Annotated in this window: 100 protein-coding genes and 1 CRISPR repeat array (2 of these 101 cut by a window edge); of the genes, 58 read left to right on the top strand and 42 right to left on the bottom strand. The window is 53.9% G+C overall.

Annotated features, from left to right (window positions below):
* The 6 genes from WG929_RS04780 to WG929_RS04755 form a co-directional block, all read left to right on the top strand.
* Positions 1–1,223: the end of a hypothetical protein gene (locus WG929_RS04780; RefSeq protein WP_416205106.1), read on the top strand. Its footprint begins 3,208 nt before the window's first position; the window shows 1,223 of its 4,431 coding nt (coding positions 3,209–4,431); its start codon lies beyond the left edge, outside the window; it ends in the stop codon at positions 1,221–1,223.
* A gap of 290 nt (positions 1,224–1,513) precedes the next feature.
* Entirely contained in the window at positions 1,514–2,494 is a 981-nt protein-coding gene (gene cas1, locus WG929_RS04775; protein WP_369856503.1) for a CRISPR-associated endonuclease Cas1, read from the top strand.
* 4 nt (positions 2,495–2,498) lie between these two features.
* A complete protein-coding gene (cas2, locus tag WG929_RS04770; RefSeq protein ID WP_369856504.1) occupies positions 2,499–2,792 on the top strand; it encodes a CRISPR-associated endonuclease Cas2 in 294 nt (97 codons plus the stop codon).
* Positions 2,773–3,363: a CRISPR-associated protein Cas4 gene (gene cas4 / locus WG929_RS04765; protein WP_416205105.1), complete on the top strand. Its 591-nt coding sequence runs from the start codon at positions 2,773–2,775 to the stop codon at positions 3,361–3,363. Before cas2 ends, cas4 begins: the two co-directional genes overlap by 20 nt.
* 100 nt (positions 3,364–3,463) lie before the next feature.
* Positions 3,464–5,665: a CRISPR direct-repeat array (repeat unit 37 nt; unit sequence CCTTCACAGACTGATGCAACAAACCAGCCTCTGAAAC).
* A 215-nt stretch (positions 5,666–5,880) separates the two neighbouring features.
* Entirely contained in the window at positions 5,881–6,288 is a 408-nt protein-coding gene (locus WG929_RS04760; protein WP_416205104.1) for a DUF2750 domain-containing protein, read from the top strand.
* Between the two features lie 65 nt (positions 6,289–6,353).
* Positions 6,354–6,551: an oxidoreductase-like domain-containing protein gene (locus tag WG929_RS04755; protein WP_369856506.1), complete on the top strand. Its 198-nt coding sequence runs from the start codon at positions 6,354–6,356 to the stop codon at positions 6,549–6,551.
* A 47-nt stretch (positions 6,552–6,598) separates the two neighbouring features.
* Here the strand turns inward: WG929_RS04755 and ggt are convergent, their stop codons facing one another.
* From ggt to WG929_RS04720, 7 genes are all read right to left on the bottom strand, one after another.
* Positions 6,599–8,416, bottom strand: coding sequence for a gamma-glutamyltransferase (gene ggt, locus WG929_RS04750; RefSeq protein ID WP_416205103.1), 1,818 nt, complete (start codon positions 8,414–8,416; stop codon positions 6,599–6,601).
* A gap of 164 nt (positions 8,417–8,580) precedes the next feature.
* Complete coding sequence (locus WG929_RS04745; protein WP_369856508.1) at positions 8,581–8,838, bottom strand: YfhL family 4Fe-4S dicluster ferredoxin; 258 nt, start codon at positions 8,836–8,838, stop codon at positions 8,581–8,583.
* 12 nt (positions 8,839–8,850) lie between these two features.
* A complete protein-coding gene (gene coaD / locus WG929_RS04740) occupies positions 8,851–9,345 on the bottom strand; it encodes a pantetheine-phosphate adenylyltransferase (protein ID WP_416205102.1) in 495 nt (164 codons plus the stop codon).
* Positions 9,346–9,554: 209 nt separating this feature from the next.
* Positions 9,555–11,558, bottom strand: coding sequence for a M48 family metallopeptidase (locus tag WG929_RS04735; RefSeq protein ID WP_416205101.1), 2,004 nt, complete (start codon positions 11,556–11,558; stop codon positions 9,555–9,557).
* A 113-nt stretch (positions 11,559–11,671) separates the two neighbouring features.
* A complete protein-coding gene (locus WG929_RS04730; RefSeq protein ID WP_369856511.1) occupies positions 11,672–12,268 on the bottom strand; it encodes a LemA family protein in 597 nt (198 codons plus the stop codon).
* A gap of 61 nt (positions 12,269–12,329) precedes the next feature.
* Positions 12,330–12,653, bottom strand: a complete 324-nt coding sequence (locus WG929_RS04725; RefSeq protein WP_416205100.1) for a YdbL family probable chaperone protein — start codon at positions 12,651–12,653, stop codon at positions 12,330–12,332.
* A 15-nt stretch (positions 12,654–12,668) separates the two neighbouring features.
* Positions 12,669–12,866 carry a YnbE family lipoprotein gene (locus WG929_RS04720; protein WP_416205099.1) on the bottom strand — a complete coding sequence of 66 codons (198 nt, stop codon included), beginning with the start codon at positions 12,864–12,866 and terminating at the stop codon, positions 12,669–12,671.
* Between the two features lie 192 nt (positions 12,867–13,058).
* Between WG929_RS04720 and WG929_RS04715 the strand changes: the two genes are divergently transcribed.
* Positions 13,059–13,781 carry a substrate-binding periplasmic protein gene (locus WG929_RS04715; RefSeq protein WP_416205098.1) on the top strand — a complete coding sequence of 241 codons (723 nt, stop codon included), beginning with the start codon at positions 13,059–13,061 and terminating at the stop codon, positions 13,779–13,781.
* 183 nt (positions 13,782–13,964) lie between these two features.
* The gene (locus tag WG929_RS04710) at positions 13,965–14,369 is read left to right on the top strand and encodes a c-type cytochrome (protein ID WP_416205097.1); all 405 of its coding nucleotides are present in this window, start codon (positions 13,965–13,967) and stop codon (positions 14,367–14,369) included.
* A gap of 132 nt (positions 14,370–14,501) precedes the next feature.
* On the opposite strand, the gene speE is transcribed toward WG929_RS04710, so the two are convergent.
* Positions 14,502–15,371 carry a polyamine aminopropyltransferase gene (gene speE / locus WG929_RS04705; protein WP_416205096.1) on the bottom strand — a complete coding sequence of 290 codons (870 nt, stop codon included), beginning with the start codon at positions 15,369–15,371 and terminating at the stop codon, positions 14,502–14,504.
* Between the two features lie 256 nt (positions 15,372–15,627).
* Between speE and speA the strand changes: the two genes are divergently transcribed.
* A complete protein-coding gene (gene speA / locus WG929_RS04700; protein WP_416205095.1) occupies positions 15,628–17,526 on the top strand; it encodes a biosynthetic arginine decarboxylase in 1,899 nt (632 codons plus the stop codon).
* A 119-nt stretch (positions 17,527–17,645) separates the two neighbouring features.
* On the opposite strand, the gene WG929_RS04695 is transcribed toward speA, so the two are convergent.
* Positions 17,646–19,445, bottom strand: a complete 1,800-nt coding sequence (locus WG929_RS04695) for an NAD(P)-binding domain-containing protein (RefSeq protein WP_416205152.1) — start codon at positions 19,443–19,445, stop codon at positions 17,646–17,648.
* Between the two features lie 421 nt (positions 19,446–19,866).
* Between WG929_RS04695 and WG929_RS04690 the strand changes: the two genes are divergently transcribed.
* Together WG929_RS04690 and WG929_RS04685 are read left to right on the top strand one after the other, a co-directional pair.
* Entirely contained in the window at positions 19,867–21,960 is a 2,094-nt protein-coding gene (locus tag WG929_RS04690; RefSeq protein ID WP_416205094.1) for a sigma-54-dependent Fis family transcriptional regulator, read from the top strand.
* 104 nt (positions 21,961–22,064) lie between these two features.
* Positions 22,065–22,343 (top strand): hypothetical protein, encoded by a 279-nt coding sequence (locus WG929_RS04685; protein WP_369856518.1) that lies wholly within the window; start codon positions 22,065–22,067, stop codon positions 22,341–22,343.
* Between the two features lie 31 nt (positions 22,344–22,374).
* Here the strand turns inward: WG929_RS04685 and WG929_RS04680 are convergent, their stop codons facing one another.
* The 13 genes from WG929_RS04680 to gshB all read right to left on the bottom strand — a co-directional run bounded on the left by WG929_RS04680 (position 22,375) and on the right by gshB (position 34,903).
* Positions 22,375–23,091 carry an HAD family hydrolase gene (locus tag WG929_RS04680; protein ID WP_416205093.1) on the bottom strand — a complete coding sequence of 239 codons (717 nt, stop codon included), beginning with the start codon at positions 23,089–23,091 and terminating at the stop codon, positions 22,375–22,377.
* 14 nt (positions 23,092–23,105) lie between these two features.
* Positions 23,106–23,780, bottom strand: coding sequence for a DUF484 family protein (locus tag WG929_RS04675; protein ID WP_416205092.1), 675 nt, complete (start codon positions 23,778–23,780; stop codon positions 23,106–23,108).
* Positions 23,781–23,830: 50 nt separating this feature from the next.
* Positions 23,831–24,661 carry a diaminopimelate epimerase gene (dapF, locus tag WG929_RS04670; protein WP_416205091.1) on the bottom strand — a complete coding sequence of 277 codons (831 nt, stop codon included), beginning with the start codon at positions 24,659–24,661 and terminating at the stop codon, positions 23,831–23,833.
* Positions 24,658–25,914: a diaminopimelate decarboxylase gene (lysA, locus tag WG929_RS04665; protein WP_416205090.1), complete on the bottom strand. Its 1,257-nt coding sequence runs from the start codon at positions 25,912–25,914 to the stop codon at positions 24,658–24,660. The genes dapF and lysA overlap by 4 nt, the downstream gene beginning before the upstream one ends.
* Positions 25,915–26,052: an LPS translocon maturation chaperone LptM gene (gene lptM / locus WG929_RS04660; RefSeq protein ID WP_416205089.1), complete on the bottom strand. Its 138-nt coding sequence runs from the start codon at positions 26,050–26,052 to the stop codon at positions 25,915–25,917.
* Between the two features lie 163 nt (positions 26,053–26,215).
* Positions 26,216–29,035, bottom strand: coding sequence for a class I adenylate cyclase domain-containing protein (locus WG929_RS04655; protein ID WP_416205088.1), 2,820 nt, complete (start codon positions 29,033–29,035; stop codon positions 26,216–26,218).
* Between the two features lie 100 nt (positions 29,036–29,135).
* Positions 29,136–30,362: a dihydroorotase gene (locus WG929_RS04650; protein ID WP_416205087.1), complete on the bottom strand. Its 1,227-nt coding sequence runs from the start codon at positions 30,360–30,362 to the stop codon at positions 29,136–29,138.
* Positions 30,359–31,366 carry an aspartate carbamoyltransferase catalytic subunit gene (locus WG929_RS04645; RefSeq protein ID WP_416205086.1) on the bottom strand — a complete coding sequence of 336 codons (1,008 nt, stop codon included), beginning with the start codon at positions 31,364–31,366 and terminating at the stop codon, positions 30,359–30,361. Before WG929_RS04645 ends, WG929_RS04650 begins: the two co-directional genes overlap by 4 nt.
* Before the next feature lie 62 nt (positions 31,367–31,428).
* On the bottom strand, positions 31,429–31,923 hold the full coding sequence (gene pyrR / locus WG929_RS04640) for a bifunctional pyr operon transcriptional regulator/uracil phosphoribosyltransferase PyrR (protein WP_416205085.1): 495 nt from the start codon (positions 31,921–31,923) through the stop codon (positions 31,429–31,431).
* Positions 31,924–31,937: 14 nt separating this feature from the next.
* Positions 31,938–32,390, bottom strand: a complete 453-nt coding sequence (gene ruvX / locus WG929_RS04635; protein ID WP_416205084.1) for a Holliday junction resolvase RuvX — start codon at positions 32,388–32,390, stop codon at positions 31,938–31,940.
* On the bottom strand, positions 32,390–32,947 hold the full coding sequence (locus tag WG929_RS04630; protein ID WP_369856529.1) for a YqgE/AlgH family protein: 558 nt from the start codon (positions 32,945–32,947) through the stop codon (positions 32,390–32,392). Before WG929_RS04630 ends, ruvX begins: the two co-directional genes overlap by 1 nt.
* Positions 32,947–33,825 carry an energy transducer TonB gene (locus WG929_RS04625; RefSeq protein ID WP_416205083.1) on the bottom strand — a complete coding sequence of 293 codons (879 nt, stop codon included), beginning with the start codon at positions 33,823–33,825 and terminating at the stop codon, positions 32,947–32,949. The genes WG929_RS04630 and WG929_RS04625 overlap by 1 nt, the downstream gene beginning before the upstream one ends.
* Before the next feature lie 130 nt (positions 33,826–33,955).
* Positions 33,956–34,903 (bottom strand): glutathione synthase, encoded by a 948-nt coding sequence (gene gshB / locus WG929_RS04620; RefSeq protein ID WP_416205082.1) that lies wholly within the window; start codon positions 34,901–34,903, stop codon positions 33,956–33,958.
* A gap of 191 nt (positions 34,904–35,094) precedes the next feature.
* Here gshB and pilG point away from each other — a divergent pair, with 191 nt between their 5' ends.
* The 10 genes from pilG to WG929_RS04570 all read left to right on the top strand — a co-directional run bounded on the left by pilG (position 35,095) and on the right by WG929_RS04570 (position 50,178).
* Positions 35,095–35,478 (top strand): twitching motility response regulator PilG, encoded by a 384-nt coding sequence (pilG, locus tag WG929_RS04615; protein ID WP_303432905.1) that lies wholly within the window; start codon positions 35,095–35,097, stop codon positions 35,476–35,478.
* Between the two features lie 33 nt (positions 35,479–35,511).
* Entirely contained in the window at positions 35,512–35,877 is a 366-nt protein-coding gene (gene pilH / locus WG929_RS04610) for a twitching motility response regulator PilH (protein ID WP_416205081.1), read from the top strand.
* A 2-nt stretch (positions 35,878–35,879) separates the two neighbouring features.
* On the top strand, positions 35,880–36,404 hold the full coding sequence (locus WG929_RS04605; protein ID WP_369856533.1) for a chemotaxis protein CheW: 525 nt from the start codon (positions 35,880–35,882) through the stop codon (positions 36,402–36,404).
* A 67-nt stretch (positions 36,405–36,471) separates the two neighbouring features.
* Positions 36,472–38,526, top strand: coding sequence for a methyl-accepting chemotaxis protein (locus tag WG929_RS04600; RefSeq protein WP_416205080.1), 2,055 nt, complete (start codon positions 36,472–36,474; stop codon positions 38,524–38,526).
* Between the two features lie 24 nt (positions 38,527–38,550).
* Positions 38,551–39,438, top strand: coding sequence for a CheR family methyltransferase (locus WG929_RS04595; protein WP_416205079.1), 888 nt, complete (start codon positions 38,551–38,553; stop codon positions 39,436–39,438).
* The gene (locus WG929_RS04590; protein ID WP_416205078.1) at positions 39,435–46,898 is read left to right on the top strand and encodes an Hpt domain-containing protein; all 7,464 of its coding nucleotides are present in this window, start codon (positions 39,435–39,437) and stop codon (positions 46,896–46,898) included. The genes WG929_RS04595 and WG929_RS04590 overlap by 4 nt, the downstream gene beginning before the upstream one ends.
* A complete protein-coding gene (locus tag WG929_RS04585) occupies positions 46,899–47,951 on the top strand; it encodes a chemotaxis protein CheB (protein ID WP_416205077.1) in 1,053 nt (350 codons plus the stop codon).
* Positions 47,926–48,402: a chemotaxis protein CheW gene (locus WG929_RS04580; RefSeq protein ID WP_416205076.1), complete on the top strand. Its 477-nt coding sequence runs from the start codon at positions 47,926–47,928 to the stop codon at positions 48,400–48,402. Before WG929_RS04585 ends, WG929_RS04580 begins: the two co-directional genes overlap by 26 nt.
* Positions 48,403–48,433: 31 nt before the next feature.
* Positions 48,434–49,456, top strand: a complete 1,023-nt coding sequence (waaC, locus tag WG929_RS04575; RefSeq protein WP_416205075.1) for a lipopolysaccharide heptosyltransferase I — start codon at positions 48,434–48,436, stop codon at positions 49,454–49,456.
* Entirely contained in the window at positions 49,453–50,178 is a 726-nt protein-coding gene (locus tag WG929_RS04570; protein ID WP_416205074.1) for a hypothetical protein, read from the top strand. The genes waaC and WG929_RS04570 overlap by 4 nt, the downstream gene beginning before the upstream one ends.
* 242 nt (positions 50,179–50,420) lie before the next feature.
* On the opposite strand, the gene WG929_RS04565 is transcribed toward WG929_RS04570, so the two are convergent.
* From WG929_RS04565 to WG929_RS04530, 8 genes are all read right to left on the bottom strand, one after another.
* Complete coding sequence (locus WG929_RS04565) at positions 50,421–51,485, bottom strand: polysialyltransferase family glycosyltransferase (RefSeq protein WP_416205073.1); 1,065 nt, start codon at positions 51,483–51,485, stop codon at positions 50,421–50,423.
* Between the two features lie 200 nt (positions 51,486–51,685).
* Positions 51,686–52,567 carry a putative nucleotide-diphospho-sugar transferase gene (locus WG929_RS04560; RefSeq protein ID WP_416205072.1) on the bottom strand — a complete coding sequence of 294 codons (882 nt, stop codon included), beginning with the start codon at positions 52,565–52,567 and terminating at the stop codon, positions 51,686–51,688.
* Between the two features lie 53 nt (positions 52,568–52,620).
* Entirely contained in the window at positions 52,621–53,445 is an 825-nt protein-coding gene (gene metF / locus WG929_RS04555) for a methylenetetrahydrofolate reductase [NAD(P)H] (protein WP_416205071.1), read from the bottom strand.
* Positions 53,446–53,587: 142 nt separating this feature from the next.
* Positions 53,588–54,970, bottom strand: coding sequence for an adenosylhomocysteinase (gene ahcY / locus WG929_RS04550; protein WP_416205070.1), 1,383 nt, complete (start codon positions 54,968–54,970; stop codon positions 53,588–53,590).
* Between the two features lie 127 nt (positions 54,971–55,097).
* A complete protein-coding gene (gene metK / locus WG929_RS04545) occupies positions 55,098–56,258 on the bottom strand; it encodes a methionine adenosyltransferase (protein ID WP_416205069.1) in 1,161 nt (386 codons plus the stop codon).
* A 72-nt stretch (positions 56,259–56,330) separates the two neighbouring features.
* A complete protein-coding gene (locus tag WG929_RS04540) occupies positions 56,331–57,338 on the bottom strand; it encodes an ArsR/SmtB family transcription factor (RefSeq protein WP_416205068.1) in 1,008 nt (335 codons plus the stop codon).
* A 68-nt stretch (positions 57,339–57,406) separates the two neighbouring features.
* Positions 57,407–59,677 (bottom strand): putative bifunctional diguanylate cyclase/phosphodiesterase, encoded by a 2,271-nt coding sequence (locus tag WG929_RS04535; RefSeq protein ID WP_416205067.1) that lies wholly within the window; start codon positions 59,675–59,677, stop codon positions 57,407–57,409.
* A complete protein-coding gene (locus WG929_RS04530) occupies positions 59,664–60,203 on the bottom strand; it encodes a heme NO-binding domain-containing protein (protein ID WP_416205066.1) in 540 nt (179 codons plus the stop codon). Before WG929_RS04530 ends, WG929_RS04535 begins: the two co-directional genes overlap by 14 nt.
* A gap of 418 nt (positions 60,204–60,621) precedes the next feature.
* On the opposite strand from WG929_RS04530, the gene edd reads away from it, so the two are divergent.
* The 4 genes from edd to WG929_RS04510 all read left to right on the top strand — a co-directional run bounded on the left by edd (position 60,622) and on the right by WG929_RS04510 (position 67,137).
* The gene (gene edd / locus WG929_RS04525) at positions 60,622–62,514 is read left to right on the top strand and encodes a phosphogluconate dehydratase (protein WP_416205065.1); all 1,893 of its coding nucleotides are present in this window, start codon (positions 60,622–60,624) and stop codon (positions 62,512–62,514) included.
* Complete coding sequence (gene glk / locus WG929_RS04520) at positions 62,511–63,527, top strand: glucokinase (protein WP_416205064.1); 1,017 nt, start codon at positions 62,511–62,513, stop codon at positions 63,525–63,527. Before edd ends, glk begins: the two co-directional genes overlap by 4 nt.
* Positions 63,528–63,973: 446 nt before the next feature.
* Positions 63,974–65,737, top strand: coding sequence for an RCC1 domain-containing protein (locus WG929_RS04515; protein ID WP_416205063.1), 1,764 nt, complete (start codon positions 63,974–63,976; stop codon positions 65,735–65,737).
* 74 nt (positions 65,738–65,811) lie between these two features.
* Entirely contained in the window at positions 65,812–67,137 is a 1,326-nt protein-coding gene (locus WG929_RS04510; protein WP_416205062.1) for a di-heme oxidoredictase family protein, read from the top strand.
* A gap of 111 nt (positions 67,138–67,248) precedes the next feature.
* Here the strand turns inward: WG929_RS04510 and WG929_RS04505 are convergent, their stop codons facing one another.
* On the bottom strand, positions 67,249–67,809 hold the full coding sequence (locus WG929_RS04505) for a flavodoxin (protein ID WP_369856558.1): 561 nt from the start codon (positions 67,807–67,809) through the stop codon (positions 67,249–67,251).
* Positions 67,810–68,031: 222 nt separating this feature from the next.
* Between WG929_RS04505 and WG929_RS04500 the strand changes: the two genes are divergently transcribed.
* The 3 genes from WG929_RS04500 to WG929_RS04490 are packed head-to-tail and all read left to right on the top strand — an operon-like array spanning position 68,032 to position 70,315.
* The gene (locus WG929_RS04500; protein WP_369856559.1) at positions 68,032–68,403 is read left to right on the top strand and encodes a hypothetical protein; all 372 of its coding nucleotides are present in this window, start codon (positions 68,032–68,034) and stop codon (positions 68,401–68,403) included.
* A gap of 60 nt (positions 68,404–68,463) precedes the next feature.
* Positions 68,464–69,840 carry a class II fumarate hydratase gene (locus tag WG929_RS04495; RefSeq protein ID WP_416205061.1) on the top strand — a complete coding sequence of 459 codons (1,377 nt, stop codon included), beginning with the start codon at positions 68,464–68,466 and terminating at the stop codon, positions 69,838–69,840.
* A gap of 25 nt (positions 69,841–69,865) precedes the next feature.
* Complete coding sequence (locus tag WG929_RS04490; RefSeq protein WP_416205060.1) at positions 69,866–70,315, top strand: hypothetical protein; 450 nt, start codon at positions 69,866–69,868, stop codon at positions 70,313–70,315.
* Between the two features lie 118 nt (positions 70,316–70,433).
* On the opposite strand, the gene pobA is transcribed toward WG929_RS04490, so the two are convergent.
* Positions 70,434–71,642 (bottom strand): 4-hydroxybenzoate 3-monooxygenase, encoded by a 1,209-nt coding sequence (pobA, locus tag WG929_RS04485; RefSeq protein ID WP_369858026.1) that lies wholly within the window; start codon positions 71,640–71,642, stop codon positions 70,434–70,436.
* Positions 71,643–72,103: 461 nt separating this feature from the next.
* Here pobA and WG929_RS04480 point away from each other — a divergent pair, with 461 nt between their 5' ends.
* The gene (locus WG929_RS04480; RefSeq protein ID WP_369856562.1) at positions 72,104–73,189 is read left to right on the top strand and encodes a hypothetical protein; all 1,086 of its coding nucleotides are present in this window, start codon (positions 72,104–72,106) and stop codon (positions 73,187–73,189) included.
* A gap of 202 nt (positions 73,190–73,391) precedes the next feature.
* Here the strand turns inward: WG929_RS04480 and WG929_RS04475 are convergent, their stop codons facing one another.
* The gene (locus WG929_RS04475) at positions 73,392–74,396 is read right to left on the bottom strand and encodes an AraC family transcriptional regulator (protein ID WP_416205059.1); all 1,005 of its coding nucleotides are present in this window, start codon (positions 74,394–74,396) and stop codon (positions 73,392–73,394) included.
* A gap of 229 nt (positions 74,397–74,625) precedes the next feature.
* On the opposite strand from WG929_RS04475, the gene WG929_RS04470 reads away from it, so the two are divergent.
* The 4 genes from WG929_RS04470 (at position 74,626) to WG929_RS04455 (ending at position 77,949) form a co-directional block, all read left to right on the top strand.
* A complete protein-coding gene (locus WG929_RS04470) occupies positions 74,626–74,922 on the top strand; it encodes a hypothetical protein (RefSeq protein ID WP_416205058.1) in 297 nt (98 codons plus the stop codon).
* Positions 74,923–75,065: 143 nt separating this feature from the next.
* On the top strand, positions 75,066–76,118 hold the full coding sequence (locus WG929_RS04465) for a TRAP transporter substrate-binding protein (protein WP_416205057.1): 1,053 nt from the start codon (positions 75,066–75,068) through the stop codon (positions 76,116–76,118).
* Positions 76,115–76,633, top strand: a complete 519-nt coding sequence (locus WG929_RS04460; RefSeq protein ID WP_416205056.1) for a TRAP transporter small permease — start codon at positions 76,115–76,117, stop codon at positions 76,631–76,633. Before WG929_RS04465 ends, WG929_RS04460 begins: the two co-directional genes overlap by 4 nt.
* Positions 76,630–77,949 (top strand): TRAP transporter large permease, encoded by a 1,320-nt coding sequence (locus tag WG929_RS04455; protein ID WP_369856566.1) that lies wholly within the window; start codon positions 76,630–76,632, stop codon positions 77,947–77,949. The genes WG929_RS04460 and WG929_RS04455 overlap by 4 nt, the downstream gene beginning before the upstream one ends.
* A 154-nt stretch (positions 77,950–78,103) precedes the next feature.
* On the opposite strand, the gene WG929_RS04450 is transcribed toward WG929_RS04455, so the two are convergent.
* Both WG929_RS04450 and WG929_RS04445 read right to left on the bottom strand, forming a co-directional pair.
* A complete protein-coding gene (locus WG929_RS04450) occupies positions 78,104–79,039 on the bottom strand; it encodes a DMT family transporter (RefSeq protein WP_416205055.1) in 936 nt (311 codons plus the stop codon).
* A gap of 417 nt (positions 79,040–79,456) precedes the next feature.
* Entirely contained in the window at positions 79,457–80,389 is a 933-nt protein-coding gene (locus WG929_RS04445) for a LysR substrate-binding domain-containing protein (RefSeq protein ID WP_416205054.1), read from the bottom strand.
* A gap of 167 nt (positions 80,390–80,556) precedes the next feature.
* On the opposite strand from WG929_RS04445, the gene maiA reads away from it, so the two are divergent.
* The 7 genes from maiA (at position 80,557) to WG929_RS04410 (ending at position 87,630) form a co-directional block, all read left to right on the top strand.
* Complete coding sequence (gene maiA, locus WG929_RS04440; protein WP_416205053.1) at positions 80,557–81,195, top strand: maleylacetoacetate isomerase; 639 nt, start codon at positions 80,557–80,559, stop codon at positions 81,193–81,195.
* A 103-nt stretch (positions 81,196–81,298) separates the two neighbouring features.
* Positions 81,299–82,345 carry a cupin domain-containing protein gene (locus tag WG929_RS04435; RefSeq protein WP_416205052.1) on the top strand — a complete coding sequence of 349 codons (1,047 nt, stop codon included), beginning with the start codon at positions 81,299–81,301 and terminating at the stop codon, positions 82,343–82,345.
* A 100-nt stretch (positions 82,346–82,445) separates the two neighbouring features.
* The gene (locus WG929_RS04430) at positions 82,446–83,144 is read left to right on the top strand and encodes a fumarylacetoacetate hydrolase family protein (RefSeq protein WP_416205051.1); all 699 of its coding nucleotides are present in this window, start codon (positions 82,446–82,448) and stop codon (positions 83,142–83,144) included.
* Between the two features lie 114 nt (positions 83,145–83,258).
* Complete coding sequence (locus WG929_RS04425) at positions 83,259–84,254, top strand: TRAP transporter substrate-binding protein (protein WP_416205050.1); 996 nt, start codon at positions 83,259–83,261, stop codon at positions 84,252–84,254.
* Between the two features lie 146 nt (positions 84,255–84,400).
* Entirely contained in the window at positions 84,401–84,940 is a 540-nt protein-coding gene (locus WG929_RS04420) for a TRAP transporter small permease (RefSeq protein ID WP_416205049.1), read from the top strand.
* Entirely contained in the window at positions 84,937–86,208 is a 1,272-nt protein-coding gene (locus tag WG929_RS04415) for a TRAP transporter large permease (RefSeq protein WP_416205048.1), read from the top strand. The genes WG929_RS04420 and WG929_RS04415 overlap by 4 nt, the downstream gene beginning before the upstream one ends.
* 411 nt (positions 86,209–86,619) lie before the next feature.
* Positions 86,620–87,630: a TRAP transporter substrate-binding protein gene (locus tag WG929_RS04410; RefSeq protein ID WP_416205047.1), complete on the top strand. Its 1,011-nt coding sequence runs from the start codon at positions 86,620–86,622 to the stop codon at positions 87,628–87,630.
* A gap of 145 nt (positions 87,631–87,775) precedes the next feature.
* On the opposite strand, the gene WG929_RS04405 is transcribed toward WG929_RS04410, so the two are convergent.
* Positions 87,776–88,498, bottom strand: a complete 723-nt coding sequence (locus tag WG929_RS04405) for a GntR family transcriptional regulator (RefSeq protein WP_416205046.1) — start codon at positions 88,496–88,498, stop codon at positions 87,776–87,778.
* 206 nt (positions 88,499–88,704) lie between these two features.
* On the opposite strand from WG929_RS04405, the gene WG929_RS04400 reads away from it, so the two are divergent.
* The 5 genes from WG929_RS04400 (at position 88,705) to WG929_RS04380 (ending at position 93,898) form a co-directional block, all read left to right on the top strand.
* A complete protein-coding gene (locus WG929_RS04400) occupies positions 88,705–89,736 on the top strand; it encodes an aromatic ring-hydroxylating dioxygenase subunit alpha (protein WP_369856577.1) in 1,032 nt (343 codons plus the stop codon).
* Position 89,737: 1 nt separating this feature from the next.
* Positions 89,738–90,706 (top strand): PDR/VanB family oxidoreductase, encoded by a 969-nt coding sequence (locus tag WG929_RS04395; protein WP_369856578.1) that lies wholly within the window; start codon positions 89,738–89,740, stop codon positions 90,704–90,706.
* A gap of 158 nt (positions 90,707–90,864) precedes the next feature.
* Positions 90,865–91,908: a TRAP transporter substrate-binding protein gene (locus WG929_RS04390; protein WP_369856579.1), complete on the top strand. Its 1,044-nt coding sequence runs from the start codon at positions 90,865–90,867 to the stop codon at positions 91,906–91,908.
* Between the two features lie 119 nt (positions 91,909–92,027).
* Entirely contained in the window at positions 92,028–93,254 is a 1,227-nt protein-coding gene (locus tag WG929_RS04385; RefSeq protein ID WP_369856580.1) for a nucleoside recognition domain-containing protein, read from the top strand.
* A gap of 92 nt (positions 93,255–93,346) precedes the next feature.
* The gene (locus tag WG929_RS04380; RefSeq protein ID WP_369856581.1) at positions 93,347–93,898 is read left to right on the top strand and encodes a DUF2889 domain-containing protein; all 552 of its coding nucleotides are present in this window, start codon (positions 93,347–93,349) and stop codon (positions 93,896–93,898) included.
* 179 nt (positions 93,899–94,077) lie between these two features.
* On the opposite strand, the gene WG929_RS04375 is transcribed toward WG929_RS04380, so the two are convergent.
* On the bottom strand, positions 94,078–96,006 hold the full coding sequence (locus WG929_RS04375) for an FAD-dependent monooxygenase (protein ID WP_369856582.1): 1,929 nt from the start codon (positions 96,004–96,006) through the stop codon (positions 94,078–94,080).
* Between the two features lie 113 nt (positions 96,007–96,119).
* Between WG929_RS04375 and WG929_RS04370 the strand changes: the two genes are divergently transcribed.
* The 3 genes from WG929_RS04370 (at position 96,120) to WG929_RS04360 (ending at position 98,034) form a co-directional block, all read left to right on the top strand.
* A complete protein-coding gene (locus WG929_RS04370) occupies positions 96,120–97,058 on the top strand; it encodes a LysR family transcriptional regulator (RefSeq protein WP_416205045.1) in 939 nt (312 codons plus the stop codon).
* 90 nt (positions 97,059–97,148) lie between these two features.
* Positions 97,149–97,712 carry a DUF2889 domain-containing protein gene (locus WG929_RS04365; protein WP_416205151.1) on the top strand — a complete coding sequence of 188 codons (564 nt, stop codon included), beginning with the start codon at positions 97,149–97,151 and terminating at the stop codon, positions 97,710–97,712.
* A gap of 175 nt (positions 97,713–97,887) precedes the next feature.
* Complete coding sequence (locus WG929_RS04360; protein WP_369856585.1) at positions 97,888–98,034, top strand: hypothetical protein; 147 nt, start codon at positions 97,888–97,890, stop codon at positions 98,032–98,034.
* A 134-nt stretch (positions 98,035–98,168) separates the two neighbouring features.
* Here the strand turns inward: WG929_RS04360 and WG929_RS04355 are convergent, their stop codons facing one another.
* The 5 genes from WG929_RS04355 to WG929_RS04335 form a co-directional block, all read right to left on the bottom strand.
* Positions 98,169–99,644 carry an aldehyde dehydrogenase family protein gene (locus WG929_RS04355; protein WP_416205044.1) on the bottom strand — a complete coding sequence of 492 codons (1,476 nt, stop codon included), beginning with the start codon at positions 99,642–99,644 and terminating at the stop codon, positions 98,169–98,171.
* A gap of 44 nt (positions 99,645–99,688) precedes the next feature.
* On the bottom strand, positions 99,689–101,236 hold the full coding sequence (locus WG929_RS04350; RefSeq protein ID WP_369856587.1) for a GMC family oxidoreductase: 1,548 nt from the start codon (positions 101,234–101,236) through the stop codon (positions 99,689–99,691).
* Between the two features lie 28 nt (positions 101,237–101,264).
* Positions 101,265–101,813: a gluconate 2-dehydrogenase subunit 3 family protein gene (locus WG929_RS04345; protein ID WP_369856588.1), complete on the bottom strand. Its 549-nt coding sequence runs from the start codon at positions 101,811–101,813 to the stop codon at positions 101,265–101,267.
* Positions 101,814–101,823: 10 nt separating this feature from the next.
* Positions 101,824–102,723 (bottom strand): transporter, encoded by a 900-nt coding sequence (locus WG929_RS04340; RefSeq protein ID WP_416205043.1) that lies wholly within the window; start codon positions 102,721–102,723, stop codon positions 101,824–101,826.
* A gap of 288 nt (positions 102,724–103,011) precedes the next feature.
* The gene (locus WG929_RS04335) at positions 103,012–104,979 is read right to left on the bottom strand and encodes a sigma-54-dependent Fis family transcriptional regulator (protein WP_416205042.1); all 1,968 of its coding nucleotides are present in this window, start codon (positions 104,977–104,979) and stop codon (positions 103,012–103,014) included.
* A 455-nt stretch (positions 104,980–105,434) separates the two neighbouring features.
* Here WG929_RS04335 and WG929_RS04330 point away from each other — a divergent pair, with 455 nt between their 5' ends.
* The 10 genes from WG929_RS04330 to WG929_RS04285 form a co-directional block, all read left to right on the top strand.
* Complete coding sequence (locus tag WG929_RS04330) at positions 105,435–105,827, top strand: RidA family protein (RefSeq protein ID WP_369856591.1); 393 nt, start codon at positions 105,435–105,437, stop codon at positions 105,825–105,827.
* A 22-nt stretch (positions 105,828–105,849) separates the two neighbouring features.
* The gene (locus WG929_RS04325) at positions 105,850–107,019 is read left to right on the top strand and encodes a benzoate/H(+) symporter BenE family transporter (protein ID WP_416205041.1); all 1,170 of its coding nucleotides are present in this window, start codon (positions 105,850–105,852) and stop codon (positions 107,017–107,019) included.
* A 162-nt stretch (positions 107,020–107,181) separates the two neighbouring features.
* Positions 107,182–108,426: an ABC transporter substrate-binding protein gene (locus WG929_RS04320; RefSeq protein ID WP_369856593.1), complete on the top strand. Its 1,245-nt coding sequence runs from the start codon at positions 107,182–107,184 to the stop codon at positions 108,424–108,426.
* Positions 108,427–108,694: 268 nt separating this feature from the next.
* Entirely contained in the window at positions 108,695–110,011 is a 1,317-nt protein-coding gene (locus tag WG929_RS04315; RefSeq protein ID WP_416205040.1) for an AAA family ATPase, read from the top strand.
* Positions 110,008–110,781 carry a retron system putative HNH endonuclease gene (locus tag WG929_RS04310; protein ID WP_416205039.1) on the top strand — a complete coding sequence of 258 codons (774 nt, stop codon included), beginning with the start codon at positions 110,008–110,010 and terminating at the stop codon, positions 110,779–110,781. Before WG929_RS04315 ends, WG929_RS04310 begins: the two co-directional genes overlap by 4 nt.
* A gap of 474 nt (positions 110,782–111,255) precedes the next feature.
* Positions 111,256–112,428, top strand: a complete 1,173-nt coding sequence (locus tag WG929_RS04305) for an ABC transporter substrate-binding protein (protein ID WP_369856596.1) — start codon at positions 111,256–111,258, stop codon at positions 112,426–112,428.
* Positions 112,429–112,520: 92 nt separating this feature from the next.
* The gene (locus WG929_RS04300; RefSeq protein ID WP_416205038.1) at positions 112,521–113,384 is read left to right on the top strand and encodes a branched-chain amino acid ABC transporter permease; all 864 of its coding nucleotides are present in this window, start codon (positions 112,521–112,523) and stop codon (positions 113,382–113,384) included.
* 15 nt (positions 113,385–113,399) lie between these two features.
* On the top strand, positions 113,400–114,362 hold the full coding sequence (locus WG929_RS04295) for a branched-chain amino acid ABC transporter permease (protein WP_416205037.1): 963 nt from the start codon (positions 113,400–113,402) through the stop codon (positions 114,360–114,362).
* Positions 114,359–115,120 carry an ABC transporter ATP-binding protein gene (locus WG929_RS04290; RefSeq protein ID WP_416205036.1) on the top strand — a complete coding sequence of 254 codons (762 nt, stop codon included), beginning with the start codon at positions 114,359–114,361 and terminating at the stop codon, positions 115,118–115,120. Before WG929_RS04295 ends, WG929_RS04290 begins: the two co-directional genes overlap by 4 nt.
* Positions 115,120–115,343, top strand: partial view of an ABC transporter ATP-binding protein gene (locus WG929_RS04285; RefSeq protein WP_369856600.1) — the start only. The gene runs 487 nt beyond the window's last position; the window shows 224 of its 711 coding nt (coding positions 1–224); the start codon lies at positions 115,120–115,122; the stop codon falls past the right edge of the window. The genes WG929_RS04290 and WG929_RS04285 overlap by 1 nt, the downstream gene beginning before the upstream one ends.

Genomic DNA, 115,343 nt, shown 5'->3' with positions numbered 1-115,343 from the left:
AACGAATGACAGAGGGTGAAGCACCGGGGCAGGTGTTGAGCCGGAATATTCATACTGAAAACGCTTACGGCCTGCGCTACTACGACCTGTCGTTAGTGAACGGAAAACTGCTTAAAGGCTGGTATGACGAAAGCGGGCAAGCCGGAGAATTTATAGCGTTCACCCGGACAGCCGTGTCGAAAGATACCTCGATACTTGAGGCACTGGTAGAGCAAGGCTATTACCGGCCAGTCCATCGCATGGGCGTGTCCTTCTGGCGGGCCAACAGCAGCCAGATAACGGCGACACTGTTCCAGATTCTGGGCGAGCGCAAGAAGGGCAGTATCAAGGATCATCCGGATCAGATGCTCGCGACGTTCATACTGTCCGGCCTGTTTTACTGCACCAGCCGCAAGAGCCTGACAACGGCACCTGTGGTGATCGAGAAAATGGCGGACTCTCCGCAAAAACGACAGTGGCAAGCCTTTCTCGACGGCTGGCTGGCGCTCGTGCCGGATTCTATCGAAAAGGGAGAATTGGTTATCACGCCATCGACCCAGCCAATCTGGCAAGACTGGTGCAATCGCTTTCTGAAACGCAGCACATTGAACAAGTCACATGCAAAAAACAAAAACATGCAGCTGGAAGTGCTCCAGACCCTGAATGGCTCCGTCACACTGGTGTCGCGTAAAGCCTCCAGCGGCCAAATGATTTATCAGCTCATGCCGATGAATAACAACAATGTGCCAAAACCGCACGTCCCGGCTCTGGCGATGAAATCACCCAACATGGTCTTGCTCGACAAGGATATTCTGAGCAAGGGCTACAACACGGATATTGAGGAGCTGGTGGATATCAGTGGCCAAAGGCTGGACATCGCCAAATTACTGAATGTAGGCATTGCAGAGGCAATGGGTCTGAATTGTCTGTCGTTGATCGCGATTGCACGTACGCCGGTAAAACTCACTTTACAGGGGCTTCCTGTGCAATGGTTCGAGAACCATATGCTGGAGCGGCGAGAGCATGAGGGGACGGACTGGAAAAAGCGTAAAAGCCTGGATTACAGCCACAAGGATCCGGAACGTGATGGCATCAATCAAAATGCCCTGAAGCGCTTGCTGGCCATGGCACCGCGATCAGACAAAACTATTGCGATCGGGCTTGAAGGCGAATATGTCAGCCTGACGCTGGAGTACAAAAACCGGCTCGACCGCTTTGTCCTGGACGACAGCAGCAGCGCCTGAATCGCAGACACAAAAAAAGCGCCCGTCGGCGCTTTTTTTGATTCCGGGGTGTGCAATACAGAGCCCGCTTCATAATTACCTTTCAAGTGATTTCAGCTTGAACAGGCTGGTTTGTTGCAAGGGCAAAACTAACCCAGTAATCCCGATTACACAAGCAAAATACAGAATAAAACCATTGCTGATCGGCCTGAAAAGGCAGCGCTGCCATCAGCAAGGGTCGCCAGTAAACCGGGTCGCCAGTAAACCGGGTCGCCAATCCACCTGGGCGGCCATCACAGAAAGGGACTTTTATGAAACACGTGATTATTCAGGACTACGGCCGCATGCTGGGTCTCACCTCCGAGCGGCTGGTCATTCGCGACAACGAGCAGGAAAAAGAAATTCCGCTACGGCGGATTTCGACCATCACCATCCAGAAACCCGGCATCAGCCTGTCCAGTAACCTGCTGACGGCCTGCGCACGTCACGGCATCAAGGTGTTTATCGGCCATCGAGCAGAAGAAATGTGCAGCCTGCATGGCGTAGCCCAACATGCCGTGGTTCAGAACCGTATTCATCAATTCACCTTTCTCGCTAATGACCAGCAAAAATATCGGATAGCGCGAGCCTTTGTGTACGGCAAGGTCCGTAACCAGCGCGCCACCCTGCTGTATTTCCAGAAACAGCGCTGCAGCGATGCAATCAAGCACATCAGCCAGCAAGCTGCAGAAGCGTTGGGACAGTTATCCGAGCAAATCCGCAACCTCGGTTATAACGAACGCTGGCACAGCACACTGCTGGGGCTGGAAGGACAGGCTGCCCATACCTATTGGCAGGCACTCGCCAAAGGACAATGGCTGGGTGATGCGTTTCACGGCCGGGTCGGTCGCGGGGCGACGGACGCCGCCAATCAGGCGCTCAACTACGGTTACGGCATTTTGACGAGTGTGGTCTGGAATGCGCTGATCAATGCTGGTCTCGAACCCTACCTCGGAGCCCTGCACACCCCCAGGCCCGGCAAACCCTCGCTGGTGCTCGACATGATGGAAGAATATCGGCCATGGGTGGTTGATCGTAACGTCATCAAACTGCGCGGAGAGCTGTCGGACGGTCTGCTGAAACCCAAAACCCGCCAGAAACTCAGCCAGTCGGTACTGGCGACATTCGAAAGCCCCATTCCTTACCACGGCAAGCGCCTGCGCCTTGAAAGCGCACTGCAACGCCAGTGCTACCGGCTGTGCGGTATGTTTGCCGACCAGTACAAATACCGCCCTCTACTGTTCAAGTGGTGATGCCATGAACCCGAATCGTTTACAGGAAGTACTGGTGGCCTATGACGTCGAAAATAACCGCGCACGCACACGGTTGCATAACCAGCTGCGGGATCTGGGTCTGATCTCTATCCAGAAATCCGTTATGTGGGGGCGTTTGCTGCCTGCCGAAATCAGCCTGGTCAAACGTCTGTTTGCAGAAGAACTCGACAGTGGCACCGACCGTGCCCTGATCACCAAAGGCCAGATCAAGGACAAGGCCAGCTTTTATGGTTATGTACCGGAAATGGAGGAATACGATGACGACAGTATTTTCTGAGCCGGAAGCTGTGCCGGTCAGTTATGTGCGGCAATACCTGTTTTGCCCGCGAGTACCCTGGTTCAAGATGGTCGAAGCGTTCGAGCCACCTATGCCCTCCTGGGTTGAACAGGGGAAACGCTGGCACCAGAAACAGCCCGAACTGCAGAAAAAACGCCAGATACAGGGTTTACAGACGCCATATCAGCATCAGCCCGATGCCTGGGTCGAAAGTCGCCAATATGGCCTCTATGGCTATGCCGATGAAGTGCTTCATAACAGCCGACAGGCGGTTGCTGTGGAATACAAGCACGACAAACGACCGCCATCAACGGCGCAAAAACTGCAGCTGATTGCGTATTTATTGTGCCTTCGAGAGCAATATCCGCAGCATGAGATCTGGGGCATTTTGTACAAGGGGGGCGGCAAAAAGCAGTACCGGGTGGAAATCCGGCCTGACGATATTGAGCGGATAAAACAGGTTGTACAGGCGATTCGCGCTAACAGCCAGAGTCATTTACTGCCGGAATCCAGTGCCCAGACGGCCCAGTGTGACCAATGTGAATACCTGAGGTACTGCAATGACCGCTAGTTCGCAAAATTGGCCGGATTTCTGACGGACAAGTCGTTTGCGAAAAAAGAAGCCTGTGAAGGCCAGGCAATTCCCTGATTTTACTCGGGAAATTGACAGGCCTTCACAGACTGATGCAACAAACCAGCCTCTGAAACATGAAAAGCTGTCGATATGCGAGGGAGAGGGGAAACCCTTCACAGACTGATGCAACAAACCAGCCTCTGAAACACGGCTGAGCGCAACCAGTCGAGTTAGCGCCCGCCTTCACAGACTGATGCAACAAACCAGCCTCTGAAACCAGCGCACTGGCTGCATTCCTCCGGTTACGCTCTGCCTTCACAGACTGATGCAACAAACCAGCCTCTGAAACAGGCTGCGTGTCGGATTCGGGAATCGGCAGCTCCCCTTCACAGACTGATGCAACAAACCAGCCTCTGAAACACGTTGTCAACCAACGCCAGCACCTCATCCAAAATCCCTTCACAGACTGATGCAACAAACCAGCCTCTGAAACAGTGCCTCGCTATACAGCGTGCATTGTGGCCCGCCCCTTCACAGACTGATGCAACAAACCAGCCTCTGAAACAGCTCGTTACGGACGGAATACAGTGTGGTGACAAACCTTCACAGACTGATGCAACAAACCAGCCTCTGAAACGCGTATCAAGTGAATCCATGGCACTCGTATGACGCCTTCACAGACTGATGCAACAAACCAGCCTCTGAAACAAAATTCAGTATAGGTAATCAACCCATGTTTCTTCCCTTCACAGACTGATGCAACAAACCAGCCTCTGAAACACAATCAACAACCGTCCTCCGTGAGAATTAATAGCCTTCACAGACTGATGCAACAAACCAGCCTCTGAAACACTGTATCGCCTCAATCTCTACTGGTTTATTTCTCCTTCACAGACTGATGCAACAAACCAGCCTCTGAAACTCTAGCCATCCGTTGATACCCGCCAGCACGTCATTACCTTCACAGACTGATGCAACAAACCAGCCTCTGAAACAGTTGAGACCACACGCGCGGATAAACTCTGACTCCCCTTCACAGACTGATGCAACAAACCAGCCTCTGAAACCACGCCAATCTCTGTCAGGCGCTACGAGATGCGCTCCTTCACAGACTGATGCAACAAACCAGCCTCTGAAACACACAGCCAGAGGCTTCAGATTTACAGTCTGATGGTCCTTCACAGACTGATGCAACAAACCAGCCTCTGAAACGAGTAGCAATACCCGGCACCTGATCAATGATGGCCACCTTCACAGACTGATGCAACAAACCAGCCTCTGAAACCTGCTGGATAACCTGCAGAAACTCGGCATAGAGTCCTTCACAGACTGATGCAACAAACCAGCCTCTGAAACAGAGCAAGCAGGGTATGACCACTCAGGCCGCTGCCCCTTCACAGACTGATGCAACAAACCAGCCTCTGAAACATTCGTCCGGTGATACTTTGTTTTTTTTCGGTTCCCTTCACAGACTGATGCAACAAACCAGCCTCTGAAACGCGCTCATAGGAATCGAGGTAGGCATTGATTGCCCCTTCACAGACTGATGCAACAAACCAGCCTCTGAAACTGGAAGACGTCGATGCCTGCCGCGCTATGTTACTACCTTCACAGACTGATGCAACAAACCAGCCTCTGAAACTCAACTGCTGCACCAACACCAATAGCCGGTAAACAGCCTTCACAGACTGATGCAACAAACCAGCCTCTGAAACGACATACAGAATTCGAGAAACTTTTGTTTTTCCGACCTTCACAGACTGATGCAACAAACCAGCCTCTGAAACTGGAACAACCACCAGTACCCCGAGCCGCCCAGGTGATCCTTCACAGACTGATGCAACAAACCAGCCTCTGAAACCGAAACCCTGGAGCGATTCCGCTACGAACAGCGTGCCCTTCACAGACTGATGCAACAAACCAGCCTCTGAAACAACAACCTCGTGGATGTGTGGATGTGTGGATGTGGTCGGATCCTTCACAGACTGATGCAACAAACCAGCCTCTGAAACGTGCCATTCGGTGGGGTGAAGTGTTCCGGTGTGGCCTTCACAGACTGATGCAACAAACCAGCCTCTGAAACCCAGTTGCTGCGGCGCAGTACGAGCAAACTCCTGACCTTCACAGACTGATGCAACAAACCAGCCTCTGAAACACAGCATTCGGCCCTCGTGCTTTTCCTTGTGCGCTCCTTCACAGACTGATGCAACAAACCAGCCTCTGAAACTGGTTGGGATTGTGATGGAGGAGGGTTATTCAGACCCTTCACAGACTGATGCAACAAACCAGCCTCTGAAACAAGGTTCTGGGATAGAATCCATGCTGTATTTGCCAGATTCAGATACCGATCAATTGTTATATTTCCGACAATGTCTTGCCCGCTGATCACCCGGTGTTTTTTACGCCGCCGAGTGTGTTTTTAACCTTTTGATTTTATTAAATAATCTTTTCTCGCCGACTGGCGGGTTGTTTGCAACACATCGGCTAACTCCGTGACTGTTGCAGGATTGCCTCATGCGCTACGAACCTTACGATACTGAATACGCTGCCGTTCCTACCCTGACTGATGGCGAGCGGCTGGATTATTATCTGCTGCGTGCGTTTGAAACAGAGGAGAGCTGGAGCCTGAGGGCAGGAAAAGCCTGGTTTGTGCATGAGCTGAATGGTCAGCGGGTACAGCCGTTGTGGCCTTATCGGCGCTATGCCAGGGAGTCTGCACTGGATGTCTGGGAGGATTGTCGTCCCGATTCAGTCGCACTGGAGTATTTGCTGGATACCATTTTGCCTGAGCTGGCTGCCAATGATGTGATGCTGGATATCATGCCACGCGGCGCGGAGGCTGGGTGCTTGATTACGCCTCATCGGTTGATGAGTATTTTTGAAGGCATGCTGGATGCCGGTGAGTATCGGCTGGAAGGTTGATTGGGCGGGTACTGCCGTCAAACATCCGGGCTGGTATACTGGCGTTATTTGTGCCGGAGGCCGTGATGGCAGAGCAGATTCCAGACGACAAGCCGTTACCACCGGGTGATTACGAATGCTGTGAAAGCGGTTGTGATCGTTGTGTGTGGGATATTTATCGTGAAGACGTGGCTGAATGGGAAGCAGCGCAGAAGGCCGACAAGGAAAAGGCAGCCGCTGCTGGAAGTGATCTCACCGCCGCCAGTCAGACGGGTCGTTCGTAGCGGCAGACCGCTTGCCGGTATGAACTGCCACGCCGTCAGCTTCGTTTTTAATCGCCGTCCGCAGTAACGGTCCCCGTGACCGTAACATGGGTTGTGCTGTTGACGGCCTGCACAACTGCCGACCCTTCTCCCCTCGGGTCGGTTGCGGCGGTGACTTCTCCAGATCGATGATCCCATCGGATTGCCTGCATATTGCCGTACTGGCGACCAGCGTCCTTGAGTTGATGTCCCATGGCCTGTAATTGCTGCCGCTGATCTGGTGTCAGGCTGCCGGGTTCATATTGGATCACATCGGGCAGGTATTGATGGTGTATTCGGGGTTGAGCGACCCAGTCTGTGACTGGTTTGTCCTGCATGGCTTGCAGCAGGCCGAGCAATACCATGGTGATGATCCGGCTGCCGCCGGGTGTGCCGATAATGGCGGTCTGATCGGCAGATACCAGCAGGCTTGGGCTCATGCTCGACAAGGGGCGCTTGCCGGGGGCTATGGCATTGGCTTCGGCACCGACCAGTCCGTAGGCGTTGGCAGCGCCGGGTTTGGCGGAGAAATCATCCATTTCGTCGTTCAGTACGACGCCGGTGCCGGGCACGGTAAAAGCAGAGCCAAAGGGTAAATTGATGCTGAGCGTGGCCGAGACCATATTGCCCCGGGCATCCAGCACCGACAGGTGGGTGGTGTGAAAACCTTCTTCGAGATTTTTTGGGCCATGCAGTGATATGGATGGGGTTGCCTGATCGAGGCGAATGCTGCTGGCCCATTGTTGATTATGGCTTGCCGATATCAGTTGTTGCGCCGGAACATCGACAAAGTCGGGGTCGCCCAGGTATTTGGCGCGGTCGTGATAGGCGCGCCGCATCACTTCCGCCAACAGGTGGGTTTGCTGCACCTGGTTCATGTCGCGCCAGGGAAATTGATCCAGCATGGTGAGCATCTGGGTCAGGGCGATACCACCAGAAGAGGGTGGTGGGGCGCTGATCAGGGTGTATTCCCCCAATGTTGAGATCACCGGTGGACGTTCAACCACCTGATAATTTTCCAGATCCTGCAAGGTCCAGTTTCCGCCCGCTGTCCGGACGCCGTTCACCAGCGCCTCGGCGGTTTTGCCTTGGTAAAAACCGTCTCTGCCTTGGGTCGCCAGTCGTTCCAGTGTGATGGCCAGCTCCGGCTGTTGAATGATATGGCCGAGGTCGGGCAGGGCGCCGTTGCTGAGAAACAGGCGGGCACTGTCGGGATAACGCTGGAGTGCCTTCAGGCGGTAATTCAGCAGCAGGCGGTATTGCTGGTATACCGGAAAGCCGTTGCGAGCCTGTTCTATGGCCGGTTGCAGGGTGATGGCAAGTGGCAATGTGCCATAGTGTTGCGCCAGCCAGTGAAAGGCAGCCGCTTGCCCTGGAATCGCGGCGGCGGTCGGGCCATTGATGGCCTTGTCGCGGATCACATCGCCCTGGTCATCAAGGTAATAATCGCGGTGGGCCGCCAGCGGGGCTTTTTCGCGGGCATCAATAAAGCGGTATTCATGGCGGTCGGCAAGATACAGCAGCCAAAAGCCACCACCACCGATCCCGGCGCTGTAGGGCTCGACCACGCCGAGACTGGCAGCGACGGCGACGGCGGCATCAAAGGCATTACCACCGGCATTCAGAATGTCCATACCGGCCTGGGTCGCCAATGGGTGTGCGCTGGCAATGGCGTTAAAACCGGGAGTCGCTGTGGGGGGGATTGTGGCGGTCTGGCTGCTATCGGTGTTGCTGGTGTTGTCGCTCAGGGCGCAGGCGCAAAGACTGGTCAGTGCGATCAGCACGGCACCAACAAGACGGGCCAGGTGGTGAAAACGTGAAAACAGCGTGCGGGGCGTAGCAATCATCGGTCATCCTGAATGGCGGTGGAGGGCCGTACATGAGCTGCCAGTGTGGGCAACGCGACAGCGTGCTGCAAGGCAAACACGCTATCGGCGGTGGAACAGGGTGTTTAACTCAGGCGTTCAAGCCTGCAAGTCCAACCCTGGAAGATCAACCCTGCCAGTCCAATTCAGGAGGCTTTTTTGCCGGTCAGGCGTTCGTACTTGGCTTCCAGCTCTTCCTGGGTTTCGGTACGGTTTTCATCCAGTGGAATACAATCGACCGGGCACACCAGCTGGCATTGTGGCTCATCGTAGTGACCAACGCATTCGGTGCACTTGCCAGGGTCGATTTCGTAGATTTCTTCACCGGCAGAAATGGCTTCGTTGGGGCACTCTGGCTCACATACGTCACAGTTGATGCATTCATCAGTAATAATTAACGACATTTCTTTCCTCCGTCAGGCATGTGGCCGTGACTCATTAACATGTTTGACCAGGGCGGCAGCGACTGCCGGGTGTACGAAGTTGCTGACGTTGCCCTGCAGTGATGCAATTTCGCGCACCAGGGTGGATGAAATAAACGAATATTTCTCCGCCGGTGTCAGGAACATGCTCTCGACGCGTGGTGCCAGCACGCGGTTCATATTGGCGAGCTGGAATTCGTATTCAAAATCCGATACGGCCCGCAAGCCTCGCAGAATGATATTGGCACTGCGTTCTTGTACAAAAGTGGCCAGCAAGTTGCTGAAGCCAACGACTTCAACATTCGGCAGATGTCCCAGCACTTCACGGGCCAGATCCACGCGTTCGTCCAGTTCCAGCATAGGCCGTTTTTTCTGATTGTCTGCAACCGCAACGATGATGTGATCAAACATCCGCGCTGCGCGCTCAACCAGATCCGTATGACCATTGGTAATGGGGTCGAACGTACCGGGGTAGACGACAGTATTCATGGCTGTAGCCTCTGAGGTTCAGGTCGGGCGCATAGTAAACAAAAGCCACCCAAGCCACAATAAAGGTAATTCAAAGGGAGTCCTGCTGAACGCTGAATATGACATCCATCAGACGCTGGAGATCCAGCGGTATTACGGGTGTTAATGCGCTCCTGACGGCCATTGTACGGATAATATGACCCGCGAGCGCCTGCTGGTCGGCTGCTGATTCAGCCTTGTGTCAGCACTCCGGCCGGGACAGGAGTTTCCAGGATCGCGGCGATGGTGTGGATCAGATCGCGCTCGGCAGGGCGTAGTACTCCGTCAGAGCGGCCACAAGCAACCATGGATTTGATCAGGCGGCCCTTGATATGAGGGTAGAGTTCGGTCAGCCGGGTGAGTGACTGATTCAGGGGTTTCAGGCTGTTGGTCGGCGGCTGGAATTGAATGCCGAGTGAGCCGAAGGCACCGTCAGCCAGACTCATCTGGAAGGCGTTGGCAGCTTCGTCCGGATGGTCGTGGCCCTTGTCGGCCAGGTAAGACAGCAGCACGGCAATGTCATCGGCGACCGGATCGGGCTTGCTGTAGCGCGCTTTGACCGGGGAGACCTTGTCGAATTGCCCGGACAGATACTGGCTCAGCAAGCGGAACAGGCACCATTCAAACAGATCGATTTGGCCGTCGGCTTTCATCAAGCCAACCAACAAGGCATGAAAGGCACGATACTGGTTTTCAGATAGTTGTTTGAGCGCCGGAATTGCCAGCTCGACCAAGGGTAAGCGTTGTTCGGGTGCCAGTGCCTTGATAGCGGGTATCAGGCGCAGGACGTGCTGGTATTGCTCGCTGCCTGCTTGTTGCAAAATCATATCCAGCTGCTGGTCGTGGACAAAGCGGCTGGGCGGAGCCAGTAACAGGGTGTAGATCAGTGAGCGGGCCTGATGCGGGTCACGGGCCTTGTCGTGCAAGGCGGCGTCTGTGGCGCTGGCGTTGCTACTGGCAGTGCTGCTGGTTGGCATACTGGTGGCTGGACGGGTTGTTGTTGCGGTAGCAGCTCCAGCCGCCGCTGCCGCTATTCCCAAAGCGACTGCCTTAGTGGATGTTCCGGTGTCGATATGGGCTGCGGCCGATCCTTGTTTAACCAACGTATCAACGAACTCGGGATTATCCCGTTCGGCCTCGGCTCGCGCTTGCGGTGCCAGATAACGACCATCCCAGGTCGGCTCGATACGCCGGATGCGTTGTTCCAGCGGTGGATGGGTTGCGAACATCGGCAGCCGGAAGTGCATGGCGCTGCCAAAAAACAGATGCGCGGTCTCTTCGCGTTCCGGGCTGCTGATGTCGCTGCCACTGCCGTGTCCGATGACCTTGAGTGCGCCACCGATACTGGCCGGATTGCGGGTGTATTGCACTGCGGAGGCGTCGGCGAGGAATTCGCGCTGCCGTGAGACCGCCGCCTTGATCAGGTTACCAAAAAACACTCCGACATAGCCCAGCACCAGTAAGGCCAGACCGATGGCCCAAAGCGGCAGACTGTTGCGCTTGTCGTTCGAGCGCATGGCATGACGGTGAACAGTGGCTTCGAGTACAAAGCGTCCAATCAGTGCAATAAACAGGATGCCGAACAGTAATGCCATCAGACGAATATTCAGCCGCATATCACCATTGGCGATGTGGCTGAATTCGTGGGCAATCACCCCTTGCAGCTGATCGCGACTGAGTTTGGTCATGCAGCCTCGGGTCACGCCCACCACGGCGTCAGAGGCTTGGTAACCGGCAGCAAAGGCATTGATGCTGTCATCGTTCAGGACGTACACCGGTGGAACGGGCATGCCAGCGGCAATGGCCATTTCTTCCACCACGTTGAGCAGGCGACGCTCGTAAAAATCGCTGCTGTTGGGGGGCAGACGGCGACCGCCGAGGGACTCTGCCACTACATGGCCACCACCACGCAGGTTGAGCCAACGGTACAGGCTGGCAAGGCTGATCACTAGCACCACTGCTGCCGATATGGTCAGGATGCGTTCGGTTGATAACGAATCGAGAAAGGACATGGCCGGTTGCCCGGCACGGGCAGCCAGTTCAACACTGTTGATGGCCTGGCCCTGGCCATACCAGACGATCAGGGCAACCAGCAGATTGATGGCGCAGACCAGCGCCACAACGGCCAGTACAAATAACATGATCAGGCGGCTGGTTTGCTTGCGCGCCCGATCCTGATGGTTAAAAAAATCCATATCGATTCATACTCTGCATCGTCTGTCCGGGTGATCTCACCGCGTTTGAATCAGAAAGTTGCCTTCTCCAAAAACACCTGCTCAGCAAGACATCTTCTTAGAAAAACGCCTTCTTAAAAAGACACCTTCGGAGCAGACTGGATCGCGGCGCTGTCGGCAAATTCGAGCAGACGGGCATCTTCGCTGTGGCCAAACAGGCTGGCAAACACCACGGGAGGAAATGACTGGCGATAGCTGTTATAGGTGGTGACGGCGTCATTAAAGGCCTGACGGGCGAAAGAGACGCGGTTCTCGGTGCTGGTCAACTCTTCTGATACCTGCATCATGTTCTGATTCGCCTTGAGGTCGGGGTAAGCTTCCATTACAACGTTTAATCGACCCAGGGCACCGGTCAGGGCACCTTCACCTGACATCAACTGTTGCATGGCGTCGGCCGCGCCAGGGTGGCTGGCGGCGGCTTTCAGTCCGGCAGCCGCCTGATTACGAGCGGCGATGACCGCTTCCAGAGTTTCACGTTCATGGCTCATATAAGCCTTGGCGGTTTCAACCAGGTTGGGAATCAGGTCGTAGCGTCGCTTCAGTTGAACTTCGATCTGGGCAAAGCTGTTTTCATAACGATTGCGATAGCTCACCAGGGTGTTGTAAATCGACACCAGATAAACCAGCAACAAGGCAATGACAACCAGTGTGATGATGGTGGACATATCCATAACGGTTCCTTTGTCGGGTCAGGTTTGCCCGAGGCTGCCGGGCAGTCGTTGTAAATGAGCGTTAGTTGCGTACCCAGTCGCCATTGGCTGACTGATAGTATTGTCCCTGTTTGTTCGCCTTGTCGGTGAGTTTTTCTCCGGCAATTTTTTCAATACTGGCCAGCGGCGCTTGCTGCTTGTTGGCAATTTCCTGATAGTGAATCTTGCGCTTGGTGTTGATTTCAACCACCAGTGCGGCAACATCGTGGCGGCTGGTATTGACCAATCCGACATAACCATCTCGTTGTTCACCCACCAGACCGGATTCGCGGGCGGTGTCGAGGTCGAGTGCCATGACAGAGAAAGACAGCACCAAGGTGACCAGTGTCAGCAGTAGGTGTTTCATGAATATCTCCATAACTCAGAACAGGGCGTCTTTTTCTTCAAACAGGTTTTCCAGATCTTTTTCTACCTTGACCCGGACTTCATGTTCGATTTTGACGTTGAGGTTGATCGTGATGGGTTTTTCCGGTGCCGCCAGCTTGACCGTGCAACCGGCCACTGCCGTGGCCAGGGCAATCGCAAACAGGCTAAAGGCAATGCGGGGGTGATATGGCATAACAAGCCTCCTGGGCAATTCGGCCTCTACTGTAACGCTGGATTGTGGCAATGCAACCGCTGTCTGATCAGGACAGGATTGGAAGAGTGCCAGGTTGCCAGCGCACACGGATGTATGTACATAGATGGGAGTTTTATCAATTATTTTAGTTACCTATACTGAACAACCGTACATTTTAGAATGGAGCTACTCATGCGATACCCCCTGGTGACAATGTTGTTACTGCTACTGCCGTTCACCTCGGCAGCTGAGAGCCTGCATGTGGCGGTTGGCTCATCATTGGCCCCGTACGTGATTGAGGAGAATAATACCGGTGCCGAGCTGGATATTGTCCGGGAAGCCCTGGCGCTGCAAGGGCATGACATTATGCCCGAGTATGTCCCCTATGGCCGAGTGAACGGCTTGTTGCTGCAAGCCCGTGTGGATGCTGCCCTGACGTTGCCGTCGGAAGGAGAAGAGGAAGGCATCTTTTTTTCAGATGAATACATTACCTACCACAATGTGGTGCTGGCGCTGGCATTTGAGGGGTTTGCGATTCATACACTGGATGACATGGTGAATTATCGGGTGTTGGCATTTCAGAACGCTGCTCGGTTATTGGGGCCAGAGTTTGGCCATATGGCCAGTAACAATATCCATTACAGCGAAACCACCCGTCAGCACAGTCAGGTCGATATGCTGTTTTCGGAGCGCATCGAGCTGGTGGTGATGGATCGGTATATTTTTAATTACTATCGGGCGCAAGCTGGTCGGGAAAGCACTGAGCGTCCGGTGAGCGTTTTTGAACTGTTCCCGCCGGTCAGCTACCGGATCGGATTCAGGAATCCGGCCTTGCGGGATGATTTTAATGCGGGCTTGCAACAGCTGCGCCAGAGTGGCCGTTATCAGGCGATTCTCGACCAGTATTTACAGTAAATCCGGGCTGTCGGAGCGGTATTCGGGGACGGTAAGCCCGGCTTCAGGCGATGGCTGCAGGGCCTAATACCATTGTCCCTTGCGTTCAGTCATGCTGTTTGATTCCAATGACCTTGTAAAACTCGCTATAATTCGTGCGATTCTAATTTTGATAAGCCGTATTAGCTTAAAAAGGGGCCCGTTGTGAAACATCTGAAAGCACTGATTCTGGTTGCTGCTACCTTGCTGGTTTCGCAAGCATTCGCTGCGACAGCTACCAATGAAGATAAAATTCGCGAACGTATCGCCCCTGTGGGTGACGTTTGTGTTGGCGCGGAGTGCGGTGGTGCGGTGGTGGTTGCAGCCGGTCCTCGCTCTGGAGGAGACGTCTACGGTGGTGCTTGTTTCGCCTGTCATGATGCCGGGATTCTGGGTGCACCAAAGAAGGGTGACACTGCGGCCTGGGATGCCCGTCTGGAAAAGGGGTTCGACGCAACGCTGCACAATGCGGTGCAGGGCTTGAACAGCATGCCGCCGAAAGGCAACTGTATGAACTGCTCGGATGACGAACTGCTGGCAGCGATCAAGTTTATGTCGGGTCGAGAATAAACCGGCATAACCGCAAGACAGACACAAAAAAGCCGCAATCCTTTGCGGCTTTTTTGTGTCTGGTGTCTGCCAACAAGCGTCAATAAATACAAGAGCTAATAAAAATAAGCGCGAATAAGAAGCACGTGTTGGTCAGTCAGCCATACCCAAGGCACGGCGCATGAACTCGGGTATCGCCAGACCGGCTGCATGCATCTCGGCGTTGTAGTACTCGGTGCGGAAGGATTTAGCGGCCGAGTCTTCAATGCGGAAGCTGGTGGTATCGCCCCCTTTGCTGGCGAGGGTACAACTCCACCAGCCAGACGGGTAGATCACTTGCGGGAACGGTACGGTATGGCTGCTGCTGGCTCCGGCTGCGGCCATATCAACATGGATTTTCTTGATGATGGAATTGCTGTGGTACAGCGGTGATTCTGATTGTTGTACCACAATGCCCAACGGAGCCAGCGCCTTGAAGCAGTCTTGGTAAAAATCGACAGCAAACAGCCCTTCTGCCGGGCCGACCGGGTCGGTGCTGTCGATAATAATCACGTCGAGGGATTCCGGTTCGCAGTCCTTGATCCACTGAATGCCGTCGGCAAACAGGATGTTGGCGCGGGGGTCGTCGTTGGATTCACACAACTCCGGGAAATGCTTCTCCGACATGCGGGTGACCAGCTCGTCGATATCAATCTGCCAGACCTGTTCAACACCGGTGTGTTTCAGTACTTCGCGCAGGGTGCCACAATCGCCGCCACCAATAATGGCGACTTTTTTAGGTGCCGGGTGGGCGAACAAGGCCACGTGCGACATCATTTCGTGATAAACAAAGTTCTCACGGGTGGAAACCATGGTGCAGCCATCAATCACCATCAGCTTGCCGAAGGTTTCCGTGTCGTAGATGTCAATGCTCTGGAATTCGCTTTGAGCGCTGTCGATCTTGCCTTTCACTTTCAGAGAGAAGGCAGAGCCTTGTTGATCAAATACTTCGGTAAACCAGCCGTCTGCCAGTGAGTGTGTCATATTGGATACTCAAATGAATCGATGTTCTTTAAAATCGGCGGCTTGCCGGTGTAGCGGATGCTCCGCCCACGGTAGCCCCGACAGGGATATGTGCGCCGGTCTGTGAGCAGAGGCGGGTGCCTCCCGAATGACTGAACGCCGGTCGTCCCGGATTTTCCGGTAGCGGACGTCGTTCCTTGTGCCGCTGCGACCATGTGCGCTGCAAGATACCTTAACCATGGATTCGCGCCAAGCGAATCAGTACCCAGGACCACCCATGACTACCGCCAAGCCTGCCCATGCAGAAGACGTCTATAACCTGCCTTACTGGAGTGAGGGGTACACCCGTATCAATGATCAGGGCAACCTGAGTGTCCACCCGGATGCCTCTCCAACGGCGGGGGTTGATCTCAAAGAATTGGCAGACCTGGTACGTCAGGAAGGACTGCGATTACCGGTATTGCTGCGTTTCCCGGGGATTCTGCATCACCGTGTTGGCAGTCTGGTCAGTGCTTTTGAGCAGGCACGGCAGGAGTTTGATTACCAGGGTGGATTTACACCGGTCTATCCGATCAAGGTGAATCAGCAGCAACCGGTGGTCGCCCAGATTGTCGCCGGGCAGCGGTTGGCGGGTATTGAGCGGATCGGACTGGAAGCGGGCAGCAAGCCGGAACTGATTGCGGTACTGGCCCAGACTCGGGACATCAAGGCCACCATTATCTGTAATGGCTACAAGGATGCCCACTTTGTGCGGCTGGCGCTGATGGCGGAGAAGATGGGCCATCATGTTTTTCTGGTGATTGAAAAACTGTCCGAGCTGCCGATGATTTTACGCGAGGCTGAGCGGGTTGGTGTCAAACCGCGTTTGGGGGTGCGAGCGCGATTGTCCACCATCGGCAAGGGCAACTGGCAGAATACCGGTGGCGAGAAGTCCAAGTTTGGCTTGTCAGCGCTGCAAATTCTGCAGGTGGTCGAGCTGTTGCGTCAGCAAGGTCAGCTGGACACCTTGCAGTTACTGCATTTTCATCTCGGTTCGCAGTTGGCCAATATTCACGATATACACACCGGCTTGCGGGAATGCAGTCGTATTTTCGCCGAGCTGGTGAAGTTGGAAGTGCCGGTTCAATGGCTGGACGTCGGCGGCGGTCTGGGGGTCGATTATGAAGGCACCCGCTCGCGCAGCTACTGTTCGATGAACTACAGCATGCAGGAATACGCCCGCAAGGTGGTGGAGGCGATGAAGGATATTTGCGCCGAAATCGGTGCCGAGGAACCGCATATCATCACCGAATCCGGGCGTGCCATGACCGCGCACCATGCCGTATTACTCACTGAAATCATTGATCACGAGCGACCGTTAGACGGTGAGCTGGAGCCGATGAAGGAAGACGATCCGGTTTGTCTCAAGGGCTTGTATCGGGCCTATGAGTTATTACTGGAGTCTCGCAGCAGCGGACTGGTGGAGCTGTATCATGATGTCCAGCACTGGGTCGCAGAGGCGCATGCCTCGTTCAGTCTTGGGTTGTTGTCCCTCGTGCAACGCGCCAGTGTCGAGATGCTGTATGCCCGTACTTGCCAGTTACTGGTAGAAAAACTCAATCCGGGGAATCGTGCCCATCGACCGTTACTGGACGAGTTGCAGGAGAAGCTGGCTGACAAGGTGTTTGTGAATTTTTCGTTATTCCAGTCGTTGCCGGATATCTGGGGTATTGAACAAATTTTTCCAATTCTGCCGGTGTGTGGCCTTGATCAACCGATGGCCTATCGTGGCGTATTGCAGGATATCACCTGCGACTCGGATGGCCGTATCGATAACTATGTTGAAAACGACGGCCTGGGCACCAGCCTGCCGCTGCCATCGGTCAATCGGGGTGATATGTTGGCGTTTTTTATGGTTGGTGCCTATCAGGAGATTCTTGGCGACTTGCATAATCTGTTTGGTGATACCGACTCGGTTGATGTGGTGCTGGACGAAGACGGCAAGCCAGCGTTGCACAATCCGGTATGGGGCGATCATATTGCCAAGGTGCTGGGTTATGTGAATTTTAACGCCGACGATATTCGTCATCGCTTGATCAGTCAGGTGGAACAGAGTTCTCTGGATGACAGCGACAAGGCCATGTTCCAGCGTGAACTGTCGGAATCGATGCAGGCCTATACCTACTTGCAGTTGTAAGCGTTGGCCTGAGTACTCCGCTTCGCAAGCCCCCGCCAATACGGGTTTCTGTGCGAAACGGAGCAGAACCGGTTAACCGTCTGGCGATGGCTGACTGGTTGTCAGGACAGAGGCGTCAGTCAAGACAAGTGATTGACGTCTTCCATGCCATAGACGGGCGTTGCAATACCTTCCATGCGGGCTTTGATCTGTAGCGCCAGATATTGGGAATAATGGCGCGACTGGTGCAAGTTGCCACCGTGGAACCACAGTGCCGGCTGGTGGGTGGGTTTCCACATATTGCGTAATTCCCCTTCCCACGGCCCCGGATCCTTGCTGGTCGCCGATCCCATGCCCCAACATTTGCCGACCTTGTCGGCCACTTCCTGGGAGATGATCCGGGCGGCCCAGCCATTCATCGAACCATAGCCGGTGGCGTAGACAATCAGGTCAGCGGGCAGCTCGGTACCATCGGTCAACACCACCGAGTGTGGCCGGATCTGTTCGATGGTGGTGTGGCTCTTTAACTTGATGTCGCCACTGGCAATCAGCTCTGAGGCACCGACATCAATGTAGTAGCCGGAAGCCCGGCGCAGGTACTTCATAAACAGGCCAGAGCCATCGTCGCCAAAATCGAGCATAAAGCCGGCTTTTTCCAGGCTTTGGTAAAAATCGGCATCCTGTTTCGCGACCTCTTTATAGATCGGAATATGAAACTCTGGCATTACCTTGAAGGGGATGGACGCAAAGGTCAGATCGGCCTTGTATGTGGTCATGCCGTTCTGCACGGCTGCTTCCGAATACAAGCCGCCCAACACCTTTTCCATTAACGTATCGGATTTGATGATATGGGTGGAGGAACGCTGGATCATGGTGACGTCGGCACCATGCTCCCACAAGGCGGCGCAGATATCATGGGCGGAATTGTTCGCTCCCAGTACCACTACGTGCTTGCCGCCGTAGGCTTCGCCGCCGGGATGCTGGCTGGAGTGGTGTTGTTCGCCGACGAAACTGTGCTGGCCCCGAATGTCAGGAATATTAGCAATCCCCGACATCCCGGTTGCCAGTACCAGCTGTTTGGGGCGCAAGGTCAGCGGTTCGTCAGCGCGGTTAACCTGCACGACCCATTCTGCTGCCTGTTCGTCGTAGTGGGCCGAGATACATTCGGTGGAACCCCAGTAATTTAACTCCATCACCTTGGTGTACATTTCCAGCCAGTCGCCCACCTTGTCTTTGGGGGCGAAGACTGGCCAGTGATCGGGGAAGGGCAAATACGGCATATGGTCGTACCAGACCGGATCATGCAAACACAGGGACTTATAGCGCCGTCGCCAGGCGTCACCGGGCTTTTCCAGCTTGTCGATGATCAGGGTTGGCACCTCCAGCTGCCGCAGCCGGGCACCAAGACCAATGCCGCCCTGGCCGCCACCAATAACCAGACAATAGGGCTGTTGCTCGTAACCCAGTTGCGCTTCTTCTTGCTGGCGTTTTTCTTGCCAGGTCTGGCGCTGCCGGTTAATGCCGTGCTCGGCCCCTCGGGGACGTTGAGCGTTGCGTTTTTCCGGGAAGTCTTTCAGCTCTACCATGGTGGTCAGCAAGGTCCAGGCTTGACCCTGGCGCAAGCGCAGATGCCCCCGGCCGTGGGCAACCGCAGTGTCGAAGCAAATCCAGGCTTCGATTACTCCATCGTTTTCAGTCGCCTCTTCCTCCAGCCTCCAATTGGATGGCTGCACCTGTGCCAGTGTTGCTGTCAGCATGGCCTGAATTGCTTCCCGTCCTTCAAGGGTTTTGATATTCCAGGTAAAGGTGACCAGATCGCGCCAGAACCCTTGTGGTTCAAACAAGGTCGCAGCCGCAGCAGGGTCACGGTGTTGTAATGCCTGATTGAGTTGGTCGAGCCAGTGTTGTGCCTGGGCCGAAGGTGGAGATGTTGGAGGCATTGTTGAGGGTGTTGTTGAGGGTGTTGTTGAGGGTGTTGTTGAGGGTGTTGTAGTGGTTTGGGTATTCCGGGTCATGGATGACTCCTGATCAATATCTTGTTGTTTTTATGTGGACGCTAACGTCTCTGGTTGGCTATTGCAGTGCTTGTGCCAGACCGGTTTCAGAGCCGTGGAATATTTTTAACCGATTGATATTTATACGTTTTCAGAATTATTTTGGATGGCAGAGGAATGCCTTGAAGATAAGGCTCCGCGACAGCTGTAAAGCCACTGGCGCTACAACTGAATCATCGCCGTTACAGCTGTAACGTTTGCCAAGGGTGGAACGAATGGGCCTGTGACAGCAGCGGCCTGGTCTCTTTAGACTGGTCACATCCAATAGCAAGATAGGCTGCCCAGCAGGCAGCAAGGATGGAGATAGGTGCCGGAATATTTGACTCACTCAACGGCGGCAGCCAGCGCTCGTGCTCACACCCGAGTGATCACTGAATTTGCCCGTCGGCCACCACTGCCTGCCGCTGCCGATCTGATCGGCCGTTCCTGGTGGCGCTGTTTGCAGCAGTATGGCTTGCAGCCGGGGCGCAAACAGCCAGCGCGTATCGTTACCCGTTCAACCCTGAAAGAGCATCAGGATGCTGCCGATGAATTACTGGCTGTCGCCCGTGCCGGTGTGAACCAGCTCTACGCCAGTATTAATGGACTTGGCTATGTTTTGCTGCTGACGGATCACGCGGGTGTGACGGTGCAGTTTCATGGTGAGCGGGATCTGGACGACAAGTTAAGGCAGGCGGGGCTATATCTTGGCGCTGACTGGGACGAAAGTTATGCCGGAACCTGTGCAGTGGGAACCTGCATTCAGGAGCAGACTGCGTTGACCTGTCACCGGGGTGACCACTTCGATGGTGCCCACATCAGCTTGACCTGCACCGCCGCTCCGATCTTTGGCCCCTCTGGTGAGTTGATTGCGGTTCTGGATATTTCGGCGCTGAATTCACCTGCTGCGCGGGATAGCCAGATGTTTGCTTTGCATCTGACCCAGCTTTACGCCCGCATGATTGAAGACGCCTATTTTCTCCGGCGCTATCGTCGCCATCTGGTGTTCCGTTGCGACGACTCGCGTGAGTTTGTCGCCCTTAATGGCCGAGTGCTGTTGGCGCTGGATGACACCGGTACGATTGTCGCTGCCAATACTGCTGGTCGTTTGCTCTTGGCGGACAATCCGGTGTGGGTGCCCACTGCTCGCGATGAAACGGCTGCGGTTCAGGCCGCGCCATCCTTGCCAGAATTACTGGACAGCCGCTGGGACGATATTCTGGCCATCAACCAGATCAGTGCTGATGGCGTGCAGGCGTTCCGGTTGTCCCTGAATGATCAGACGGTGTTTGGCACGCTGATTGAACCAAAGCGCCAGCATGACCCATCGACTCACGGTCGGCTTGGCAAAGAGTCTGCCCGCCCGCTTGAGCGTGTGCCGCCGCTGGATCGACTGGCCGGTGATGATGCCGCCATGCGCAAGACAATCGAACAGGCCAAACGCTTTCGCCAGCGTGATGTTAACTTGCTGATACTGGGCGAGACCGGGACGGGCAAAGACATGCTCGCCACTGCCATTCACGCCAGCGGTCATCGCCGCCAAAAGCCCTTTGTCGCGCTTAACTGCGCCGCCATACCGGAATCCCTGATTGAGAGCGAATTGTTTGGGTATAGCGCCGGTGCGTTTACCGGTGGGCGTAGCAGAGGGGCGAAAGGGCTGGTTCAGCAAGCCGATGGTGGCACCTTGTTTCTGGACGAGATTGGTGACATGCCGTTGCCGCTGCAAACCCGTTTGCTAAGAGTGTTGGCGGAAGGTGAGGTGACGCCTCTGGGAGCTGATAAACCGGTATTTGTCGATTGTCGGGTCATTGCAGCGACCCATCACAATATCCAGGCGATGATTGAGCGCAACGAATTCCGGGCTGATTTGTATTACCGGCTTAACGGTGCCACCCTGACCTTGCCGCCATTGAGACAACGGGCGGATCGGGAATTTTTGATTCGCTCCTTGCTGGCCGAGCTGAAACAAAAACTGAAACGACCGGAGCTACGCCTGCGCGCCGATGTCATCAGTGCTTTATTGGCCCACTCCTGGCCCGGCAATGTGCGTGAGCTGGTTAATGTACTGGCCTATGCAGAAGCCAACAGCAGCGGCGACGTTATTACTCTGGCAGATTTGCCGGAACTTCGTGGCACTGGCCAGGGTGACAAGCTGCCAGGTAGCGAGGTCGGTGGTAGTGAGACTGGTGGTAGTGAGACTGGTGTCGTGGCTGCGGGTGAGACCGCTGCCAATCTTCCCCAACCTGAATTGACTCATACTGCTGTGCTGACCGAAGAAGGGCAGGCACTCGTTATGTTATTGGATCAACACGCTTGGAACCTCAGTGAAGTCGCCCGTGTGATGCGGGTTTCCAGGCCCACGTTGTACCGCCGTATTCGCAAATTCAGAATCCGCCGACAGACCTGTGTATCCCCTGGCTAACCCGGTCGGGAATCGTACTTTTTGTAAACAATTGTATCGAGACGCACCGGGTTTGCCATGCTGGTCTATATGTAATGGGCTTGTATCAAGAATAGGACCATGACATGTCTGATGACGACTTCGAAATACACGATGATGAGACCGACCAGGACGCCGACGGTGATGCCCGGCCGCAAGTAAAAAAACGTGGCGCTACCAAAGCGAGCGATCAGGATGACAGCCTGCAGGTGTCGTCAACGGCGCACAACGAGCTGCGTGATTCGCTTGAAGGTGATGTTGAAGCCTTTCTGTCTCGCGGTGGCCGGATTCAGCAAGTAGACGACAACGTGATGGCCGATCCACCACGTAAGCCACAATCCAATTATGGCAGCCGACCTATCTGATCCATTGCTGCTCACGGTGCTGCACGGCGCTTCAGTGAGACAGCTGTCGCTGCCATTGAGTAACCTGTTCGACCACGTCGGACAAGGCGCTGACCTGTAATGTCGGGCTGGCAAAGGCATCAGGCCAGGGGCTTTCGTTCAGATTGACCCACAGGGTATGCAGGCCAGCGGCATGGGCGGCGTCGATATCGTGGTGCGGATGGTCGCCGATATGCAGGCACTCATGCGGTTCGACAACGGCATGGGCCAGTGCGGCATGAAAGAGATCGGGGGCTGGTTTGGCGGCACCGATGGTTTCAGCATTCAGGTGAGCACTAAAATAATGCCGGATGCCAACTTTTTCCAGATCGGCATTGCCATTGGTCACGGCGATCAATGGCCAGTGTGTCGCCAGTTGTTGCAGCATCACTTCAGCCCCGGCAAATAATTCCAGTGTGCTGCGCTCATGGGCAAAGACAGCAAAGGCGCTGTCAGCAAGAGCACGGGCGCTATTGCGGTCGCAGCCGGTCTGCATGGCGGCGCGGCGTAAGGTTTCGAACCGGAGTTGCGACATCTGGTGTTGCAGCGACGGGTAGCATTCCGCCAGTTCAGACTTGTATTGGCGTAACCCTTCCAGGCTGTAAAGATCGGCGAAACCGGCACAGTGAGCGCAGATCCAGTCATAGCAGGCCTGTTCGGCGCGGCGCATCACCGGTGCGGTGTGCCAGAGGGTGTCGTCGAGATCGAGGGTGATCAGTTTCAGAGCCAAAAAAGTTGCCTTATCTAACGGTTGACCGGGGTCTGTTGTAAGCGTAATGCCAGTACGTCACAGAGGTAATCCAGAAACAGGGTATCCATGGAGGTGCGGTAATAGCTGCCATCCTGACTGGCCAAAACCAGCAGGCCGTGATTGTCCTGGCCGCGAATCTGTGCCGCTGCGATGGATTCCATATCGGTGGTGTCGAGGTTGAGCAATGCGGCCATATCGGCTTTGGACAGCTGGCCACAAATGGCCCGGTGACCCTTGAACAGGCGGTGGATATTACGCTGTTGCTCTTGGCTGCGAACCGCTACCAGCGGGCGTTCCAGCTGTCGCTCGGTAAAGTGCAACATGGCCCAGGCGTGCACACCAAAGTCATTACGCAGTGAATCGTCCAGGGCGGTATGGATAGCCAGCCAGCTGTTGGCTTCGATCAGGGCCAGTACCAGGCGGCGGGTCTTTTCAAACAACTGGTCGTTCCGGCGCGCATTTTCGAGCAGGTCGGACAGCCGCTGACGCAGCTCGATATTACGATCCCGGTGTACCTGAACCTGACGCTCAATCAGACTGGTCGCGCCACTGGTGGCGTGAGGCACCCGCAAACGGGACAACAGGTCGTCCTTGCCAACAAAAAACTCGGGATGATCTTCCAGGTACTGCACGACATCGGCGTCGGTGAGTCGGGGTTGCTGGCTCATGTGATCCTTACCTTGGTTCCGTCAGAAAGCGTTTTTCAACAACTGGCGAGTTAGAGATTAACCCGTCCATCGTAAACAGTCACGGCGGGGCCGGTCATTCGGACACTGGATTTGCCATCCCAGTCAATGTTCAGCTGACCACCCGGCAGGGACACAGTCACACCGGGTTCGAGCCAGCCGCGCAGCTGCCCGGAAACGACGGCAGCACAGGCTCCGGTGCCGCAGGCCAGGGTTTCTCCGCTGCCCCGTTCAAATACCCGCAAACGAATAGCGTGGCTGTTAACGACTTGCATAAAACCGACATTGACCCGGTTAGGAAAGTATTCACACGATTCGATGATGGGTCCCCATTCGTGTACCGGGGCACTGTCGACGTCGTTAACCCGAATAACGGCATGGGGATTGCCCATGGAAACTGCACCAAAACGAACGTCACCAATGCCGGGGACATGGCGGTGATATTCCGGCATAAACTGTTCCGCGAGCATGGGGATGTCGGCCGGTGTCAGAATTGGCTGACCCATATCAACCACCACCTGACCGTCGCTGGTCAGGTGCAGTTCGATAATGCCGTTGGCGGTTTCTACCCGAATGTCACGCTTGCCGGTGAGCATCTGTTCGTTGACGAAACGGGCGAAGCAGCGGGCACCATTGCCGCAGTTTTCCACTTCACTGCCATCGGCATTATAAATGCGATAGCGGAAGTCGACGTCGGGCCGGGTCGGGCGCTCGACAATCAGCATTTGATCGAAGCCGATACCAAAATGACGATCCGACAGTTCTCTTACCCGTTCGGGTCTGATGCGGCCAGTCTGGGTGACAAGGTCTATGACGACAAAGTCGTTACCAAGTCCCTGCATTTTGCTGAACTTGACTCTCATGTGCGCACCGGCAACAGGGCTTCGCTCTCGAACAGTTGTTCGATGGTTTCGCGGCGGCGAATCAGGTGAGCCTGGTCACCGTCGACCATGATTTCTGCCGGGCGGCCACGGCTGTTGTAGTTGGAAGCCATCACAAAGCCGTAGGCTCCGGCAGACATCACTGCCAGTAAATCACCCTGTTGCAGTGCCAGATCACGGTCTTTACCGAGAAAATCGCCAGTTTCACAGACCGGGCCAACCAGGTCGTAACAACGGACTGGCGCGTCGCTGGATGCTGCCACTGGCCGGATCTCTTGCCAGGCGGAATACAACGACGGGCGAATCAGGTCATTCATGGCGCCATCGATAATGGCAAAGTTCTTGTGCTGGTTGAGTTTGAGGTATTCCACTTTGGTGAGGAATACGCCCGCGTTGGCACAAATCGAGCGACCCGGTTCAAAAATCAGTGTCAGTGACCGACCGGCCAGACGTTCCTTGACCGCAGCGATATAGCTGGCTGGGCTGGCGGGCTGTTCGTCGCGGTAGCAGACGCCGAGACCGCCACCGAGGTCGAGGTGGTTGATGGTTATTCCCAGAGTGGCGAGTTCATCAATCAGTGCCAGCAGGCGATCGAGGGCGTCAAGAAAGGGATCAATCGAGGTCAGCTGGCTGCCAATGTGGCAGTCGACGCCGATCACCTGAATACCGGGCAGGCTGGCGGCACGCTGGTAAACCGCCGGAGCGCGTTCGATATCGATACCAAACTTGTTGTCTTTCAGTCCGGTAGAAATATAGGGGTGTGTCTGGGCATCCACGTCTGGATTGACCCGTACTGATACGTGGGCAATCACACCCATCGCGGTGGCAACGTCATTGAGACGTTCCAGCTCGTCTTCCGATTCGAGGTTAAAACAGCCAACCCCGGCTTCGAGCGCGCGGCGCATTTCGATGGCCTGTTTGCCAACCCCGGAGAACACCATGCGAGTGGGGTCGCCACCGGCAGCCAGTGCCCGCTCCAGTTCACCCAGGCTGACAATATCAAACCCTGCACCGAGCTGTGCCAGGACATTCAAGACCGCGATATTGGAGTTGGCTTTGACCGCAAAGCAGACCTGGTGCGGCCACTCTCCCAGTGCTTCGTCATAGGCACGATACTGGCGTTCCAGTGCCTCGCGTGAGTACACATACAGTGGCGTGCCATGCTGGTTTGCGAGTTGGGCAAGGTCGACATGTTCGGCGTGCAGGCTGCCCTGCTGGTAAGTAAAGGCTGACATTTAGCGGGTCGTTTCCGTATCAGGTTGGTCGGGCAGATACAGAGGGCCTTTTTGACCACAGCCGCTGAGTACCAGTGTCGCCAGTAACAGGGCGGTCAGTAGTGGCAGCGATGGCAGACGGCAAATCAGGTTTGTCATGGGCAATGGAATAATCTGCTTGCGGGCGTTGCCAGTGTCTGGCTCTGGTCAAACGACTCAGATGGGCGATGGACTGGCGCGCGGGTTCTGTATCTTGAATTTGCACGCATTATACACCGCCTGTGCAGGCTGTCTTGATCGGTAAGAACCCGTGTGGCGTTATTCAGAGGTTACTTTGCATGGCCTGATTGATTTTGGCCTCCAGCACCTGCTTCTGCTGCCAGTGCGTCAGTAGCAACTGATTGCCAGGGTCGGCGAAGACAACGTCACTGAGATAGCACGGGTAGTGCTGCTGTTGACTGCGTCGTTGTATAACGGCGGCGCTGATATCCCGATAGAGATGCTGGCCATGTTGCCAGATGCTGAATTCGGCATAGTTACAGTACAAGGTTGGCTGGTTATCGATGTCAAACCGGGCCGTCAGCTCAATGGCAGCGGGTGTTTCCGCCAGGACGGGAATGTCCCGCTGCAGTACCTGCCAGTGGCCCGCCGCCGCACTGCTGTTGGTGGCAGGGCGGTTGTTATCGGTCGGTGCTTTCAGTTCGTACAGGGTCAGTCCCTCAAACTGCGGATGGTTGCTATGCCAGCGTTGTTGCAACCGGCGCAGAAAGCGCAAAGTGGGTAGCAGCCAGTGAGCCAGTTCTGTCCGGCGTATGCGCTGATGCACTAATGCGGCCCATTCGTCGACCAGATAGAAATCCAGCTGGTCTCCCTGACGCTGATAAAACAGCTGCCAGCGGCGTGGCTGGCAATGCAACATCAGCTCGTTGAGCGGCAGCGGCAGTTGGCTCACCCAGCGATCGACGGCGCTTGGACAAAAGTGCGACGCCGGTTGCGCCAGGTGAGTCATCAGGGTTGGCGTGTCATTCAGGGCAATCACTTGCCAGCGCGGCGCGGTGTCTTTGGATGCCGGTGTACAGGCCTCAAGGCTGTAGCAGCGTTCACCCAGCTGATACAGGAAGCGCCCCTGACGGCGGCGGTAGTGGGCGAGGGCGGATGAGAGTAACTGCAAGGTACGCTGGCGAACACGGGCGGCGCGATGCTTGCTGAAGCTGTGTATTTCCAGTGAGGCTCGCTGTTGGCGGTCGGCCAGCAGTGGCATCAGTAGACACAGCGCTTCATTCAATGCCTGTTCTCCTTGGAAACGGTAGACCTGCCATTCGTTCCAGCTGTTGCAGGCGAGGATATCAATGGTTGAAACCAGATTGTGATGGCTGCTGCTGAAGTTGAGCGCGTCATTCTGGTCACTGAGTTTTTGTAAACCAGCCTGGCTGTAACGTTCCAGTGGGTCGGTAGTGACGTTAATAAACACGGTTAATGATTGAATGGCAGGGCCTTTTGACCAGTCGGTTAGCGAGCGGTGACGTATCATCTGCCCGGCCAGGGTGGCCAGAGTACGGGTTAATTCGTAGCGACTAATGGCGTCGTCCGGGTAGCAGCTGATGCGGGTATCGCGGTTGATCAGACTGTTGCTGATGGCAAAGGCGAGTAATTCGATCAGGCTTGGACTTTGGCGCAGAATGCGGTGATCCGGTGGGGGTTTTTGCCAATACCCCGGTGCCAGTTGCCAGACGCCGGGATAGCGCAACAGGGTCAGCTGGCTTTGTGCCAGCGATGGGCTGATGCCAGGGTTGATCTGGATGATTTTACCCGGTCGTGAGTCAAAGGCGGCAATCAGCTGATTGCCAAGGGTCTGAATATCGGTCGGACTGATGTGCAAGGTGTTGGCATGGCGTTGACTGAATTGGCTGAGACTGCGGTAACTGCCGAGTAATTCGGCCACCAGGTCATTACGCTCGCGGAAGACTTGCTGCGGCGACCACTGCGCCTTGCTGTCATGTTCAAACAGATCCGCTTCTGACCATTGCCATTCGGTTGTCAGCTGCTGCATCAGTTTGGCGCGCCAGTCCTGTTGGCGTGCAGCCAGTGTTAGGCGACTGAGTTTGAGACCGGTCTTGTCGTAAAACGCCCGTCGGATCAGCTCCAGTCGCGCAGGTTGCTGGTTGGTCAGACTCTGGCTGACGCGCTCCAGCATCAGCAGGTAGGCATCGCTGTCGCGGCTGGTGGTGCGGTTGTTGTGGATGTTGTGCTTCAGATCCTGGCACAACGGCTGAATCTTCGGGTATTGGCTGGCGTATTCGCGATACAGCAGCAGTTTCAGCAGCGCCTTGTAGGGGCCGCTCATGCCTTTGTGTAACTGCCAGAGTGCGGCACCCAAAAACTCATCCACCGGAATGGTGCTGATATCGCCAAAGTGCAGCCACTGGTCGGCCTTGATCTGGTGGCGGTTGATCAGCTCTTGCCAGTATTGATCACTGTTTGCACTGTTATTATTGTCAGCGCGTTGTTCCGGGATCAGCCACCAGCGCGGGTAGCGCCCTGCCAGCCAGACGGAGCTGCGGTAGAATTCGTCCAGTAATAACAAATATTGGCTGGTGCCACAGTCTTCGCCGCTGGCAGCCTGTTGTTGGCCCCGCCTGAATTCTTCCAGATCCATAACAAACAGATGCACTTCGGTGTTGTGGCTGGCGGCCCACTTCTCGATGCGCTGGCATCGGTTCTGCAGCTTTTCTTGCTGCGCCGGGTCAAGCGGCTGATTCAGGCAGACCCAGATATCGAGATCACTGTGGCGGTTCTGGGCCAGTGAACCCATGCTGCCCATGAGGTAAAGCCCGCCGATGGCGTAATGGGCAGGGGGAGCCTGGTTCAGGCGCGGGATGGAGCGAATCAAATGCCGTAACGCCTGTTCAGTGTTGGCCGTGACCTGGTAGTGATCAATCCCGCAAGGTGTCTGATGATCGACAAAACCGGGCAACTGTGGGTGATTGACGTGCAGCAGCAGCGGTAGCAGATCCAGCAGTCGTTGTTGTCGCACGTGCAGTTGCGTGCGGGCATTGGAGAGCCGCTGCTGATTCAGCTGCAAAAAATTGTCTTGCCACTGGCGTAGCTGAAAATGATCGGGGAGCGGGATGGGTAAGGGCATATATCCAGTATAGGAGGCCTGTATCGATTGGCCTGCCCTGCTGGATATATTTGTTGGGTATGGATTGCGTCGGTTTATTGGTCGGGCTGTTTACCAACCATCAGGGTTGACGCCGGAAGACTTTGAAACCCTCAACAAAGGTAGCGACTACCTGGCCAGAGCGGCCGTAGCTATCCTGTTGCTGCGGGTTGATCAGGCTGGCATTAAACAGCTGGCCTTCTTCGAAACCGGAACGTAACCCGAGCGTGGCTGCCGGGACTGAACTCAGTGCCGACAGTGCTGCATGCAGCGTCAGCTCGCCGCAATTGACCCGTTCCAGCAGCAGTCCAATAAACAGGTCATACATGGCCATACCCGCTGCTGCATCGGCAAAGGGGGCTTTTTTGGCGGCAATTTCGTGGGGCTGGTGATTGGAACAAATCGCCAGTTCACCGTTGTTGATGGCTGCCAGCAGCGCCTGTCGATCGGACTCGCAACGCAGTGGCGGTAACACGTGGTAACGGCTGTTGTAGCCGTTGACCTGGGCATCGGTATAACAGAGGTTGGCTAATGCGACATCGCCACTGACCCGCAGGCCGCGCTGGCGGGCGTCGTTCAGCATGCTGACGCTGCGAGCACAACTCAGTTGGCTGATATGAGCGCGTACACCGGTTTGTTCAACCAGTAACAGGATTTGCGCCAGCGCGATGGTTTCGGCCGTTTCCGGAATCCCGGCCAGGCCCATGCGGGTCGCGGTTGGGCCTTCGTGCATCACTCCGCCGTTGGAGAGTGCGGCGTCATCAGCGGATAAAAACAGCAGAATATCGTAGGTAGCGGCGTATTCCATCAGGCGGCGCAGAACGTAGCTGTCCTTGATTGGCTGACGGGCGTTACTCAGGGCAATACAGCCGGCATTACGCAAGCTGACCATGTTCGCCAGCTGCTCGCCCGCCAGTCCTTGAGTCAGTGCCCCCAGTGGCAAGACCCTTGAATACCCAGCGCTGCCGGCTTTGTCTTGCATCAGCTGAATAACCGCCGGGCTGTCAGCAACGGGTTTGGTTAACGGCTGGGCACACAGCTGGCTGAATCCCGCCGCCGCCGCCGCCCGGGTTTCGCTAGCGATGGTGCCGCGCTGGGTGTAGCCCGGTTCGTTGAGGTAACTGCTGAGGTCGATAAAGCCGGGCACCAGCCAGTGGCCCTGGGCATCGAGGGTTGATTCTATGGTGCCACCGGCCGGTTTTTGGCCAATGGCGCGAATCCGGCCTTCGGCCAGATACAGGTCACAGACGGCATCCAGTTGCTGGGCTGGTGCAATGACGCGGGCATCACGAATATGCAGGTATTTCATTCGGCGGCCTCTGTGGAATGTAATGCTTCTTGCTGACTGGCCTGTTGTCCACTCATGGCCATGGCCATCACCGCCATGCGAACGGCGATACCATAACTGACCTGATTGAGAATGACGGATTGAGGGCCATCGGCAACGGCGGATTCAATTTCGACGCCACGGTTGATCGGACCTGGGTGCATAACGATGGCGTCGGGTTTGGCCAGGGCCAGCTTGTCGGTGGTCAGACCGTAGAGTTTGAAAAACTCGCTTTCACTGGGCAGCAAGGCGTTTTGCATCCGCTCTTTTTGCAGGCGCAGCATGATCACCACGTCGCAGTCTCGCAATGCCAGATTCAGGTCGTAGTAGGCTTTGGCCCCTAACGATTCGATGTCTTTCGGCAGCAGAGTAGCCGGGCCAACCACGCGGACTTCCGCTGCGCCCAGTGCCAACAGGGCATGGATCTGGGAGCGGGCAACGCGGGAGTGCAGAATATCGCCGACGATGGCAACGATCTGTCCTTCTATTTGTTGCTTGTGGCGACGAATGGTCAACATGTCGAGCATTGCCTGGGTCGGGTGCGCATGGCGCCCGTCTCCGGCATTGATGATGGCGACGTTGGGGGTGACCTGTTCGGCAATAAAGTGGGCGGCACCGGAATCTGCATGACGGACGACAAACATATCGCTGTACATGGCTTCCAGATTCCACAGCGTGTCCATCAGCGTTTCACCCTTGGCAGTCGCTGAGCGCTGGATGTCGAGGTTGAGAATATCGGCCGACAGGCGGGTGGCGGCCAGCTCGAAGGTGGAGCGGGTGCGGGTGCTGTTTTCAAAAAACAGGTTAACCACGGTTTTGCCGCGCAGCAGCGGGACTTTTTTGACGGCCCGCTCCTGGGTGCTGATAAAGGAATCGGCGGTGTCGAGGATTTCGGTCAGCAATGCCTTGCTGAGTCCCTCGGTGGTCAGAAAGTGTTTTAGCCTGCCGTCTGCAGTGAGCTGAAGCTGGCTGGGATCAGTTGTCATAGGAGAACCATGTGTGTTGTAACCAAACCGGGTGGGATGCCAGAGCACCCCGAATACGAGTGTCAGAGCAGGCTGATGGCCAATGGCTCCGGGCCACTGAGTTTGATCAGCTGGCCGTCATTGAGCGTCAGGCGAGCGGCGCAAACGTCAGGCTGAATCGGTAATTCGCGGCGGCCAATATCAAACAGCGCAACCAGGGTGATGCTGGCCGGACGACCGTAGTCAAACAGCTCGTTGATGGCTGCCCGTACAGTGCGGCCGCTCATGATCACGTCGTCGACCAGTACCACGTGGCGGTCTTCAATGGTGTCGGGCAATTCAGACCCTTTGACTTCGGGGTGCAGGCCGTGACGGGTAAAGTCATCGCGATAAAAGCTGATGTCGACGCTGTAAAGCGGCTCTTGCGGTTGCAGTTGCTGATGCAGCCGCTCGGCAATCCAGACGCCACCGGTACGAATGCCAATGATCAGCGGTTGTTCAATCTTGTGTTGCTGCAGGTGGCTGCCCAGTGCGGTTGCCAGTGTGCTGCAGGCGAGCTGAATATCCGGTAATTGCATGGGGCTTCTCCCTGTTACTGCGCGTCATCGGGGCGAGGGTGCTCGCCCATCCAGCTTTCGAGAATCAATTGTGCTGCCAGACCATCAACCGAGTGTCGGCCAAAATCGCGCTCACCGCTATCGGCGATCACCATGCCTTTGGCTTCATAGCTGGTCAGGCGCTCGTCGTGGGTAAACGACGGCTTGTGCAGACGGCCTTCCAGGCGTCGGGCAAATTTGGCGGCACGGGTGCTCATGTCACTGGCACTGCCGTCCATATTTAATGGCAGGCCAACCACAAAGGCATCCGGCTGCCATTCATTGACCAGTGCGGTCAGGGTATCCCAGTTGGGTATGCCATCGTTTGCTTTGAGCGGTGTCAGGGCGCTACTGCTGCCAGTCAGGCGTTGGCCAATGGCGACACCAATTCGTTTGGTACCAAAATCAAACGCCATGACTTGTATGACACGAGCAGGAATGTGACTCATCAGGCATGGCCTATCTGGGCAGACAAGGCTGAGCCGCTGACACCCAGGCGGTTCAGTGCAGCCTGGTAAAGTGTTTCTGGAGGTGTGTCAAACAGTAACTCGGCGTCGGCTTCAACGGTCAGCCAACTATTACCGAGAATTTCCTCATCCAGTTGCCCTGGGCCCCAACCGGAATAACCCAGTGCTAATCGGTAGTTATCCGGCCCGGCCCCCTGGCCAATGGCTGTCAAAATGTCTTTGGAGGAAGTCAGATGGGCAAAGGCACTGATGGTTTCGGTGGCATTCCAGTGGCCGGGCTGTTGATGCAGGATAAAGCCCTGCTCCGTGCCGACTGGGCCACCGCCGAGCATAACGGCGTTAATGTCTTGATGGCGAGTAATCGCCAGTTGTTCACAAACGGCGGCAAAATCGACATCGAGCGGCTTGTTTAGCACCAGTCCCATAGCGCCATCCTGATCGTGTTCACAAAGGTAAATGACGGCGCTTTCAAACCAGCTGTCTTGCAGTTGCGGCATGGCGATCAGCAGCTGGTTGCCGAGGCTGTTGAGTTCTTTCATCAGGAGCCTTCCGAGAGGTAACGGTTACCCTTGAATTGCCAGGTACGGATGATTTCGAGGATGTCGGTGGTTTTGCGCATCTCGTCGGTAAACGGGGCAAAAGGGGCCGACATACGCACAATGCGCAGCGCTGCATCGTCGAGCACTTTGCGGCCAGACGATTCGAGGATTTCAAGGTCGTTGATGGTGCCATTCGGGTTAATAGACACCAACACTCTCAGGCGACAGTTATCAAAACAGTTCTCTGCTTCTTTCGGGTAATTGAGTGTGCCCATCTTTTCAATTTTGCTGCGCCAGGAATTGACATAGTAGGCGTCGCTGGCCTTCATGGTGGAGGCTGCCGTCAGGCGCTGGACTCGCGGTCGTTTGGCATAGGCCTGGCGCATACTGTCGAGTTTGGCTTCCAGACTGGCCATTTCCAGGCTGCGCTGCAACAGCATTTTTTGCGGGCCTTCGGGAACCGGTTTGGCTTCGGCGGGTGGTTGTTTTTCGCGACTGATGGCCTTGATGGTGCTGGCCGCAGTGGTGGTTACTGGAGATGGCGTGTTGGCAATAGCTTTGGGGGCGGATACTTCCTGCTTCTGCACTGAGGCAGGAGTAATGTCGTTACTTTGGAAAGGTGCCTTGACGTCGGTTGTCAGCATACGGGCATCTTCTTCTGTGCCGCTACCTTCCTGGTTTTCCTGGGCGAGAAAGTCGGCTTTTTCCGGAGCCTTGTCGCTGCGATAGCTGGCCAGGGTAACTTCGAGTGTTTTTGACAGATTGCTGCGGTCGTCTGGACTGAAGCTGACACCCAATACAATCATGGCGTGAATCAGCAAGGCCAGAAACAGGGTAAAAACTAGACGATCGGAACTGGAGACAACGGCAGCAGTCATGAGGGTATCTGTCGCAGAACGGCTTCGGTTAAAAATGGCGGGTGGCAATGACTGCGCAGTCTGCGCTGATCCCCGGCTTTTGTCCACCTGCCGGGGATCAACACCTGTCGATACCGACTGATTCAGTGAATCAGTCGAGTTTTGCCAATAATGTTGAGATCAGCTGGCTGGCGATATCAATGCCCGAATCGCGGCTGATTTCCCGCACGCAGGTCGGGCTGGTGACATTGATTTCCGTCAGGCAGCTGCCAATCACATCCAGACCAACAAAATACAAGCCCCGTTTTTTTAATTCCGGGCCGATCTGTCTGGCGATGGCAAAATCGTTATCTGACAGGGGGCGTGTTTCACCACGGCCACCTGCCGCCAGGTTGCCCCGGGTTTCTCCTTTGGCCGGAATACGGGCCAGGCAGTAAGGCACCGGTTCGCCGTCAATCATCAGGATACGCTTGTCACCCTCGGTAATATCCGGGATGAACTTTTGCGCCATGATTTGCTGGCGGCCGTGGTTGGTCAGGGTCTCGATGATAACGCTGACATTCGGGTCGTCATGCTTCAGGCGAAAGATCGAGGAGCCACCCATGCCATCCAGTGGCTTAAAAATGACATCCTTGTGTTGCTGATGAAAATGCCGCAGCAGCTCGGCGCTGCGAGTCACCATGGTGGGGCTCATCAACTCAGGAAAGTGCGTGGCAAACACTTTTTCATTACAATCACGCAGGCTTTGGGGTTTGTTGGCGATCAGCACGCCCGCTTGTTCCGCCAGTTCCAGAATATAAGTGCTGTAGATAAATTCGCCATCAAAGGGCGGATCCTTACGCATTAGTACAATGTCGAGATCGGTTAATGGCTGGTGTTGCCATTCACCCAGATCAAACCAGTGGTCGGGATCCAGACTGACGCTCAGAGGGGCCATTCGCGCCATTGCGCGGCCTGTGTCAATATACAAGTCGGCCTGTTCCATGTAAAAAAGCTCACAGCCAAGTGTTTGTGCTGCGTTCAGCAAGGCGAGCGATGTGTCTTTCTTGACGCTGATGGTATCAATGGGATCCATGACAACCCCGAGTTTTCTGGCCATTCTGTTTTCCCCGTAATAAAAGTCTGATCTGGATTCTATATCAATCAGGTCTCTGTTCGGTGAAACAGTTTTGACATGGGAACCTTATAGCTTGGTACATTAATGTGTGATACAAAAGTGCACCGTAACGTCACACGCATGCGGTCGCGGCCGGAAACAGCAATTAACGATCGGATGGTTAAGGCCCTTATATGGACGACAACTTTCAAAATATCAAAGTGATGGTCATCGACGATAGCAAGACCATTCGTCGCACAGCAGAGACGCTGCTGAAAAAAGTAGGCTGCGAGGTGATTACGGCAACCGATGGCTTTGATGCCCTCGCCAAAATCGCAGACACCAGCCCGAATATTATTTTTGTCGATATTATGATGCCGCGCCTGGATGGCTATCAGACCTGCGCGCTGATAAAAAACAATTCCAAGTACAAGTCCACGCCAGTGATCATGCTTTCAAGTAAAGACGGTCTTTTCGATAAGGCAAAGGGCCGCATTGTAGGTTCTGACGAATATCTCACCAAGCCGTTCAGTAAGGACGAGCTGCTGGGTTCAATCCGGCAATACGTAAAATCATAAGACAAGCACGCGAAGCATTAAGGGGTACCAAGCATGGCTCGCATTCTGGTAGTAGACGATTCTCCAACAGAAACCGAAGTGTTTCGTTCCATGCTGGAGAAAAATGGTCATGAAGTCCTCACCGCCGAAAATGGCGCGGACGGCGTGGCGCTGGCAAAACAGGAAAAGCCGGACGTAGTGTTGATGGATATTGTCATGCCGGGGCTGAATGGTTTTCAGGCGACCCGTCAGCTGACCAAGGACGCAGAAACCGCAGAAATTCCGGTTATTATCGTGACCACCAAAGATCAGGAAACTGACCGAGTGTGGGGCAAGCGTCAGGGTGCCAGCGGCTATCTGGTGAAACCGGTGTCGGAAAGCATTTTGCTGTCTGAAATCAATTCGGTTATGGCCAAGTAACGATGAGCCCATTTGCGCTGCTTGTCAGCATCGCCGAACGCAGTCGCCGTAATGCCTCTGAGCTGCCACAGCAGATCGAGGTTGTTACCTATTGGCGGGGTGTCGGTTTTATGCTGGCGGGTTACGAGTTTGTGGCAGATATGGGACAGGTAGCAGAAATATTGCAGCCTCCCAGGATGACCAAGGTACCCGGTGTTCGTAGCTGGGTACTGGGAGTGGCCAATGTTCGAGGCCGTCTTGTACCGGTGATGGATCTGGCCGGTATGCTGGGGTTGACGGGCAAGGCTAACTGGCGTTCCCGTCGGGTGTTGGTGGTGGAGCAGGGCGATGTCTTGACGGGTTTGCTTGTCGATGCTGTGCTGGGGATGCAGCAGTTTCCGATGGATACCATGAGCGAATTGGCTCAAGTCGACCCGGCGTTGGAAAAATACACTCGCCACGGCTTTGACCGGAATGAAAAGGTCTGGTCGATTTTCCGTATTGACGAACTGATTCAATCCCCGGAGTTTATGCAGATCGCGGTTTGACCGGGTTCTGAGGTGACTCCATTCGGGGCGCCAGGATAATGCATGCAGTAAGTGTGGAGACAAGGGCATGAGTTCGAAAGCTGGTAACGTCTTTTCGACGGTTTTGAAGAACGGAGTCAATGGTGTTCTGGCAGTGCTGCTGGTTACATGTCTTGGCTTGTTTATTGGTATCACGGTCTATGTAAACAGTTTGCAGAACCGGGATGAACAATACATTGAACATGCTGGCGAGTTGCGGGTGTTGTCGCAGGAAATGGCGACCAACGCCGTGGAATCAGCGTCCGGCAACCGTGAAGCGTTTGAACAGCTGCGGGTGGCCCGTGATAACTTCGAGGAACGTTGGGGTTACTTGAATAATGGTAATGCGGCGACGGGTCTTGAGCCGGCTGAAGTGGCGACGATGACCAACGTGCAGCAGGTCTGGGATGGTGTCAGTCAAAACGCCGACCAGATTATTCGCGCCCAGGACATTATTCTTTCTCTGCACGAAGTAGCGGCAACCTTGTCTGAAACGATTCCCCAGCTGCAGGTGGAATACGATGAGATTGTAGAAATTCTGCTCGATAACGACGCGCCCGCTGACCAGGTCGCCGTAGCCCAGCGACAGTCCTGGCTGGCAGAACGTATTGTCCGGTCGGTTAACAAGGTACTCACTGGTGGTGAAGACGCGGTGATGGCAGCTGATGCGTTTGGTCGTGATGCTTCGTTGTTCGGTCGGGTGCTGAACGGCATGGTGCAGGGCAACGTGGCCATGAACATCTCCAAGGTGACGGATGAGGAAGCTGTACTGGCCCTCTCCGAGATTTCCGAGCTGTTTGAGTTCGTATCCGGATCGGTAGATGAAATTCTCGAAACATCGCCAGAACTGTTTCAGGTTCGTGAAGCATCTGACAGCATCTTTGTTAACTCTCGCGTGCTGCTGAACCAGACATCAGAACTGACTGAAACCATCCTTACCGAAGCGGATGAACGATCCGTATTGCAGGCGCTGGGATACGGTGCTGCGGTTTTTGCCATCATGATCATGATCGCTCTGGGTTATTTGTCTTATCAGTCAACCCGTCGTGACCTGGAAGAAACAGAAAGCCAGAACCAGCAAAACCAGATGGCGATTTTGCGACTCCTTGACGAAATTGCTGACCTTGCCGATGGTGACTTGACCGCCTCAGCAACGGTAACCGAAGACTTTACCGGTGCGATTGCTGACTCCATTAACTACGCCATCGACCAGATGCGCTCACTGGTATCGGCGATTAACGAAACAGCGGTACAGGTATCGTCAGCGGCCCAGGAAACTCAGGCTACGGCGATGCATCTGGCGGAAGCTTCTGAGCACCAGGCGCAGGAAATTGCCGGCGCCTCGGCGGCGATTAACGAAATGGCGGTATCTATTGACCAAGTATCGGCTAACGCTTCGGAATCGTCCGCGGTTGCGGAGCGGTCGGTAGCGATCGCCAATAAGGGTGCTGAAGTGGTACAGGCGACGATCAACGGCATGGATAACATCCGTGAGCAGATTCAGGAAACGTCCAAACGTATCAAGCGACTGGGTGAGTCTTCCCAGGAAATTGGTGACATTATCTCGCTGATTACCGATATTGCTGACCAAACCAATATTCTGTCTCTTAACGCTGCGATTCAGGCCTCCATGGCTGGTGATGCGGGTCGAGGCTTCGCGGTGGTAGCGGACGAAGTTCAGCGTCTGGCGGAACGTTCCGCTGCTGCAACCAAACAGATTGAGGCGCTGGTTAAAACGATTCAGAACGATACCAACGAAGCGGTAATCTCGATGGAACAAACTACCACTGAGGTGGTACGGGGTGCCCGTCTGGCGCAAGACGCCGGTGTGGCCCTGGAAGAAATTGAGAACGTATCGAAAAACCTGGCGGAACTGATTCAGAACATCTCCAACGCTGCCCGTCAACAGGCCTCTTCTGCTGGTCATATTTCCAACACGATGAATGTCATCCAGGAAATTACCTCGCAGACTTCTGCGGGTACCACGGCTACCGCGAAATCGATTGGTAACTTGGCTGAAATGGCCAACAAACTGCGTGAGTCTGTAGCGGGCTTCAAGCTGCCTGAAGCAGACCTGGATATGGAGCAACAACAGGTTCTGTAATAACAGTCCTGGTTGAGACTCCTTATGAATCATCAGATTCGTCCTGCTGTCAGCACGATGCCAGAGCTTAACGACGATCAGTTTGTTCGTTGGCAAGCTCTGCTGGAAGAGCGAACGGGGATGTGCATGCCCGTTCAGCGGCGGACTTTTCTGCAGACCAGTCTGGGTATCCGGATGCGTGAAATTGCATGCAGTGATTACTCGGAGTATTACAGCAAGGTGGTCAGTGGCCCATCGGGTGCTATTGAATGGAATACCCTGGTAGATCGACTGACTGTGCAGGAAACCCGTTTTTTTCGGGATCCGGATGCTTTTGAGTTTGTTGGTAATTATATCCAGAAAATGGCCAATACCTTGACGGCTGGCCAAACGCTTGAAATGTGGAGTGTAGGCTGCTCATCTGGAGAAGAGGCATACAGTCTGGGCATGGTTGCTGATCAGTATCTTACTCCCGCAGAGCGCCAATATGCGGTGACAGGGACGGATATATCCACGTTTGCCTTGCGCAAGGCGCGAGCGGCCAGTTATCAATTGTCTGCCCTCGGGTGGATACCAGACAGCCACCGCGACCAATACTGCCTCCGTACTGACGACGGTCATATGCAGGTGACTGATACAGTTCGTCAGCGTTGCTGCTTTACTCAGGTGAATCTACTGAATCTTTCCGCATTTCCGCTGCAGTCTCAGCATGTGATCTATTGCCAAAATGTGCTGATTTATTTCCGGCGCTGGCGGCGTCGGGAGATTCTCAATGTACTTGCCGAACGGCTGGTTCCAGGTGGCATCCTGGTGATTGGTCTTGGCGAAATTGTAGACTGGCGCAATCCTCTGGTTGAGCCGGTTGGTGGTGGCAAGTTGACAGCATATGTCCGTAAGCAAAACGATTCTAACAGGGAGAGCAAACGGCGATGAGTCAGGATTACATCGCCCTGGAATGGGTGAAAGGGGAAATCCAGGAAACACTCCAGCAAGCCCAGCAATCACTGGAAGCTTATGGTGAAAACCCCCAAGACAACAGCAGACTGAAGTTCTGCTTCAGCTACCTGCATCAGGTTCATGGCACGCTCCAGATGGTGGAGTTTTATGGTGCCGCCTTGTTGGCAGAGGAAATGGAAGCAGTTGCGGCGGCGCTGGCGGATGGCCAGCTCAGAAACGAACGAGATGGTCTGGAAGTGCTGATGCAGGCCATTATTCAGTTGCCCCACTATCTGGATCACATCCAGGTTGGCCGACGTGACCTTCCTGTTGTTTTGCTCCCTATCCTGAATGAACTGCGCTCCGCTCGCGGGGAAAACCTGCTGTCTGAAACCGCACTCTTCAGCCCTCGGATGCAACGCCGAGCGGTGTTGACACCGGCGCAGCTTGCACGTTTTACCAATGCCGATTTTCAGCAATGGATTCGCAAGGTTCGTCAGATGTTGCAGGCGGCAACATCGCAGTTACTACAGAATAAAAAACCCGAGGTCGCCAAGGAATATCTGCTGAAAGTTTTCAGTCGGTTACACAATGCGCTCGGGCATACGCCGTTTGGTGTGGTTTGGCAGCCAGCGATGGCGTTCAGTGAGTGGTTGATTGGCCAGCAACATATGCCCGCCAGCGCCAAGATGCTGTTGCGTGAACTGGATCATATGCTGAAAAACCTGATCGCCGATGGCGAACGGGTGCTTAATCAGGCGGCATCAGATGAACTGGTCAAGAACCTGCTGTTTTATGTCGCCCGAACCAGCGTCCAGGGTGATGCTATCGCCGCTGTACAAGAAGCATTTCAGCTGGATGCTGCGTTGCCGACAGAAGATGAAATTCAGCGCGAAAGAGAGGCTCTTTCAGGCCCTGACCGGGATACGGTTGGCCAGGTTCTGACGGCATTGGCTGAAGAAATTACGGCGATCAAGGATAAGCTTGACCTTGCTATGCGTGACGGCAGTGGCAGTGTTGAATCTCTGCAGCGGGTGTTGCCTGCAGCGAAACAAGTCAGTGATACCATGGGGATGCTGGGCCTGGGAGCACCACGGCTAGTGATACAAGAACAACTGTCGGTTCTTGAAGAGATGCAGCAATGTGGTGTTCTTGATAACACCCGTTTGTTTGATGTGGCGGGTGCCTTGTTGTTTGTTGAGGCCACGCTGTCCGGAATGATTCGGGAAGGCAATCTGGAAGACGGTGGTGAAACCGGTGCTCTGACGGATGCCCAGAAGGCTGTTTTGCGTGAAGCCCGCAACGTTCTTGAGCAGGTTAAGGACGCGATCATTGCGTACGTTGGTAATCAGTGGAATACCAACGAATTGAGCGACGTTCCTGGTCTGCTGCATTCAATCGCCGGTTCGTTGCGTATGGTGCCGCTGCCTGATGTGGCCGAAATACTTCATGTTGCGGCGCCATTTGTTGAGCATCTGATCGAGTCTGGAGCGCGTTCCGACTGGACAACGCTAGACAACTTTGCTGATGTGCTATCGGGTGTAGAGTATTTTATTGAACGCTATACCGATAATCCACACAACTCTGGTGACGATATTCTCCAACGCGTGTGGGTATCGCTTGAAACTATCACGGGTGTTCGTGCTGCAGCGGTGGTTGAGGCTGACGCTGAAAAGGCGCGCCTGGCCGAAACAGCACCGTCGGCGCTACCGGATGAAAGCGCTCGGTTTGAAGAAAATGCTGTACTGGCTGCGACAGATGCCAATACTGTTGAGCCAGAGCCAGAGCCAGAGCCAGAGCCAGAGCCAGAGCCAGAGCCAGAGCCAGAGCCAGAGCCAGAGCCAGAGCCAGAGCCAGAGCCAGAGCCAGAGCCAGGCAAGGATGACCTGGTGGTCAGTGCTTCACTAAATGACACCGAAGACGGCGACGTCGGCCTAAAAAGTACGCCTGTTGTTGTAGTGGGTGTTGAGCCCGGCACTGCAGCCAAACGGTCTTTGCTGCCACCGGCTCCTGTATCGGTGGCAGATCTTATTGTTAATGATGTTGATGATCTTATCGACGATGAGATTATTGAAATCTTCCTGGAAGAAGCAGAAGAAGTTACCGAAACCCTGAAAGAATACTGGCCTCAGTACAAACGGGATATCTCCGATGCTGAAGCGCTAACGACTGTTAGGCGTGCGTTCCATACTCTCAAAGGGAGTGGACGCATGGTTCAGGCACTGATTATTGGCGAGTTGGCCTGGTCGATTGAAAACATGTTCAATCGGGTGATCGACAAGACCATTTCAACCAGTGATAACCTGATTGATATTGTTGAGCATGTAATGAGTGTGTTGCCAGCACTGATTGATGACTTCCGCCAACGTGGTGGGCCCAGTATCGATACTCAACCATTGATGGACTATGCCTATGCCTTGGCTGCAGGACTGGCTGTGCCAGACCTGGCTGAAGTCCTTGGCACACCATCGACGGCGTCAGAAGAGACGTTGTCAGATGGGATCCAGGAGCCGGATGACGACAGTGCTTTGCTGGAAGTGTTTGTACAGGAAGCGAATGGTCATCTGGATACGGTAAATGAATTTATTGCCGAATCCCGCTTGCATCATTTTGAAAATCCACTTGGCGACCGGGTTCAGCGTGCTCTGCATACCCTCAAGGGCAGTGCTCATATGGCCGGTATCAGTGCCATTGCCAGTCTTGCTGCGCCGCTCGAACGCCTGTTCAAGGAATTACGTGCCTACCAGGTGAGTAACAGTGAGTTGCTGGTCGATCTGATCACCACTGGAACCGCATTGATAGCGACTGCCTTGCAGAACAAGGCCGGACTGCACCGTAATCTGACCGAAGAGGAACAAGGCTATCTTCACCGCATTGAAGATGTTGAAAAGTCGTTGCTGGCGGCACTGTTGCTGGATGATGGTGCGATCATCAAGACTCCTAATCCTCAGGCTATTTCGCAATTTCTGGCGAATGGCATGGACTCCTTGCTAGAGGCTGATTTATTACTCAGGAAGTGGCAGCAGACCGGTGACTTTGGAGTGCTTGAGGCCTTGTGTAATGATCTTGTTGAAGTCGCCGATGGTGCAGACCAGGCAGAACAACCACGCATTCATGAGTTGGCGACAGGGCTGCACGGTTTTTACCAACAGGCCAGTAAAGCCGGGGCGGAAACCCAAGCCGCAGAGCAAAATAACTGGGTTGAACTGGCGATGGAAGGTCAGGAGCAACTGTTAAACATGATGGACTGCCTGGCCGCTGGTCAGGTACTGGAGCGGCCGATTATTCTTGACCGGATTTTAGGCGTTACCCATCTGCTGGAAGCCTGGCTGACTGATGCTGCTGGAGCAGAGGGTGACGGTGACAACGCCCCTTTTGGTGAAGCGCCGGTCTTGTCTGAGGGAGATACCCCTTCCACTGATGCGATTCCCGTTTTATCAGTAACGGCTGCGTTCGAAGCAGATACCGATACGGTCGAAAATGAGGCAGTAGACGCTGTGCCTCCGGCTTCGTTTGAATGGGATGTTGTTGAAACTGAAATCGATTTTCAGGCAGAGGAAGAAAAGAGCGATGCCGTTGAAGACAGCAGGATTATTGCTGATGTATCGGACGAGATTGAAATACAGCTCCCTGAAAGCGACGTAAGCAATGCCGCAGCAGAGATTGAATTTGTTCTCGACGAGCCAGACGTCGCAGAAGATATAACTGCTGTTGTTAATGCTGATGATACGAAAGAGGCAGGTTTTGAAGTCGAGTGGGTATCAACGGATGCCGCTTCCAGGGAAGAACAGGCTGACGAAGAATTACCGTTACTGTCCGCTGAACCTTTTGTGCCGCAGCGTCTGGATGTTGATGGGCCGGAAGTGGATTTCAGTGATCTCGGAAGTGCTTTTGAGCTGGATGATCCGGTCCGTGAAGAGCATCGGGAAGCGTTTGATAACCCGGAGACAATGGATACCAATGACCTTGTTGAGACGCCAGAGGCCGAGAATAGCCTATCTTTTCCGGATGTGTCCGACAGCGCTACAGAATGGCCCTCACCGCCAGAAAATCTGGCGGTAGACCATGAGTTGCAGAAAAGTATCGAGTCCTTGGGAGAATCGTACCCGGAACAGGATCTTGAAACACTGCTGAGCAGTGTCCCTGTTGTTGATGACACCTTTGCCGAGTTATTAACTAACAATGACATTGTCGAGGACGAGCAATTTGAGCTTGAGGCACCTATTGATTTGCCTGAAGTAGAGGAGCCAACAACAGACCATGGCTTACTGCAGGAGAGCGCGGGTACTGACGGCAATAATGACGGCCATCATATTGTTGCCGCGCATGATATACGGCAGTTAGACGACTCAACAACAATGCCAGAATCTGAGTCGGTCGTAACTAGCCCGCTGGCGGCTGCAACACCTGATCGGATCGTCGATGATGTCCCGCCAGCCATGCTGGTTGATGACGGCAGCGAAGAAATTCTCGAAATCTTCCTGGAAGAAGCCGAAGAGATTATTGAATCCGTCGATCGGGTTCTGGGGGATTGGCGCACCGCGCCTGATAACCTGGTCAACGTGGCGCATTTGCAACGGGATCTTCACACCCTCAAGGGTGGTGCTCGTATGGCCGAACAGGCCGAAGTGGCGGAGCTGTGCCATGATCTCGAAACACTGTACGAACGGATCAACAATGGTCGCCTGGGGGTAGAGCCGGGTTTGTTTACCCTGTTGCAGGCAGCCCATGATGACCTGGGTGGCCAACTGGACAGCATTCGTCATGCTCAAGTGCCCCGGTCAGCAGACAGTATCCTGCTTTCCCTGAAAGCGTATATGCAGGGGGAAGTGGTACACGACCCAAATGCATCCGATGTCACTGAGACTGAGGCGCTGGAGGATCTTGATGATTCTGCGGTTGCCGTTGATCTGGTCAAGTCCGAATCGCTGGACGAAAGTGACCGAGAAATTCTTGAGATATTTCTGGACGAAGCTGCCGAGCTGTATGAAGCGCTGGATCAGGCGGTGCAGGAGTGGGAAAAAACACCGACCAACATGGAGCCTGCGAACGAAGCTCAGCGCGTATTGCATACTTTCAAAGGCGGTGCACGTCTTGCTGGTCTGGTGGCTATCGGCGATCAGGCGCATGAATTTGAAAGTCGTATCCTGCGGGTGCAGCAAGGGTATCTGAATGCGGATCCGGAGTTCTTCAAATCTGCCTATCAGGAGCAGGATGCTCTGGCCCGACAGATCGAACGAATTGGTACCATGCTGCAATCGGGCGAAATGGTATTGCTTGGTGACACCAGTGTTGAGTCGGCACCGCTGGATCAGTGGTCTGACAATCCATCTGTGGAAAAGTGGTTTGCCAACCCTGAATTGGACGATGCGGAAGCGGACGAAGCAGATCAGAAGTCCGTGTCAGCAGCGGTAAAAGCCGAGGATGATGATCCTGGAATTGAAGAAGAACTCCCTGCGCCAGAGTCAGCTCCTGTCCCTGTAGCAAGCGCAAGCGCCGAACCCACAGCCAGTAATGTGGTGCCGCTACGTACGACAATGGCTCCGGTAACAGCGGCGGCTGTGCCAGCGTCGGTTGCCGAAGCAGCACAACAGGTGGCAGCGCGTCGTGCGCCTCAAGAACTGGTCAAGGTCTCAGCCGATTTGCTGGATGATTTGGTCAACCTGGCCGGTGAAACCTCAATTGGTCGTGGTCGTCTGGAACAACAGGTGACTGACTTCTCGCATACGCTGGAAGAAATGGAAGGTACTCTGGATCGTTTGCGCGACCAGTTACGCCGTCTGGATATCGAAACCGAAGCCCAGGTGTTATTTCGTCAAGAACGCCATGGCCCGGAATACGAAGACTTCGACCCGCTCGAAATGGATCGTTATTCCACGATTCAACAGCTGTCACGTGCGCTGATTGAATCCGCCTCGGATTTACTTGATATCAAGGACACGCTGTCCAATAAAACCCGTGATGCGGAAACCTTGCTGCTGCAACAGAGTCGGGTAAACACCGAATTGCAGGAAGGTTTGATGAAGACGCGGATGGTGCCTTTTCAGCGCCTGGTTCCGCGGTTACGCCGGATTGTGCGGCAGGTGAGTCTGGAACTCGACAAACAGGTCGAATTCCGGGTCTTGAATGCCGAAGGCGAGCTCGACCGTACCATTCTTGAACGGATGATTTCTCCGCTTGAACATATGGTGCGTAACGCTGTTGACCACGGTATCGAATCACTCGAAGACCGTCGCGTAGCGGGCAAGCCGGATATTGGTACCATTGATCTGGCCGTCAGCCGCGAAGGCAGCGACGTTGTACTGACTTTGCGCGATGATGGTAAAGGTATTAACCGTGAAGCCGTTCGCGCCAAGGCGATTGAGCGTGGTTTGCTGGCGCAGGATGCACGGGTATCTGATCACGACCTGTTGCAGTTTATTCTGCAGGCTGGCTTCTCGACGGCGAAAAATGTCACCCAGATTTCCGGGCGTGGCGTGGGTTTGGACGTTGTCAGTACTGAAATCAAACAAATGGGTGGTACGGTCGAAATTCTCTCTGAAGAGGGGGCCGGTACACGCTTTGTTGTCCGTTTACCATTCACTGTATCGGTTAACCGGGCGCTGATGGTTCGGATTGGTGACGATTTGTACGCGATCCCTCTGAATAACATTCAGGGCATTGTCAGGGCATCGGGTAATGAGCTGCAGGGCTACTACCAGTTACCATCACAAGACCGGCAGTACCAATATTCCGGGCAGGATTATCGCCTGGAGTATCTTGGTGTCATGCTCGAAAATGAATCCCAGCCCAAGGTTGTGAACCAGAACCTGCCGTTGCCCATTTTGTTGATTAACGGGGTGGTGCCGTATGCCTTACAGGTTGATTCACTGCTGGGCAGCCGTGAAATCGTGGTAAAGGCCCTGGGTCCCCAGTTTGCTTCTGTTATGGGAGTATCAGGCGGAACCATTCTGGGTGACGGTAGCGTGGTTATTATTCTTGACCTGCCCGCCATGATTCGGAGTCAGACGTCGCTGGAATATCAGCAAGCGAAACTGCTTGATGCCAGAATGGCTGAGCAACGTCATGAACAGGCTGCCAGAGCCCCTCGGGTGCTGGTGGTGGATGATTCGGTAACGGTACGCAAGGTAACCACGCGGCTACTGGAACGTCATGGTCTGGAGGTGTTTACCGCCAGTGACGGAGTGGACGCAATGGCGACGTTGCAGGATCATCATCCGGATCTGATGTTGCTGGATATAGAAATGCCGCGCATGGACGGTTTTGAGGTCGCCTCACTGGTACGCCACGATGAACGGCTGAAATCGATCCCGATTATCATGATTACGTCCCGTACCGGAGACAAACACCGTGATCGGGCAATGGCAATTGGTGTGAATGAATATCTGGGCAAGCCATTCCAGGAAGAGTTGCTGCTGGCAACCATCAATCGGCTGCTGGGGCGTGAGGGTAACTAGGTGATATTGCCTCGGGTTGGCATTATCGCTGACGACCGCCTGCAGCAGCATATGTTGCAGGCGGCCATGGCACATTTTGGCTTTGAAGTAATCGTCAGTGCTGACCCGTCGCGGATGGAGTTGATTCGGGATCGTGGCTTGTCGCTGGATGTCTGGCTGATCGATATCAATCGTGATAACGATGATGAGCTGTCAGACTGGCTGGATGAACTGATACATGGTCCGATCCCGGTGCTGGTGGGGTTTGAAAAAGCGCCTCCTCGGGGTAGTACAACATTGCCACGCTGGCAAAAACGCCTGTACCAGAAGTTAAAGGAAGTTGTACCAGGGAAGCCGTTGGCGGGTGAAAGTGCCGCCAGCCTGGAACGCCTTTCTGCTCCGGTTAGCGCTCAACCTAGCCGGATCCTGCTGCCGAAAATCTTCGCAAACTTGGCATTGACCGGCAAACCGGCAGACGAAGTCTGGGTTTTGGGCGCATCTTTAGGTGGCCCTGGCGCCGTCAAAAACTTTCTTGATGCTCTGCCTGCCGGACTGCCCGTTGCTTTTGTCTATGCCCAACATATTGATTGCCGCTTTGAAGAAACACTGTCTGCGACCATTGGCCGCCACTCTGAGCTCAAGTTATGTCTGTTTCAGGAAGGCCGTCAACTGACTCATGGAGATGTGCTGGTTGCTCCGATTACCGATGAATTTGGTTTTGAAGCTGAAGGCCGGTTAGTATCGACACATCATGACTGGCCAGGCCCGTACGGTCCATCGATTGATCAGGTCATATTAAACGTGCACCGGCATTTTCAGGCTCGGACGGGTATTATCCTGTTCAGCGGCATGGGTAATGACGGCTCGGAAGCACTGACGGCTTTACCTGAAAGGCAATTGCCGGTCTGGGTGCAAACCCCGGCGACCTGTGCCAATGCCTCAATGCCTGAAAGTGCGCTCGCTACAGGCCTGGTCACTTTTCATGGCACCCCGTTCCAGCTGGCCAACCAGCTGGTGAATAGACTCAAGAATCACTGGATGAACACCCATGAGCCAGACACCTGCCAGCATTGAACAACCCGGTCAGGTTGAGTGCCTGATGATGCAGCTGCACGACCGACAGTTATTGCTTCCTAACGTGACCGTGGCTGAGATTATCCCTTTTTCCCAGTTAATGACCACGAACTCCAGCGTCAACTGGGTCATTGGCAGTATTCAGTGGCGCGGCGTTGGTGTGCCAGTTATTTGCTACGAATTACTTAATGGAACGGCCGCACCACGTCCAAGCCCCAGTGCCCGTTTTGCCGTAATCAACGGTGTTGGTCGTCATACCGGGATGCCATTTTTTGGCATGCTGGTGCAAGGCATTCCAAAACTCAACAAGGTACTGGAGTCGGATATCCAGCAAGTGGATGCGGTGATGGGGATGGGGGCGATGGATCAGATGGCCGTCAGTGTGGACGGAGAGTCTGCGTTTATTCCTGATCTTGAACAGATAGAGGCTCACTTGTTGGCTGTGCTGTGATTTCAGTACTGCAATAACAAGCAAGATACCCATGACCCGAATTCTAATTGTAAAAATGTCTGCACTAGGCGACATTTTGCACACACTGCCTGCCGTTACTGATGCCTTGAAGCACGACCCATCGTTGCAGACCGACTGGTTGTGTGAAGAACCATTTGCTGACATTGCCCGATTACACCCCGGCTTACATCAGGTTATCCCTCACGGCCGTTTACGCTGGAAAAAGCGGCGTCTGGCCTTCGCCACCTTGAAAGAGCAGTGGCAATTCTATTGCGGCTTGCGTCGTAATCAGTACGATCTGGTTATCGATGCCCAGGGACGTATCAAATCTGCCCGGGTGGGCTGGTTATCCGGAGCGCCGGTCTTTGGCGCCGACGAACAGTCCGCGACGGATGCCGAGACCCGGCATGTCTATCGCCAGGGCTATCCGATTACCGAAGTCAACGCAATTGAAAGAACGCGAGAATTATTCGGTAAAGTGCTGGGTTATCAGCCGTCGGGACAGCCGGATTTTGGTATCAATACTGAGCGCCTTGCCGCTTGCCCACCAGAATGGCAAGGTCAGCTGATTTTTTTCCATGGCACGACCTGGGACTCCAAACATTGGCCCGAGAGTCAGTGGTGTGAGTTACTGGAGCTGGCCAGACGGGCGGGACAGAAAGTGCTACTGCCCTGGGGGAACGATGTTGAAAAACAACGGGCCGAACGTCTGGTTGAGGCTGTTGGCTGGGGAGAAGTATTACCCAAAATGAGTCTGTGGAACCTGAGCGGTGTGATCGCCCATTGTCGGGGGGCCGTTGGTGTGGACACCGGACTGATGCACGTTGCCGCAGGTATGGGGATTCCGACGGTGGCTATCTTTGGCAGTACCAGTGTTGCGCTGACCGGAGCGATGGGCAGACAGGTGGTGAATTTACAGACTGATTATGAGTGCTCACCTTGCCGGCAGAAAGTGTGTCCAAAGCTGGAAAATGGTGTTCCGCCTTGTTACACCACTATGTCGGCCACAAAAGTCTGGAGTGAGTTATTGATTCTGGCGGAGAAGCGGGTTTGAAACATCAGTTTGTATGCGTGCGTTGGGGCAGCAAATATCCGGCAGCTTATGTGAACCGTTTACGTAATATGATTGCACGGCAAATGCAGGCAGACTTTGTACTCTATTGTCTGACTGATGATGGCCGTGACCTGCATCCGGATATTCAAGTATTGCCTATTCGTGAGAATAATTTGTCGGGCTGGTGGCATAAACTGAGTCTGTTTCAGAATGATTTTTATGGTTTGAGCGGAGATCTGCTTTATACCGATCTGGATGTTGTGATTGTTGATCAATTGGATGGATTTTTCCGATATAAGCCTGGTGAGTTTCTGATCTCCAAAGATTTGCTTACAGGTGCTTTTAATAGCTCGGTCTTCCGTTTCCGAGTTGGCAGCCAGACTCAGATCTGGGATAGCTTTGCTGAGCAAGCAGAGCAGGTTATGCATGATTACAAGGGGGATCAGGACTGGATTACCCAACAGGTAGTTAACCCGCAATTATGGCCTGATTCCTGGGTGGTATCGTTTAAAAAACAATGTAACTCCAGAATAGAACGCTCATATGGTCGGCTTGGTCTCGTATTACGCCGTTTTGGCCTGATGAAAGTAAAAGGTGAGGCTGTGATACCTGATGGTGCCAGAATTGTTCAGTTTCATGGCAAGCCGGATCCTGAGGACGTTATGGATGGGCCTTACGATATTTATCGTCATGCGCCATGGATAAAGCAATACTGGAAGTAACTCAGAACGGAACAGGTGATAGCAGATAAGCCATTTACAGTGTTGCCACCAAGGGCGGCGAGTATTCCCTCTTCCTGTGTGTTGTTAATTCGGCTCTGAATCAATTGGTCAACCCTGGCCGTCGTTACTTATAGCGGATTAGGGCTGACGTTCTGTGCATTGCCAGATGCATCAGAATATTGATTAATCAGATTTCAGACCACTTGCTCTGATACTTTTCGGGTATGGATGAAAATACAGATTTATTGCTTGTGGGAGGAAAATGAAAATATTGTCACGTCCAGAGATTTGAACAGCGTTATCAGTCGTTGATCAGATTTCCCATCTATCAATGAAAAAGCTTTTATTTCAGGCCTCAACCACTTGGCAATCAGTAATGTCGAAGAAACATCGCCCCATATCTCGCACTGGTTTGGCAGGTGTGGCAGCATGGCTTCAAAGCTGATCCCGGCTGGGAGCAAGGTAACGCCTTCCGACTGTAGATACAGTACATCCGGGCCGCTGTTACGTGGATGATACTTTGCAGCGACTTGTTTTCCATCCCGTATCATTTGCTGAATCACCGCCATGATGCGCTGTTTATATTCTGGGTCTTTCTCAAATAGCGACTCATGGGGCAGGGTGAACAAAACATCCAACGGCCGCAGTTGTTGTGGGTCAAATCCATGTTGTTCCATCAATCGAGAGGATAACGCCAACAACGGTGGCGCGCTAAAACCGCTGGCACTGAGCGGTACAATGCGTTTGTTTCTCAGTAATGGGTGAATCTGCTCTGGGAAAGCCGCATGCACATATTGGATCCAGTCGGAACCGCCCACCGTCGGCGGATTTTTCCACCAGAAGCCATAGCTGAGTTTTTTGGCCAAATTATCCAGCACCTTGTCCCCAAACCCGGAAGAAGCCTTCCTGCCGATATAAGTAAAGGTGCCTTCATCCATATAGTGACCAATCGGCTCGCAGCCAAGGGTGTCGGCAATGTGCATGCTGTATTGGAATTCGATACGACGGTCATTACCGACAAACAGGTTGGCTGGTCGCAGCGTGGTGATGAGGCCTTCGAGCTTGGCAAACAGCTGTTTGCGTTTTTGGAGTTTGTTCACCAGACCCTGAAAGCGGCCGTAGAAGAGCCGGACGCTGGCAAAAGGCGACTGTGGCCAGTCTTGTACCAGTGAGTACAAAGGAAAGTCCCGACCCTCCGGTTGATCAATAAAAACAAGATGGGCTTGTTCGCCAGTACGTTCCGCAGCAATCACCGCAGCAGCATATAGATGCAAAATAGTAGAGGCAAAGTAGACGGAATGGGTCATTGTTCTGGGCCTGCAAACAAACGTTGGGTGGCAGTTTACCTGCGGGGTGGGGTTCTACCAAACAGTGGATCGTCATGACGAAGAGTAATTGTGACTAACGGCTGATACGAACCGGGCGCCCGTACTGTTAACAACTGATGCAGTTTTCACCAGCAGAGGAATGATGAAACAGGGGAGTTTTCTTTACGGATCAGCAGACCTTATGTGTTCTGAAGCCAGTCAGCGGGGGTACTGTTACGAGTCTTGAGTGCTAAAACAGCTTGAATCAGAGTGCGTTGAAGCTTGATCTTCCATTGAATCGGAGCATTTCCATACAATAACCATGGGGGCAATACGGGAGCCCCGGCCAAGTGTCGCTGGTATTGAAAACGTAATAATCGCGAAGGACCAAGCAGTTCCAACAGGCTTGTGATCGGAGAATCACTACCATTCTGATGACGATGAAGTTTTGGGCTGTGAATGACCTTGGGTATCCCCTGTTTGTAACTGAATACATCAAGGAGATGCAAATGCATCATATTATATTCGGGGGGAAGAATCGCGAGCGCAAGATCACTCTGCCACAGCAACTCTCGCAGGGCTGGTTGATCTTTTTGTTGCTGCTTCTCCTGTATTCTATTTTTCCAGTTCGTCAGGAGCTTGTCTGTTTTTGCATTTTTTCTGAGTGCTATTACACCGCTGTTTAGAGCTGGAAATGACTCGGGGAAACAAATATCCAGAGATGATCGCCCTTGACGAGAATTTCTGCCCTGGTCGTGAACAAGTGCTATATCGTTTTTTTTTAATAAAAAAAAAGCATCAGCAAGGTTGCCAACGATTAATGTATCTGAGTCTATGAAAATTGATTCGTCGAATCGTGAGTTTTTGAGTGCATCTATTTTGGCTCTGAACCAGCTGTTGCCAAGTATATATACCTTATCAAAGATAGAGTCTTCTACCGGCTTGTCTGTGAACAGATCTATTGGCAGGTCAGGGCATTGCTCCTTTAATGAATGCGCCGAACGAATAGCCAGTTCGGTGTAAACGGCGCTGCCTGTTGCGGCATAAACAAAACCACGTTTAGCATTGTCTTGTTGCGTCATTAGCTATTGTGCTCCTTGCAGTGCTGACCCTTCAATGTTACCTACTTTTTCACTTATAACAGATTATCCCATACCTTCAAGCTCGGCTCGGCCTGATTCAGGGTATAAAAATGCAGCCCCGGTGCACCTCCGGCCAGCAAGCGTTCACACATCGTGGTCACCACGTCGGTACCAAACTGCTGGATGCTGTCGGTGTCATCACCGTAGGCTTCTAACTGTTTACGAATCCAGCGTGGCAATTCAGCGCCACAACTGTCGGAAAAGCGTGCCAGTTTGGTGTAGTTGGTAATAGGCATGATGCCTGGAACGATCGGTATCGTAATGCCCATGGCACGCACCCGGTCGACAAACCAGAAGTAGCTGTCGGCGTTGTAGAAGTACTGGGTAATGGCGCTGTCGGCTCCAGCTTCCACTTTGCGGACAAAGTGTTTCAGGTCATCTTCAAATGAGCTGGCCTGAGGGTGTTTCTCCGGGTAGGCGGCCACTTCAAGGGTGAACCAGTCGCCGGTTTCTTTGCGAATAAACTCGACCAGTTCGTTGGCGTAGCGTAATTCGCTGCTGGCCAGTCCTGCACCGGAAGGCAAATCACCTCGCAGGGCAACCAGACGGCGGATGCCGATGCCTTTGTAGATGTGCAGTAAATCGCGCAGCTCTGATATTGAATCGCCGACACAGGACAAATGCGGGGCGGCAGCCATGCCTTGCTGCTGAATACCTTCAACAATGGCCAGCGTACGATCGCGGGTCGAGCCGCCAGCGCCGTAGGTAACGGAGAAAAACTCGGGGTTGGCGTTAGCCAGTTGATCCCGAACGCGCAGTAACTTTTGGGTACCGGCGTCCGTTTTGGTCGGGAAAAATTCGAAGCTGAGGGTGGTCATCTTGTTCGCCTGACGTCAGGCGTCAGACGCTCCATAATGTGGGTGTGTATCTCCAGAGGACAGACTCTGGAGGACGTCGAAGGTTTTGACGGCTGTTTTGATGGTTATCGGCGTCAGACCTCCGACGTCCAGCGGCAGGCAATCAGTACTTATACGCTTCCGGCTTGTACGGGCCTTCTGCCTTGACGTTGATATAGCTGGCCTGGGTGGCGGTCAGTTTGGTAATCACACCACCAAAACCTTCGACCATGTCTTTGGCCACTTCTTCGTCGAGTTTTTTCGGCAGTACTTTCACGTACACGCTTTCGGCTTTTTCGGCTTCCATCATGTGGGCGAACTGGCGTTCGTACAGGTAGATCTGAGCCAGCACCTGGTTGGCGAAAGAGCCATCCATGATGCGCGATGGGTGACCTGTGGCATTACCGAGGTTCACCAGGCGGCCTTCTGACAGTAAAATCAGGTGGTCGTCGGTCGATTTGTCACGGTATACCTTGTGCACCTGGGGTTTGATTTCGTCCCATTCCCAGTTTTCACGCATATAGGCGGTGTCGATTTCATTGTCGAAGTGACCGATGTTGCAAACGACGGCGCTGCGTTTCAGCTTTTGCAGCATATTCTTGTCGCAGACGTTGACGTTACCGGTGGTGGTAACGATCAGGTCGGTCTTGCCCAGCAGATCACCGTCGACACCGTTCAATTCGCCGGTGTTCTCGCCGTTGATGTACGGTGAAACCACTTCAAAACCATCCATGCAGGCCTGCATGGCACAGATCGGGTCGATTTCAGAAATCTTGACGATCATGCCTTCCTGACGCAGCGATGCCGCCGATCCTTTACCAACGTCGCCATAGCCGATGACCAGTGCTTTCTTGCCGCTCAGCAGGTGGTCGGTGCCGCGCTTGATAGCGTCGTTGAGAGAGTGGCGACAGCCATATTTGTTGTCGTTCTTGGATTTGGTGACGGAGTCGTTAACGTTGATGGCGGGCACTTTTAATTCGCCTTTTTCCATCATTTCCAACAGGCGATGAACACCGGTGGTGGTTTCTTCCGAAATACCGTGGATGGCGTCCAGCAGGTGTGGGAAGTCCTGGTGAACCATCTCGGTCAGGTCGCCGCCATCGTCCAGAATCATATTGGCATCCCATACCTGGTCGCCATCTTTCTTGGCCAGAATGGTTTGCTTGATGCACCAGAGGAATTCTTCTTCGGTTTCACCTTTCCAGGCGAATACCGGGATACCGGCAGCGGCAATGGCGGCGGCGGCGTGATCCTGGGTCGAGAAAATATTGCAGGAAGACCAGCGTACTTCGGCACCCAGATCAGCCAGGGTTTCGATCAGTACCGCCGTTTGAATGGTCATGTGGATACAGCCCATGATCTTCGCACCGGCCAGTGGCTGGCTTTCCTGGTATTTGCGGCGCAGCGCCATCAGGGCAGGCATTTCGCCTTCGGCGATCTGGATTTCTTTACGGCCCCAATCGGCCAGATTGATGTCGGCGACTTTGTAATCGGTGAATTGAGTCATGTTGGCTCCTGTCTCATTGGGCGTTTAGGTCGGAGGGGCCGCCTTGGCCCCGAAGCGTGTACCACGAGATAAATGGCTTCGGTGGCACGCCACCTCCTACCTGTTTGGGTTCTGAATGCTTCGCTTTTTACAGACCGGCTGCTGCTTTCAGTGTGGCGGCCTTGTCGGTTTTTTCCCAAGTGAAGTTGGGTTCTTCACGACCGAAGTGACCGTAGGCGGCGGTGGCGCGGTAGATCGGGCGGCGCAGGTCGAGCATGTCGATGATGCCTTGCGGACGCAGGTCGAAGTGTTTGCGTACCAGTTCGGCAATTCTGTCTTCGGCAATAGTGTTAGTGCCGAAAGTATTGATGGAGATGGAAGTCGGTTCGGCTACGCCAATGGCGTAGGACACCTGGATCTCACATTTGTCTGCCAGCCCGGCGGCGACAATGTTCTTGGCGACATAGCGGCCAGCGTAGGCGGCGGAGCGGTCTACCTTGGACGGGTCTTTGCCGGAGAAAGCACCACCACCGTGACGGGCGGCACCGCCGTAGGTGTCGACGATGATTTTGCGGCCGGTCAGGCCACAGTCACCCACCGGGCCACCAATGACGAAGTTGCCGGTCGGATTAATGTGGTACAGGGTATCGGCGTGCAGCCATTCGGCGGGCAGCACCGGCTTGAGAATTTCGTCCATCACCGCTTCACGCAGGACATTCAGCGCGATGCCTTCGTCGTGCTGGGTTGACAGGACAACGGCTTCGACTGCGACGGGCATGCCGTTTTCATACCGCAGGGTGACCTGGGATTTGGCGTCCGGGCGCAACCAGTTCAGGGTGCCGTTTTTACGCAGTTCGGCCTGTTTTTCTACCAGGCGGTGAGCGTAGTAGATGGCGGCTGGCATCAATACCGGGGTTTCTTTGGTGGCGTAACCAAACATCAGCCCCTGGTCGCCAGCACCGAGGTCTTTGTTGTCGCCTTCGTCAACGCCCATGGCGATGTCGGCTGACTGCTTGCCAATGGCATTGATGACTGCACAGGATGCACCATCAAAGCCCACATCCGAGCTGTTGTAGCCAATATCGAGGATGACATCACGGATCAGGTCTTCAAGATCGACGTAGGTGCTGGTGCGAACTTCACCGGCAACGATGGCCATGCCGGTCTTGACCATGGTTTCGACGGCAACACGGGCGTAAGGGTCGTCTTTCAGAATGGCGTCCAGCACCGCATCGGAAATCTGGTCAGCCATTTTGTCCGGATGGCCTTCAGAGACCGATTCGGAGGTAAAAATGGAATATTCGCTCATGCACGGAATCCTCAATAATAACAGCAGAGCAGTCGTCTGCTCTTGCAGGGTTGTTGGGTGTCACCTGATCAATCAGGCGCGATAAAACAATCGGAACTGGATCTGGAATCCATTCCGCAAGCCTAGGTACTGGCTCTGGCCTTCACTCAAGCCGGATTCGACCGCCCAGGCGGTCAGGTCATCCGGTTCAAAACCGAGCCAGAGATCCCCGCAGGATTCTCGTGCCCAGGCTTGTTGGTGCCGACACAGGTCGGTCACCAGAAAACAGCCATCGTCGGTCAGCAAGCGGGCGACGTCGGTAAAGATCGTTTTGGGAGCCGGTACGTGATGCAGCACCATATTGGCGACCACCAAATCGAACTGGTGGCGGTGGCTCCCGCGAATGTCACTGCTATCGCCCAGCAGGCACGACACGTTGTCGAGCTGTTGCTGGTGAATACGATGCTGCGCCTTTTGCAGCATCGGGGCTGAAATATCCAGCGCCAGTACGGTGTCAAACCGGCTGGCCAATGCGGCTAAAAACGCGCCTTCGCCTGGACCAATTTCCAATGCCTGCCGGGTTGGAATATCCATGGTTGCAATCAGTCGTTCCAACGGTGCGCCATATTGGTCGTAGGACGCAATCAGGTCTTGCTGTTGCTTGAACGCTTCGGCGTTGCGGGCAAAAAATTCGGCACAGGCGGCAGCGCGGTTGGCCAGTACTCGCTGCAGGCGTTGCTCGACCTCGTTGTTCTGCGGGTCATCCAGTGCGTCCAGCGTAACCAGTGTGGCGCTCAGCCATTGTGTCCAGAGGCCGTGACCGGCCAGTAGAGGGCGGCGATAAAAAATACTGTTGCCTTCCCGTTGGCTGCTGACCAATTGTGCCTGGGCCAGAATTTTCAGGTGATGGCTCATGCTGGATTGCTTGGTGTCAAACAGCTCGCACAGTTCCAGTACGCCAAATGAGCCTCGCCCCAGTAACTGCACAATGGCCAGGCGCAGTGGATCTCCCAGAGCCTTGCAGGCGTGTGCCAGCTGCTCGGCAGACAATCTGGCGCTGGCCGCTGCTGTCGCAGTGTGTATCGTCGTAATGGGTGTCATGGGGCGGTATAGTAACAGCTTGATTTTCTATATCAATATTTTTCAATATAGAAAATATAGAGGATTGCTCAGTAGTTTGCCATGTCCGCATGTAGTGCTTGCAGAAAGTCTTCAAACGGCATCGGGCGGCCGAACAGAAATCCTTGATACAGTTCGACGTTGAGGTTTTTTAACAGCTGCCATTGTTCGACGGTTTCAACGCCTTCAGCGACGATGTGCATGTCGAGGTCGTGGCTCATCTGGATAATGGCTTTGAGAATTTTCAGGGCCCTGTCGTTGGCATCGGCATCAATAATAAAGCTGCGGTCGATTTTGACGGTATCCAGCGGCAAGTCTCTCAAGTAGCTCAACGAGGAGTAGCCAGTGCCAAAATCGTCAATGGCGAGACGAAATCCGAGGCTGCGCAAGCGCTGCATTATCGCGGCGGGATCACTTTCCGGCTGCATAAACACGGATTCGGTAATTTCCAGCTCGACTCGGGAGGGATGGACACCAGCCTGCTGGCATTGAATGACAAGCTTGTCGGCCAGGTGACTGTCGAGTAATTGCCAGCCGGACAGGTTAATCGCGATATGCAGCTCTGGATTGATGGCCGTGACGGCAGCGGCGTATTGGCACCCATGGCGCAATACGGCTTCGGCAAAGCTGGCGTTCAGGCCGCCTTGTTCTATCAGCGGAATAAACACGGCGGGTGATATGTTGCCCGACGTCGCCGAGTGCCAGCGGGCGAGCATTTCGCCACCAATGATTCTCCGTTCGGTATTGAATTTGGGTTGCACATAAAATGTGAGTTGGTCTTGTTCGATCGCTTGTGCCAGTTCCGACATCAGACTGGCACGGTGGCTGGTTTGCTGGCCGAGGCCATCAGTATAGGCCTGGATGCGGTTTTTCCCCTGCACCTTGGCTTCGAACATGGCGGTGTCGGCGTGGCGAATCAACTCGGCGGCGTCGGTTCCAGAGTGGCAGGTTTCGGCAATACCGATACTGGCTGACAGGCGGATGCTGCTGCCGCCAAGGTCGATCGGCTCGCGTATCGCGTCCATAATAGCCGCAGGCAACGAATCCGGTTGGTTGACAGGCGGCCACCAGGCAATGACAAATTCATCGCCGCCCCAGCGGGAAACCAGTCCATCGGCAGGTGCCAATCGTTGCATGCGATGCGCCTGTGTTACCAAGAGAACGTCGGCGGCAATATGGCCAAATTCGTCATTAACGGCTTTGAAGCCGTCAAGGTCGAGAAACATTACCCGTAGCGGTTGCTGGGTGGTTACTTGCTGCAGCATTGAGGTGACAACTTCGTTCAAGGTGCCACGGTTGGCGAGGTTGGTCAGGCTGTCGTGCTGGGTCATATGTTGCAGCGCGCAATCGGCACGCTTGCGTTCGCTCATGTCGCGCAGCGTGACGATGCTGTAATGATAGTGGGCGTCATCTGGCTGGAAATGGGAAAGCGACACTTCCAAGGGTAACGACGGCATAAAATCCGCATGCATGGTGGACCGGAATGTCTGGTTATCTTGTGCTGCAGGGGAGCGGTCAGCTATTTCATCAGCACAGATAAAGTCGTTTAATGATCGCTGTCCGACGCTGCCTTCTGTGAGTCGGAAGAGTGAGTAAAATGCCTGGTTGGCCTCAATAATGTTGCCGTGGTGATCGATAATCAGCATGGCATCGAGGGTGCTGGAAAAGGCCCTTGCCATCAGCCGGAACGATTTCTGCATGTGGTGGTGGTTGGTGACGTCCCGAACGGTTCCGGTAATACGGGAAGGGAAACCTTCTTTATCGTGTTCTACGACTCGTCCCCGGCAATGCAGCCAGCACCAGGACTCTGGATTATCGATGTTCTGGTTGATTTTGTGACTGGCCGGATGTGGCGATTGGGCCAAAGCGATGGCCTCTTCTCGGCTCTGGATGCGGGTTGGGCAGGAAGGAGACCGATAACGCACGACAATATCCAGAGTATTGATGCTGTCGGATAAAAGCAGGTGCCAGTTGGTGCGCAGGGTTTCTTGGTCATCTGGATGAACCCGGCGTATGACCTGGCTGGTATTACCCCAACTGCGGGTCGCATTGGCGGCATCTTCTGGGAAGCCTTGCAGTTCGTAAATCTGATGTTCGGCATCCCAGTCCCAGATGGATTCATTACCCGCCCACAGTGCCAGCTCCAGCTTGTGACGGTCACGGGCACCCAGTTGCAGCGCTTCGTACAGCTCAACAGATTTTTCGGTGAGTAAACGCTCGGCTTCTTTGCGAGCGGCACGTTCCCGTTGTATCCGGCGTTCCAACACAGCGGTAGGATCCGCAAGGGTGAGTGCCTCGACGTTGAGGTCAGATTTGGACACGGAATACGGTAGCATCGTTGGAGCCAGTGCCAGGTTGCTGGCTGATGATCAGTTGCTGGTGGCCAAAATAGTTTCCTGCGCCTTCGATCAGCCCAATAGCCAGTGGCTCCAGATGATTTTTGGATCGATATTCCAGCTCCATACAGTCACTTGATTGGGAAATCACTCGGAAAGTAGGAAGGGTGGCTTCAGAGTAAAGTCTGAGTACTTCTTTGTGAATATCGTTATCGAGCGTTGCCAGCAGGTCAAACAAGGAATGCTTGTCGGCCAATAGTTCAGCATGGCTGCGGGTAAATGAGTTGAACAAATAACGACCGAAGGCTTGTACCAGATCGGGAACCGGAGTGCCGGTTTTTTCGGATAACAGCGTTACCAGCGACAGGATTTCTTCGGCATTATAATAGCCAACCGCAGTGTAGGCCCCGCCATTCGGAAGATTGGCGGCCGTCAGAATTTCATCTGCCAGCTCTGGCGAGAAAGTATCTTCGACCATTTCTACCAGTTCGGTAAAAATCATGCCCAGCATCGGTCTGGCTCCCATCGGTTAGATATAGCGAAAACTATAGGACTGTGGCGACCATTCTGCCAGTTCCGAACGCTAATTTTTCTGCCTGGGTAACGGATGAATTCGCCAGGCTGCCCCGTTTGGCGTGGTGATCCTGTGCTGGCCCGCCAGCATGCGATGATCCGCCATTAAAATGAAAAATTCGATAATACCCATCGCCAGCGGTAAAAATCACTAACATCCTTACTGCCAGAATGTGCTAATACGGGTGAATGGGCGCTTTGTGAATATGTCAGCGGTTTGTCTTGAACACAGCGGCCAGCTAGCGGGTGTCGTGGGTGTTTGAGGATCCAGCAACGTGCTTTAATCGAATCAAACCAGTCTGAAAGACAGGCCGCAGACAACTACAACAATTTAATGAACCGTTTTTGGAGGCGTTATGCATCCCGTCGTTGAGCAGGTAACCCAGCGCATTATCAAGCGTAGCCAATCCACTCGTCGTGCCTATCTGTTACAAATGAAAGCGGCCGAAGAGCAGGGCGTACATCGGGGAACCTTGTCCTGTGGCAACCTGGCACATGGTTTTGCCGCTTGTAACCCGCACGACAAGGATGTGCTGAAAATGGTCAACCAGGTCAATGTGGCCATGGTGTCGGCCTACAACGACATGTTGTCTGCTCACCAGCCATTTGAGTCCTATCCGAATCAGATTCGTGAAGCAATTCGCGACGTCGGCTCGGTGGCCCAATTTGCCGGTGGTGTGCCAGCCATGTGCGACGGTGTGACCCAGGGCCAGCCGGGTATGGAATTGTCGCTGTTCAGTCGCGACGTGATTGCCATGGCGACGGCGGTGTCACTGTCGCACAACATGTTTGATGCTGCTCTCTACCTTGGCGTGTGTGACAAAATTGTGCCGGGCTTGCTAATGGGGGCGCTGCGCTTTGGCCATTTGCCCACCGTGTTTGTTCCGGCTGGGCCAATGCCATCCGGCTTGCCAAACAAGGAAAAAGCCCGCATTCGCCAGGAGTACGCTCAAGGTAAAATTGGCCGTGATGAATTGCTGCAATGCGAGTCGGATTCTTACCACAGCGCTGGCACCTGTACGTTTTATGGCACGGCCAACTCCAACCAGATGATGGTCGAGATGATGGGTTTGCACTTGCCGGGGTCTTCTTTCGTGAATCCGGGCACCGAATTGCGTGAACAACTGACTCGCTACGCGGCGCAACAAGCGGTGCGCCTGACCGCCCAAAACGGCCGGTTTACGCCGATGTACGAAATCGTTGACGAAAAATCCCTGGTGAACGGTATCGTGGCTTTGCTGGCCACTGGCGGTTCCACCAACCACACCATGCACATTATTGCCATTGCGGCGGCGGCCGGGGTGATTATTGACTGGCAGGATTTTTCTGATTTGTCTGACGTCGTGCCCCTGATTGCCCGTGTTTATCCCAACGGCGAAGCTGATATCAACCATTTCCACGCAGCAGGTGGTGTGGGTTATATCGTCCGTGAATTGCTGGGTGCCGGTTACCTGCACAACGACGTGATGACGATTATGGGGCACGGTTTGTCCCTTTATACCCAAGAGCCATTCCTGCAAGACGGCAAACTGGTCTGGCGTGAAGGCACGGCAACCTCGCTCGACGATAAGGTTCTGCGTCCTGCCTCTGCTCCGTTCTCAACCAACGGCGGGCTGAAATTATTACGTGGCAACCTCGGTCGTGGGGTGATCAAAGTATCTGCTGTGGCCGAAGAACACCGGGTGGTTGAAGCGCCCGCCATCGTCTTTAACGACCAGGATGACCTCGCCGATGCCTTCAAGCGCGGCGAGCTGGAAAAAGATTTTATTGCGGTAGTGCGCTATCAGGGGCCAAACGCCATTGGTATGCCGGAGCTGCACAAACTCACGCCCTATCTGGGCACTCTGCAAGACAAGGGATTCAAGGTCGCGCTGGTCACTGATGGCCGTATGTCCGGTGCCTCCGGTAAAGTCCCGGCAGCTATTCATGTGTGGCCAGAAGCGCGCCTGGGCGGGCCGCTGGCCTGTGTGCAAGACGGCGACATCATTCGGTTGAATGCGAGCACTGGCGAGCTGCGGCTGTTGGCTGACAACGACAGCTGGTTACAACGCCCGACGCAAGAGCCTACGGTCGTCAAGCAACACGGCCTGGGTATGGGGCGTGAATTGTTTGGCCCAATGCGCAGCCAGGTGAATGAAGCCGAGCGCGGCGCAACGGTATTCAGCTTTATAACCGATGCCGACCTGGTGCCACAGCAACTGCTTGGTGACAGTTCCGAAGCTGGCCGTAATTCCGAGATCGAAGCATGACTCGAGCCGTCAGCAGTAGTGGAGTAACAGCCGTTCAGGGAGAGCGGGTGCTAGTGGGAGACATTGGTGGCACTAACGCCCGTTTTGCCCTGGTGAAGCCCGGTACGGTTGAACTGACCCATATTGTCACGCTGGCTACCGCTGACTTTCCCGGTATCGAAGCGGCGATTCATTGTTACGCCGAACAGGTAGGAGCAAGCGGTATTCACCGGGCTTGTCTGGCGCTGGCTTGTCCGGTTGATGGCGACGATATCGATATGACCAACAATCACTGGTTGTTCCGCCGTCAGCAGCTGATGAACCATCTGGGGCTGAAGCAGCTCAAACTGGTGAACGACTTCACTGCCATGGCATTAGGCATGCTTCACCTGCAACCTCATGAACTGCTTGACGTCCATCGTGGTGATTCCGGTCTTTATTCAGCGGAGCGTGCCGCCCGGTTGGTGATTGGCCCCGGCACCGGCCTCGGGGTCTCTGGCCTGATGCCTGTTCGCGATGGCTGGGTGCCGCTGTCTGGGGAAGGGGGTCATGTCAGCTTTGCGCCGACCAATGCGGAAGAAAGCGCTATCCTGCAAGGCCTGCAAAAACGCTACGCTCGGGTATCGGTGGAACGTATTTTGTCTGGTCAGGGCCTGCTGGAACTGTATCAGGTGATGGCCGATATCGAAGGTTTGGCGGCGGTGTGTCGCAGCCCGGTGGCAATCACCGCTCAGGCACAAGCAGACGAGCACTCGTTAGGTCGCCGCGCCCTGAACCGTTTTTTTGCCATACTGGGTGCGGTCACCGGAGATCAGGCACTCACTCTGGGTGCCCGTGGGGGAGTGTACGTGTGTGGTGGTATTTTGCCACGAGTGCACGACCTGTTCCTGGCCAGTGGCTTCCACGCCGCCATGGTCAACAAGGGACGTTTTGCTCAATACTTGGCCGATGTGCCGGTATGGCTTTGTCTCGCCGAAAACCCCGGCCTGCTCGGTGCGGCGGCGGCACTGGATAACGACGAAGTACGTGGTTAAGCAGCAGAGTAAATCCCTTTCCCTTCGTGACCAATTTGTCCAGCGGGTGTAGTCAAACCTGATCGCCAGGTACATGACTGCCTCGAAATAACGGCGATTAAAAATCGATTCAACATGTTCATTTAGCACTTATAAACTCGCTTCCTGCGTCACTTTAACGCCTGCATCCCTGTGGGCGTGCGCATTATCGTCGATTGTTGCCTTGTTCTTTCGTCGCGCGCTACATTTTTAGCGGCCCTTTTTTACTATTGCACCACCCATCTCTCAGTTTGAGTCTGAATAAGCGAAGCGTATTTACCGGGGTAGTTGTTGGCGATTGGCTCGGGCGTCAGAGTCTCTCATTTCAAATCTTAAATCAAATGATAATGATTTGTATTAAAAAGTAAAGAGAGGTACGATTGCGTTTTCCATTCTGATGATAAATCAATCAATATTGGAGGGACGTAATGAATCGTCTTTATTACCCGGTTTTTCTGGCCTCTCTGGCACTGGCAGGCTGTGGGTCAGATTCCGACTCCAGCTCACCGCAGGACACCGAACAACCTGAAGTGTTTAATATCACACCGGCTGATCAGTCCAATGTGTCTTCTGCTGCAATTACGATTGAAGGCAATATGACGGATAACGAGGCTATCCGCTCGGTCTCCGTGCTTTATGGCGGGCAAACAATGGCTGCCGCTTTTGATGGTGACCGTTTTTCTGCTGACCTGACCCTGACCGAGGGTGAAAACCGGGTGGAAATCACCGCCACGGATACGGCAGGTAATGCCTATACAGACATTCGCACGATCGTTCTCGATACTCAGCCCCCGGAGCTGACATTCGTCTTTCCGTCCAGTGGCCATGCAACCCAGGCACTCACCACCACCGTGCGTATTGATGCTGCCGATAATCAGTCGGTAGCTGCGGTGAGCGTGGTGCTGGGCGATCAGACCGTGATTGCGGAAGCGGCCGATGGCCAGTATCTGGCCCGTATGGTGATGGTTCCGGGCAGCAATAGCTACCAGGTGACGGCAACCGATATGGCGGGTAACAGCACCACGGCAACCCACTCGGCTTATTTGGGTAAGCAGGTGATGGGCGGTAATGCTCACTCTGGTGCCATTCGCCCGGATGGCACCTACACCTGGGGTCGTAATAATTATGGCCAAACGGGGCTCGGTTTTGTCTCAGATCCGAGTAAAGACCTGAATATTGATGAGCATCCGTTTGCACCGCTCAGAATGACCGTGGAACCGAGCTTTATTTCTCTGGCATTTGGTCAGAATACCTCCGCAGCATTGGCAGACGACGGCACGGTATGGACTTGGGGCAATGGTGGTGATGGCCAGTTGGGACAAGGGCTAACCGGCTCCGATACGCTGAATGAAGATGATTCCTCTATACCACTTCAGGTCATCGGTATCACCGATGCCGTTGCCGTAACGCGAGGGTATAACCAGACGCTGGTTTTGCATCAGGACGGCACTGTATCGGCCTTTGGCAATAATCGGTATGGCCAGCTGGGTGATGGCACAACGGCAGATCGGGATATAGCGGTCAAGCCGAATGTCAGTAATATCGTTCAGATTGCGTCGGGGGCTTCTTTTTCCTTGGCCGTTGATCGTGATGGCCGGGTCTGGAGTTGGGGGCAAAATAACTCTGGCCAATTGGGGCTGGGAACTGAAGATACAGATGCTCATCCGACCCCCATGGAAGTCAGTATTGACGAACCCATCGAAGCGGTTGTAGCAGGCAAAGGCCATGTTCTGGCCATTGCCCGCAGCGGTGCGGTGTATGGTTGGGGACTGAATTACAGCAGCCAGATCGGCTTGTACGATAGTGATAATGAAGACCCTGAATGGCCTCGAGAAGTAACCAGTCCCAAAAAACTGCCCTGGTTTGATGATGCGGTAGCTGTCTGGGCCAATGGTAACCAGAGCTTTGCCGAACGTCAGGATGGCCTGGTGTACCCGTGGGGACAAAATATGCTCGGAACATTAGGGCTGGAACAGGATGGTGATGTGACATTCCCATCGTCGTCAGTGTTCGGCTTCGATCAGGTCGTGGATCTCGGTAATGGTGCCTTGCACACCATTGGAATGCGTCAGGATGGCAGTGTGTTCTCCTGGGGATGGAGTTTTCAGGGCTCGCTTGGCGGTGGCGACGGTACCATCGACCGTTGGACGTATAGGGTGCCAACCCTGGTGATGTCCTCTATTCAGCCATGACAATACGATTATTCCCGACAAACCGGAATCAGGTGGTCGCCCGATGGGCGGCCATTTTGTTCGTTGGCTTGGCCGTGACAGGCCTGAGTGGCTGTGGTTCCGAGCAGCCGTCTCGAAACAGTGATACGGTCGCAGTCACACCTCCCGAGCAATCAGAGCCACGGGAGTGGCAAGCGGTGGGTGGCAGTGCAACGGTGGCATTCAGGGACGATATGGCCTTTCTGCAATTTATACCAGATCTGGATCTTGGCTCAGCTCCGACAGTTTCCCAGGGGCGAGAGCTGTTTGTTGCCAACTGGACCGCTGCGCCAGGTAGCCGGACGCTGCTCGATGGATTGGGGCCGTTGTTTATCGCTGATGCCTGTGCGGATTGTCATCTCGTCTCTGGCCGTGCCGCCAGTCTGAATGACGATGGCACAACCTCCCCCGGTATTTTGTTCCGGCTTGGTACTGCGGATGGACAGCCAGACGCTCGTTTGGGTGGCCAGCTGCAAACGGCAGCGACAGTCGATGTGCCAGAAGGGCGGGTTACCTGGCAGGATGTTGGCTTGGGGCGCCCACAATTTCAGTTGTCTGAGACTGACCGATCATTGGACGATGGTGTCCATCTTGGGCCTCGCCTGTCACCACAGTTGACCGGTGTCGGCCTGTTACAACAGATACCGGAAGCCCAGATTCTGGAGTGGCACGACCCGGACGATCAGGATCAGGACGGAATCTCCGGCCGCGCACATTGGATCGAGCGTGAAGGCGTTAGCTGTGTTGGTCGATTTGGCTGGAAGGCAATGCAATGCACATTGCGTGGTCAGAGCGCTGCGGCCCTGCATCAGGACATGGGGCTGACAACAGCGCTTAATCCGGCAGAACCCTGTACCGCATACCAGTCGATTTGTACGGATCAGCCTAGCGGCGGTGACCCGGAAGTCTCATTGGACAGTCTGAATGCCATTAATGACTTTCTGACGCTGCTGGCGGTGTATGAACGCCGAATTACCGACCAGACGCAATTTGATCTTGGTGCCGACCTGTTCGAGCAAATTGGCTGCGACAACTGTCATCGCCCGATGCTGACCACCGGCAACCAGTCACTGTTCGAGACGCTGAATCAGCAAACGATCTACGCCTATACCGACTTGCTGTTACACGATATGGGCGCTGAATTGAGCGATGGTGTACAGGAGGGGAACGCCAATGGCCGCGAATGGAAAACGCCACCACTGTGGGGGCTGGGGCTGATAGAAGGTATCGGAAATTCACGGTTTTTGCATGATGGGCGTGCCCGGACACTGCCAGAGGCGATTCAATGGCATGGCGGGGAATCGTCAGCGTCGCGTGAAGCCTGGGAGATATTAGCCGAGGAAGATCAACAGGCTCTGTTGGTTTTCTTGAGAGGGATATAGCCGGTCACAAGTGAGCACCGGGAGAGCACTGAGACGGGACAGCAAATGGGTCGCCAGCAGGGGAAGAAATTTCCCCTCTGGCTCGCTATTAGGGTCTGTTCAGCCTGCTGCTTATCCGGCTTCGGCCATATCATCAGCCCATTGACGGTGTTCGCTCACAATCTGACTGACCCAACGATTAACCCGCTCGTCGGTGAGTTCGAATTGCTGGTCTTCATCAATCGCCAGTCCGCAGAACAACCTGCCGTCTTCCAGCGTCGCCAGCGAGGCATCAAATTCATAGCCACTGGTGGGCCAGTAACCCACAAACTGAGCGCCAGAGTGCTTCAAATGATTGTACAGCCAGCCCATGGCATCCACAAAATAGTCACCGTAGCCAAATTGGTCGCCAAGTCCGTAGAGCGCAATCACTTGCCGAGTTAAATCCAGCGGTTGCAAAGCGCTTTCAAAATCGTCCCAGTCGCCTTGAATACCGCCAAAATCCCAGGTGGGAATCCCCAGAATCAATAAATCGTAGTGGCTGAACTGCTCCGGGCTGGTGTCGCTGATGTTGTGAATGTCGGCCTCGATATCATATTGCTTGAGCTGTTCGGAAATGCGGTTGGCAATGTCTTCCGTGTTGCCGGTGTCGGTACCGAAAATAATACCGGTGCGGATCGTGTGGTTGCTCATAGTGGCTTTCTCGCTGCAGATTCAGAACTTTGATAGTCCGATGATGGATATTGGGTTGACGTTTTATTAAATGCTAATCATTATCATTAATAAATCAACCATGGATTCATCATTCTTTGTTCCTGTTTGCCAATCCTGCTGCCGTTAAACTGTCACTGGACTGCCGTTGGGCAAGGGAACTCACCAGCGGACATCTGTCCGAACCCGCTACAGGAGCACGTAATGGCCAGTCAACAAGCAATGGATAACTACCTGGATCTGATCGCTATGCGCCATGCCGTGCGATATGGAGAGCAACCCGATAGCCCACACTGTATTCAGCGTTGGCTGGTGCTGGAAGAGCTGGTTTTTCCGCGTAGCTGCAACTGTGTCAGACGGCGGATCTACCGGCGTGAGTACGATTTGTTACTGGAAGCCATTGCTGATGAACTGGTGCCAGAGAGCTGGAGGCAGCTGTGTATGGATTACAGCCATCATCCGTTGAATGGCCTGTCGTCGATTGCGACCAAGCCACATCAGCGCCGTTCGGTGAATCGGTTGCAGTGGCAGTTACGTACGATTGCCAGTTATAGCCTGGAGTATTCGGCGGGTTGACGGGTAATGTCATCCGTCAGCGAAGCCTGATTAGTCGAGCCATAAGCAGAGGAGAACAGCATGAGTTTTCGTACCGTTAAAGACAGTATGGGTGAATTGCAAGTGCCGGAAGAGGCACTTTGGGGAGCGCAGACCCAGCGGGCAATCAATAACTTCCCGATCAGTGGCCGCAGCCTGCCTGCACCCTTTGTGATTTCTTTGCTGCTGGCCAAGTCGGCTGCCGCCAGAGCCAATAGTCAGTTGGGTATGCTGGAAACTGAGGTGGCAGAAGCGATAGTCGCGGCCGTTGATCAATTGCTGGCAGATGATGACTTGATGACGCACTTCCCGGTGGATGTGTTCCAGACTGGCTCGGGCACCAGTACCAATATGAACGCCAACGAAGTCATTGCGACCCTCGCCAGCCGATCACTGGGGCGGGAAGTGAGTGCCAACGACCACGTTAACTGCGGGCAAAGCAGCAACGATATTATTCCGAGCACCATCCACATCAGTGCGGCGGTGACTCTCAGTGACGAATTGATCCCGGCGCTGGATCACCTGCAGCGGGTGATTCGAGAAAAGGCCACCACCGTGGACGGTTGTATCAAAACCGGACGTACTCATCTGATGGACGCCATGCCCATCCGTCTGAGCCAGAGTCTGGGAGCCTGGGCTGAGCAAATTCGCAGTTGTCGCAAGAATCTGGATCATCAGCTGACCCAGTTATTACGCCTGGCTCAAGGTGGCACGGCGGTGGGTACCGGGATTAATGCCCACCCGGAATTTGCCGAGTTGTTTAATCATGAGTTGAGCAAGCTGACCGGCTTGCCGTTTCAGCCTGGCCCGGATCTGTTTATGCTGATCAGCTCTCAAGATGTGGCGGTGCAAACCTCGGGGTCGTTAAAAACCCTGGCAGTGGCCCTAATGAAAATCGCTAATGATTTACGCTGGATGAATTCTGGCCCTCTGGCGGGATTAGGCGAAATTGAGCTGGAAGCCTTGCAACCGGGATCATCGATCATGCCTGGCAAGGTAAATCCGGTGATACCGGAAGCAACGGCTATGGTCGCGGCGCAGATCATCGGTAACGATACCGCGATCACCATCGGTGGCCAGTCAGGCAATTTTGAGCTGAATGTGATGTTGCCGCTGATTGCGTTTAATTTGTTGGGCAGCATTGAGCTGGCGACCAACGCATCACAGTTGTTGGCCGACAAGGCCATCGCCACTTTTACGGTCAATGAAGCCAACTTGCAGCAGGCACTGGCGCGTAATCCGATTTTGGTAACGGCGTTGAATCCGATAGTGGGTTACATGAAAGCGGCCGACATTGCCAAACAAGCCTATCAGGAAAAACGACCGGTACTGGATGTTGCGGATGAGCGAACCAATCTCTCACGCGAGGAGCTGGAACGCTTGCTCGATCCGGCCAAGTTGACACAAGGAGGCATCTGATTGTCTCTCACCACGGGAGGACATGATGGCTAGGGTATCCCGCTATTACCTGGCCGGGTTGGACATGCCGGCTGGCTGGTGGGACTGGATTGAATCCGGGCGCAGAGCATTACTGTCCGGGAATCCGCAGCAAGCTTGCGACGACTTTCATCAGGCATTAAATCTTGGTTACGCCGAACTTGACGCTGGCCCTGAACGCTTGTCAGAGCAGTCATTACTGGCGGTGGTTACACCGTTACTGAACCTGGTGGATGCGTACCTGGAAGCGGGACGAGCCGAAATGGCACTGGTCAAATTGAGCCGCTGTGCTGAACTGGTCGCGGCCCATCTGCACGAGGCTAGCACACCAACCCAGCGTGTGAATGTGTCTTTGGCAAGAGATCTGCTGTTGCTGGAATGGCCCGTGCTGGAGCAGCGATTATGCCGCATGCGGCCACATTTGGGGTCTTTTTTTGCCGCTCCGGTCTGGCACTAATCGCCGCTGACCATTTCCGCTGCAATACCGTTGAGAATAAGAGCCTTTAAAAAAACAAGAAGCAGGCCAAACCTGCTTCTTGTTTACCTGTGGTTGCGGCTATTTCGGACTCATGCAGTTACTTCAGATCTTCGTAAGGCAGGCCGACGTATTGCTCGGCAATGACTTTGCGGCCGTTCTCGGAACCCAGATAGTAGTTCAATTCGGATTCCATAAAACGTTTGTACATCAGCGGTTCCATGTTGTTACCGCCGGAGAGGTCGTCGCCAAAGTCGTGCATCATGCTGGTCATCCACCAGCTGAAACGCTCACCGTTCCACACTCGACGCAGGGCAATGTCAGAGTACTGGCTGATACACTCCTTATCGCCTTCCTTGTAAACGCGGGTCATGATCTTGAAGAGCGTCGCGACATCCGAGGCCGCCAGGTTCAGGCCTTTGGCTCCGGTTGGCGGCACAATGTGGGCGGCATCGCCGACCAGAAACAGGTTGCCATATTGCATGGGTTCACAAACGAACGAACGCAGGGGGGCGATGCTTTTTTCGATGCTCGGGCCGGTCTCCATGGTGGCCGCTACGTCCGCTGGCAGACGCTTTTTCAGCTCATCCCAGAAACGTTCATCGCTCCAGTCTTCGATTTTGTCGGTTAATGGCACCTGCAAGTAGTAGCGTGAGCGGGTGGCAGAACGCTGGCTCGCCAGGGCAAAACCATGATCGCTCATGGCATAAATCAATTCGTGGTTGCAGGGTGGTACATCGGCCATAAAGCCGAGCCAGCCGAATGGATACACCCGTTCGTGTTCGGTGCGGATCTCGGCAGGAATGGTCTGGCGCGACACGCCGTGGAAGCCGTCGCAGCCAGCAACGTAGTCGCAGTCGAGGCGGTATTCTTCACCGTCGTGGACAAACGTGACGTAGGGTTTGTCGCTCTTAACCTCATGCGGGGTTACTTTTTCAGCGTTGTAATAGGTTGGCAGTTCAGCTGCCTGACGCGCATCCATCAGGTCGCGGGTGATTTCGACCTGGCCATAACACATGACGGTGTCGCCACCGGTCAGTGTTTTCAGGTCGATGCGGGTACGTTCACCGTTCATCGACAGTTCGAAACCTTCGTGTACATGGCCTTCGTTGTCCATCCGCTCCGCTACACCGGCTTCTCGCGCCAGATCAACAAAACCCTGTTCCAGAATACCGGCGCGGATTCGGCCCAGAATATAGTCGCCGTCGACGCGATCCAGAATAACGTTGGAAATACCCTGTGTGTTCAGCAGCTGACCTAGCAGCAAGCCGGATGGGCCTGAACCAATAATGGCTACCTGAGTTGTTATAGTTTTCATGTTTGCCTCGGCTGAGTGGTGTCTGGTATCCATTCCATGATGAGCAAATTCGATCTGATTCTGAATGGAGGATAGCGGCTATCGCTGGTACTTTTTCTGCAAAGGATAAATAGTCAGCTAGGTGTGGATAGCTGCCCGCCTGTTTTGCAACAGGCATCTGCCGAGGTGGGAAGAAATAGTGCGAACAGGTGCTGGGTTGTTGTTGAACAAAAAGCAACCAGCTGTGACCATGAATCGACGGGATAAATCTCTGGTATCTCAAAAAGTTATGGAAATGTGTAACAATTCTATGGATTTTTACACATAGCGTATGTCGTTTTCAATATATGTACAGCCTTTCTTCTGGTGCTGTACGACACTTGTGTGGCTGAATTAACCGGCGGTCGTTTCACAGGAGAGCAACCGTTGGACTACTGTTATAAGACCAAAACAATAAATAAAAAGGCGTAAAAATGAAGAAGCATACACTGGCTCTGGCCATTGCATCATCCGTTCTTGCATCAGCTGCTGGTGCAGGTCAGGTCGCTGAAATGAATGGCGTCAAATACAGCGTGGGTGGCTACATCAAGGCCGAGGGCGTATTCAATCGTCCGGATGCTGATGCAGCCAACGGCGTAACTAACACTTTTGATGCGACCGCCCGTCAGTCTCGTTTGAACTTCAAGACCGAACGTGAAGTCGATGGCCACAAGATCTCTACCTTTATCGAAGGTGACTTCTACGGTGGTTATTTTAACTCCGCTACTTACAATTGGCGTTTGCGTCACGCCTATATGCAAATTGACAAGGTAACCCTTGGTCAGACTTGGAATGGTGCGTTCTTCGCTACTGCACCAATGGACGCGGCCCAGATCAACTTCTGGGGCCCTGGCCTGGGTACTATCAGTGGTAACGGCGGTACTGTCCGTTCGAACCTGGTGATGCATTACACCTCGGGTCCAATCCGTATCAGCTTGCAGGATCCGGTTAACACAGGTGCTGGCTTCCCGGATATGGTGGCTGCCTATACCCAGCGTTTTGAAGGTGGTTCTGGCTTTACCGTAGCGGCTGTCGGCCGCGATGTCGCTCAGGGTGACGGTTCCAATAACGACCGTGAAAACTCTGTTTTTGGTGGCGGTGCTTCGTTTGCCGGTAAGCTGGGTCTGGGTGACGTGACTCTGTACGGCAGTGCCTACACAGGTAAGGGCTTGGGTGTGTTCTCAGGCTTTGGTGTGAATGGTGCCTACGGTGGTCCGAAAAACTCCGATGCTCAGGATGGCGAGCTGGTACAGCAAACCGGCTACACCGCAGCGGTTGCATACAAGTTTGACACCAAGACGACAGCGACTATTCGTATGGCCCACATCGGCGTTGACGACACGGCAGACAGTGAGTTGAATGCCATGAATGCCAACGTGATCTACAATTATACCAAAGGTCTGGATCTGGGTATCGAATTCCGCAAGCAGGATGTTGATACATTGAATAACACCTCAACGCTGCCGAACCTGCGTCCGAAAGGCAAGCAGCTGGAAGTGATGGCAATCTACAAGTTCTGATCATGCCTGGTTTGGATAGCACCTGTCGTGGTGTGCTATCCGGCCTGACTGTGGCAGTACCTGATAGATTCGCTTGATCTTGATATTGTTGTTCTGCAAGCAGGGTTGCGACAGCTCTCCCTGTGACAACAAGAAAAACCGGGTTCGCCCGGTTTTTTTGTGGCTGTCGTTCAGGGACGATGTCTATCGATGATCGACGAGGTCAGCTTGTGGCCTGTTGCTGGCGCCGCTTGCGTAATGTATCCGACGGTGATTCGCCGTAGCGTTCCCGGTAGTAGGCGGAAAAACGGCTGAGATTGGTAAAGCCGTAACGTGTAGCGATATGAGTGATGTTGTGTTCCGGGTGCTGCTGAATATTGGCGTACGCCGCTTCGAGTTTACAATTGCGAATAAAAACAGAGGGTGTGATCCCCAGCTCACGATTAAACAGGTTGTAGAGTGTTTTTACACTGACCTTGCATGCCGCAGCAATTTCTCGGACATCAAAGTCTTCTGTGATGTGTTGTATTACCCGATGTCGCACCTGTTCTATTTGTGGGTGCTTACTGACCTGTGCCAGACCTGGTTGCACCACTCGAGTGGTAAAACTGTTCATCAGGGCATCGTACAGCAGTTGTTCGTAGCACTGGCGGGTTGTCTCGGTGATGGGCCTGGTCGCTGAGGCCCACATGGAGCGAATAATATGGTAAAGCGCCTCAGGCAAGACAGCGCCGGTTTCCGGGAGCAGAAAGTCGATTTCCATACTGGAATGAGCGCAGCCCATGACAACCGCAGCATTCAGTAACTCTTGCTGCGGAATGGATAGTGTCGTGACATGACAATCCGCCTGATAACAAACCGGCAGTTTGTCACCCGGGTTCAGCAATAACACTGCACCGGGGGTGAGTTGTTGTTGCCCTGTCAGGGTGTGATAGTCACAACTGCCGCTCATTACCAGCAGTAAAAAATAGCTGTCCTCGCTGGTATGGCAGACCAGTGGGGTCTCGTGAGCAAAATGCAGCTCGGAAAGCATTAGCTTGCCGAACAAGTTGCGGTCGTTTCGAAACAGTGTCGGAGTGTCCGTAAGGGGATTACTTTCGGCCGGACGAATAAAAAGGGCAGTACCTGCACGATTTTCCATGCGCCATTCCAGCCGGGGCTGGCTCACTCGCTCAGGGCTGGGCACCAGTGCCAGGGAAGCTGAAATGGATAGCGATGCGTCAGGCATGGATTTCCTCTGTTGCCGTTTGGAGTGAGTCCTTCTGATTGTCATCAGCTTGCTGGTACTTAAATAACATGCTTGTTGTCGGGTCCATTCTTGAGCTGGCGCTGAAGTGCGTGGCCAGTATTCTTTTTCTGCATGGGAGTATGCCTGTAACGTATTTGCTCGTGCTACCAAACTGCCATTCCAATTTCATCAGTAGGCTATTTGTTTATGCTATAGCAAGGAGCAAGGATTGGGGCAGAATGTGATTTTATTTACTACAGTCAGTGAAGCAGTTCTTATTGCTATCGCAAGTGCTGGAAGAGTTCTTTTGTTGCAAAAAAGCTGCTTTTACAGGGCTTTTCTGGACATCAGACCGATCTGGCGATGGCGCTTGGAGCGTGACTTTATAGCTGGATTAGCATGTATCTATGCAAAAAACGAATGGTTCCTATGCTTATTTAATTACCAGCAAGGCGGCTGGGATGCTAGCTTGCGGTTGTCGATTCTAATTGCTGTTTTGCGGCCTTGGATTTCCAGTGGCCAGTGACTGTGCTGGCGGTAATTCAGGTGAATCACTTCAATACAAAAAAGTCTGTTGAAATTTCCGACAGTTCTAGGTTGCATGATTTTGCCTTCGGGGATTTTGCCGCTGGCAAAGTCTGACCGATAAAAATAACAAGGTGTAAAACAATGAAATTGAAAAACCTGTTCCTGACGCTAAGCCTTACTGTCGCAGGTATGGCTGCATTGAACACCCAGGCTGCTGAACCTGAATTTACCTTTAAACTGCATCACTTTCTGACTCCGTTGTCCGCTACTCATCAAAAAATGATGGTGCCGTGGGCAGACAAGGTGATGGCAGAGTCCCAGGGTCGTATCAAGATCGATATCTATCCTGCGATGCAGCTGGGTGGCAAGCCTCCGCAGTTGTTTGACCAGGCGCGCAAAGGCGTCGCCGATATCGTCTGGACGGTAGGCGGTTATACACCGGGTCGTTTTCCGAAAGCCGGTGCCTTTGAACTGCCGTTCATGCCTGCCAGTGCGGAAGCAACCAGTATGGCATTGCAAGAATACGCTGAGACTGAAATGCAGGACGAGCTGAGCGATGTACGCCTGCTGGCCATTCATACCCATGCCCCCGGTGCTCTGCACTCGCGTAGCAAGCTGATCAAAACCGCAGCGGATATGGAAGGCCTGAAGATGCGAGCGCCGAACAAGGCGATGGCCGAAGCTTTCGGTATTATGGGCGGCTCACCGGTCTTTATGCCTGTACCCGCCTTGCCTAGTGCCTTGTCCAAAGGAGTGGTGGATGTTGCCGTGATGCCGTTTGAGGTGGTTAACCCGCTGAAAATCCAGCAGTTGGCACCGAACCATACCGAGATCAAGGGTGAGCGCGGTTTGTATACCCAGTTCTTTCTGTTTGCTATGAACAAAAAAGCTTACGAGCAGTTGCCTGCTGATCTGCAAAAGGTGATCGACAATAATTCGGGTATCGATGAAGCGCGTCGACTGGGGCATGAAATGGATCTGGCCGAACTGCCAGGGTATGCCGCGTCACACGCAGAAAATAACCCTTTCTACACGCTGACTCCGGAAGAAACTGCAAACTGGAAGCGCATGATGCAACCAGTGACCGACGACTGGATTGCGGATATGACGGATGATGGCAAGGATGGTGCGGCGCTGTATCAGAACGCCGTTAATCTGATTACGAAATACGAGAAGGTTGTTAGTGGATCATGACTGAAGTAGCCCTGAATCAGCCTGTCTGGCTGGAACAGGTGCGTATCGGTATGGCATGGCTGTCCCGCCAGTTTGCACTGGTGGGCGGTTTTCTGATGCTGGTACTGGCAACCATGACGGTTATCAGTATCACCGGTCGCGCTCTGTTTGGTACCGCAATTGAAGGCGATTACGAATTGGTGGAAGCCGGTCTTGGAATCACCGTCTTTTTGTTTTTACCGGAAGGCCACCGCGCTAATGGTCATGTTGTTGTTGATATTTTCACCAATAATCTGGCACCCCGCTGGGTGACATTGCTGGAGACCATTGGTGAGGCTTTTTTCTTTGTGGTGTCGGTGGTGCTGATCAGGCAATTGACCTTGGGTGGATTGGATGCCTACGACTACATGGAACAGAGCATGATTCTTGAACTGCCGTTATGGATCGTTTTTGTGCCCGGTGTGTTGTCATCTGTCCTGGTTGCCCTGACGAGTCTTGATCGTGTAGTTACCTTTGTTCGTGGAGCCGGGAAATGACCAATGTAGAACTGGCGTTTGCCATGATTGTATTGCTGATGCTGCTGATGGCGATGCGTATTCCCATTGCACTGTCGATGATGGCTTGTGGCGCTTTGGGTTACGGTCTGCTGGCCGGGCCAGACTCCGTTTTGAATTATATGGGGACAGTGCCGGTCTCCAAGTTTTCTACTTTTGACTTGTCGGTTGTGCCGCTGTTTTTGCTGATGGGGGAGCTGGCCACACGTGCCGGTATTACGCGTGAATTGTTCCGTACTTGTAACGTCTGGGTGGGGCAATTGAAAGGCGGCCTGGCGATGGCGTCCATTTCCGGCTGCGCTGCATTTGGGGCTATTTGTGGTTCGTCGCTGGCAACTGCATCGACCATGGGCAAGGTTGCCCTGCCTGAAATGAAGGCCAATAACTATCAGGCCGGTCTGGCAGCCGGGGCGCTGGCAGCGGGTGGTACGTTGGGTATTCTGATTCCGCCGTCCATGGTGCTGATTATTTTTGCGGTTCTGACCGAACAAAACATCGCCAAAATGTTTATTGCGGCATTTGTGCCGGGCTTTATGGCGGCGTTTGGCTACATGCTGGCGATTGCCATTTATGTTCGCTGGAAGCCAGAATCCGGTCCTGCTGGCCCAAAGACCACCTGGGCTGAGAAGTTTCGTTCTACCAAAGACGTCTGGCATATTTCCGTGATCTTCCTGATTGTACTGGGTGGTATTTATGCGGGTATCTTTACGCCAACAGAAGCGGCTTCGGTGGGGGTTTTTCTGACTGCGATACTGGCCTTTACCCACGGCAAGATGCGGCTGGCGGATTTCCGTGAAAGTATCCTCAAGACAGCGGTATCGACGGCGATGATTTTTTTCATCCTGTTGGGTGCTGACTTGTTCAGTGTCTTTATTGCCCTGACCCAGCTGCCATCCATTGGCGCTGATATGATTCTGGCAGCTGACCTGTCTCCGTATCTGGTACTGGCGATCATGCTGGTTACTTACCTGGTGTTGGGGTGTTTTATGGACAGTCTGGCGATGATTCTGCTGACCATTCCCATCTATTATCCGATCATTGCCGTTATGGATTTTGGTATGTCGGCGGAAGACCTGGGGATCTGGTTCGGTATTATTGCGTTGGTTGTTGTTGAGGTGGGGCTAATTACGCCACCGGTTGGCATGAACGTCTTTATCATCAAATCCTTTGACAAGGATTTGCAGCTGACAGAAGCATTCAAGGGTGTTATCCCGTTTCTGATGTCGGATATTCTGCGTGTCATCCTGATGATTATCTTCCCTGGCATCACGCTCTGGGCAGTACATCTGCTGAACTGATCGTTGTTCCTGTCTTGCCTACCGACAGACGCATGTCTGTCGGTTTGTGTTAACTGTTTCGCTTCCAAACCCATACTTGCCTCCCTGTTTTACTTCCTCTTGCTCTTCTCCCGTTAAACCTTAAACCCTGCTCTCCGTTAAAGCCTGCTCTCCGTTAAAGCTGCACCGCATCACGATGTCGTCGAGACCACAAATATCGGATCAGGCTGGGTAAACTCAATCCTGCAATAGCGATAGCAATGCCGGTGACCTGAATAGCGGAAAGCTGCTCGCCCATCGCCACGGCAATCAGGGCTGCCGATACCGGCACAAGGTTAAAAAACATCGAGGCGCTGGCCGCGCCAATAGCCTTCACTCCCTGAATCCAGAACAGGTAGGCCACCACGGATCCAAACACGCTGATATGGAGTATTTGCAACAGGTTGGTGGGCGTCATTAACTGCAATTCTTCCCAGGGATGTACTTGCCTGATGACCAGACCATAAAAGCTGACTGCGAGCCATCCGGCTGTCATGGTCACCAGGGTAAACGGCACGGGTGATAACCAGTGATTGACCCGTTGAGAGGCAATGGTAAAGGCAGCCCAACACAACATGCCGCCAGCAATCAGCAAGTCACCCTGATTGATGCCGTGTTGCAGCAGGGCAATGACATCACCGTTGGTAATGACCAGGGTGACACCGGTCAGACCAATCAGCAGGCTGACCCACTGCTGGATGGAAAGCCAGCGACGAGCCAGTGCGGCGGCGGCGATGGAAGTGACCAATGGACTGAGTGCCATGATCAAGGCACCGTTGGTGGCTTCGGTATAGGGCAGTCCTTCGTACAGCGCCAGATTGAAGCCACCGACACCTAGCACGCCAAGCGCCGCCAGAATCAGGTATTGCGACCAACGCAGTGATGGCCAGGGTTTTCTCTGTACGATCAAGTAGACGATGACACAGGCAATCGCGATCAGAAACCGCCACATCAACAGCGACAGGCCGGATATTGAGTGCAGCAGGATTTTTGAGATGGGAAACACACTGCCCCAACAGATCACGCAAATCAGCAGCATGACTATCGGGGTCGCACGGGATGAGGAATGCATAAAAGGGCCTGGACCAAAAGAATGGCACCAGCTTATTGATTCTTCTGGTGATTGATAGATCTGTTTTTAGCAAGCATTGTTGCAAGCCGGAAAGTGTCGGGATGTTAACCCTGATCCAAGGGTCTGAGGCCTTTTGCTTCCAACCCGGCGTTATTCGTCGCTTGTTGAGCTCGCTAACCCGCACTCCTCATACCTTGTTCTGAAACCAGCTGGCGCTCATCAGGCTCGGTTTAATCATTGAGAACCTCCTAAGAGTCTGTCGGGTTTAGGGCTGCTCTACTGCGGAAAAGCTGAATCCGGCTCGTTTTTGAGCAAACTCTTGTTAAGTGAAATAGAACCGCTATTCGCTTCAAATTTGCGCAAACATCGCTCAAACCAGTCTTTCCCTCGCGACGAACGCCTAAGTCCGACAGGCTCCTAGCCCAATTCGTCGGCGACCCGTTCGGCTTCGTTGCGGAAACAAGCCAGCAGCAGGTCGATCATATCGTCCTGGCTGTCTTCATCACGCCAGCACATGCCAACGCTCCCGCCGGACTGCTCAATATCCATCGCCAGCGGCACGACCAAACCCCGTTCTTCAAAATGCATGGCCACCCGTTCGGAGCTGATCGACAGCATATCGCTGTATTTGATCATCCAGAGGTTGGCGATCTGTGAAGCCGATTCAATCCGTAATGGCGCCGGTTTTTGGCCTGCGGCGGTGAGGGCGGCGTCGAGTTTGCTGCGGATGGGGGTGCCGTCGGGCCAGACGATCCAGTCGTACTGGTAAAGGTCTTCCCAGGTCAGATTGCTTTTCCGGGTGAGCGGGTGACCTGGACGGGCGACAACACGCAGCCTTTCATTATAGAGAATGGCACTGCCAATGACTGGACGTGGCCGGTAGTTGTCCATCCGGCCGACCACCAGATCCAGCTTGCCCAATTCCAGTTTGGCCAACATTTCGTTCATGGTGCTTTCTTCCACCCGGATACGGGCATTCGGATTACTTTTGAGAAAACGCATTATGGCGGCAGGAACAAAACTTGGCGCGGACGCCGGGGAGGTGCCAATGGAGAGAATGCGGTTGCCGCCCTGCATTAACGAATGCAGGTTCTGCTCCGTACGTTCCACTTCCGACAGCATGCGCCGGGCATGACTGACCATCAGACTGCCCAGTGGGGTGGGCCGCAGCCCGCGTGAATGGCGTTCAAACAGCGGTGCGCCAATATCCTCTTCCAGTTCTTTCAGCCATTTCGACAACCCTGGTTGGGTGGTGTGGGAAGTGCGGGCTACATCACTCAGGCTGCCACTCTCTGATAGTTCAATCAGCAGGCTCAGGTGTTTCAGTCGTAATTGCCGCGTCCAGCTCAATGTATCTCTCTCAATGTATCTCTCAAGGTATATATCTCAGGTTATGGCTCTATCTAAAACTATCATTATTCGATCTACCAGGGCTCGTCAATAATCTTTTTAACAGTTTGAGAGATGGCGCGGTTTGCCTGACGCCGTGCCATGGCCGCAACCGGAGATAACTATAAATGCAGCTCTACAGTTTTTTTAACAGCTCCACCTCATACCGGGTACGGATCGCACTGGCATTAAAAAACCTGGATTTTGAATATCAGGGTGTGAATATTCGTATTGGTGCGCAATTTGCCGCCGAGTATGTGGCAAAAAACCCGAACAAAAGTGTACCTTTGCTGATCGACAACGACGGCACTCAGGTTACCCAGTCTCTCGCCATTCTCAGTTATCTTGATGAAAAATACCCTCAGTCACGGCTGGTTCCTGCGGATCTGGTGGCGAAAACCAGGGTGCTGGAAGTCGCCAATGCCATTGCCTGCGATATGCACCCGTTGAACAACCTGCGCATTCTGGGCTATCTGAGCAAAGAACTGGGAGTGAGCGAGGAACAGAAAAAAGCCTGGTACAACCACTGGGTGGTGGAAGGGTTTGACGCAGTAGAAGCGCTGCTGGCGAGATATGGTCATGGCTGCTGTTGTTTTGGTGATGAACCGACTCTGGCCGATGTCTGCCTGATTCCGCAAGTCGCCAATGCCCAGCGTTTTGGCTGTGATCTGAGTGCCTACACACGGATACTGGCGATTTACCAATACTGCCAGACGCTACCGGCGTTCCAGCAGGCGGCTCCGGCGAATCAGCCGGACAGCCAATAATATAAATGTCTGACCAATAACAAAAGACTCCGACGCCAGTGGCGTTGCACAAGTGACATTGAGTGATGACAGGATTGTCACTCCAGACCATGAGGATTGAACCATGCACGAACTCGGCAAGCTTGAAGATCTGCCACAGGGCTATCGCGATGATCTGACTGCAACCAATCTGGTGCCGTTGTGGCCATCGATGCGGGCGGTGTTACCACCTCGCATACCGACACGTCATACCCAGGTACTGAACTGGAGTTACGAGAGTGTCCGGCCGTTGCTGCTGCAAGCCGGTGAACTGACGCCGATGGAAAAAGCCGAGCGGCGTGTGCTGGTACTGGCCAATCCGGGTCATGGTCTGGAAAACATGCAGGCAACCCCAAGTATTTACCTGGGCTTGCAGCTGATCCTGCCAGGCGAGACGGCTCCGAATCATCGGCATACCCCGAATGCGGTGCGCGTTATCGTAGAAGGCGAAGGTGCCTTTACAACGGTCGATGGCGAGCCATGCCGGATGGAACGTGGTGACCTGATCCTGACCCCGGCTGGTAAATGGCATGAACATCATCATGAAGGTACTGGCCCGATTGTCTGGCTGGATGTGCTCGACCTGCCGCTGGTCTATCGTCTGGAAAGCTCCTGGGCAATGGAAGGCCAACTGCAGCAAAAACGCTCTGAGCGCGACAAATCCTTTGCTGATTACAGTGCCGCCGGTGTGGTTCCCAATATGGGCTTCCAGCGCGGTGACAGTAACAGCCCGATGCTGCGCTATCCCTGGGCCAAGACTCGTACCTGCCTGCTCGAAATGGCCAGCGAATACCCTGAAGGTCTGCTCAGCATCAGCTATGTGAATCCTGAAAATGGCACGCCGTTGTTCCCCAGTATTGGTTTTGGCGCGTTGATGTTACGTCCGGGAGAAACCATTACCTTGCCAAAACGCACCACGCCGGTGGTCTTCCATGTGGTTGAAGGTGCTGGTCAGATGAATGTTGTGGGGCACGCATCCGCCGGTGCGGAACCGCTGGACTTTATCAACAAGGACACGCTGTGCGCACCGGGTTACACCGACATTACCCTGACGAACCGATCCGCGACTGAACCAGCGTTTCTGATCAGCGCCGACGAAAGCCCGTTACACCAGTATCTGGGTATTTTCTAACGGCGTTGCTAACGCCCGCTATACGCCATGTGCCGCATGAGCTACTCAGAAAGAGTCTGCTGCACCCGATTTAATGACGCACTTACAGCGAGAAGAAACCATGACAACTCATCTGATTTTTCCGGCCAAAGCGCCGGTCACTGCCGAAATTGTTGGCACCGATGCCCGTTTCCCGGTAAACCGTATTTTCTGCGTTGGGCGTAACTACCACGCCCACGCAGCGGAGATGGGTGTCACCGTCGACAAAAGCACCCAGGAACCGTTTTATTTTATCAAGGATGCCTCTACCCTGGTGCCGTCCGGCAGCACTGTGGCTTACCCGCCACAAACCGCCAACTACCACTACGAGATGGAATTTGTGGTTGCCATTGGCAAGGCCGGTTTTGAAGTGGCCGAAGACAACGCTGATGAACTGATCTACGGCTATGCCTGTGGTCTCGACATGACCCGTCGCGATCTGCAGCTGAAAGCCCGCGAAACCGGTCGTCCCTGGGATCTGGGTAAGGATTTTGAAGAGTCTGCGGTATTGGCTCCGATCTACCGCAAGGAAGATGTCGGTGTCATTACTGAGGGGAACCTTGAACTGTCTGTGGGTGGTGAGCAGAAACAAAAAACCACGCTGGGACTGCTTATCTGGAATGTGCGCGAAGTCATCGCCCACCTGTCCAAACTTTATCACTTGCAGCCCGGTGACCTGATTTATACCGGTACTCCAGAAGGTGTTGGCCCTGTGGTTGCGGGTGATGTGATCACCGGCAAGATCGACAACGTGGGCGACATTTCCCTGACCATCGCCTGAACAGAGTGCCAGCTGTCAGCTGATCGGCTGCTGGCGCAGTGTCCGGCGAATGCGGGTGCCCTAGTGGGTGCTCGTGACATATCGAAACACAACAATAACGATAAGGCCAATATCATGACTCACGTACTCCGCGATGTTCGCAGAACATTCCGCCATACCCTCTCCAGCCTGGTGCTTGGAACTTTGGTGACGGCGACTAGCTTTTCAGCCCAGGCCGATACCTTGCGTATGGGCATGGTGACGCCACCCAGTCATATCTGGAACAAGGTGTCTGAACGCTTTAATAACACCCTGCAAGAAACCACCGGGGGCAAGACCAAGATCAAGGTCTATCCACTGTCCAAACTGGGCGGTGAACAGCAAATGATCGATTTGCTGCAGTCCGGCGGCATGCAACTGGCGGTATTGACGGCCGGCGTGTTATCCAATCGAGAAGCCTCTATTTCCGGTTGGTTCCTGCCTGGCTTGTTCGACAGTGTCAGCGATGCGGCAGTCGCGACAGGCAAGCCACAAGCGCAAGCGATGCTGAAAAAACTTGAAGCGCACAAGCTGGTTGGTCTGGGTTACACCCTCGCCGGGATGCGCCATGTGTTGTCGACTCAGCCAATGGGATCGGTCGACGATTTTGCCAACAAAAAGATCCGTTCGTTTCCGAACAGCGTGTTTAACGATTTCTGGACCGATATGGGAGCGGCTCCTACAGCCATGCCGTTGTCCGGTGTCTCACCAGCGCTGACCACCAACTTGCTGAATGCCGTGGATGTCGATCTTGATGTGGTGGTAGGCCTGAAAATGTATCAGCAGGCACCTTACCTGACACTGACCAATCATATGGCGTTTCCCGGCGTGGTTGTCGCCTCCCAAAAGTGGTGGAACGGCCTGGGGGCACAACAACAGCAAGTCGTGATGGCCGCGTTCAAGGATGCTGAAAGCTGGGGCTTTCAACAGCAAGCTGAAGCCGAGATCAGTAATCTGGCACTGTTGAAAAAAGAAGGCGTTACGGTCGTCGACTTTGATACAGCATCATTGGTGCCGGTTATGAATAAGGTGTCTGACAAATACACCAGCACGAATGCTGATATCAAAGCGTTCTACACCGAAAACAAATAAGCCGCGCAGGTGCCTGCAGTGACCGCAGGCACCGCCTGGTCGGTTGGATCGGCACAGAGATGTTCGGCCCCGACCGAGGTTTGGTTATCAGTTTGACCAGCAGCAACGGAGTCATCTCGTGACGCTGCTGGGTCTTCGAGGTTCTCATGCTCAAATTTCTGGAAACGCTGGACCACGCGATTGGTCGTGGTGAACGCTGGTTGATGGTGGCGCTGACAGCTGGCCTGACGCTGATTCTCTGTACGCAGGTTATCCTGCGTTACTTTTTTAACAGCCCGTTGTTCTGGGCAGAAGAAGTCGCAGTGCAGGTGCTGATTATTATTTCGTTTGTTGGCGTCAGTTACCTGACCTACAGCGGCAAGCTGGTGCGGGTAGACTTTCTCCTGACCATGCTGAAACCGCAGCGCTCGCTGGTGTTGCTGCGTGTGCTGGATATTGTCGGCCTGATCACATTGGGCATCATGTGTTATTTCGCCACCGAATGGATTCAGCGTCCAGAGATTCGTGGTGATGTCTCACCTACCACCCAGATACCGCGCTGGTACAACTACTCGATACTGGTGTTCTCATTTTATTGCATGACCTGGCATCAGGCGGTGAAAGTGCTGATCCCTGAAAATATCGATATGCATCAATTACTGGTCGAAGATGAGAGCACCGGCGATGGCCCAGAGGTGCGTTCATGACCACTCTGATTGCCTTTTTTGTGGCCCTGCTGACCGGGTTGCCCATTTTTCTGACCCTGGTGCTGGGGACGCTGGTTTTTCTCTATGAAATGGATCTCACCATGCTGGTCAGCTCCTTGCCGATCCAGCTGTATGGCTCATTGAGCCAGAATGGATTACTGGCCATCCCGCTGTTCATGCTGGTGGGGGAGTTGATGAACAAGGGCGGCCTGACGTCACGACTGATGAACGCTGCCGACGTTTTTGTCGGGCGCTTCAAGGGCGGCCTGGCCTATGTGAATTTGCTGACCAACGCCATGGCAGCATCGATTCTTGGTTCGGCAACGGCGCAGATCTCGGTGATGAGCCGATTGATGATTCCGACCATGGTCGAGAAAGGCTACAACAAGGAATTCTCTGCCGCTGTTACCATGGCCGGTGGTTTGCTGGGGCCGATCATTCCGCCATCCATGTTGATGATTATTTACGGCGTTGTCGCCTACCAGCCGATTTCGGATCTGTTTATTGCCGGTATTCTCCCCGGCATACTGATTATTGCCGGATTTGCCCTGGTCATCTTCCTGACCGGGGTGTTCAAGGAATTACCCAAGGGCGAGTCGATGGCGCACAAGAACGTCAAGCGTGACCTGATTGACGGTTTGCTGCCTGGCACCATCCCGATTGTGGTGATTCTGTGTATTGTGATGGGGGTCATGACTCCGACAGAAGCTGGGGCGATTGCCTCAGTGATGGCGTTCCTGATCGGCTTGCTGGTGTACAAAACTATCTCGCTGCGGGATCTGGGTGAGATTTTTGCCTCGGTTGCCATTAACACCGCCACCATTACCGGACTGATTGCTGCCGCCTCAGTGTTTGGCTGGGCGCTGTCGTTTGAAGGTGTGCCGGACATGATGGTGGAGTGGATAACCAGTGTAACGGAATCCCCCGTTGCCTTCCTGATGCTGGTATACGCCATGGTCATCGTCCTGGGTATGTTCCTGGAGAGCATCGCGGTGATGATTGTGATTGTGCCGATAATCCTGCCCGCAGCCGTTGGCTTTGGTATCGACCCGATTCACTTCGGCGTGATTATCAGCCTTGCCACCTTGGTGGGGCTGGTGACGCCTCCGGTTGGGCCGGGACTCTACATTGCCATGACCACCGCCAACCTGCCAATGATGTCGCTGTTCCGTGCCATGTTGCCATTTTTGTTGGCGATGGGAATCAGCATGGTCATTATTGCGCTGGTGCCGGAATTGTCTCTGTGGTTACCTGGCCTGATGCGTTAGCCAGGCGCTGGGCAGGGGATCTGGCTGAAAAATGGATCAATAGAAGCCAGTACCGGAAAAAAAAAGTTATTTTTGAACAGTCACTGGAACCAACGGATGGAGAGGGGTTCTTAGTATAAGTAGTTTCATTGTCCTTCAGCTCTCCTCTGTTAGCTCTAGTCTTGGCGGCCCTTGTGGCCGCTTTTTTTTTTGTTTTTTTTTTGTTTTTTTTTGCTTTGTTATCGTTCGTGGATCTGCTGGCGGGGCATATTAGTGATAGATCACTGAATGACTGCTGATATTTCGGATTGTATTGATCATACTTAAAAACGTATAAATAAAAGGATGCAGGATTGTTTAGGGCTACCCTAATAACCAATAAATAATCTGAGAGTTCATGGAGAACGCGCTCTCTACCTATCAGGACATGTTATGACGATGAAGATTGCTTCGATACACGCAATATGTGGCCAGATTACCCGCTGTTTGCTCCCGGTAACCGCAATGGTTGGCTTGACTTTGGCCACTTCTGGTGCTCAGGCGAAGTCCTATAGTATCGGAATGGTGACACCGCCAGGCCATATCTGGAGCCAGATTTCAGACCGGATGAGTAATAATCTCAAGCTGGCCTCTCATGATCAGATACGTTTGCGCTCATCCAGAATGGCCAAAATGCAGGGTGAGGCGGAAACGATCAAAAAATTACAGTCCGGTAAATTACACCTGGCGATTCTGACGGCGGGCAGTCTGTCGTCTCTTGAACCCGCTTTCAGCGGCTGGTATTTGCCTTATCTGTTTAAAGATGTCCAAGCCGTCGCCAAGGCGACTGCCGGTACCGATGCCCAACAAATGTTGCAGCGGCTGGAGTCGAGTCAGCTGGTCGGTATGGGGTATGCCCTGGCAGGAATGCGTCAGGTGGTGTCAACCCGTCCTGTTGCCAATGTCAGCGATTTTAATGGCATGAAAATCCGTTCGTTTCCTGATCAGGTGTTCAAAGATTGGTGGCAAACACTGAATGCTGTACCGATGCAGTTGGCACTGCTTGATACGCAACCCGCTTTGCTTAATAAACAGCTGGATGCGGTCGATGTTGACCTGGATATGCTGGTGGGCCTGAAGATCTATCGTGATGCACCCTACCTGACGGTGACCAACCATATGGCGTTTCCGGGTGTTGTCGTGGCGTCCAAGGTATGGTGGGACGGCTTGACCGTCGATCGTCAGCAAATGGTGATGACCGCTTTCAAGGAAGCCGAAGCCTGGGGGTTCCAACGCCAGGAAGAAGCCGAGATCAATAACCTGGCGCTGCTCAAGCGTGAAGGAGTGAAAGTAGCCAATCTGGGGGCGGAGCAGATGTCGGCGGCGATCAGTACCGTAATCAAGCGTTATACCGCTGCCAATCCGGTGATCAAGCATTTTTATGAGCAATATCACCCACGCTAGCATTTCATTTATCGTTGGCAGTATCAGTCTGGGGGCAAAGGGCCAACGGCCCGCTTTCCGGCTGACTGTGTTCTCAGTAACCGGGCAAAAAGACCTGGTTACTGTGCGGTGCGACGGCTGGCTGACAGCCAGCTTTGGCTTATGGTTATGATCGCGTCGTACCACTTGGGCTTTTGCGTCGAACCCAAACGTTGGCGTTGTTCTGTTGTTGGTCATCAACATAGTTGAGTGTGGCATTGGCGTGTTCTCGCATCAGCCCTTCAACTCTGGCACTTTGTCCCTGGGACAGGGCATCAACGATGGCATGATGTTGCAGGTGCGCGTAGTAGAAACGTTTGAATTCTCGCTCCGGCTGACTGGCATCCACCGCCAGTGCCTTGACCGAGGCAAAGGGCATGTGATCGTTGCGCGCCAGCGCGGCGGCGACCGCCGGGTTATGACTTGCCTTGATGATGGTGTCATGAAACAGGCAGTTCATGTCGTGATAGCGATCGAAGTCGTTATCGCTCAGTAAGCCGTGCAAAAACAGTTGATCCCCTTCTTGCAGGCAACGCCGCAGGGTGTCAATTACGCCTGGATCCAATCCCCGCTCAACCGCCTGGCGAGCCGCCAGTCCTTCCAGTACGCCCCGGACTTCAATCGCGCCGGTAATTTCTTCTGAGGAGGTTTCCCGGACGGTGTAGCCGCGGCCGCTTTTGATCAGAAAACCTTCCTGTTCCAGCGCCCGGAATGCCATTCGTACCGGCATTCTGGACACACCAAGCGCCTCTGCCGTAGGAATTTCTGCCAGTCGTTGACCGGCGGTCAGCTGGCCGTCGGCAATCTGTTTGCGCAAGGTAACCAGTACTTGCTGCCCCGTTGTTGCCATGGATCTCTCGTCGTTGTGTACCTGGCAGAGATCTTAACACGGGGCTGGGATGATCAAGGATGCCTGTGAGTTACCCGGTTTTTCCCATCAATTCTTTGTTATTTTTTTATTTATGGATCCATAAATGACAAATATATCTATTTTTTGTTGATTTATTGTTCATTTTTGATTTAATTGGATCCAATAAGAACAAAGAGAGGTCTCCCATGTTTATTAAAAATGCCTGGTACGTTGCGTGTACTCCCGATGAAATCGAAGCCAAACCCCTGGGGCGCAAGATCTGTGGCGAAAATATCGTGTTTTTCCGTGATGAGAACGGTACTGCCGCCGCAGTTGAGGATTTTTGCCCTCATCGTGGTGCGCCGCTGTCGTTAGGTTATGTCGAAAACGGCAAGCTGGTGTGTGGTTACCACGGTTTGGCCATGGGATCCGACGGCAAGGTAGACAGTATGCCGGGTCAGCGGGTACGCGCTTTCCCTTGCGTCAAGGCGTATGCGGTGATTGAGCGCTATGGTTTTGTCTGGGTATGGCCGGGAGATCAGGCGGCCGTGGATCCAGCAAAACTGCACCCATGCGAGTGGGCCGAAAGTGATGAGTGGGCCTATGGTGGTGGTCTGTTCCATATCCAGTGCGATTATCGGCTGATGGTCGACAACCTGATGGATCTGACCCATGAAACTTACGTCCATGCGTCGTCTATTGGCCAGAAAGAAATCGACGAAGCTGCGCCAGAAACTACGGTGGAAGGTGAACAGGTGCTGACGTCCCGGTTTATGGAAAACATTCAGGCTCCGCCTTTCTGGGCTTCTAATATGGAAGCTAATGGTCTGGATCCCAACGAAGTGGTGGATCGCTGGCAGGTGTGCCGGTTCACTCCGCCGAGTCACGTGATGATTGACGTCGGCGTGGCGTTGGCAGGCAAGGGCAGTATCAATGCCGAGAAGAAAGACCGCGCCTCGTGCATCGTGGTGGATTTTATCACCCCGGAAACCGAAACCTCCCATTGGTACTTTTGGGGTATGGCCCGTAATTTCTGCCCGGACGATCAGGCGTTAACCGATCGTATTCGCGAAGGTCAGGGCAAGATTTTCAGTGAAGATCTGGAAATGCTGGAACTGCAGCAAAAGAACCTGCTGGCCTATCCGAATCGCGATGTGCTCAAACTCAATATTGATGCCGGTGGGGTGCAATCACGCCGTGTGATTGAACGTTTGCTGACCGCCGAAACGGAGCGTTGAAATGATTGCGCCAACGGATCTGATTGAGGTTCGGGTTGCCAGCATTTGCCGGGAGTCGAGCCAGGTAAACAGCTATCAACTGGTGAGTGCTGACGCTGTGCCATTACCGGCTTATGAAGCCGGTGCTCACATCGACGTCCATTTGCCTGGTGGTCTGATTCGCCAGTATTCGCTCTGCAATGCGACGGCAGAGCCGAACCACTACCGTATTGGCGTGCTGCGTGATGCCGGATCTCGGGGTGGCTCGGAGGCGCTGCACCGGGACGTCAAGGTCGGCAGCCGACTGCAGATCAGTATGCCACGCAACCTGTTTGCTCTGGAAAAAAAGGCCACTCACAGTCTGTTACTGGCCGGAGGCATCGGGATTACGCCGATGCTGGCGATGGCCTATCAGCTGTACCAGCAAGGGCGCTCGTTTGAATTGCATTATTGCGTCCGCAGTCTGGAGCAGGCGGCGTTTATTGGTGAGTTGCAGCAACAGCCGTGGGCACAACAGGTACATTTGCACATCAGTCAGGATGGCGGTCGGCTGCAATCGGCCAGCCTGCTGGCTCAAGCAACAGAGACAACACATTTGTATGTCTGTGGCCCAGCCGGGTTTATGGACAGCCTTTGGGCGGATGCGCTGGGGCAGGGCTGGCCAACGTCACGCATGCACCGTGAATATTTTGATGCCCCTGAGGTGATCGCCTCGGATGATGACCAGCCATTTGAAATTCAGCTGCAGTCCACCGGGGCGATCTATTCGGTCGCAGCGGATCAGACCGTCGCTCAGGTACTGGAACAACAGGGCATTGATGTCGCGCTGTCGTGTGAAAAAGGCATTTGTGGTTCCTGTCTGACGCCCGTTCTGGACGGTATTCCTGACCATCGGGATTTGTACCAGACCGAGGAAGAACAGGCTGCCAACAGCCATTTCACCCCCTGTTGCTCGCGTTCAAAAAGTGCCCGGCTGGTGTTACAGCTGTAATCACGGGGCGTTCTGCGCCCTGATTGCTAATCTGAATCTGAATCTGAATCTGAATGGCAGGGAGGGCACGATTATTTTTACACCGTGACAACCCGTTTAGCGCACGTCTTCAAATCGATACACAGATAACTATAAAAAAGATAACTATGGTACTCAGTATGAAAATCAAACAGTTGGTCTCCGTTCTGGGCATGGGCATTGCCGCCCTTGTATCCTTTTCAACCGCCACCGCTGCAGAGCCGGAAGTGACTCTGAAGCTGCATCATATGCTCCCCATGAGCTCGACTGCCCACCGCCGTTTTCTGGTTCCGTGGGCCGACAAGGTAATGGCTGAATCCAACGGCCGTATCCAGATCGATATCTATCCCTCCATGCAGCTAGGCGGCAAGCCCGCATCGCTGTACGACCAGGCTCGCAAAGGCGTTGCTGATATTATCTGGACGGTCGGTGGTTATACGCCGGGACGTTTCCCCAAAGCCGGGGTGTTTGAACTGCCGTTTATGCCGGCATCGGCAAAAATCACCAGCATGGCGTTGCAAGAATATGCCGAGCAGGAAATGCAGGATTCATTCGCCGATGTACAGCTACTGGCATTGCATACCCACGCACCGGGTTCGATTCACAGTCGCACGACACCGGTTTCGCGACTGGAAGATCTGGCCGGTTTGAAAATTCGTGCTTCCAACAAGCAAATGGCAGATGCCTTGACCCTTGCCGGGGCTTCACCGCTGTTTATGCCGGTGCCTTCTGTGCCATCGGCCTTTTCCAAGGGCGTACTGGATGCTGCGCTGTTGCCTTATGAAGTGGTTGCGCCGTTAAAAATTCACCAGATGGTGGATTACCATACCGAAATTCATGGCGACCGGGGTCTGTATACCCAGTTCTTTATCTTCGCGATGAACAAGGATGCCTATGCCAAACTGCCCGCCGATTTGCAAAAGGTGATTGATAACAACTCGGGTATCAGCACCGCTGGCTGGATAGGTGCTGCCTGGGATGAATCGGAACAAGCCGGACGCAAGGCAGCCGTAGAAGAAGGCAACCAGATTCTGGTGCTCAGTGACAGTGAAACGGCGCGCTGGAAAACCACCATGCAACCGGTGACGGATGGCTGGATCAAGGAAATGGACGATGCCGGTAATGATGGCCAGCGGCTGTACCAAAAAGCTGTCGATCTGATTAATAAATACGAACAGGATTAAGACTGGCTGCTATAAACGCTTAAAGCAAAGTCTAAAGCGGCTATCGCCTTGATTCTGGACATTCACAACTGACGGCGTATAACTCGGAAGCTGGACAGGGTGTACGCCGGGAGTTGTGTTTGAATCTTGTTTGGGCATTATTTTTTCTGGTCGGATGTGCCACCGCGCTGGTGCGCTGGCTGGGCGGCGATACCGAGATCTTTCAGCAACTGGTGAATGCCAGTTTCGATATGGCCAAACTCTCGGTCGATATTGCCATTGGTCTGGTGGGATTGCTGGCGTTGTGGTCGGGGCTGTTTGCCATTGCTGAAAAAACCGGCGTTATCAGCTGGCTCGGTCAAGGGCTGGCACCGCTGTTCCGACGACTGATGCCAGAGGTTCCTGCCGGGCATGAGGCGCAAGGTGCCATCACCATGAATCTGGCGGCCAATATGCTGGGTCTGGATAACGCTGCCACCCCGCTGGGGATCAAGGCGATGCAGGCCTTGCAGACACTCAATCCGCTCAAAGATACCGCCAGTAATGCCCAGATCCTGTTTCTGGTGCTGAATACCTCCTCGGTTACCTTGTTACCCGTCACTATTTTTATGTACCGCACCCAGCTGGGCGCGGCCAATCCGGCCGACGTGTTTGTGCCAATCTTGCTGGCGACCACCGCCTCAACCCTGTCTGGTTTATTGGCCGTGATGTGGCTGCAAAAAATCCGCCTGGATGCGGTGGTACTGGGGTATCTGGGCGGACTGGTGGCCGTTGTCGCGACGCTGGTGTTCTGGCTCGGTTCTGTACCCGTGGATCGCCTTGCCGATATCTCACAGCAACTGGCTAACGGCATCATCCTGTTGTTGATGGTCGGTCTGGTGGCGGCCGGACTGTGGCGTCAACAACCGGTTTACGAACAATTTGTAGCGGGTGCCAAAAGCGGTTTTGAAACCGCCGTGCAGTTGATTCCCTATCTGGTGGCCATGCTGGTGGCGATTGGTATTTTTCGCGCCAGTGGCGCACTCGACCTGTTACTGGATGGCGTACGCTGGCTGCTGACGGCACTGGGTGTCAGCACCCTGTTTGTCGACGCCTTGCCTGTCGCACTGATGAAGCCCTTCAGTGGCAGCGGTGCCCGCGCCATGATGCTGGATGTGATGAATACCCATGGCGTTGACTCGGTCGCAGGGCATATTGCTGCGGTGATGCAAGGCAGTACAGAAACTACCTTTTATGTCTTGGCGGTCTACTTTGGCGTGGTAGGGATTACCCGGATTCGCTACGCACTCTGGGCCGGGCTGTTGTGTGATGGCGTTGGGATGATCACCGCCGTGCTGGTAGGCGGATGGTTTTTTGCTGGTGGTTGAAACACGGCTGCAACAGTGAGTCCGCTTTGCCAGCGGCAGCGAGGCAGTTACCATGGTCAGTTCGATGCACCGATAAACTGTTGAGTATGCCCATGACTGAAGAAGCCAGCCCCGTTACCCGTACGCCATTACATCGCCGCCAGATTGACGTTCAGGGTTACCTGCGCAGCGACGGTTTGTGGGAAGTAGAAGGCACCTTGCTGGACACCAAGGGCTATGAAGCTAACCTGCCGGACAGAGGTTGCCTGATTATTGGTGATGCGCTGCACGATATGACCCTGACTCTGGTGGTGGATGATCGGCTGGTGATTCGTGAGGTTCGTGCGGCTATGCGTGCGACTCCCTATCAGGATTGTCATGGAGCAGCCCCCCGTTATGATTTGCTGGTCGGGATGAAAATCCGCTCCGGCTGGATCAACGACGTCAAGGAAACCCTGGGCCGTCAGCACGCCTGCACCCATCTCACTGAACTGCTGCCAGTACTGGCGACCGCCGCATTCCAGACCCTGCAAGGCTACCGGCTGGAATTCCAGACGGGATTCGCTGATAGCCCGGCGAACCGTAAACGAATGGACAATACCTGTTATGGCTATCGTGACGGTGGGCGGGCTGACACCCTGGTGTGGAACACCGCTACGGATTAACCGGGCATCGGGTTTGGTGCGCACCGCGCACCATTCATTCAGCGAGCGGCCTTACCCACGATCGAGAATATCTGCATCCAATTCTGGTCGCTGGCTGTGGGACACTAAAGGATAGCGGGATAGCACAAACCCCCGGTGAATAATCACTCACGGGGGTTTAGAGAACAGCGGGCGGTTACTTACTTCAACACGCCTTTAAAAAAGGCTGTCAGACTGGAGTAATCATTCAGCGGCAGCACATCGGCAACGTACTGATCCGGCCGTACGATAACGATACAGCCCTGCTCCTTGTTGATGCCGCGCATGTCATAGATATTCTTGCCACCACCTGAGGATTCCGGACGGTTGTCGACGCAGAATACTTTTTCATAGTCGCGCAGGCCGAATTTGCCCTTGAGGGGCATCAGAATGTCTGGCAGCGCCGACACATTGACATCACGATGGTGCTGCTGGAATACAGCTCGCACATCGATCACGTCATCCAGAGGAGCGTTTTGTGGTGTGTGAGCTCTGATCGGAGATGCCGGGTCGTGTTGCAGAAATTCACACAGGGCTTTCACGCCACACTCGGCTGACAGGGGTTGCTGTTCGCCAGCAAAGGCAAAAACATACCATTTCCCCCGGGCTGTGATGCAATGGCCCAATTGCATTGGCCGTGCATCAGCCTGGCGTACCACAGGAGCTGAGTGGAAACGCATGCCCAGGGTTTGTCCCGTTGCCAGTTGCTGGTGTTCACCCGTGCCTACCAGTTTGGACGGGTTATAACGAATCGCTGTACCGGCGGTGAAACGCGCAAATTGTTCGAAGTATTTTTGGAAGTCCGCCGGGTCAATACCATCGGGGTTGGTAGGGGATTTTGGCTTGGTACTGAACATTTTCGACAGCTCACGATCGAAATCGATCAGCTGTTTGGCGATAACCTGACGCTCGGCAGAGTAGCTTTTTAACAGCTCGGCATCGGCCTTGCCATTCAGAACGTGGGCCATTTTCCAGCCCAGGTTCCAAGTATCCATCACCGACGTATTCAGACCCTGTCCTGCTTTCGGGCTGTGGGTGTGACAGGCATCTCCGGCGAGGAAAACATGGGCCGGACGACCTTCGGCTGAATCGTCAAAGGCGGTGGTCAAGCGCTGTCCGATTTCATACACGCTCCACCAGACAACTTCTTTCACATCTAGGGTGAACGGCTGCATGATGCGTTTGGCGGCAGCGATCAGATAGTCTTTGGTTATCTTGTCGCGGGCAATACGCTCGTTCTCTGCCAGTTTATCCAGCTCGATATAGAGGCGAACCATGTAACCCCCTTCACGAGGGATAATCAGCATATTGCCTTCGTTACTGGAGTGAATGACACTCTTCACCCGAATATCCGGGTAGTCGGTCACCATCAGTATGTCCATTACCCCCCACGCCTGGTTGAGGGCGTCGCCGACCAGTTCATGGCCGATCTCCTTGCGCACAGTGGAACGAGCGCCATCACAACCAACAACATATTTTGCCTTGACGACTTCCGTTGTCTGAATGTTAACGGAGTAGTTGAGTGCGCGTTCGAAGGTCAGGGTAACCGGGTATTCAGTGGCATTTTCATCCACTTCTATATTTAACAGCTTACGAGAGTAATAAGGTTCGACTTTGCCGGGGCTGCGCAGCATGACGTCGAGAAACTGATCGTGCACCCGTGCCTGGTTAATAATGACGTGTGGCATCTCGGACAGATCATCTTCAACGTCCTGAATTTTGCTACTGAGAGCAATTTCATCTGGTTTGTTGGCATCCGGTTTCCAGAAAGCCACTTCGTGCACCTGGTAGGCTTCCTGCAGAATTTGTTCGGCAAAACCATACGCCTGGAACATTTCGATAGTGCGACAGGCAATACCATCGGCCTGGCCAACCAATAAGCGGTCGTCTTTCAGATCGACGATAGCAGTCTTGATATTCCCGAACTGTGATAGCTGCGCCGCCAGATTCAGCCCGGCAGGGCCACAGCCGACAATCATGACATCGACACACTCTGGTAACGGACGCTTGATTGGCGGTGGCACAACCGCATCCTGAGGGTCGGAAAAACGAGGGTCGCCTGGGTTATAACCGTTAAGATGAAATTGCATCGTAGTGTTCCTGTCGCTGTTGTTGTTTTTCTGTATTGTTCTGGATCACTTTACTTGGCTTTATATATCAGCAAAAATTGGTTTTTAATTTAAGATGTAAAGAATTTGCATATATGAATCCTAACTTGTTGAAACAACTGGCAATGGTCGTCAAACAAGGGTCGATCAGTGCTGCCGCCGAACAGCTGTTTATTACCCAACCGACTCTGACTCGCGCTTTGCAGCAGCTGGAAATGCGTGTGGGTGCGCCGGTATTAAAGCGTACCCGCTATGGTGTGACACCAACAGAAATTGGCGTCCGACTGGCCCTGGTGGGTGAACGAATTTTGGCGGAAACCGAGCAGGGCGATGAAGTGATCCGGCAGTGGCACTCGGGCTACGATAACCAGTTCACCATCGGCATCGACCCGTTATGGGAATACGCTACCGTGGCCGAGATGACGTCCGGGTTTTTGAAGCAGAGTCGTTATGTCTTTCATTGCCGGGTGGGTTCTGCTGCTACTCAGATCGAATGGATGCAAAACGGTGAGCTGGACTTTCTCCTGGCTCCGGCTCATCTGTCGGTGGTGCATGCATCCGGGCGCAAGGGATCACTGGAGCGGGAAGTGGTATTCCGCGATCGCTCCGGCGTTTTTGTGGGTAAACAATCGACCTTACTGGGTCGGCAACAGCCGGTAACCCCGCAAGAACTGCAACAGCACCGCTGGTTGATTGCTGGTGCCAGCGCCGGTTTTTTGTCTGGTGTGGAAGACCCGGCCGCCCAGCAAGCCGTTCGTATCGCTTTTACCGGCGGTATCCGCTCAGTCATTCACCTGCTGGATACCTCCGATATGGTAGTACGGCTGCCCGCCCGACTGGCACTGATGACCGCTGAAATTGATCCGCAACAAATGATTCAGGTCGAAGGTCAGATCAGCGCCCGCCGCGATATTGCATTGTGGTGGCGAGCGGAAGACAGTGAACGGCCAGACAGTCAGAAAGTACGTGAGTTTATTCGGGCTTGGGTAATGGGGTTGGATAAAACGGTGGGAGAGTTCGAGCTGGGGTTGTGATAGTACTTTTTGGCTGTGCAAGATCGTTAACAACGGAACGGGCGGACGGGTTGGCGTGGACGGGATAGTGTAGAGAGTTCGGCTACTACGCTGGAGTCAGCCATAACTGAAGAAGCCAGCCCCGTTACCCGTACGCCATTACATCGCCGCCAGATTGATGTTCAGGGTTACCTGCGCAGCGACGGTTTATGGGAAGTAGAAGGCACCTTGCTGGACACCAAGGGCTATGAAGCTAACCTGCCGGACAGAGGTTGCCTGATTATTGGTGATGCGCTGCACGATATGACCCTGACTCTGGTGGTGGATGATCGGCTGGTGATTCGTGAGGTTCGTGCGGCTATGCGTGCGACTCCCTATCAGGATTGTCATGGAGCAGCCCCCCGTTATGATTTGTTGGTCGGGATGAAAATCCGCTCCGGCTGGATCAACGACGTCAAGGAAACCCTGGGCCGTCAGCACGCCTGCACCCATCTCACTGAACTGCTGCCAGTACTGGCGACCGCCGCATTCCAGACCCTGCAAGGCTACCGGCTGGAATTCCAGACGGGATTCGCTGATAGCCCGGCGAACCGTAAACGAATGGCCAATACCTGTTATGGCTATCGTGACGGTGGGCGGGCTGACACCCTGGTGTGGAACACCGCTACGGATTAACCGGGCACCAAACCCACGAAGCAAGTTGAGAGGTTAATTTGAGTCAAATCAGCGAGTTTCTATACCTGGCCCCGACAATACGATATTCGAGAAGTGTCATCTTCCTTTAGGGAACATCTATTTAATCCTGCACGGCTCTGCGCGAGTGTTGCTGGTGATCAGGGCAAGGCGGCGAATGCCGCGAAATGACGAGTTCTTTTCAAGTTCGCCAACACCGCACTGGACGGCGGCAACCCGCGCCCTCCGGGGGCTGCCGGATGATTCCGACTCGGTGTCGCCGGTTGTTGACGTGACCCGTCAGGCCTGCAAACCGGCTTCGTGATTCAAAACCATCCGCAAGCCCAGAGCGGGCACCGGATTAAATAGATGCCCCCTTTACTCTTCTCTCCAGCGCTGAATCAGAAGAAGGCCTGAAGGCCCTAAATCTAATCAATACATCAGGAAGCTAAATGGCATTCAGAACGGGTACTGAATGCCGTTCGCCATGCTGCTGATCCATTTGCGTGCGGTGAATTCATCGAGATTGGCGGGGCCGCCAAAACGGCCGCTGTTGCCGGAGCTTTTCATACCGCCAAACGGCACCTGATACTCGTTATTGACGGTCTGGTCGTTGATATGAACCATTCCGGCGTGAATGGCCTGAGCCATGGCGTTGGCGCGTACCGGGTTACTGCTGTGAATGGCAGCCGAGAGGCCGTAGTCGGTGTTGTTGGCCAGGGCAATGGCGTCGGCGTCACTATCAAAACCAATCACCGGAGCCACCGGGCCGAAGATTTCTTCCTTGTAAATGGGCATGTCCGGGGTGACGTTACGGATCACGGTGGCGCTGATAAAACGGCCATTACGTGTGCCGCCACAGACGATTTCTGCCCCCATCGCAACCGATTCTTCTATCAGACGCATAACGCGGTCGGCCTGACGGTCGTTGATCAGTGGCCCCAGGTGGGCCTGTTCGGTAAAGGGGTTGCCAGTCACCAGATTGCGTGCGCGTTGTGCCAGGGTTTCAACATAGGCATCCAGTACATGGTTGCTGACGATATGGCGGCCCGATTGCATGCAGATTTGCCCCTGATGCAGGAATGAACCCCAGGCACCGCAGGAGGCGGCGCTGACGAGGTCGGCGTCGTCACAGACGATGTAGGCGTTGTTGCCTCCCAGTTCCAGTGACGATTTTTTCAGCGTGCGGCCGCAGTGTTCGCCAATAGTTCTGCCAACGGCGGTGGAGCCGGTGAAGGCGATCATGTTAACGGACGGGTGTTCGACCAGTTGCTGGCCTCTATCGCCACCGCCCAGTACCAGCTCGCAGACGCCATCGGGAAGACCGGCCGTTTGCAACAATTCTGCAATCAGCACACCGCCGCAGACCGAGCTGTGCAGGTCGGGTTTCAGCACCACGCTGTTGCCTAACGCCAGTGCGGGCAGCACCGAGCGTAACGACAGCAGCAGCGGAAAGTTCCACGGCGAGATCACGCCAACCACACCCACTGGCACACGAATCCAGCGGTTGTCACGGCCGGGTATGCTGGATGGGAAAATCTCGCCACTGGGTTGCAGGGTGAGGTCGGCACTCATATAGGCCTGATCGATACAGGCTTTCAGTTCCCATTGTGACTTGGGCAAAATCGAGCCGCATTCGCGGGCGTTCCAGGCATGAATCAGGTCGGCGTTGTGTTCCAGCTGTTGGGCGAAGCGGCGTATAACGGCGGCGCGGGTTGCAAAACTGGTGGCTGCCCAGCTTGCCTGGGCATTGTGGGCGCGGGTAATGGCGGCATTGGTATCGTCTTGGCTCGACAGTTTGATGCTGCCAAGGCTGGCACCGGTTGCCACTTCTGTGAGGGGATAGTGTGCGCCGTTAAAGGCGGTTTGTTGGTTGGTTGTTGCACCGATATAAAACTGGCAGTCGGCATTTTGAATGGCATTCAGTTGGCTCATAACAGGCTCCGGGAGCATTTCCTTGCTCGTTCAGTTGGTGGAAATTATGAAAAATGACGCTTGATGATGTTGTCGGCGATCAGCGACGACAGCGCGTACACGGTTTCCGACGGGTTATAACCAATGGAGGTCGGCAGCAGGCTGGCGTCAGACACATAGAGGTTTTTGATGTCGTGAGTTTCACCGCTGGGGCTGACCACCGAGGTTTTGGGGTCGGCTCCCATACGACAGGTGCCTTGCGGATGGAATGAGGTGTAACGGTAGCGCGAGGCTTCGTTATTCAGGCCGTCGATGACGCGGTCGATCTGGCCCTCGTTTTCAATCAGAGTGCGGTTGGAGGTGGGCAGGTACAGGTAGCTGGCTCCGGCGGCAAAAAGGATGCGGGCGTTTTGTTTCAGCCCCTGCTTCATATGCTCAAAGTCACTATCATCGACACGGTAGATAATCTGTTTGGCACCGTTTACCAGTTTTACTTCGCCGACGTTTTTATCGTGAATCAGCGTAATCAACCGCATGCTGTTGGGGTACTTTTCCATATAGGAAACATAGGGCTTGCCCGTACCTGGTTCGGCCTGAAAACTGGCTTCTACCGGCTCCTGTACGGCGTTGAGCTGCAGGAATCCGCCTTCTTCCGGCAGGATATTGGTATCGACATAAACCGAGTGAGTGGCACCGTGGAAGTCATCAATCGGCTTGTCGAACATGGCAGTTACTGACATGGTCGGGTGGCAAGCGAAGTTCTTGCCTACCTGGCCACTGCTGTTGGCCAGCCCCGACTGCTGCAGAATAATGGGGGTCTGAATGGGCCCGGCCGCCAGCACGACCAGCGTTGCTGAAATATTGACGGTGGTTTTGACCTTGCCGGTTTTGGGGTCAACGACTTCGGCCAGAACACCCGTTACCTTACCGTTATCCGCGACAATCCGTGAGGCGCGGGTGTCGGCGTAGATCTCGGCTCCGTGATTGCAGGCCCAGGGCAAATAGGTGACCAGCATGGATTGTTTGCGATCGGTCTTGCAGCCGGAGAAACAGAAGCCGGTCATGGCGCAGTCACGGATATTGCGTTTGGCAATACCGGCGGGAATATTCAGTTTTTGCATGCCTTTTTTGATCAGCTCGGCACCGGAGCTGGTTTCGTAGGCGGCGTTGGGGGTGATGTGCAGATTGGCTTCGACCTTGTCAAAGTAACCCTTCATACGCTCTGGTGTCAGGTCGGTGAGGCCAAACTGTTCACGCCAGATTTTCAGATAATAATCCGGGGTACGGAAACACAAGGCTGCGTTGACGACGGTTGAACCCCCAACGCAGCGGCCCTGCAGGATCGAGATGTCCTGATCGGTGTTGGTCTGGCCGCCTTCATCGGCGTACAGGGTGCCCATAGCCACCGCCAGCATTTCCTTGAACTGGCTGGACGGCACGTAAGGGCCAGCTTCCAGCACCAGCACTTTTTTGCCTTTTTTGGCCAGCTCATAGGCGTTGATGGCACCACCGGCACCAGAGCCAATAATCAATACATCGGCTTTCAGATTCAATTCACCGCTGGCAATATCGGCGGCGGTGTGAATATTCAGGGTATTCGCCTGGTTTGTCATAGTGTTCACCTTTCCATTAAGCGCGATATTAACCACGGGGTTCCGGGGTATTCCCCAATGATTTCAGACCGGCTCGATCACTGATCGGGCCGTCATACCCCAGCGGTGCCCAGCTGTTGGGGATGGCCCAATAGGCCAGCACGGTGAGTTTTTTCAGGCCCATGGCCAGTGCCCGTTGTGGTTCGGTGTTGCCATCGGTCCAGGCATCGACAAAGCGGGTGGCGTCGGTGTCGCTCAGTGCTACAAATGGTTTGCCATATTCGGCTTTGGCGCTGTCATTGAAGTAGCCAATACCACCGCGCAAACCGGCACGAATATCGGCCGCCATACCTGCCAGCAAGGCGCTTTCCAGCACATCCAGCACCGGCAAGGTCGCCGGATCAACCAGTGTGCTGCCTTTGGTGGGTAATGAGATATTCAGCATTTTCTGCAACAGCTGGCGCTCCAGAGCGCTCATTTTGTTATCAGCGGTTAAAATTCCTGCCACGCTGCTGGTGGCCGACAAACTCGCGGCGGCCACGGCAATACTGCTGGCCGCTTGCAGAAAACGGCGACGATTCAGAGAAAGGTTATTCATAAGCGGTTCCTCAGAAAATTTTCAGCAAACGCAGATTCAAGCGGCTGTCTTCCTGAAAGCCTGACTCGGTATGTTGATCCTGGCTGTACTGCAGCAGAATCTGTTTATCCGGCGCAAAGAAATGTGCTACACCCAGCTGCCAGCGCGTGTTGTTGAGGGCGTCGTCCTGTTTGGTATCGGCGACGGTGGTTTCACCTCCGAAATCCTGAAACCACGACAGAGCCAGACGGGTCTGGTCTGACAGGTGATAGCTAAAATGAGTCTGGTAGCCGTATTGGGCGGCCTGTTTGCGGGTAAAACCGAGGAAGTCGTCGTTGTTGCCGAACAGTGTGTATTCCGCAATGACATCCAGGCTCATTGTGTCGGTCAGTGGTGTGACATAGGCCGCCTGAGTGATCAGCTTGTAACGGTTTTCACCGACATTCACCGGGCCCTGATCCGCGTCGTAATCGCCCAGTGGCAACGACAGCAGGGCGGTTAAGCCCACAGACTTGTGTGTGTTCGGATTGTTCATCACCCACAGGGTGCCGCCGACAATCGGGTCGCCGACACCACTGGCCGACATTGCAGGCAAGCCATTCAGTGGTTTGCCCAGATCGACCTTGCCGAAGGGCAAAATCACCTGTGGATCGGCAATCATGCCGCCAATTTCCATAAAATGAACCCAGCGCAACAGACCGATATCGGTGGTTAACTCGGCCTCGATCGGTGCTTTTTTGCCATCGGCATACACCGATGTACGGCTGGCATGCTGGAGATATAACAACCCCAGATCCACTCCAGCTGGAGCCGGGCTGTAGTCTCCAGGGTCGGTAGCCACCTGGGCGGCAGAAACGGTGTTGGAAACGCTGGTGGCTAAAACACACAATGCAGAGGTGGCCACGGCGGCACGCAGCATAGATTTGGTCATGAATGTACCCTTGTTGTTATATTTTTTATCACTGGTCAAAATTATTGAGCAAGTGTCGGGCCATAAAATAAATACTATTAAAAACAATGGGTTATTTGATGCTAGTGGTAGGAGTGTTGCAGGTTGCAACAGTGGAGTTGGAGTTGTCTGGCAGGCAGTGTTGCAGAATGCTGCAGTGACTCACTGGCGTATCCGGTTTGCCAGGGTGTGCACCCGGCACCGATCATTTGATGCCGGTTTTGTAGGAGAGGATTTATCCCCGATATCCGTCAATGCGTTTTACCCGTGTCACACCTTCCCCAGTTTGCGATAAATCGTTGAGCGCGCTACGCCCAGGTGGTTGGCGGCTTTGCTGACGTTGCCGTCATACATCCGTAAGGTCTCTTCGATCAGGCGAATATTTTCGCCGTTAAGACTGTGCTCCGGTTGCGAGAGACTGTGTGCCAAGTGTTGCGTTGGGCTGCCGAGCGGTTGGTATTCGGTGGCGTATTGATTGGTCAGTTCCGTTGGTTGAGCGTGTGCGTAACCGGTAGTCAGTTCTTCGGGCAAGTCGGCGAGAGTGAGCGGTGCTGCGGATTCGGCCAGTGCGTCGGCATAAATCAGCGCGTGTTTGAGCTGGCGTACGTTGCCAGGCCAGGGGAATTGCACAATGAAACGCTGCAGCTCTGGCGTCAGGCTACGGCCAGCGGGATGAACGATCAATCGACTGTCTTGCTGATTGGGCTGGCGGAGGTCGGCGAGCAACGTGTTTGCCAATGCCAGCACGTTTTGTCGTTCGCGCAGCGGTAGCAAGGTGAGCTTGAAGCCATTGATGCGGTAGTAGAGGTCGAGACGGAAGGTGCCGCTTTCGATCTGTTGTGGCAAGTTCTGGTGGGTGGCGCAAATCAGCTGGAAGTTGAGCGCTTGTGCTGGGCCGCCGCCAAGCGGGGCAACTTCGCGGGTTTCCAGTGCACGCAGCAAGCGGGTTTGCAGAGCGGCTGGCATATCGCCTATTTCATCCAGAAACAGAGTGCCGCCATTGGCTTCGCGCAGTTTGCCGAGTTGGCCGCGCTTGTTGGCACCGGTAAAGGCACCGGGTTGATAACCAAACAGTTCGCTTTCGATCAGATTTTCCGGGATAGCGGCACAATTCAGCGATACCAGTGGGCCGTCGGCGGCAGCGCTGTTGTTGTGCAGGTAAGTGGCTGCCACTTCCTTGCCGGTGCCGGACTCTCCTTGCAGCAGAATCGGCAGGCGTGTGATGACCCGGCAGGCTTTGGTGAGATTCTCGTTGATGCGGGTGTCTCCAAAAAGGGTGCTTGCCGTCTGTTTGTCTGCCTGGACTGATCCGGGTGGGTGCCGGATGCGCGCGCTGTTGATGGTGGTGCTGTGGATAGTGGCTGGAATCTGTGCAAACAGGGTGATGCCGTTGTGTAGTCGCAGCGGCAGGTTGCCTTGCTGCAGGCGGCTCAAATCTGCTGAGGCGTTATCGAACAGATGTTCGAAATGCAGCCTGCGGTCGTCTTGCAACTGCAATCCCAGCATCTGACAGGCCAGCCGGTTAGCGCCGGTTATATAACCGGCGGGGTTAACCGCCAGTACCATGGCGTCGCCGCCTGACCCTGCGTTGGGTGTGGAACTCAGGACGATAGGCAGGCTGTCGGGAAGCTGCCGGATCATGTCGGTCTGGATCTGGCGGGCGCATTGCTGCAACAGCAGAAAGACACCTTCGTTTCTGTCCGGGTTGGCACTGGTGATATCCAGCACACCGCAGACCTTGCCCCGTGGGTCAAATATCGGCGTGGCAGCGCAGTGAAACTGGCGGTGATATTCGTTGTAGTGTTCAAAGCCGTAGACGCGGGTGAAACGCTGGTCAGTCAGGGCACACGACATGGCGGAGGTGCCGATAGCGGCTTCGCTCAGCAGGGTGCCGACTTTAAAGGCACTGTCGATACGGACGTCCTGTAGCTGGCTGGAACGCACCGAGCGTATGGCAATGTTCTGGCTGTCGGTGAGTAATATCGACCATCCGGCTCGTGAGATAGCCTGTTGCAGCCATTGCACGTGGGGTTCGGCGGCTTGCAGCAGAGGTGTATTGCGGTCGAGTACCCGGTCGAGGGCGCGGCCATCAAGGAGGTTGTAGTCGGCTTTACCCATCATATCCAGCCCCATGGAGGCACAGCGTTGCCAGGACTGGAAAATATGGCGGTCGAGGGCGTTGTCGGCGACGGATCGGCCTTCCTGAAAGTGTCGGCGCAGGTCGATAAGGTTACTCATTTCTGCTGAAGCCTTTGTTGTTATTTATGTTGGCTATGGTGATCACTTTTTATGATCTTACCAATGATCATCACTCGATGATCTGGCGGTGTTATTGGCTGGCATGGGTATGTATGAGCCTGCCTCCGCTTGTCTGTCGGAGGCTTGTCCGCGACTGGATTCTCAAGCTAACTCCTGCGAATGGGCTGCCGTCAAGTCTTTATAGGAACCATCTATTTAATTCTGTAAACCGGCTTCGTGATTCAAAACCATCCGTAAGCCCAGAGCGGGCACCGGATTATGATTATATAGATGGCCTCTTTAGCTTGCCTGACTCGAGGGCGTTGCAGTATGCGGATACAAATTGGCGTGATATGGATAGTGGCGGAGTATCTTGCCCGGCTAGCCTGCGTTTACGCCACTTTCTTTGATAAATACAACAACACAAATAACTATGGCGTTTACCGGGTACTGTTATGAAAAAACCACACCTTATTGTGCCAGAAGGCATGGAATTTATTCGTGATGACATCGGCTATGCTCCGGCGGTACTGGCCGGTAATACGCTTTATATCTCGGGTCAGATCGGCCGCGATGATCAACGTCAGCTGGTGGTCGATAAAGAAGCCCAGTTTGTTATGGTGTTCGAGAATATGAAGCGAGTGTTAGAAGCAGCGGGTGGATCGTTCGAGAATCTGGTTGAGATGACCAGTTTCCACACCGATATGCGTGATTTGCCGTTGTTTATGCAGGTGCGCGATCGTTATTTGCAGGGTGTCTACGTCGCCTGGACGGCAATCGGGGCTGCTTCCTTGTGTGGTGCGCCGGGCTATTTTCTGGAAGTGAAAGGCATCGCTCAACTCAACTGATTCGATCGCAGGAGCCTGACAGATGATCAAAGACGTCTCTGCATCCACGCTGATTGCGGGGTTGATGGCTGTACTGGTGTCGTATTCCGGGCCACTGGCGATTGTGTTTCAGGCGGCCGACAGTGCCAATATCTCTCATGAGATGATGACTTCCTGGGTGTGGGCAATTTCCATCGGTGCCGGGGTGACCAGTATTGGCCTCAGCGCCTGGCTGCGGGTGCCGGTGGTTACGGCCTGGTCGGCACCAGGAACCGCCTTGCTGGTTACCCTGTTTCCCGAATTGTCTCTGAATGAGGCGATTGGTGCTTATATGACAGCGGCGGTAATGCTGTTTTTTATTGGCATCAGTGGTTTGTTTGATCGGGTGGTGCATCTGATTCCCCGTGGGGTGGCAGGTGCCATGATGGCGGGTATTCTGTTTGATTTTGGCCTTGGGGCATTCCGCACTCTGGAGTCGACTCCGGTGGTGGCAACGATCATGGTGTTGGCGTTTGTGGTGTTCAAGTTTTTCAGCCGGGGCTACTTTTTGGTGTTGCTGGTGGGACTCGGGTTTGCCCTGTCGTTCACGGTGCTGCATGCGGATCTCAGCCAGCTGCGTTGGGAGTTGGCAACGCCGACGGTGATTATACCTGAGTGGAGTATTGGCTCGACGTTGAGCCTGGCGTTGCCACTGGTGATTGTCAGCCTGACGGGGCAGTTTCTGCCCGGCTTTGCGATTCTGAAAACCGCCGGTTATCAGGTCTCTACCCGCCCGGTGATTACGGCGCTGTCGTTGATGTCGATTCCCACGGCCCTGTTTGGTGGTATCACCACGGTGGTGGCGGCCATTACTGCGTCGATCTGTACCAGCCCGGATGCGCACCCGGAACCGGACAAGCGTTATATCGCCGGTATTGCTAATGGTGTGTTTTATCTGGTAGGTGGTTTGTTTGCGGGTAGCATTGTGCTGTTTTTCACCAGCTTTCCGACCGAGATGATCGCCATTATTGCTGGACTGGCCTTGCTCGGTGCTATCAGTAACAGCCTGAATGTGGCATTGGAAGAAAAAGGGCATCTGGATGCTTCGCTGGTGGCGTTTATGACCACCGCTTCTGGCATCAGTATTTATGGTATTGGCTCGGCGTTTTGGGGGGTGGTACTGGGCACTGCCGTATTTGTACTCACCAATCTGCTGCGTCGCAAGACACGCTGAGCAGCCTTGGCTACGAGTGTGCAGGGTATGCGAGTGTGCAGGGTATGGCTATGAGTGTGCAGCGGCTGGCTAGCGTGGTGTTACCCGATCGTTTTGAATGGACAGTAACTGATAACAACAATAAGAAAAAAGGACACTATGCTGATTTCCTCATTGCGGAGAATGGCTGCGCTTATTGCTAGCGGCCTGTTATTGCTTAACGGCGTTGTTGCTGTTGCTGCCGAGCCGATCAAACTCGGCTTCCTGTATCCCTATACTGGCCCTTATAAAGAAATGGGCATTGCGGAAGCGCGTGCTGCCTTGTTGGCAGTGGAAGAAATTAACGCAGCGGGCGGGGTACTGGGGCGACCGTTAGAATTACTGCTGGAAAATACTGCGTCGAAGCCGGACAAAGCCGTCGCCGCTGTGAAATCGGTTGCCAATCAGGGGGCGTCCATGGTCTTTGGTGGTGTTTCCAGTGCGGTAGCGATTACTGCAGGCAAGGAAGCGGCAAAGCAAGGCCTGCTGTTTTTCAGTGCCCATTCCTACGCCAATGCGACCACCGGGGCAGAAGGGCACCGTTATATCTTTCGGGAGTCTTACAACGCCTGGATGAGCAGCAAGGCGCTGTCGTTTTATCTTAACCAGAGCCTGGCGGGTAAACGATTGGTGTATGTGACGGTGGACTATTCCTGGGGGCATTCGACCGAAGCCTCCATGCGCAGCTTCACCAACACCGACGACAACCATGTGAACCCCGGTTATCTGGTGCCATTTCCTCGGCCCAAGCATAGTGAGATCAAGGCTGCTCTGGACGCTGCCCAGCAGTCCGGTGCAGAAGTGATGGTACTCACGATGGCGGGGGATGATCTGGCGGTGGCGATGCAGTTGGTGCACACCATGGAACTGAAAAAAACCATGACGATTATTGTGCCGGGACTGACTCTGGACACCGTTCGGGTAACTGGTGTTGGCTTGTTGGAAGGCGTCGTTAGTACGGTGCCTTGGTGTTGGCGGCTGCCGTACCAGTATGGATTTGAGAAGGGCATCCATTTTGTCGATGCCTTTACCGAGCGCTACGAGAATTACCCCTCCAGCTCCGCTGCCTCGACTTACAGTATTGTTTACCAGTTCAAGGACGCTGTTGAACGGGCGCGCAGCCTGAATAGCGAGCGCCTGATCGAGGCATTGGAAGATCACACCTACATCGGCCTCAAAGATCAGCAAACCTGGCGCGGATTTGATCACCAGAATGTGCAGTCGGTACATGTGGTCAAAGTCAAAACCCGTAACGATGCGATGAAAGACCGTTTTTATCAGGACTACTTTGACATCCTGCTGAGCTTGCCTGGCAATATGGCAGCTCAAACACAGCAGGAATGGACGGCTGCCAGACAAGCCGCCGGTAAGCCGCAGCAGTTGCAGTAAGTGTGATCGCTCGACAATTTGTTGACACTTGTTTGGGCCTTCGGGCCCTTTTTTGTGGCTGTTGTTTGGTGTGCTAATTTTTGTGCGTATGTGAAATTGATCCCGATATACGGGATTTTTTACTTTGAGTGGGGGGACGAGAAGACCAAGCGGTTTACGTTATTTGATGACAAATAAAGTGGTTTGACTCAGGTTTGATCGGCCCTCCAATGACTATATCGACGTGATAGAATCATTCACTACTTACTTGGCAATCAGATTGTTATTCATGAAAATTCGTCATTTGAAACTGGATCACTTCCGCCGCTTCGATTCCTTCGAAATCGACTTCCATGAACAGCTTACGGTATTGGTCGCCCGTAATGGCGCGGGTAAAACCAGTATTCTGGATGCTCTGGCGATCGCTCTAGGACCATTTCTGACCCGCTTGCCTAATGTCAGTGGTAAAAACCCGAAAGACTCTGACTTTCAGGTTTATCCCAATAAACTCAAACCTCCATTTATGAGGATTCAGTGTCAGTCATTTAACGAGCTGCGCTGGGACAGAACTGAAAAACGCGACCAAACCAAAAAAACAGCCAGCCACATACCAGAAGCTCTGGGTATAAAACAATTGACCGATTACGCCGACTCCATGGTGGATGCGTTTAACGACAACAGCGCCTTTGCCTTGCCTTTGTTCGCCTACTATGGAACAGGCCGAGGTGTCTTTGATGTTCCACAGCGAAAACGAGGATTTGGCAAAGAGTTTCCTCGTTTTGAGGCATTGTCGGAGTCACTGGAAAGCCGAACCAATTTCAAACGATTTGTTGAATATTTTTACGCACTTGAAGATATCGAATTGAAGAGTCAGCGGGATGCAAAATCTTTCGAGCTGGAAATACCGGAGTTAAAGGCCATTCGTGAAGCCATTCACCGTATGTTGCCTGAGTTCAGTAACCCCAGAGGAGCCGAACCGGCAGGAATAGCAGTCGACTGGAATTGTGATGGCACCCTGAAAGAGTTACGCATTGAGCAACTCAGTGACGGTTACCGCATCACGCTGGCGATGGTGATGGATATTGCAGCTCGAATGGCGGAAGCAAATCCAGACATTGAACGTTCAGGGCTGAATAACTCTCTGGATACCGAAGGCGTAATCTTGATCGACGAAGTGGATCTACATCTTCACCCTGGTTGGCAGCAAACCATTTTGCTCGATTTGCAGCGCACCTTCCCCAACATCCAGTTTATCGTTACGACCCATAGCCCTCAGGTGATTTCCTCGGTCAAGCCAGAGTGTCTACGGGTAATCGAGTGGCATGATGAGCAGCCAAGCCTGCACTTGGTCGAATTTTCTGAAGGTGCAGAGTCGCAGAGAATGCTGTTGGATGTACTGGGTGTAGAGTCCTCTCGCGTTGAGCAACTGGATATTGTGCAAAAACTCAAACGCTATCAACAGCTGGTTTTTCAGGATCAATGGGATTCTGACGAGGCACAACAACTGCACAGAGAATTACGTGATTGGGGACAGGAGTACGAGCCAGAGTTACTGCGGCTGGATATGGATGTTCGCATGAAAGAATGGGAGCGTACGCACGAATGAAAAAGGTGCTCAAAGGAATCGAGCCTCCGTTGCTGGCCCGATATAGACACAAGAATCCAACAGGCTCGTGGGATATGTTCAAAAATAGCAGAGCTCGTCGCCAACAGTTGAAACAACAAATAATAGCTGATCAAAGTGGACTCTGTGTCTATTGTGAGATCGACTTGAAAGAGCAGGATAGTCATGGCAACGCCGACTACCGTGTTGAACACTATCACCCCAAGTCAGATATGACAGCAGGGCACAATTGGGCACTGGACTGGCAAAATTTGTTGGGCTGTTGTCATGGTGGCAGCAGGCCTGACGTTACTGATGCCGCACATCGCTATACCAGCCCTGATTGCTCATGTGATATTCCAAAGGGAAGTCAAAATCTGGATTCTGTCATTCTGAATCCGCATCAAATGCCGGCTTTTCCACCAATCTTTGCATTTGACCGAACAACCGGCGAGCCAAGCGTTGATAAGGTAAATTGCTCGATTGCCGGTATTGATCCTATCAAAGCACAAGCCACAATCAGAGAACTCAGGCTGGATGCAAAGCGCCTGAATAGTCTGCGTCAGACAGTGCTGAACAAGCTGAATGCCGATGTAAGGAATTTACTTCAACGGAATTCAGAATTATCTGTCGGAGAAGCTCTCGATCGATTAGCGGCAACCTATTTGCAGAAAAATAGTAAACACCATTGGCCCCCTTTCTTCTCCGCTATTCGAAGTTACCTGGGTTCCTCGGCCGAAAAGCACCTTCGCTCTATGGACTATAACGGCTGATATCAATTCGCAAGCGCCGCCTTCTCATACAACCTATCCAGCAGGCTCCTAGCCCATCGGCGTAGCGTCACAAAAGTCCCGTATTTATTTCAAACCGTTCACTTAACGCCTGGATAGGATCTTTACTCAAGCTGTGTTCGCTATTTAAGGCCCGTGACACCATGGATTTGGAGCCAATTGCTGGTAGGTCTGCAGTTCCAGCGTTTGCTGGTCGTGTTGGTCATCAATAGCGGTGGTCATCCGGGATGCGCCTTTATGCCGTTATCGTGCATTAAACAGAGGGTGTCGTTTACTTTCCAGCACGGTAAATCATGCGCGGTACTGGTAGCCCTGAATGACAGTTGTTACCTCTGCAAGCCAGTTTATCCGCTCTGTGCAAGGAGGGGATAGAGGGCTGCACAAATTGGCTATTTGCCTGAGGTGTGGCGGCTTTAAATGGTCGTACAACTCAATAATAAGAACTCAGGCAGAATTATGAATCACTATAAATCCCTCCTCACCGCCGGTGCGGTGTTGCTTTCTTCCGTGTTGTCTAGCGCTTCTGCAGTGGCCAAGGATGAGCCGATCCGTGTCGGTATCATGTTGCCGTTCAGTGGTGTGTACGCTGCGCTGGGAGATGCCGGTCGTAATGGTTTGAAGATGGCGCTGGAACAAAACGCCGACAAACTGCATGGCCGTACCATTGAATATATTGAGATGGATACCGAGGCCAGGCCTGATCGCGCGCCGGAAATCGCAACGTCGCTGATGAGTCAGAAAGACGCGGACTTTATTGTTGGCCCGGTGCATTCCGGGGTGGCGATGGGGATGCTGAAAGTGCTGCGTAATAAAAAGCCGATTGTGATTATTCCTAATGCTGGTGCCAATGCAGCGACGGGCCCTTGGTGTGCGCCGAATGTGTTCCGCACCTCATTTTCTGCCTGGCAGCCGTCGTATCCGATGGGCCAGGTGGCACTCGACCGGGGTTACAAGAAGGTAGTGACCATGAGCTGGAACTACGGTTTTGGCAAGGAGAGCCTGGCGGCGTTTGAAGAGTCGTTTACCAAGGGCGGCGGCAAGGTGCTGAAGCAGATTATGGTGCCGTTTCCGAAAACCGAGTTTCAGTCGTATATCACTGAAATTGCCTCGCTGAAGCCGGATGCGGTGTTTGTGTTTTTTGCTGGTGGTGGCGCGGTGAAGTTCGTCAAGGACTACGATGCCATGGGTCTGAGCGGCAAGATTCCGCTGTTGGGTTCCGGTTTCCTGACCGAAGGCACGTTGGCCGCTCAGGGTGATGCTGCTGAAGGGATTGTCACGGGTTTGCATTATGCCGACGAGCTGGATAATCCGGCGAACCACGCTTTCCGTGCCGCGTACAAAGCCGAGTTTGGCAAAGACGCTGATCTGTACGGCGTGCAGGGTTTTGATACCGGTTTGCTGATCGCCCAGGCGGTTGACCAGTTGAACGGCAATATCAGTGACCGTGATGCCCTGATCCGGGTCATGGAAGCGGCAGTGATTCCCAGTCCCCGTGGCGAGTTCCACTTCTCCAAAGCCCACAACCCGATCCAGACCATTTATCTCCGTACGGTTGAGAATGGCGTTAACAAGGTGTCCGGTATTGCCGCCAAGGCATTGGAAGACCCGGCTCGCGGTTGCAAGCAGTAACTGATCATCCTCCGCTGGTTGTACCGCTCGGGTGTTGCGAGGTGAGTGCAGCTGGTGGAGTTTCTGAATGACTCTTCAAGGCGATCGCTTTTATGGATTTCGCAATATTTCTTGTGCAGCTGCTGAATGGTGTGCAGTACGGTTTGCTGCTGTTTCTGATTGCATCAGGGTTGACGCTGGTGTTCGGGGTGATGGGAATTCTCAACCTGGCTCACGGCTCGATGTATATGGTCGGGGCTTACCTGGCCTGGTATTTCACCCAGCATACCGACAGCTTTTTGCTGGGTGCATTGTTGTCAGCGGCGGTTGCACTGGCGCTGGGTGTCGTCATTGAAAAGACACTGATCTGCCGTCTGTACAAACGTAACCACCTTGATCAGGTGTTGCTGACCATCGGTATGATTTTTGTGTTTAACGCACTGCAGAGTCTGCTCTGGGGAAATGACTCTCTCGGGGTGGATGTGCCCGAGTTGCTGAGTGGTTCGATCCGGCTCACCGAACTGGTGGAGTATCCCGTCTATCGACTGTTCGTTGCTGTGCTTTGTCTGGTGCTGGCGGCTGCCCTGTATCTGGTGATCAACCGCACCCGGCTGGGGATGTTGATCCGTGCCGGTGAATCCAACCGCGAGATGGTCGAGTGTCTGGGCGTGGATATCAACCGTCTCTATACCATCGTCTTTGGTGCCGGGGTGATGCTGGCGGCGCTGGCCGGGGTGATTTCCGCACCTATTGCATCGATTGTGCCTGGTATGGGCGAGCACGTGCTGATTACCTGTTTTGTGGTGGTGGTGATTGGTGGCATGGGGTCGATCAAGGGAGCCTTTGTGGCGGCGCTGATGGTGGGCATTGTCGATACCTTTGCGTCGGTGCTGTTCCCCGGCGTGGCGTCAATGGTGGTTTATATCCTGATGGCGGTGATTCTGCTGATCAAGCCGCAAGGCCTGTTTTCCAACTAAGGGCGGTATTTCGCGATGTTTTTTACCAACAAGACCGAACAGCTGTTCGTCTGGCTGTTCTTTCCGCTGGCGTTGCTGCTGCCATTATTTCTGGAGCAGAACGTCTTCTATGTCAACAAGCTGACCACGGTACTGATTTTCGCCATCTTTGTGATGTCGCTGGATTATCTGGTGGGCCGCTGCGGCATGATCACCCTGGGCCATTCGATGTTTTATGGCCTGGGCGGTTATCTGTTTTTTATGATTGCGCCGGAATACGAGGCCGTGAACTTCTGGGTGTATACCTTTTATATCTGTGTGCTGGCAGCGGCTATTGCACTGGTGGTCGGGGTGATTGTGCTGCGTACCAGCGGTATCTATATGATTATGATTACACTGGCGATTGCCCAGATGTGCTTCTACTTTTTCTCTGACTCCATCCATTTTGGCGGTAACGACGGTCTGTTTATTCTGGTGAAACCGGATACCAGCCTGTTCGGCCTGGCATTTTTTGACCTTGATGATCCAATTCATTTTTACTACTTCTGTTTGCTGTCGTTATTCAACTGCATGGCATTCTGGAAGCTGGTGCTGGCATCGCGCTTCGGTCGCATTATGGATGCGGTAAAAAACAATCCCGATCGCACCACGGCGCTGGGTTACAACGTGTTTCTGTTTCGGCTGATCAGCTACGTGATGGCGTCGGCGCTGGCATCGTACGCAGGCTATTTGTTTGCGCTGCAGTACGGATACGTCAATCCGTCGATGATGTCCTGGCAAACTTCCGGGTCGGCGTTGGTGATGTCGATTCTGGGTGGGATGGGCAGTATTTACGGTGCGATTCTGGGAACGGCAGTGTACGAAGGCTTACATTATATTTTTGAGCATATGACCGAGCACTGGCTGTTGCCGATGGGCTTGATGATTATCGCTATGGTAATGGCGTTTAAGTCCGGTATTGCCGGCTTTATCGAGAACCTGGTGGAGCGTCGTAAATGAGTCAGGATATCGTGCTGCAAACCGAAGGTTTGTGTAAATACTGGGGCGGCTTGAAAGCGCTCGACAATATGAATCTGGCTTTTCATGACAAGTCATTACACGGCATTGTTGGCCCCAACGGTGCGGGCAAGAGCACCTTGCTGAACATGCTCTGCGGTGCCTATAAGCCTACCAGTGGTCGAATTCTGCATCAGGGTGATGCCATTGAGGATATTCGTGGCTATGAATTTGTCCGTCGGGGCATTGGCCGTGGCTTCCAGAAAACCAATATCTATCCACAGGCGACCTGCCTGGAAAACTGCTGCGTGGCGGCCCAGCGTCGTACCGGTGGCAGTTTCAATATCTTTGCCATGCGCAATCGCGACAAGCTGCTGATCGAGATGGCAGACGAAGCGCTGCTCCGGGTCGGCCTGGGTCACCGTCGTGATACCGTCGCGGCGCAAATCAGTTACGGCGAGCAGCGGCAGCTGGAAATCGCCATGGTGCTGGCCACTGCGCCATCGGTATTACTGCTGGATGAACCGATGGCAGGGATGGGTCATGAAGAATCCCGGCTGATTATCGAGCTGCTACAAACCCTGAAAACAGACTACTGCATTGTACTGGTAGAACACGATATGGATGCCGTCTTCGAGCTGTCGGATCAGCTGACCGTGATGGTGAACGGCCAGCATCTGGTGACCGGCACGGTCGAGGAAGTCCGCAATGATGTGCGGGTAAAAGAGGCATATCTGGGCCAGGGCGACGAGGTAATCTGATGACACAACTACTGACTGTTCGTGGCTTGCACACCTTTTACGGTGAAAGCCACATTTTACACGGCGTCGATTTTACCCTCGAAGCCGGGCAGGCGATGAGCCTGATGGGACGTAATGGCATGGGCAAAACCACCACACTGAAATCTGTGCTCGGGCTGGTCACTCCTCGCGGTGGCGAGGTGCTGTTTAATGGCTCCGACCTGAGTACACTGCCGACCTGGAA

Origin of the sequence: Oceanobacter antarcticus, assembly GCF_044962685.1 — a bacterium.
GTDB classification, from domain to species: domain Bacteria; phylum Pseudomonadota; class Gammaproteobacteria; order Pseudomonadales; family Oceanobacteraceae; genus Oceanobacter; species Oceanobacter antarcticus.
Note: the sequence above shows the minus strand (reverse complement) of the source record. Positions and strands in the feature narration are given on the sequence as shown.

What these genes read in the sequence shown, in the direction of transcription:
- WG929_RS04460 (WP_416205056.1), top strand. Translation starts at nt 76,115, where the DNA reads ATGACTGAAGTAGCCCTGAATCAGCCTGTCTGGCTGGAACAGGTGCGT.
- WG929_RS04745 (WP_369856508.1), bottom strand. Translation starts at nt 8,838, where the DNA reads ATGTCGTTAATTATTACTGATGAATGCATCAACTGTGACGTATGTGAG.
- WG929_RS04390 (WP_369856579.1), top strand. Translation starts at nt 90,865, where the DNA reads ATGAAAATCAAACAGTTGGTCTCCGTTCTGGGCATGGGCATTGCCGCC.
- cas2 (WP_369856504.1), top strand. Translation starts at nt 2,499, where the DNA reads ATGAACCCGAATCGTTTACAGGAAGTACTGGTGGCCTATGACGTCGAA.
- lptM (WP_416205089.1), bottom strand. Translation starts at nt 26,052, where the DNA reads ATGACAAACCTGATTTGCCGTCTGCCATCGCTGCCACTACTGACCGCC.
- WG929_RS04645 (WP_416205086.1), bottom strand. Translation starts at nt 31,366, where the DNA reads ATGACAACTGATCCCAGCCAGCTTCAGCTCACTGCAGACGGCAGGCTA.
- glk (WP_416205064.1), top strand. Translation starts at nt 62,511, where the DNA reads ATGACTCGAGCCGTCAGCAGTAGTGGAGTAACAGCCGTTCAGGGAGAG.
- WG929_RS04600 (WP_416205080.1), top strand. Translation starts at nt 36,472, where the DNA reads ATGAGTTCGAAAGCTGGTAACGTCTTTTCGACGGTTTTGAAGAACGGA.
- WG929_RS04480 (WP_369856562.1), top strand. Translation starts at nt 72,104, where the DNA reads ATGAAGAAGCATACACTGGCTCTGGCCATTGCATCATCCGTTCTTGCA.
- coaD (WP_416205102.1), bottom strand. Translation starts at nt 9,345, where the DNA reads ATGAATACTGTCGTCTACCCCGGTACGTTCGACCCCATTACCAATGGT.
- WG929_RS04695 (WP_416205152.1), bottom strand. Translation starts at nt 19,445, where the DNA reads ATGCCTCCAACATCTCCACCTTCGGCCCAGGCACAACACTGGCTCGAC.
- WG929_RS04315 (WP_416205040.1), top strand. Translation starts at nt 108,695, where the DNA reads ATGAAAATTCGTCATTTGAAACTGGATCACTTCCGCCGCTTCGATTCC.
- WG929_RS04515 (WP_416205063.1), top strand. Translation starts at nt 63,974, where the DNA reads ATGAATCGTCTTTATTACCCGGTTTTTCTGGCCTCTCTGGCACTGGCA.
- WG929_RS04625 (WP_416205083.1), bottom strand. Translation starts at nt 33,825, where the DNA reads ATGACTGCTGCCGTTGTCTCCAGTTCCGATCGTCTAGTTTTTACCCTG.
- WG929_RS04465 (WP_416205057.1), top strand. Translation starts at nt 75,066, where the DNA reads ATGAAATTGAAAAACCTGTTCCTGACGCTAAGCCTTACTGTCGCAGGT.
- WG929_RS04345 (WP_369856588.1), bottom strand. Translation starts at nt 101,813, where the DNA reads ATGAATAACCTTTCTCTGAATCGTCGCCGTTTTCTGCAAGCGGCCAGC.
- WG929_RS04730 (WP_369856511.1), bottom strand. Translation starts at nt 12,268, where the DNA reads ATGGATATGTCCACCATCATCACACTGGTTGTCATTGCCTTGTTGCTG.
- WG929_RS04420 (WP_416205049.1), top strand. Translation starts at nt 84,401, where the DNA reads ATGCTCAAATTTCTGGAAACGCTGGACCACGCGATTGGTCGTGGTGAA.
- metF (WP_416205071.1), bottom strand. Translation starts at nt 53,445, where the DNA reads ATGACCACCCTCAGCTTCGAATTTTTCCCGACCAAAACGGACGCCGGT.
- WG929_RS04540 (WP_416205068.1), bottom strand. Translation starts at nt 57,338, where the DNA reads ATGACACCCATTACGACGATACACACTGCGACAGCAGCGGCCAGCGCC.
- ggt (WP_416205103.1), bottom strand. Translation starts at nt 8,416, where the DNA reads ATGATTGCTACGCCCCGCACGCTGTTTTCACGTTTTCACCACCTGGCC.
- WG929_RS04355 (WP_416205044.1), bottom strand. Translation starts at nt 99,644, where the DNA reads ATGAGCCAACTGAATGCCATTCAAAATGCCGACTGCCAGTTTTATATC.
- WG929_RS04595 (WP_416205079.1), top strand. Translation starts at nt 38,551, where the DNA reads ATGAATCATCAGATTCGTCCTGCTGTCAGCACGATGCCAGAGCTTAAC.
- edd (WP_416205065.1), top strand. Translation starts at nt 60,622, where the DNA reads ATGCATCCCGTCGTTGAGCAGGTAACCCAGCGCATTATCAAGCGTAGC.
- WG929_RS04340 (WP_416205043.1), bottom strand. Translation starts at nt 102,723, where the DNA reads ATGACCAAATCTATGCTGCGTGCCGCCGTGGCCACCTCTGCATTGTGT.
- WG929_RS04450 (WP_416205055.1), bottom strand. Translation starts at nt 79,039, where the DNA reads ATGCATTCCTCATCCCGTGCGACCCCGATAGTCATGCTGCTGATTTGC.
- WG929_RS04455 (WP_369856566.1), top strand. Translation starts at nt 76,630, where the DNA reads ATGACCAATGTAGAACTGGCGTTTGCCATGATTGTATTGCTGATGCTG.
- gshB (WP_416205082.1), bottom strand. Translation starts at nt 34,903, where the DNA reads ATGGCCAGAAAACTCGGGGTTGTCATGGATCCCATTGATACCATCAGC.
- WG929_RS04630 (WP_369856529.1), bottom strand. Translation starts at nt 32,947, where the DNA reads ATGAAAGAACTCAACAGCCTCGGCAACCAGCTGCTGATCGCCATGCCG.
- pyrR (WP_416205085.1), bottom strand. Translation starts at nt 31,923, where the DNA reads ATGCAATTACCGGATATTCAGCTCGCCTGCAGCACACTGGCAACCGCA.
- WG929_RS04360 (WP_369856585.1), top strand. Translation starts at nt 97,888, where the DNA reads ATGCCGCGAAATGACGAGTTCTTTTCAAGTTCGCCAACACCGCACTGG.
- WG929_RS04325 (WP_416205041.1), top strand. Translation starts at nt 105,850, where the DNA reads ATGATCAAAGACGTCTCTGCATCCACGCTGATTGCGGGGTTGATGGCT.
- WG929_RS04495 (WP_416205061.1), top strand. Translation starts at nt 68,464, where the DNA reads ATGAGTTTTCGTACCGTTAAAGACAGTATGGGTGAATTGCAAGTGCCG.
- ruvX (WP_416205084.1), bottom strand. Translation starts at nt 32,390, where the DNA reads ATGAGTCACATTCCTGCTCGTGTCATACAAGTCATGGCGTTTGATTTT.
- WG929_RS04410 (WP_416205047.1), top strand. Translation starts at nt 86,620, where the DNA reads ATGACGATGAAGATTGCTTCGATACACGCAATATGTGGCCAGATTACC.
- metK (WP_416205069.1), bottom strand. Translation starts at nt 56,258, where the DNA reads ATGAGCGAATATTCCATTTTTACCTCCGAATCGGTCTCTGAAGGCCAT.
- WG929_RS04425 (WP_416205050.1), top strand. Translation starts at nt 83,259, where the DNA reads ATGACTCACGTACTCCGCGATGTTCGCAGAACATTCCGCCATACCCTC.
- WG929_RS04530 (WP_416205066.1), bottom strand. Translation starts at nt 60,203, where the DNA reads ATGCTGGGCATGATTTTTACCGAACTGGTAGAAATGGTCGAAGATACT.
- pilG (WP_303432905.1), top strand. Translation starts at nt 35,095, where the DNA reads ATGGACGACAACTTTCAAAATATCAAAGTGATGGTCATCGACGATAGC.
- WG929_RS04505 (WP_369856558.1), bottom strand. Translation starts at nt 67,809, where the DNA reads ATGAGCAACCACACGATCCGCACCGGTATTATTTTCGGTACCGACACC.
- WG929_RS04760 (WP_416205104.1), top strand. Translation starts at nt 5,881, where the DNA reads ATGCGCTACGAACCTTACGATACTGAATACGCTGCCGTTCCTACCCTG.
- WG929_RS04300 (WP_416205038.1), top strand. Translation starts at nt 112,521, where the DNA reads ATGGATTTCGCAATATTTCTTGTGCAGCTGCTGAATGGTGTGCAGTAC.
- WG929_RS04590 (WP_416205078.1), top strand. Translation starts at nt 39,435, where the DNA reads ATGAGTCAGGATTACATCGCCCTGGAATGGGTGAAAGGGGAAATCCAG.
- WG929_RS04405 (WP_416205046.1), bottom strand. Translation starts at nt 88,498, where the DNA reads ATGGCAACAACGGGGCAGCAAGTACTGGTTACCTTGCGCAAACAGATT.
- WG929_RS04605 (WP_369856533.1), top strand. Translation starts at nt 35,880, where the DNA reads ATGAGCCCATTTGCGCTGCTTGTCAGCATCGCCGAACGCAGTCGCCGT.
- pilH (WP_416205081.1), top strand. Translation starts at nt 35,512, where the DNA reads ATGGCTCGCATTCTGGTAGTAGACGATTCTCCAACAGAAACCGAAGTG.
- WG929_RS04430 (WP_416205051.1), top strand. Translation starts at nt 82,446, where the DNA reads ATGACAACTCATCTGATTTTTCCGGCCAAAGCGCCGGTCACTGCCGAA.
- lysA (WP_416205090.1), bottom strand. Translation starts at nt 25,914, where the DNA reads ATGTCAGCCTTTACTTACCAGCAGGGCAGCCTGCACGCCGAACATGTC.
- WG929_RS04380 (WP_369856581.1), top strand. Translation starts at nt 93,347, where the DNA reads ATGACTGAAGAAGCCAGCCCCGTTACCCGTACGCCATTACATCGCCGC.
- WG929_RS04305 (WP_369856596.1), top strand. Translation starts at nt 111,256, where the DNA reads ATGAATCACTATAAATCCCTCCTCACCGCCGGTGCGGTGTTGCTTTCT.
- WG929_RS04715 (WP_416205098.1), top strand. Translation starts at nt 13,059, where the DNA reads ATGCGATACCCCCTGGTGACAATGTTGTTACTGCTACTGCCGTTCACC.
- WG929_RS04735 (WP_416205101.1), bottom strand. Translation starts at nt 11,558, where the DNA reads ATGGATTTTTTTAACCATCAGGATCGGGCGCGCAAGCAAACCAGCCGC.
- WG929_RS04500 (WP_369856559.1), top strand. Translation starts at nt 68,032, where the DNA reads ATGGCCAGTCAACAAGCAATGGATAACTACCTGGATCTGATCGCTATG.
- WG929_RS04375 (WP_369856582.1), bottom strand. Translation starts at nt 96,006, where the DNA reads ATGCAATTTCATCTTAACGGTTATAACCCAGGCGACCCTCGTTTTTCC.
- WG929_RS04320 (WP_369856593.1), top strand. Translation starts at nt 107,182, where the DNA reads ATGGCTGCGCTTATTGCTAGCGGCCTGTTATTGCTTAACGGCGTTGTT.
- WG929_RS04655 (WP_416205088.1), bottom strand. Translation starts at nt 29,035, where the DNA reads ATGCCCTTACCCATCCCGCTCCCCGATCATTTTCAGCTACGCCAGTGG.
- WG929_RS04565 (WP_416205073.1), bottom strand. Translation starts at nt 51,485, where the DNA reads ATGACCCATTCCGTCTACTTTGCCTCTACTATTTTGCATCTATATGCT.
- WG929_RS04475 (WP_416205059.1), bottom strand. Translation starts at nt 74,396, where the DNA reads ATGCCTGACGCATCGCTATCCATTTCAGCTTCCCTGGCACTGGTGCCC.
- WG929_RS04725 (WP_416205100.1), bottom strand. Translation starts at nt 12,653, where the DNA reads ATGAAACACCTACTGCTGACACTGGTCACCTTGGTGCTGTCTTTCTCT.
- WG929_RS04415 (WP_416205048.1), top strand. Translation starts at nt 84,937, where the DNA reads ATGACCACTCTGATTGCCTTTTTTGTGGCCCTGCTGACCGGGTTGCCC.
- WG929_RS04400 (WP_369856577.1), top strand. Translation starts at nt 88,705, where the DNA reads ATGTTTATTAAAAATGCCTGGTACGTTGCGTGTACTCCCGATGAAATC.
- WG929_RS04435 (WP_416205052.1), top strand. Translation starts at nt 81,299, where the DNA reads ATGCACGAACTCGGCAAGCTTGAAGATCTGCCACAGGGCTATCGCGAT.
- WG929_RS04330 (WP_369856591.1), top strand. Translation starts at nt 105,435, where the DNA reads ATGAAAAAACCACACCTTATTGTGCCAGAAGGCATGGAATTTATTCGT.
- cas1 (WP_369856503.1), top strand. Translation starts at nt 1,514, where the DNA reads ATGAAACACGTGATTATTCAGGACTACGGCCGCATGCTGGGTCTCACC.
- WG929_RS04370 (WP_416205045.1), top strand. Translation starts at nt 96,120, where the DNA reads ATGAATCCTAACTTGTTGAAACAACTGGCAATGGTCGTCAAACAAGGG.
- WG929_RS04685 (WP_369856518.1), top strand. Translation starts at nt 22,065, where the DNA reads ATGTCTGATGACGACTTCGAAATACACGATGATGAGACCGACCAGGAC.
- waaC (WP_416205075.1), top strand. Translation starts at nt 48,434, where the DNA reads ATGACCCGAATTCTAATTGTAAAAATGTCTGCACTAGGCGACATTTTG.
- WG929_RS04335 (WP_416205042.1), bottom strand. Translation starts at nt 104,979, where the DNA reads ATGAGTAACCTTATCGACCTGCGCCGACACTTTCAGGAAGGCCGATCC.
- cas4 (WP_416205105.1), top strand. Translation starts at nt 2,773, where the DNA reads ATGACGACAGTATTTTCTGAGCCGGAAGCTGTGCCGGTCAGTTATGTG.
- speE (WP_416205096.1), bottom strand. Translation starts at nt 15,371, where the DNA reads ATGACACACTCACTGGCAGACGGCTGGTTTACCGAAGTATTTGATCAA.
- WG929_RS04290 (WP_416205036.1), top strand. Translation starts at nt 114,359, where the DNA reads ATGAGTCAGGATATCGTGCTGCAAACCGAAGGTTTGTGTAAATACTGG.
- WG929_RS04720 (WP_416205099.1), bottom strand. Translation starts at nt 12,866, where the DNA reads ATGCCATATCACCCCCGCATTGCCTTTAGCCTGTTTGCGATTGCCCTG.
- WG929_RS04295 (WP_416205037.1), top strand. Translation starts at nt 113,400, where the DNA reads ATGTTTTTTACCAACAAGACCGAACAGCTGTTCGTCTGGCTGTTCTTT.
- dapF (WP_416205091.1), bottom strand. Translation starts at nt 24,661, where the DNA reads ATGAGAGTCAAGTTCAGCAAAATGCAGGGACTTGGTAACGACTTTGTC.
- WG929_RS04395 (WP_369856578.1), top strand. Translation starts at nt 89,738, where the DNA reads ATGATTGCGCCAACGGATCTGATTGAGGTTCGGGTTGCCAGCATTTGC.
- WG929_RS04560 (WP_416205072.1), bottom strand. Translation starts at nt 52,567, where the DNA reads ATGACGCAACAAGACAATGCTAAACGTGGTTTTGTTTATGCCGCAACA.
- ahcY (WP_416205070.1), bottom strand. Translation starts at nt 54,970, where the DNA reads ATGACTCAATTCACCGATTACAAAGTCGCCGACATCAATCTGGCCGAT.
- maiA (WP_416205053.1), top strand. Translation starts at nt 80,557, where the DNA reads ATGCAGCTCTACAGTTTTTTTAACAGCTCCACCTCATACCGGGTACGG.
- WG929_RS04755 (WP_369856506.1), top strand. Translation starts at nt 6,354, where the DNA reads ATGGCAGAGCAGATTCCAGACGACAAGCCGTTACCACCGGGTGATTAC.
- WG929_RS04580 (WP_416205076.1), top strand. Translation starts at nt 47,926, where the DNA reads ATGAGCCAGACACCTGCCAGCATTGAACAACCCGGTCAGGTTGAGTGC.
- WG929_RS04310 (WP_416205039.1), top strand. Translation starts at nt 110,008, where the DNA reads ATGAAAAAGGTGCTCAAAGGAATCGAGCCTCCGTTGCTGGCCCGATAT.
- speA (WP_416205095.1), top strand. Translation starts at nt 15,628, where the DNA reads ATGACTACCGCCAAGCCTGCCCATGCAGAAGACGTCTATAACCTGCCT.
- WG929_RS04490 (WP_416205060.1), top strand. Translation starts at nt 69,866, where the DNA reads ATGGCTAGGGTATCCCGCTATTACCTGGCCGGGTTGGACATGCCGGCT.
- WG929_RS04650 (WP_416205087.1), bottom strand. Translation starts at nt 30,362, where the DNA reads ATGAAATACCTGCATATTCGTGATGCCCGCGTCATTGCACCAGCCCAG.
- WG929_RS04350 (WP_369856587.1), bottom strand. Translation starts at nt 101,236, where the DNA reads ATGACAAACCAGGCGAATACCCTGAATATTCACACCGCCGCCGATATT.
- WG929_RS04675 (WP_416205092.1), bottom strand. Translation starts at nt 23,780, where the DNA reads ATGAGCCAGCAACCCCGACTCACCGACGCCGATGTCGTGCAGTACCTG.